Source organism: Vitreoscilla sp. C1 (genome assembly GCF_002951955.2).
Lineage (GTDB): Bacteria > Pseudomonadota > Gammaproteobacteria > Burkholderiales > Neisseriaceae > Vitreoscilla > Vitreoscilla stercoraria.
In genome coordinates, this window is sequence record NZ_CP019644.2 from 57,672 (window position 1) to 170,995 (window position 113,324).

The window sequence follows — 113,324 nt, forward strand, 5'->3', positions numbered from 1 at the left end:
ACGATGAACCACGTTATGACGCTATTGAAACGGCTTTGATTGCGCCTGCGATGAAGCAAGCCATGACAGAAGCACAAGCGGCTATCGAGGCTTTGAAGGCACAAGAGGCGGTCACTTGGGACAATACTGTGACCCGTTTGACCGATATCACTGAAACAGTGGGGCGCATTTGGGGTGTGGTGTCACATTTGAACTCGGTGGTCGATACGCCACAATTGCGCACGGTTTACAATGAATTGATGCCTGAAGTGACGCAGTTTTTCACAGCGATGTCTTTGGATATTCAATTGTATGAACGCTTTAAAACGATAGCAGCAAGCGAAGCATTTGCACAATTAACCGCAGCACAGCAAAAAAAATTGAACAATGATTTGCGTGATTTTGTGTTGTCTGGTGCAGAATTGAATGCCGAAGACCAACAAATTTTTGCTGCTTTGCAAACCGAAAGCGCGCAATTGTCTGCGCAATTCAGTCAAAATTTGATGGATGCTACCGATGCGTTTGCTTTGTATTTTGATGATGCGAGCGAATTGGCAGGTTTGCCAGAAGATACTTTGGCGATGTTTGCAGCTGGCGCACAAGCGGAAGGCAAAACAGGTTACAAAATTGGTTTGCAAATCCCACATTATTTGGCGGTGATGCAATACGCAGACAACCGTGATTTGCGTGAAAAAATGTACCAAGCATACGTGACGCGTGCGAGTGATTTGGGCGATGCCAAATTGGACAACAGCGCCAATATTCAACGCATTTTGGAAATTGCCACACAGGAAGCCAAATTATTGGGTTTTGATAATTATGCCCAATTGTCATTGGCAACCAAAATGGCAGATACGCCTGAACAAGTCATCACATTCTTGCGTGATTTGGCGGCCAAAGCCCGTCCATTTGCCGAGCAAGACAAAGCGGAAGTGTATGCGTTTGCCAAAGAGCAATTGAATCTTGACAATCCGCAGCCTTGGGATTTGACTTATATCAGTGAGAAATTGCGTGAAGCCAAATATTCATTTTCAGAACAAGAAGTGAAACAATACTTTCCGGTGAGCAAAGTTTTGGCGGGTTTGTTTGCGCAGATTGATACTTTGTATGGCATCACTTTTGCGCCAAAAACTGTCCCAACTTGGCATAAAGACGTGCGTTATTATGAATTGATGCGCGATGGCAAAGTGTTCGGTGGCGTGTATATGGATTTGTTTGCACGCGAAGGCAAGCGTGGCGGCGCGTGGATGAATGATTACCGTGGTCGCCGTGAATTGGCAGAAGGTGTGCAAACGCCGATTGCCTATTTGGTCTGCAATTTCACTCCGCCTGTGAATGGCAAAGAGTCGCGTTTGACGCATGACGAGATTTTGACCATGTTCCATGAAATGGGTCACGGTTTACACCATTTGTTGACCAAAGTAGATGAATTGGGCGTGTCAGGTATCAATGGCGTGGAGTGGGATGCGGTAGAGTTGCCGAGCCAATTCATGGAAAATTTTGTGTGGGAATTGGATGTCTTGTCAGGCATGAGCGAGCATGAACAAACGGGCGAAGCTTTGCCAAAAGCTTTGTATGACAAAATGATTGCTGCGAAAAACTTCCAAAGCGGCCTGCAAACTTTGCGTCAAATTGAATTTGGTTTGTTTGACATGATGATTTACGAGCAAGGCGCTTCTGAAACTTGGATGCAAGTGTTGGCGGATGTGCGTGCTGAAGTTGCTGTTTTGCCAACGATGCCATACAACCGTTTTGCGCACAGTTTTGGTCATATTTTTGCAGGCGGTTATTCTGCGGGCTATTACAGCTATAAATGGGCAGAGTTGTTGTCGGCAGATGCTTACAGCGCATTTGAAGAAACGGATGATGTGGCAGCGATGGGACAGAAGTTTTGGCAAGAGGTTTTGGCAGTGGGCGGCAGTCGCGATGCGATGATTTCGTTCAAGGCTTTCCGAGGTCGAGAACCACAAATTGATGCCTTATTGCGTCATAGTGGTATGTTAGTTGGTGAAGCTGCGTAAGAACGGTATTAACTTAGTCTTAAAAGTGCTATTGTGCGCGCAATAGCACTTTTTTATGGCTTAAAAATTCATGGAACATTTACAAGTTTTCAAAATTATCATTGCGCTGATGGTGTTGATCAATCCTTTGAGCGCAGCCCCTATTTTTTTAAGTCTGACGCCGTATAATTCTGCACGCGAACGTCGTAAAATTGCCCAAACAGCCTCTTTGACTGTGGTGATTGCCATTGCCTTGTTTACGATTTTGGGCGACATGATTTTGAAGGTGTTGAATATTAGCATCGGCTCATTTCAGGTCGGTGGCGGTATTTTGATTTTGCTCATTGCCATTGCGATGATGAATGCCCAACCCAACCCAACCAAACACAATCCCGAAGAAGCACAAGAAGCTGGTACGCGTAACAATATTGCCGTTGTGCCTTTGGCAATTCCAATGCTGATTGGACCTGGTTCAATTTCAACGGTGATTATTTATTCATCGACAGCAAGCAGCTGGTGGGGCAAGGCGGAAATTATCATTGCAGGCGCAGTGGTGGCTTGCGTGTGTTATGCAGGTATGTTGGCAGCCACACAATTAAGTAAATTATTGGGTGCTACTGGCATTAATATTATTAATCGCATTATGGGCATGGTATTGGCTGCGGTGTCGATTGAAATTATTGCAGGCGGCCTGAAGAATTTATTCCCTAATTTATTTGCTTAGTTTTCAATTGTTTTGATGTTAATTGAAAACTAATTGTTACATTGTGCTTGACAGCTTTGAAAATCTTGTTTAATATGCACATCTTTCTTGGGTCGTTAGCTCAGCCGGTAGAGCAGCGGACTTTTAATCCGTTGGTCGTTGGTTCGAATCCAACACGACCCACCAAGAATTTAGATTGATTAACCAGAGCAGTCAATCAGTCAGTTTTACCGGGGTCGTTAGCTCAGCCGGTAGAGCAGCGGACTTTTAATCCGTTGGTCGTTGGTTCGAATCCAACACGACCCACCAAAATCAAAAAAGCCTGTCGAAAGACGGGCTTTTTTGTATCTTGAATTTAAAGCGTCCTGTAAATATTCTGTGTTTCTGTGCATAGGAGTGATGATGTCTACCAAACAAATCCCGATGAAAAATGGTGTAGGTGCCAGTTGCGTGGTCATTTCTGCTTTGCCTGTGGCGGATATGACGGTTTTGGATTACTTTAGCCAACGTTTTGAGCATGTGTCTTTGGCTCAATGGCAGCAGCGCTTTGAGCAAGGTGAGGTGGTGGATGCTCAAGCTCAAACCATTTTGCCAAATGCGTTGTTGGCTGATTTTTTAACTCAGAAAATTTTTTATTATCGCCATGTTCCCAACGAGGTCGCTATTCCATTTGAAGCCAGTATCGTGTACGAAAATGAGCACATTGTGGTGGCAGACAAACCCCATTTTTTGCCAGTGATGCCCGGTGGCCAATATTTACATGAGACCTTGTTGGTGCGTTTGCGCATGCAATTGAATTATCCTGATTTAACGCCTGTGCACCGCATAGACAGGGAAACGGCAGGCTTGGTGTTGTTGGTGAAAAATGCATCTGTGCGTGGCGCGTATCAGGCTTTGTTTCGGGAGCGATTGGTAGAAAAACAATATGAAGCGATTGCCAAATGGCGGCCTGAATACCATTTTCCTTTTGAACATGCGTCACGTTTGGCTGAAAACGGTGATTTTTTTCGCATGGCTGAAGTGGAAGGTATGGCTAATGCCACGACAATATTGGATGTATTACAGCACAATGATGAATGGGCGCATTATGTGTTAAAGCCGATTACAGGTAAGCGCCATCAATTGCGTGTACACATGGCTGCGTTGGGCATGCCTATTTTGAATGATGGTTTTTACCCTCAAGCCAAGCCAATGTCGATGCAAGATTATGCGCAACCTTTGCAGTTATTGGCTAAGAAAATGGCGTTTATCGATCCTGTTACACAAGAAAAGTTTGATTTTTATTCTCAGCTGTCATTGTGGAACATTCATGAGATTTATTTGACTTAGTGAGTTGTTTTTATAAAAATTTAATGACAATATAGTGATAGAGGGAATGAAGGTTCATCACCAAACACACAAGGAGAATGCCAATGAAATTGGTTATGTTAAGCCAAGACACTGTTGAGGCCAGTGAACCATTTTTGCCTGCACAAGAAAAAATTGTATCAGGTCATCCGCAACAACAAGTTTGGCAGCATTACAGCAACCAAGGTCGTGTTTTTCATGCGGGCGTGTGGCAATCAGACATTGGTAAGTGGAATGTCAATTACACTGAAGAAGAGTATTGTCATATTTTAGAAGGTGTTAGCGTAGTGACGGATACATTTGGAACCTCAACCATTTTGAAAGTAGGCGATCATTTTGTGGTGCCAGCAGGATTTAATGGCACTTGGGAAGTGGTGGAGCCAACGAAAAAAATCTATGTGGTGTATGAGGAAAGTGTGGCAGAGTCTTAAAATGCCTAAGGCTTTTTAACAGGCTTTTACTGCAAAGCGCTCTGTTTTAGGGCGCTTTTATTGTGGGTGCAGAGAAGTTGGGTGTACGCAGGGTCAGAAAATCCGTTAAAATAATGCGTTAATAATTCAGGCGTCCTGTAAACTTTACAGGACGCATCTTTAACTAGGAAGCACCATGAGCGAACAAGCAAACAATCCGGTGGAAACCGAACATTTAGATGAAAACCAAATCATGGCTTTGCGCCGTGAAAAGTTGCATGCCTTGCAAGAAAGCGGCAATGCTTATCCAAACGATTTTCGTCGTGACGCTTTTGCAGGCGATTTGCAAAATGAATACGAAGCAGTGGATAAGGAAGGCTTGGTAGAGAAGGCTGTCAAGGTTAAGGTCGTTGGTCGGATGATGCTCAAGCGCAATATGGGTAAAGCCAGTTTTGCGACCATTCAAGACGTTTCTGGTCAAATTCAGTTGTACATCAACAACCAAGGTGTGGGCGAAGACGTCCATGACGATTTCAAACATTGGGACTTGGGTGACATCATCGCTTGTGAAGGCGAATTGATGAAAACCAATCACGGTGAATTGACGGTTCGTGCAGCAACTTTGCGTTTGTTGACCAAATCATTGCGTCCATTGCCTGACAAACACAAAGGGTTGGCCGACCAAGAAGCGAAATACCGCCAACGTTATGTGGATTTGATTACCAATACCGATTCGCGTGACACTTTCATCAAACGCAGTCAAATTGTGCAAACTGTACGCAATTTTATGGCGTCTGAGCGTTATTTGGAAGTGGAAACTCCGATGATGCACCCAATTCCAGGCGGCGCAACAGCCAAACCATTCGTGACCCATCACAATGCTTTGGACATGCAATTGTTTTTGCGTGTGGCGCCTGAGTTGTATTTGAAACGTTTGGTAGTCGGTGGTTTGGAACGTGTTTACGAAATCAACCGCAATTTCCGTAATGAAGGTATGTCAACGCGTCACAATCCAGAATTCACGATGATGGAATTTTATGAAGCGTATGCCGATTACACTCGTATGATGGATTTGACCGAGCAAGTGATTCGTGCGGCGTCCGAAGCGGTTAATGGTAGCAGCGTGGTGACTTATGGTGACAAAGAAGTGGATTTGTCAAAACCATTTGCACGTTTGACAATTGTTGAAGCCATCAAAGCACACAACCCACAATATTCTGACGAACAATTGCAAGACACTGAATGGTTGAAAGCCGAAATCAAAAAACACGGTGGCAAATTGCCGATGGCTGGTGGTTTGGGTTCGTTGCAATTGGCGTTGTTTGAAGAAGTGGCTGAGAGCAAATTGTGGCAGCCAACTTTCATCGTGGATTATCCTGTGGAAGTGTCGCCTTTGGCACGCAAATCAGATACCAATCCTGAAATCACCGAGCGTTTTGAATTGTTCGTGGTCGGTCGTGAGTTGGCCAATGGTTATTCAGAATTGAATGATTCAGAAGACCAAGCCGCACGCTTCCAAGCGCAAGTAGCACAATTGGCAGCAGGCGATGATGAAGCGATGCATTTTGATGCTGATTACATCCGCGCGATGGAATTCGGTTTGCCACCAACAGGTGGTTGTGGCATCGGCATTGACCGTTTGGTGATGTTGTTGACCAACGCACCTAGCATTCGTGATGTGATTTTGTTCCCACAAATGCGCCGCGAAATCTAAAAGTGTCCTGTCATGATAAAAAAGCCCTGTTTAAAAACAGGGCTTTTTGTTGTGAAAAGAAAACACTGTGTTATTCAGTTTTTTCTTTGATGGCGGTGGCTGTATTGTTCACGCCTTCTTTGGCTTGTTGACCTGCTTGACGTGCTGCTGCAGTGGCATCATCTGCCAGTTCTTTGGTTTCTTGTTTTACATTTTCAGTGGCGTTGCTGGTCGCTGTTGCTGCTTTGTCCACTTCAGTTTCCACTTCGTTACCAGCTTTTTCAGCTGCTTGATTGGCTTCTTGGACTGCATTTTCTGCGCCTTGTTTTAAATCTTTGCCCGCTTCTTTGGTATCTTGTACGGCACTATTAACCGTTTCAGATGCTTTATCTTTGGTTTCAGAAGAACAAGCGGCTACAGCGAATACGGCTGCCAAAGGCAATAACCAAAATTTCATATGAGACTCCTTTTGTGGGAATGATATTGTAAGAATATGAGAGTTTGTTTTGTACGATATGTCTCTTAGAGTAAGAGACTAAATAATAGGTTGCAGATTGTACAGTGAAGAATTGGTGAAAATTGTAGTTGTTGCAATGCATCAATTACTTAGTTATGATGATTTCGTCATAACCTAATTGCTTGAATTATTAAAATTAAATACATTGTTTGATTAACTGCTTCAGCTTGAGGAGGTTTGTATGTTGGGAATAAACGATTGGATGCGATTGTGGGGTTTGGATCCTAAGACGGGTTGGCCTGTGGTGTGGTCTGTGTGGTGGCCTTGGATGCAATCGACTGGTGCATTTAAGGCGCAGAGCGAAATGAATGTAGCAGCGGATTTGCCATATATTGAGCCAGTTGAATGTGTCGATCCATCTGTGTTTCAGATAGAGGCTGCATCTGAAAAGGATTTGGATGAGCTTGATACTCAGATTGGGTTGGCTGTTGCACCCACGGCAGAGCCTGTCAAAAAAGCAGTATCACGCAAACGTGCGCCTAAAGCCAACAGTACGCAAACACCTTTGGATTTGGGTGTTGCGGCAGTGAAGACCAAACCGATTGCCAAAAATACACGGGCGAAAAAAAAGCCAGTGGCAGCGATAACGCCTGTTATTTCAGAGCCGATAGTGCCTGTGCAAAAAACGACAGCCATCGCAGAAGAGGTGTTGATGCAAGACGAGCCTAAAAAACTGGAGGCACCTGTTTTGATGGAAGTCGATGAGGTTTCGAGTTTGGAAAACGTGGTTAAACTATCGGTTGAGCAAGCACAAAATGCAGCGCAACAAATTGTTGCAGAATCTACTTTGATTGAAAAATAACTGTGTTTTTCATGATAAAAGCGTCCTGTAAAAGTTTACAGGACGCTTTTATGCTTATAAAAACGGTGTTAAACCAAAATAGCACCAAGGTCATCGCTGGTTTTGAAAATGGCTAAAATGCCTTCGATGATGCCAACCACGCCAGGAATAAAAGTCCAGCTAAATAGCAAATACAATAATCCCATCCAAAAGCGTCCTGCACAAAATTTGTGTATGCCCAATGAGCCGAAGAACAAAGCAATAAAAATGTATAAGGCTTTGTTACAAGTATGAGGGTGATAGGCTGCGTATGAATGCATGGCGTTGAATACCGTCCTTGGAAATGTCAAAAATCTAGCGTATAGATGGGATTGGATTGTGATATTTCAATAGATTGATGCAGCTGGGTTGATTTTTTGTAAGCGTGGGCTGAAGCGTTTCAGTCCTTGTTCGCAAATAAAACCATCCAAAGCCTCATCGTGTGCTTCATTGGGAATGTGTGGACATTGTTGTATGGCAAAACCGATGCCGAGGCGCAAAGGTTGATAGGTGCGACAAAAAGACAAACTGGTATCGTAAAAGCCGCCGCCTTGACCCATGCGTATTCCTCTGGCATCGACACCCACTAAGGGCATTAATATGATGTCTAAATGTTCTATGCGACATTTTTGACCTTCGTATTGCAAAATATTCATCACACGATGGCTGTGTTTTTTTGATGCAGGGTAAGGCGTAAACCACAAGCGTCTTTGACCTTTTTGGATATAAGGCGTGTATAGCTGGCAACCTTGTTTTAAAGCGTCCTGAACCACACCGCTCAAATTCAATTCGCTGCCTACTGCCAAATAAAAGCCAATTTTTTTACCCCGTTTGAGCCATGGCTTGATGAAACGGCGTATTTGTTGTTGTGCTCGCTGGCGTTGCGCTGGCGACAGACTTAAACGCTGACGGCGCAATTGACGGCGAATCTCGGTTTTGCTTGCTGAGGTCATTGTTGCATTCCACTTTCATGATGAATAAAGGGGTAAAAATGTGATGAGATGATCTTGAGTTCCATCAGAGCCCTGAATGTTTACAGGCCGCTTGGGTTAAAGTGTGTTATTTTTGTCTGAAAAATGAATCAAAACAAGCCAGTGTCGCTCAAATCTATTGCGCCTGCATTGCAAGTCAATTTTAAAGATTGTATAATATGCGCCGCTTTTGTCTTAATTTGAAGGCAAAGCGAAAACTTATATTGACTGCCCACATCATGCGTCAAAGGGTGCTCTTTTTAAAGAGTTCTTTCGTCATGGTGTTAGTCTTAACCCTTTGAGGAAATTATTATGTCACACGTGACTATGCGTCAAATGTTGGAAGCTGGTGTTCACTTCGGTCACCAAACTCGTTACTGGAACCCTAAAATGGCTGAGTACATTTTCGGTGCACGTAACAAAATCCATATCGTGAACTTGGAAAAAACTTTGCCGATGTTCACTGAAGCTCAAGACTTTGTACGTCGTTTGTCTGCTAACAAAGGTACTGTGTTGTTCGTAGGTACTAAACGTCAAGCACGTGAAATCGTTCAAGAAGAAGCTATCCGCGCTGGTGCTCCTTTTGTTGATCACCGCTGGTTGGGTGGTATGTTGACTAACTACAAAACAGTTAAGCAATCTATCAAACGCTTGGAAGACAAATTGGTCGTGTTGGAAGGCGCTGAACAAAGCGGCTTGAACAAAAAAGAATTGTTGGATTTGCAACGCGAAGTAGATAAATTGCAACGCTCTTTGGGCGGTATCAAAGACATGAAAGGCTTGCCTGACGCTATCTTTGTTATCGACACTGGTTACCAAAAAGGTACTATCGTTGAAGCTCAAAAATTGGGTATTCCAGTAATCGCTGTTGTCGATACTAACAACAGCCCAGAAGGCGTTAAATACGTTGTTCCTGGTAACGATGACTCTGCTAAAGCGATTCGTTTGTACTGCCGTGGTATTGCTGATGCAATCTTGGAAGGTAAAGCACAATCTTTGCAAGAACTTCAAGCTGCTGCTTCTGAAGCACAAGCTGGTGAGTAATCAGTACTGATTGCAAATCATAAGAAAGGGGCGGCTCTCGCTCCTTTTTTTAAATTCAGGCCGCCTCTATGAATTTGGGCGTCCTGAAAAAATGAATACTTTTAAAGGAATGAACAATGGCTACAATTACCGCTAAAATGGTTGGTGACTTGCGTGCAGCTACTGGCTTGGGCATGATGGAATGCAAAAAAGCTTTGGTAGAAGCAGAAGGTAATTTCGAAAAAGCTGAAGAAATCTTACGCATCAAATCTGGCGCGAAAGCTGGCAAATTGGCTGGTCGTACTGCTGCTGAAGGCATCATCGTAAGTGCTATCAATGGTCAAGTAGGCGCGTTGGTAGAAATCAACTGTGAAACTGACTTCGTTGCTAAAGACGACAGCTTCAAAGCTTTTGCACAAGCTGTTGCTGAAGCGGTTGTGGCTGGTAACCCAGCTGACGTGGCTGCTTTGGCTGACGTGGCTTCAGGTGAAACCACTGTTGAAGAATTGCGTAAAGCTGTGATCGCTAAATTGGGCGAAAACATCACTGTACGTCGTTTCGTTCGTTACAACACTGAAAACCAATTGGTTGCTTACATGCACGGCGCGAAAATCGGCGTATTGGTAGACTTCGCTGGTGACGCTGAAGTGGCTCGCCAAGTGGCAATGCACATCGCTGCAGCTCGTCCACAGTGCGTATCTGCAGATCAAGTAGATCCTGAGTTGATCGCTAAAGAACGTCACATCTACGAAGAGCAAGCAGCCCAAGAAGGCAAACCTGCTGCAATCGTAGCGAAAATGGTTGAAGGCCGTGTGCGCAAATACTTGGCTGAAGTGACTTTGTTGGGTCAACAATTTGTGATGAACCCTGATGTGACTGTTGAAAAATTGTTGCAAGAGAAAAACACTTCTGTTGCTGCATTCACTGCTTACCACGTAGGTGAAGGCATTGAAAAAGCTGTTGTAGATTACGCTGCTGAAGTGGCTGCTGCTGCTAAGGTATAAGCTGATTGAAGCTTGCAACACCCTGATTCTTGGAATCAGGGTGTTTTTTTAAGTAAAAATTACCCTAATTGAGTGCAGTTGGTTTGTCAGCAATGAGTGATTGCTTTAACATTCTGCCTCAGCTTAACGTTCTTTCGTTTATTACGACTATATAAAAGGTATCATCATGGCTGAAGTCAACAATCTTCCTTACAAACGCATTTTGGTTAAATTATCTGGCGAGGCATTGATGGGTCAGGATGCATTTGGCATCAACCGTGACACCATTATGCAAATTGTTGCACAAATTAAAACTGTGGTGGACATGGGCGTTCAGGTCGCTGTTGTGATTGGCGGCGGTAATATTTTCCGTGGTATGGCACAGTCTGCCAAAGGTATGGAACGTGCAACAGCCGATTACATGGGCATGTTGGCAACAGTAATGAATGCATTGGCTTTGAAAGAAGCGTTTGAATCTATTGGTGTGAAAGCACGTGTGCAATCTGCTTTGAGCATGCAACAAATTGCTGAAACTTATACTCGTGGCAAAGCCATGCAGTATTTGGAAGAAGGCAAAGTGGTGATTTTTGGTGCGGGTACGGGCAATCCATTTTTCACAACTGATACTGCTGCTGCTTTGCGTGGTATCGAAATGAACTGTGATATTATGTTAAAAGCAACCAATGTTGATGGTGTGTATACGGACGACCCTAAGAAAAATCCAGAGGCTGTGCGTTACCAAACTGTCACATTTGACGAAGCCATCCAAAAAAACTTAAAAGTCATGGATGCGACTGCTTTTGCATTGTGCCGTGAACAAAAAATGAACATCAAAGTGTTCGGTATTTTCAAAGACGGTGCATTAAAACGTGTGGTTGAAGGTGAAGACGAAGGTACTTTGGTACATATTTAAGCATCGCTTGCCTACAATCCAAATGAATTTGAGAAGGTTTAAATAATGATTAATGAAATCCAAAAAAGCGCTGAAAGCAAAATGCAAAAGTCGCTGGAAGTGTTGAAAAACAATTTGTCTAAAGTGCGTACAGGCCGCGCTCACACTGGTTTATTGGATCAAGTGAATGTAGATTATTATGGCTCTCCAGTTTCTGTGAGCCAAGTTGCCAATATCACTTTGTTGGATGCGCGTACCATTGGTGTGAAGCCTTTTGAAAGCAAAATGGCTGCGCCTATTGAAAAAGCGATTCGCGATTCTGATTTGGGTTTGAATCCATCTTCTATGGGTGATTTGATTCGTGTACCGATGCCGATGTTGACTGAAGAGCGCCGCAAAGATTTGATTAAAATTGTGCGTGCAGAGGCGGAAGAAGGTCGTGTGGCTTTGCGCAACGTGCGCCGTGACGCTAATAATGACTTCAAAACTTTGTTAAAAGACAAAGAAGTTTCTGAAGACGATGCACGTCGTGGTGAAGATTTGATTCAAAAATTGACTGATAAATATGTTGCTGAAGTAGATAAAACATTGGCTGCTAAAGAAGCAGATTTGATGGCAATTTAATTTGAGGTTGATATGAGTGCAGACAGCACCGATACGCAACGCTTGATTCCCCGTCACATTGCCATCATTATGGATGGCAATGGTCGGTGGGCAAAAAAGCGTTTTATGCCACGAGTAATGGGGCATAAGCAAGGCGTTGATGCTTTAGAAGAGACAGTTAAAAACTGCCATGACTTGGGTGTGGAATGCTTGACAGTTTTTGCATTTTCCACTGAAAACTGGCGTCGACCTGCGGATGAAGTGGGTTTTTTAATGAGCTTGTTTTTAAAGTCTTTGAAAAAACAAATTTTGCGTTTGCACAATAAGAACATCCGCTTGCGTTTGATTGGTAGGCGCGACCGTTTGGGTGATGCAATTTGTCAAAGTATTGAAGAAGCCGAGCAATTAACAGCCCATAATACCGGCATGGTGTTTGCCATTGCAGTTGATTATGGTGGTCAGACTGATATTGTGGCTGCTGCGAATGCGGCCATTGCCAGTGGTAAGACAGTTTTGACTGAGGAAGACATTCAGAGTCACTTGGCTTTAAATGATATGCCTATGCCGGATTTGTTCATTCGTACAGGTGGTGAAACTCGTATCAGCAATTTTTTATTGTGGCAATTGGCCTATTCTGAATTGTATTTTACCGATACGTTATGGCCTGATTTTAACGCAGCCGCTTTGAATCAGGCGATTGACTCTTTTGGTCAACGTGAACGTCGTTTTGGACAAACCAGCGAACAATTACCTGTTGAAAAGCAGCGAGGTTAATTTTATGTTAAAACAGCGCATTTTAACGGCTTTGGTATTGATTCCGTTAATGGTCATTATGCTGTTTGGCGCTGGTGAAACCACATGGTTGTGGTTTTCTGGCGCCATTGCTATTTTGGCTTTGTGGGAATATACCCGCATGGTGGATATTAAAGGTTTAAGCCAAAAAATATATTTAGGTTTAACGGCATTATTCGGTTTATTCACCGTTCAAGTGGATGAATTAGCGGGATTTTGGCAAATTGTGATTTTGGCTTTTTGGTTGCTTATCGTGCCATTGTCATTGAAAAAACGCCAAAAAATAGTCTCGAGCTGGAAAAAATATGCTTTAGGTTTAATGCTAATGTTGCTATTTTGGGCGGCATTGGTTAATTTGCGTGGTTTTGGCACTTCAAGCGATGCGTGGCATTTACTGTGTGTAATGATGTTGGTATGGATTGCAGACACAGGTGCTTATTTTGTCGGTAAAAATTTCGGCAAGCGTAAACTGGCACCGACAGTGAGTCCTGGCAAAAGTGTTGAAGGCGCATTAGGCGGTATGGCATGTGTGTTGGTATATGTGACTTTTGCGCATGGAGCATTGTTGGATTTTCCATCTGGTATGGTCGCCTCTTGGATTTTGGCAGCATTCTTAACTGCCATCAGCATACAAGGGGATTTGTTTGAATCCATGTTAAAGCGTTTAGCCGGCGTGAAAGACAGCAGTGCTTTGCTGCCGGGACACGGTGGTGTGTTTGATCGCGTAGATTCATTGATTGCCGTTTTGAGTGTTTATTGGGTAGTGAGTCAGTGGGGCTTATGAAACAAATAATCAGTATTTTAGGTGCCACAGGCAGTATCGGTGACAGTACTTTGGATTTGGTACGTCGTCATCCAAATCAGTATGAAGTTTTTGCTTTATCAGGCAATACTCAGTGGCAAAAATTATTGCAATTGTGTATTGAGTTTCAGCCTCGTTATGTTGTGGTGATGGATGGGGATGTGGCTTTGCAGTTAGAGCAAGGTTTACAGGCCGCTTCTGTAACGACTGAAGTTTTGGTTGGACAAGAAGGTTTGTGTGCGGTTGCGGCTGCCACTGAAGTGACTGTGGTGATGGCTGCGATTGTGGGGGCGGCAGGATTGTTGTCGGCAATGGCAGCAGCCAAAGCTGGCAAAACCATTTTATTGGCCAATAAAGAAACTTTGGTGGTTGCAGGTGCGTTGTTCATGGATACGGTGCGTGAAAATGGCGCACGTGTCTTGCCTGTGGACAGTGAACACAATGCCGTTTATCAAGTGTTGCCAGAGGCTTTGACTCAGCAAGGTCAGGCGATAACACAGTCTTTAGAAGATTTTGGCATTCAAGGCATTATTTTGACTGCTTCAGGCGGCCCATTTTGGCAACGTGATATTGCGAGTATGTCCAACATCACGCCTCAAGAAGCGGTGAAACATCCCAATTGGTCTATGGGACAGAAAATTTCTGTTGATTCTGCTTCTATGATGAATAAGGGCTTGGAATTGATTGAGGCACGTTGGTTATTCAATGCCAAGCCACATCAATTGAGTGCTGTGATTCATCCACAAAGCGTGATTCACAGTATGGTACGTTATCAAGATGGTTCTGTTTTGGCGCAATTGGGTACACCTGATATGCGCACTCCTATTGCTCAGTGTATGGGTTTGGGGCAGCGCATTGAGTCAGGCGTGAAGCCTTTGGATTTCATGACAGTCGGTCAATTGACTTTTGCTGAACCGGACTTGAATCGCTTTCCATGTTTGCGTTTGGCTATGGCCGCATTGAGCAGTGGCGGTGATGCGCCATGCGTCCTGAATGCTGCCAATGAGATTGCTGTTGCGGCATTTTTACAACAAAAAATCAGTTTTACAGACATTGCACAAGTGGTTGAACGTGTTTTAGAACAAATGGATATTAGTATTAGCGGTGATGTTGATGCACTGTTAATGAAAGATGCTTGGGCGCGTCGCGTGGCACAAGAAATTTTATCTACGGTGTAAAGTGAGGTGGTGTCATGACTGGCTTGATTTATTTGGCTGCTTTTGTGGTGGCAATTTTGATATTGGTCAGCTTGCATGAGTTAGGTCATTATGTTGTGGCACGTTTGTGTGGCGTGAAAGTGGTGCGCTTTAGCGTGGGTTTTGGTAAACCATTTTTTATCAAAAAACGCGGAGACACTGAATGGTGTTTGGCGCCGATTCCATTGGGCGGTTATGTCAAAATGGTGGACACGCGCGAAGGTGAAGTGGCGGAAAAAGATTTACCGTATGCTTTTGACAAGCAAACACCATTAAAACGCATGGCGATTGTAGTGGCGGGGCCTTTGGTCAATTTGTTGTTAGCCGTTTTATTGTATGCTGCCAGTTTTTCGATTTTTGGTGTGACTGAGGTTAAACCGTGGGTTGGTACCGTGGCGCACAACACCTTGGCCGAGCGTGCAGGTTTCGAAGTTGGTGATCAGATTCAATCTGTGAATGGCAAAGCTGTTGCTGAGTGGATGGATGCGCAAACTGAAATGACTTTGGGTTTACAGGCCGGTAATGTGTTGGTGACTGTTAAAGATGCACAAGGTCAAGCGCAAACCCGTACTATTGTGGCGCAAGGTGAACCTGAAGCGGTAGAACAAGCGGCGCAAGGTCAAGGCATTGGTTTGATGCCGATGAAAATCAGTTCGGCTATTGGACAAGTGGTGGACGGTTCTCCTGCTCAAGCGGCAGGATTGCAAGCGGGTGACATTGTGACGCATGTCGATGGTCAAGCGATTGCCAATTGGAATGCTTGGGTGGCTGTGATACAAAATAGCCCGGGTAAAAATTTATTGTTGGATGTGAATCGACAAGGGCAGAATGTGCAATTGTCTTTGCGTCCAAATTCTGAAGATACGGGTTCACGTTTGGTGGGTAAAGCAGGTGTCGCACCCTCCATGGACCAAGCTTGGACCGAGCAAGTGCGAGTGAAGCGCGAAGTTGGTGTGCTTGAAGGCATCGATTTAGCAGCAACGCGCACTTGGGATTATTCTATTTTAACCTTGAAGTTTTTTGGCAAGATGCTCATCGGTGAGGCATCTATCAAAAGTATTTCAGGACCTGTAACCATTGGTGAAATTGCCGGCAAATCTGCCATGATGGGCTGGGAAGCTTACATTCAATTTTTGGCCATTATCAGCATCAGTTTGGGTGTGATGAATTTATTGCCAATTCCAGTGTTGGATGGCGGTCATTTGGTGTATTACTTCATCGAGTGGGTACGTGGTAAACCTTTAAGCCAGTATGTACAGCTTATGGGTTTGAAAATTGGTTTGTGCATCATGGGTTTGTTTATGCTCGTGGCCTTCTTTAACGATTTCACGCGAATTTTTGGATAAGTCTTTATGAAATTAAAATTAATTGCTGCCAGTATTGTTGGTTTAACTCTCTCTACAGCGGCTTGGGCAGTGGACCCATTTACGATTCAAGACATTCGTATTGAAGGCTTGCAACGTACGGAGCCAGCAACGGTATTTAGTTATTTGCCTGTTCAAGTGGGTGATCGCTTTAATCAAGCACAAGCACAAGCCATGATTAAAGACTTGTATGCCACAGGTTTTTTTGATGATGTGCAAATCGAAACCATGGGCAACCAAGTTTTGCTTACAGTGGTTGAGCGTCCTGTCATCACTGATTTGCGCGTTAGCGGTGGCAAAGTCATCAAAAATGACATGATTCGTACCAACTTACAAAACTTTGGTTTGGCAACGTCACAAACATTCAATGAAGTGACGATGGCGCAAGCTGTGGAAGGCTTGAAGCGTGAATATGCCAATCGTGGTAAATACGAAGCGACGGTGACACCTAAAGTGACCCGTTTAGATCGCAATCGTGTTGAAGTTGAATTGGTCATCAATGAAGGTGAAACCACCACAATCGAAAATATTGATTTTGAAGGCAATAACGAGTTTTCAGATCGTACTTTGCGCAATCAATTAAGCCATACTGAAGCGAGTATGTTCTCATGGTTTCGTAAATCCAATCGTTTTTCACAAGACAAAATGCCTGCGGATTTGGAAAGCTTGAGCGATTTTTACCAAAATCGTGGCTATTTTGATTTTAAAGTAGTCGATGCCAAAGTCGAGCCTAATCCAGCCAATAAAACCGAACTGAATATGTTAATCAGCGTGGATGAAGGTCAACGCTATCGTTTCGGGCAAATAGACATTGCTGGCGACTTTAAAGATGTGTCGGAAGAAGAATTGAAGGCTTTGAATAAAATCAAAGCAGGTAAAATTTATGAACGTACCAAAGTGATGGATTTGGTGCGCAGTGTCCAATCGACTATGGGCACACATGGTTATGCTTATACTGCGGTTGAAGTGCAGCCTCGTCCAAATGCAGCTGAAGGTACGGTTGACTTTACTTTGATGGTACAGCCCGGTCGCAAAATTTACGTGAATCAAATCAATTTATCGGGCAACAATAAAACCCGTGATGAAGTGGTGCGTCGTGAATTGCGTCAAATGGAAAGTGCGGTTTATAACCAACAAAAAATCAACCGTTCTAAAGAGCGTATAGAGTTATTGGGCTATTTTGACAATGTGCAAGTGGATGCGACGCCCGTACCAGAGTCACCAGATGAGGTGAATTTGGATGTGAGTATGTCTGAACGCTCAACAGGTTCGGTAGATTTGTCTTTGGGTTATGTACAGGACGATGGCGTGGTATTGTCTGCGGGTATTGCTCAAGAGAATTTGTTTGGTACGGGTAAAGCGGCAAGCTTGCGTTTGTCTAACAGCAGTTCATCTAAAGCCGCTGCCTTGTCGTTTACCGATCCTTATTTTACAGCCGATGGCGTGAGCTTAGGTTATGACGTGTTCTATCGTGAATACGATGCGCGTGAAGCGGAAGTCAGCAATTATAAAACCACCACTATGGGTGCTGGTATTCGTATGGGTGTCCCTGTGACCGAGTACGACCGTGTGAACTTTGGTTTCACACCTGAGTGGATGAATCTTGATTTGTATGAAGGTGCACCAGCTCGTTATCAAAACTTTGTTAACGAACATGGTGACAGCGTGTTGACCTTAAAAGGCAATATCGGTTGGGGCCGTAACAAAACCGACAGCGCTTTGTGGCCAACTCGCGGTTATATCATGCGTGCCAACTTAGAAGCTGGCTTACCGGGCGGTGATTTACAATACTACAAATTGACTCATGGTCAAACATGGTTCTTCCCATTAAGCCGTAATTTTACTTTGATGTTAAATGGTGAAGTCGGTTATGCAAATGGTTATGGCAGTACCAGCGAGTTGCCATTCTTCCAAAACTTCTATGGCGGTGGTTTGGGTTCGGTACGTGGTTTTCAAAGCAGCAGCTTAGGCCCGAAAGAGTTGAATTCATATGACAATGATTACGACTTTTTAGGTGGTAATAAAAAAGCTGTTGCCAATGCCGAGTTGTTGTTCCCATTGCCAGGTATCAAAGACCAACGTTCTGTGCGCTTGAGTTTGTTTGCAGATGCCGGCTCTATTTGGGATGGTAAAACATATCAGCGTCAAAATGGTGGTTCATACACCAGCTCATTTAGTGAGGAAATGCGTTACTCAGCAGGTGCTGCCTTTACTTGGTTGTCACCAATGGGACCATTGAAGTTCAGTTATGCATACCCATTGAACAATAAAGACAGTGATGAGTTGCAGCGCTTTCAATTCCAGTTGGGTACAACCTTCTAGAAAATTCAGAGGTACACATGCGTTTCATGTTACAAAAAGCAAGTGTAGCGTTATTGTTGATGGCGACAGCATCGGCCAGTTGGGCTGATGCTGTGCAAAAAATTGGATTCATGGATGCCGAAAGAGTCTACCGTGAATCCAAAGATGCACAACAAATCAACAATAAGTTGCAAAAAGAATTCAGTTCACAGTTTGAGCAATTACAACGTTTAGAAGTACAAGGCTTTGAGTTGCAAAAAAAAATGCTGACTGTACGCATGAGTGAACAAGAGCGTCAACGCCAGCAAGCCAAAATGGCCAGCCTGAACAAGCAATATTTGGAATTAAAGCGTACGACCGATGAGGAATATCAGTTACGCCGCAATGAAGAATTTGCTTCGATGCAGATTAAGGCCAATAAAGCTTTGGTGGAGTTGGCTAAGCAAGGAAATTATGATGTGATTGTCAAAGACGTTGTGTATGTACGTTCCGAGTTTGACATCACCGATCAATTGATTCAAATTTTAAATCGCCGTTAATTATGAAATTATCAGACATCGTGGCGCAACTAGGTGGTGAGTTGTTTGGTTCAGACCGTGAGGTCGAGCAACTTTCACCATTAGAAAGCGCCCATTCTCAAGCCATTGCCTTTTTAAGCAATCCCAAATACCAATCTCAATTACACAGTACGCAAGCTGCGGCTGTCATTGTGCATCATAAAATCACCGATATGCCTGAGCATTTGAGCATCATTCGAACGGATGACCCTTATTTGTATTTTGCCCAATTGGCATGGTTGTTCCATCCTCGTGCGCAGGCTACAGGCCGCATTCATCCTACTGCTGTGGTGGATGACAGTGCTCAAATTCCTGCCAGTTGTGAAATTGGTGCGCATGCTTATATTGGTGCTCAGACGGTTTTGGGTGAAAACTGCCGCATTTTGGCAGGTGCTGTTGTGGAACACGATTGTGTTTTAGGTGAGTCTTGTGTGATTCATCCGAATGCAACGATTTACCATGGTTGCACTTTGGGCAATCGCGTGGAAATTCATTCAGGTACTGTGATTGGTGGTGATGGTTTTGGTTATGCCCCAGTAAAAACCGATGGTTCATGGTTTAAAATTCCCCAAACAGGTGGTGTGACTTTGGACGATGATGTCGAAATTGGTTCTAATTCCACTGTCGACCGTGGTGCCATGGAAGACACTCGTATTGGCAAAGGCAGCAAAATCGACAATTTCGTACAAATTGCTCACAATTGCCAAGTTGGTGAACACACTGTGATAGCGTCCTGTACGGGTATTTCTGGCAGTACCAAAATTGGCAACCATGTTGTGATTGCTGGTGGCGTGGGTATGGCAGGGCATTTGACCATTGCGGACAAAACCTTTATTGGTGGCGGCACCAACATTACCAAATCCATTACAGAAGCAGGGCATTATGCCTCTGTGTATCCGATGCAAACGTTCAAAGATTGGAGTAAAAACGCCGTCTATATTCGCCGTTTGTCCGACATGAACAACCGCATCAAACAACTTGATCAACAGCTTACTACATTGCTCAGTGACAAGCATTCTTAAGAAGGATTTTTTACGCATGACCGAATTTGCATTGCCGATTGAAGCGCGCACTTTACAAACTTTATTGCCACACCGTTACCCATTTTTGTTGCTTGATCGAGTGATTGCATTTGAAGCCAATCAAACTTTGACAGCCATTAAAAACGTCACCATGAATGAGCCTTTTTTCCAAGGTCATTTCCCGGAATTTCCAGTGATGCCAGGTGTCTTAATTACTGAAGCCTTGGCACAAGCTTGTGGTACTTTGGCCATTTTGTCCGAAGGCGGTCGCAACGAAGACGAAATTTATTTCTTTGCTGGTATTGATAATGCACGCTTTAAACGCCAAGTGATTCCAGGTGATCAATTGGTATTTGAAGTGGAATTGGTACAAAGCAAACGTGGTATTGGCAAATTCAAAGCTGTGGCCAAAGTAGATGGGCAAGTGGCAGCTGAAGCTGAAATCATGTGCGCCAAACGCAAAGTGGGTTAGATAGGTTTAACATGACAGCAATAAATATTCATCCGCAGGCGATTGTTCACCCTCATGCGCAATTGGCAGAAGGCGTGAGCGTGGGTCCTTTCTCGGTCATTGGTCCTAATGTGAGTATCGGTGCAGGTACACAAATTGCCTCACATGTGGTGATTGAAGGCCATACAAGCATTGGACAAAATAACCGCATTTTTCAATATACCTCTCTGGGTGCGCAGCCGCAAGATAAAAAATACCGTGATGAACCAACCAAATTGATCATTGGTGACAACAATACCATTCGTGAATTTGTGACATTCAATACAGGTACGGTGACTGGTATTGGTGAAACCCGTTTGGGTAACGATAACTGGATTATGGCGTATGTGCATTTGGCGCACGATTGCGTGGTGGGCAACCACACCATTTTTGCCAACAATGCATCCTTAGCAGGTCATGTGACCATTGGCGATTGGGTGATTTTGGGTGGTTATTCTTTGGTACATCAATTTTGTATCTTGGGAGACTATTCAATGACGGCATTTGCAGCAGGCGTGCACAAAGACGTGCCACCGTATGTGATGGCGGCAGGTTATCGCGCTGAACCTAAAGGTTTGAATACTGAGGGCATGCGTCGTCGTGGTATGAATCCTGAGCAAATTGCACGTGTGCAACATGTCTACAAAATTTTGTACCGCCAAGGCTTATCATATGCTGATGCCAAAGCGCAAATTTTGGAATTGGCGCAAAGCCAAGACGAAGTGCAAGTGTTTGCCGATTTCTTTGCCGAATCCACACGCGGCGTGATTCGTTAAGTTGGGCATTATTGGATTTGAGCGTCCTGTAAACATTTACAGGACGCTTTTTTATGGCATGTGCTGATAGGGTTTAAATCTTGAGTGATTGGCAGGCAGCATGAACAATCGGTTACAATTTTCATCTGACTAGGGAATTTGCTGATGAGATGAGTGCGTAATAGTATGGTGTGAATCTTACAGGACGCTATTGACCTTTTTTACACGACAGACATTTGAAAAAAGAACAGCATCATGACACAAACAATTTATCAACATCGAGGCTTTAGTGCTTTTTTGAGTGCGAGGGTGATGGCGGTATTGGCGACACAAATTCAAGCCGTCGTGGTGGCGTGGCAAGTCTATGATTTGACGCGTGACCCTATGGCTTTGGCTTGGGTGGGTTTGGCACAATTTTTACCAATGTTGATTTTGGTGTTGCCTGCGGGGGATTGGGTGGATCGTTTTCATCGCAAAACCATTTTGGCAGTCAGTTGGAGTGTGGCATTGTTGTGTTCTGTGGCGTTGTGGTGGTTGTCGGGACATGGGCAAGCTGGGGTGAATGGGATTTATGCAGTTTTATTGGTGTATGGATGCAGCCGTGCTTTTTCAGGACCTGCTATGCAAAGCTTATTGCCGCAAATTGTGCCGCGAGACAAATTGCCACAGGCTTTGGCAACCAATTCAATGTTAATGCGCAGTGCTGCCATTGGTGGACCTTTAGTCGGTGGTTTTTTGTATGCCTATGGTGGCGCTTCAGTGACGTATGCAGTGTGTGCAGTTTGTTTTTTCTTGGGAATATTGTTGTTGCAACGGGTGGTTTTGTTTGACCCTGAAGCGGTTGAAAAAGCCATTTTAGCAGCTCACCAATCCACTGATTCGATGGTATTGCGTGTTAAAGAAGGCATGCATTTTATTCGCCATCATCCTGTGGTATTGGGTTCGATTTCTTTGGATTTGTTTGCGGTTTTGCTCGGTGGCGTGGTGGCATTGTTGCCCATTTATGCGCAAGAAGTATTGCATACGGATGCCACTGGCTTAGGAATTTTACGCAGCTCAATGGCCATTGGCGAAGTTGCTTGTGGTTTGTATTTGAGCCGTAAACCGTTTGATCGCAATATTGGGCGCAATTTGTTTGTTGCCGTGACGGTGTTTGGCGTTGCGAATTTGGTGTTTGCTTTTTCAACTTGGTTTTGGTTGTCGTGTGCGGCTTTGCTTGTGGCGGGCATGGCGGATATGGTCAGTGTGTATGTACGCAGTGCGATGATACAGCTGTCTACACCTGATTCCATGCGTGGGCGGGTCAATTCGGTGAACATGTTGTTTGTCAGTTCTTCCAACGAATTGGGTGAGTTTCGGGCAGGCAGCAGCGCGGCTTTGGTGGGGGCGGTACCTGCGGCGGTGTTGGGTGGCGTGTGTACTTTGGTGGTGGTGGGCTTGTGGCAAAAGTGGTTCCCACCGTTGCGCCATGCTGACCGTTTTAGCGATGTGGAAAAAACCAATTAAGGCGTTTGGCATAGACAGATGTGTGAGACGATGTGAAGCACTTTGGTGTACAAACAAGCGTCCTGTAAATTTGTGCAAGGCATATGGGTGTGGAACAACGATGTGAGCAGACAATTTTGGCTTCGTTTCGGTATGTTTGGTTAAATTCAGTTAAAATGGCGGATTATTGATTTGATGGTATTTGCATGAGCTCAAAACGACTACTGACAGTGGCTTTGATTGCGGGAGAGGCTTCTGGAGATTTACTTGGCGCACATTTGATTGAGGCTGTGAAGCAGCACTATCCCAATTGTCGTTTTGTGGGCATTGCAGGACCGTTGATGCAAAAAGCAGGCTGTGAGAGTTTGTATCCGCAAGAGGCATTGGCGGTGCGTGGTTTTGTCGAAGTGGTCAAGCGTTTGCCGAGCATCTTGAAAATCCGCAATGCGGTGGTGAGTCAGTTAAAACAAATGCGTCCTGATGTGTTCATTGGCATTGATGCGCCTGACTTTAATTTGGGCGTGGCTGAAAAACTCAAAGCCGCAGGCATTCCGACCATTCATTATGTGAGTCCATCGGTATGGGCATGGCGACGTGAGCGGGTGAACAAGATTGTGCATCAAGTCAATCGGGTGTTGTGTTTGTTTCCGATGGAACCACAATTGTATCGTGATGCAGGCGGCAAAGCCGATTTTGTAGGACACCCTTTGGCGCAAACATTGCCTTTGCAGCCAGATCAAGAAGCGGCGCGCCGCCAATTGAAATTGGAAGAAGCCGAGCAGGTGATTACCATCATGCCCGGTAGCCGTGTCAGTGAAATCGATTATATGGCGCCGATTTTTTTGGAAACAGTGCCGCTGATTTTGCGTGAATATCCGAATGCACAGTTTTTGATTCCTGCCGCTACCACGGCCACGCGTGAGCGTTTGGTCAAAATGCTGGAGAGTGAATATTATAAACGTTTGCCGATTCGGGTGATGTCAGCGCATGCTACTTTGGCTTGTGTGGCATCGGATGTGGTGTTGGTTGCCAGTGGTACAGCCACATTGGAAGTGGCTTTGTGCAAGCGTCCGATGGTGATTTCTTACAAAATATCCGCGCTCACTTATCGGATGGTCAAACACAAAATCAAAGTACCGCATGTGGGTTTGCCGAATATTTTATTGGGCAAAGGCGTGGTACCTGAATTGTTGCAACATGATGCGACACCGCACAAATTGGCAGGTGCTGTGATTCATTGGTTGAATCATCCTGAGCAAGTGCAAGCTTTACAGGACGACTTTACTCAATTGCACCAAACATTGCAGCTCAATACCGATGAATTGGCAGCCAAAGCGGTGCTGGAAGAAGCCAAGGTGGTGTGGTGAGTATTTGGATTACTGGGGTGGATGAAGCAGGGCGTGGTCCTTTGGTGGGCAGTGTGTTTGCTGCGGCAGTGATTTTGCCTGAAAACTATGATTTGCCGTATTTGACCGATAGCAAAAAATTGACTGAAGCGCGCCGTGATGTATTGGCGCCATTGATTCAAGAACAAGCTGTGGCTTGGTGTGTGGCGTCGGCAAATGTGGCAGAAATTGAAAGCCTGAATATTTTACATGCCACTATGTTGGCGATGACACGTGCGGTGCAAGGCTTGCAAGTGGTGCCGCAAGAGGTGTTGATTGATGGCAATCGTGTGCCCAAAGACATGCCGTATGCGGCGCGTGCGATTGTCAAAGGCGATTTGAGCGAGCCTGTGATTTCAGCAGCATCGGTGTTGGCGAAAACCGCGCGCGATGCCCAAATGTATGCGTTGGATGTTTTGCATCCGCAATATGGTTTTGCCCGACACAAAGGTTATGGAACGCCTGAACATTTGGCGGCATTGAATCAATATGGCGTTTTAAAAGAGCATCGCGTTGGTTTCAAACCCATCAAAGACATGGTGCAGCGTGATTTGTTTGGATCAAGATGAAGGCGGCCTGTAAGGATAGAAATGGAAGAGTTGTCGGTTTGGGAGGCATTGTTGTTGGCGGCGGGTTTGGGAATACAACCTGTGGGCGCAGAGCCGCCATCGAGCGCGCTGAGGCAGCATTTGCTGCGACCTGCTCGTGAGGCATTTGTCTTGCAGTCCCAAGCACAATTGCGGCAGTTTCGATGGGATGCACAAGCAGCCGATTTACAGGACGCTTTAAAACAACGTCAAGCTCAAGTGGCTTTGCCCAAATACCAATTCACTTCTGTGCAAGTTCAGGCTGTCGATGTGGTGGGGCCGGGCATGACCAATCATTTGTCTTTGTCGTTTCAAACTGAAAAAATGCCGCAACAATCGGCATGGCTGATCAAAGGTCAAACTCAATTGAGTTTGTTTGGTAAGGAAATTCAAGGTCATGGTGAAACTGTGTGGTATCCGAGTTTGGGTGGCGTACAAGGTTGGAATGACAGCACTATCGATTCTGAGCGGTGGCGTTTCAAACAGGTTTCTCAGTGGATTTTTCCCTTGCCAGATGGCTCATTGCCACGACATTTTACGGTGCAAACCCAAACCGAAAATCGCTCTTTAACGGCTTTGGCCCGTGCTAAAATTGATACCAATGATTTGCAATGTCAAAGCAGCGAGCCTTATTTAGGTCGCCAAGTACATGCCAATATCAAAGGCAAGGTGCAACAAGTCACTTGTCAGCGTTTACTGAATGGTGAACCTATTTTTGAAACCGATGTGTTGTATTTGATGGATTATCAATACCATTTACCGACGGGCGATTATTTTGCAGGCCGCCGCTGGCAGTGGCAAGTGACCGAATTCACCGGCATATAAACCACTAAAAAGCCTTGTCTATGACAAGGCTTTTTTTATTGCTGGTTTAACACCACAGATAAAATCCCTGCGGCAATCAATGGTCCAACGGGCACGCCTTTAAACACTGCCACGCCTAAGATGGTGCCGAGCAACAAGCCTGTGACCAAAATAGGCTGTCCACTCATTAAACCCACGCCACGACCACCCAACCATGCCACAAACACACCGACGACAATGGCGGCAATCATTTGCCAATTGGTCAAAATTGCCATCAAGCTTGGGATTTTCAAGCTTCCTGAAGCAATCGGTGCCAACACGCCTATGGTCAAAATGATGATGCCGACGTTCAAGCCATTTTTTTGTAAAAACGGCAAATATTGCGCCAAGGCCGTTTGTTGAAACAATAACAAAACACAAGCGGCGATGGTAATAGAACTGTTTTGGCTTAATACACCCAAGCCAATCAAAGCCACCAAAACCATAGAGCTGCTGTTAAATTGCAATACAGACATACACGCATTCTGAATTCAAAAACAAGATGATACCAAGGCGTCCTGTAATAAAACAGTGTCGCAGCATCATAGCTGCTGTTCAGCTTGATACTGCTCTAAGGCATTGGGCTTAAGCAGGTGGATTGAATGCGTCTGTACTTTCCAATAATTCAATAGCAAATGCATTGTTAGGCACAATTTTGACCCGATACAATTTTTGAAAACCTTCAGCGAGGGTGGGCAGTTGTAATTGGCGTAATTTGGCTTTGATGCCAACCACAGGAATTTTGGCTTTGCCTGCGCGTTGTTCGTTGCGTTTGAGCGTGGATTTCAAATCGGTGTCAAAATAATAACTGACAATTTCATAACCTGCCGCTTGGGCAAGTGGAATGTAGCGTGAACGTTCTTCGATGGATGGATTGGTATTGTCGATGACGATTTTGGTTTTGGATGCGATGGCGGCTTCAAAAATGACCGATTCACGGTGGCGGGTTTTGAGCATGTCCAAATTAATGCGCAAATGGCTGTGGTAAAAATAGCGTTGGTAAAACGTCGATTTGCCCGCTGCGGGAATGCCTGTGAAAATAATCAATTGCATGAATGCCCTTTATGAAATGCTTGGATGGGCAAATATTAAACCTTAATGTGAATGACACACAAAATAAAAAAGCGTCCTGTCAGTTTTACAGGACGCTTGAATCATTCAAATCGCGCTTAGCGAGAATATGCCCAATCGCGTACACAATCGGCAATCAATTGTGGGCCTTGGAAAATCATGCCGCTGTAAATTTGCACCGCTTGCGCACCCAAACGTTTTTTGGTGACCGCATCTTGTCCTGAAACAATGCCGCCCACACCAATCACAGGTACTTTGCCATCGAGTGCATGTACCAAATGTTGCAACACATATTCGCTTTGTGCGCGCACAGGCAAGCCCGACAAGCCGCCTGCTTCTTGTGCCAATGGATGATTGCCCAAAATGGATTTGTCGATGGTGGTGTTGGTGGCAATCACGCCGTCCATTTCCACTTGAGTCACCACTTCGGCAATCGCTGCGATTTCTTCTAAATTCAAATCAGGCGCAATTTTCACCGCCAAAGGCACATAACGACCGCGTTGTTGGTGGAGTTTGGCTTGTTCTTCTTTTAAGGTCGACAATAGTTTGGTCAATTCGTCTTCGCTTTGCAAGGCGCGCAAATTTTTGGTGTTAGGCGAAGAAATATTGACGGTAATATAGCTGGCGTGATCATAGACTTTGGTCAAACAAGTCAAATAATCGTCCACCGCATTTTCAATCGGTGTGGTGGCGTTTTTACCAATATTGATGCCCAAGATGCCGCGGTATTGTGCACGTTTGACATTTTCAATCAATATATCCACGCCTTGGTTGTTAAAACCCATGCGATTGATGATGGCTTGGTATTCAGGTAAACGGAACAAACGTGGTTTGGGATTGCCGTCTTGTGGGCGTGGTGTGATGGTGCCAATTTCGATAAAGCCAAAACCCAAAGCCGCCAATGCATCAATGTATTCACCGTTTTTGTCCAAGCCTGCCGCCAAACCCACAGGATTGGACAAAGACAAACCCATTAAAGTAGAGGGACATGGAATGACTTTGGGTGTGAAGCGCTTGAGCAAACCGTGGCGGTGGGCTTTTTGCAATTGTTCTAAAGTCAAATGGTGGGCTTTTTCAGCATCAAATTGGAATAATAACGGTTTGAGTAAGGAATACATACAAGGCGGCCTGAAAAACAATCTATCGGAGCCGCCATTATAAGCGATGTGGGTTTATTTGGACTTGTGTTTTTTGGCTCTAGGGTGGGTGGCATCATACACTTCGGACAAATGGCTGAAATCCAAAGAGGTGTAAATTTGCGTGGTCGAGAGTTGTTTGTGTCCTAATAATTCTTGTACTGCGCGAATATTGTGTGAGTTTTGCAAAACGTGTGAAGCATAGCTATGGCGCAACATGTGCGGGCTCAAATGGCGATCGGCTTGCTGTTTTTGTGCCCAAATGTCCAAACGAATTTGAATTTGACGGGTGCCAATGCGTTTGCCTAAGCGTGAAGTGAACAAAGCGGTTTCATCGGCGGCTGCTTGGCGTATCGGCAAATAGGCTTCTATCGCCAAACGGGCTTTTAAGCCAAGCGGCACTTGGCGCTGATGATGGCCTTTGCCGATGACGGTGACCCAACCTGCTTCCAATTGTACATCTTGTACATTCAAATCCCGCAATTCGCTCAAGCGCAAACCACAACCATACAATACTTCAAACATGGCTTGATCACGGATACCCATGGCGTCATCGTGTTGTTCACCGTGTGCAAACCATTGATTTAAAGGTTCGGCAGCAATGGCTTTGGGCAAGCGTTTGGGCGCTTTGGGCGCATTCAAGCCATCACCAATATCGGTTTGCCAATGTTCAAATTGGCGCAAATGAATGATGTATTGTTTCCAAACGCTGATTTTACGAGCCAAACTGCGCGCACTCAGACCTCGTTGGCTCAAACGCATCAAGACTTGGCGTAGATGTTGGGCGGTTAACCGTTCTTGTGCCGAATGGTTTTCAGCCAAAATGTCGAGCAATTGTTGTAAATCACGTTGGTAAGCGGTGATGGACATCGCCGATAAATTGCGTTGGCGCATGCGTTCTAAAAAGGCATCGATGTGGTTACCAAATTCGGCTAACGTGTAAGTGGCGGTCATGGTACGGCCTTAGGCTGTGCAATGTCTTATTGTGGCACGGTGTCACCGAATCAACAAATTTATACAGGACGCTGCTTGGATATAAGCAAGCGTCCTGTAAGCTTTATGCAAACAAATTTTTGAAAGCTTCAGGTGTCGGTGTGACCGTTTGTGCATCATAATCAAAAAACACCATGCCATTTTGGATGCGTGCAATGGCTTTTTGGTCGTCCGCGTGTTCAAAAATATAAACCAAAGTAAAACCTGCACGACCAATATGGGTCACACTGACATGGACGTTCAATACATCGGCGTAAAACGCTTGGCTTAAAAATTGAATCGCTGCATCTGCCATGATTAAGCCAGCGCCTTCGATGTTCATTTCACTGTAAGAAAAATGCATTAAAAAGCGCAAACGTGCTTCATGTGCCATGCGTAAAAAAGCATCGTTGCTGACGTGGTTGCCATAATTGATGTCGCCAATTTGAGCGGTCAATTGGGTGGTGAAATGGATGGTTTCAGGGATGTCAATTTTGATGCGACTCATGCAACATACTCCAATGTGTGTGTATGAAAAAGTTTGTGGTAATCTTAAGTCATGATAGTCGCAGAACGAGGGAGGTGGGAAATGTTGTACCAAAACATTTTGGTTCCTTTTGATGACAGCGAGGCGGCATTGGCTGGCTTAAAAGAAGCATGTCGGATAGGCTTACACACAGGTGCGGTGTTGCACATTGTTCATGTGATTGATTTGGCGCAATTTGTCTGGTCGGGCGCTACTTATTTGCATACGGATGAATTGGCGATTGCCAGCTCGGATGTGAGCAAAAGCATTTTCAAACGCTCGGAAAGCATTGTGGCAGAATTCCCCAATTTAAATACACATTGCACGGTTTTAGAAGCGGTTGGTGAGAAAGTGGCTTCTTTGTTGGTGCACAAATTGGAGGAGTGGGAATGTGATTTGGTGGTGATGGGAACACATGGCTTTAGCGGTGTGAAGCATTTGCTCATGGGTTCGGTGGCGCAAGATGTGATTCGTCAAGCTGGCGTGCCTGTGACCGTGATTCGTGTTGCCAGTTAAATTCAACAATCATCTTATCAAGCGTCCTGTAAAGTTTACAGGACGCTTGTGGTTTTAAGCTTGTTGGGTCGATGGTTTGATATGGGCTGTGGGTTTTTGCAAAGCGTTTAACACAGACGAAACCAAAATCAAGCCAATACCAACAAATTGGATCGCCACCAATGGCTCTTTTAATAAAAAAGCCGCCAACAATACTGCCGTCACAGGCTCAAAAATGGTCAAAGTTTGGGCTCGGGTAGCAGGCATCCATGTCAAAGCTTTGGTGTACAAAGCATATGGCAATAAAGTGCTGAATAAAGCAATGCCCAAAATCACCGCGACCAAATTCCATGAAAAATGGTGGTTTAAATGGGCAATGGCTTGATGAAAAATGGGCGTGGCGCTCATGATGATGCCGCTGATGAGGACGCTGCTGTACAAAACCAAAACGGGAGGATTGTTGTTAATGGCTTTTTTGCCCAAAACGCCATAACAAGAATAACAAAATCCTGATGCTAAGCCATAAACAATGCCCATAGGATTAATTGGTTCTTGGCTGTTCAAACACAATGCCACACCGATGACGGTTAAGCAGGTCAAACCAATGCCCAATGCGGTTAATTGCTCATCTAGCAATAAACGCGCGAGGAGCAAACTCCAAATGGGGGCGGTATAGAGCAAAGCCACGGCCAAAGCCACGCCAATTTGTTGGACGGCTAAAAAGAAAAATACCGTCATCATCATCACACCAAACACCGATTGTAAGGTGAGCATGGGCAATTGTTTCAATTGGAATTGGCGCAAACTTTTGAGAAACAAAGGGCTGATTGCCAATAAAAAAACTGCTGCTGTGGTCACACGCAAGCTGGCTACTTCCAAGCCTGAAAAGCCTGCTTGATTGAGTTTGGTGCCAAATAAACCAATAAAACCCCAGCAAGTGGCTGCCAATATAACCAAAATACAGCCTAAAGCATAATGTTGTCGCATGCGAATCAATAATGGTTGTCACAAAGAGATTTGCACTATGCCATAAGCCAGACCGATATGAAATGCCAATATGTGAAAAACAGAAATTTCAAAAAGAATGTGTTGGCAGAAGAAAGCTGTGTAAGTAGTTTAGACGTAAAAAAAAGAGCATTCTGCTGAATGCTCTTTTTTATATAATAGTGGTCGGGGCGGTGGGATTCGAACTCACGACCCTCTGCTCCCAAAGCAGATGCGCTAACCAGGCTGCGCTACGCCCCGACGGTAAACTGGGGTGGCTAATGGGGCTCGAACCCACGACAACCGGAATCACAATCCGGGGCTCTACCAACTGAGCTATAGCCACCGTAAAACGGTGTTTCAACGAAAATCGTTGAATCAAAATAAGTGGTCGGGGCGGTGGGATTCGAACTCACGACCCTCTGCTCCCAAAGCAGATGCGCTAACCAGGCTGCGCTACGCCCCGACTGTAAGGCAATCAAAAACGCCCATCAGGACGTTTTTGTAAAACTGGGGTGGCTAATGGGGCTCGAACCCACGACAACCGGAATCACAATCCGGGGCTCTACCAACTGAGCTATAGCCACCATAAAACTTTTTATTCTTGGTGCGCCCGACAGGACTCGAACCTGTAACCCCCGGCTTAGAAGGCCGGTGCTCTATCCGGTTGAGCTACGGGCGCTCTAGTGAGAACTGTCGATGCTACTGTATTCTGTGGTCGGGGCGGTGGGATTCGAACTCACGACCCTCTGCTCCCAAAGCAGATGCGCTAACCAGGCTGCGCTACGCCCCGACTGAGAAGGCAAACTATACGCACCTGTTTAAAAAGTGTCAATACATATTGTGGTTTTTATGGGGGTGATTTTGCATATCATTTTGAAACTTAATTAAATTTAAATTTAATTAGGCATATGGTTTGATTAGATATAAATGTATTTTATGAATTTGCTGAAAAAACAGTGAAATATCGAATTGAAAACCATATTCAAGGTGCGAGGATGTCGAAAAAATGGCAAAATGTCGTTTTTGCGTTAAGGCGCCACTTGCGCCATTAAGAAAGAAAACTCATGAGTGCGACTTTGATTGACGGTAAAGCAATATCACAAGATTTATTGGTACAAGTAGGCGCCAAAGTAGACGAGCGTTTGGCGCAAGGCAAGCGTGCACCCTGTTTGGCTGTGGTATTGGTTGGGGACGATGCCGCCAGTGCTGTGTATGTGAACAATAAGAAAAAAGCTTGCGAAAAAGTGGGTATCAAATCTTTGTCATACGAATATGGCAGCGATTTTACGCAAGAACAATTGCTGGCTTTGGTTGATGAGCTGAATGCAGACGATAATGTTGATGGCATTTTGGTGCAATTGCCGTTACCAAAACACTTGGATGTGCAAGAAATCATTGAACGCATTCGTCCTGACAAAGATGTAGACGGTTTCCATCCTTATAACGTGGGTCGTTTGGCGGTGAAAATGCCATTGATGCGTCCTTGCACCCCGCGTGGTGTGATGATTATGTTAGAAGCGGTGGGCGTGGATGTGATGGGCAAAGATGTGGTGATTGTTGGTGCGTCTAACATTGTGGGTCGTCCGCAAGCTTTGGAGATGTTGCTGTCGCGCGCTACTGTCACTGTTTGTCATTCTAAAACCCGTGATTTGGCGGCAACCGTTGGTCGTGCTGATATTGTGGTGGCAGGCGTGGGCATTCCTAATTTCATCAAAGGTGAGTGGATCAAAGAAGGTGCAGTGGTGATTGATGTGGGTATTAACCGTTTGGATACAGGCAAATTGTGTGGTGACGTTGAGTTTGCCGTGGCCAAAGAACGCGCGGGCATGATTACACCTGTTCCGGGTGGTGTCGGTCCGATGACGATTGCCACTTTGATGCAAAATACTTTGGATGCTTGCCAATTGCACGATTAATCGGCATGATGCACAAAAAAAGCTTTCAGGTATTCTGAAAGCTTTTTATTTTTGAATTCGTCCTTATTTGAATGACTCTTTTTAATAGACAGAATACATTGATGAATCAGTTTTTTAGTGACATGTTGAACGCTTTGCGTTTGCGTTTTCGCCCTTTGGAAGATTACCGTTATTCACCGATGGTTTATGTGGTGATTTTATTGTTGTGCGGCATCAGTTCGGCAGCGATGATGCAATGGGGTTTTGATGCGGAACCTGATTATCCATTAAAATTCACTAACACCACATCATTGGTGGCTTTTTCAGTGTGTTTGGTGGTGTTGCAATGGTTGAGTTTGAGTACGGTTTTGTCCAAACTTTTGAGTGGCATGGCAAAAAAACCTGTACCGCTTAAAGGCTATATGCTGATGACGCAAGCATTTGCAATGTTTGGCGTGTGTTTTTTATATTTGCCTAAAGAATGGATGATTGTGGCATCTGCCTTCCAAATGTGGACATTTTGGATACAATTGTATGGCTTGTTCTTTGTGGCGGTGCCTGAAGTGAGCGGTTGGAAAATCTTGTTGTCTTACATTGCCTCTTATGGCGTGTTTTGCTTGATGATGGTGGCTGTGGGTGCGATTTTCTTGATGACAGGACAACTGGACGACACTTTGTTGCAACAAGAAATGCAACGAGTGTTGCAAGAGCAGCAACAAAGCAAATAAAACCAAATTTAGAGAGGTTGAAGCGTCCTGTAATGAGTTACAGGACGCTTTTTTAGCATTTAATTGATGGTGACCGTGTTGGTATCAATACTGTGTAAATGTTGTAACCATGCGGACAAAGCTGCAAAATCTGCCTCAAAATCAGGTTGAATCACGCTGATTTGTGACCATTGTTGGGCTTTGAGATAAGCGCTTTGATTGTGCAAAAACAAGCCGTTTAATGGCGCATTGAGCGTATAAAGAGCGGGCAATTGAAAATTGATGGCAGTCGGATAAGCTTGTGTTTTTAAAGCATAGGCTTGCAATGGTTTATGTTTCAATACCATTTGCAAACGCTGGTGCAATTGTTCGAAACGCTGTGGATAGGCTTCTAAAGCATAAGCCAAATTGGCGAGCAAATAAACGGGTAAAGTAAACGGCGTTTGGTGGTGGTATTGGTTCAAATCGGTGTAACTGGTATGTGCATGCGGATGAGGAGTAGGGTTTTGTTGGTAAAACACCCAGCTTAAACCTGCCAAGGCACCAATGGCTTTGCCTGATGTGGCGCTGGCAAAATCCACTTGTGTCAATGAAAACGGCAGCGCGCCAAATGATGAAATGCAATCGACTGCTAAGGTATGTGGCTGTTTGTGTTTGTTTTGGACAAACATGTCCAAATCATTCAAATGACCACACGATGTTTCGCCATGAACACAGGCAACCCAAGCGCAGTTTTGGCTTAAAACATCCAATGTTTCAGCGGTAAAAGATTCGCCCCAAGCGACATTGTAAGTCTCAAACACCAATCCCAAAGCCTGTGCTTGTTGTTGCAGGCGTTGTCCAAATTCGCCATTGCTGCAGATTAAGCCTTTTTGTGTGCCATGCCGTTGTTGCAATTGCTGCAACATGACAGCGTTTGCCAAGGTGCCGCTGCCTAACAACAAGGCCACATGTTGCGCTTGGCTTAAGCTTAATAATGTTTGGGTGACTTGTTTGTGCAAATGTACAAATGTACTGCTGCGGTGCGAGACATCAGTATGAGTTAACGCGTGGGTTTGTTGGACGGGACCGGGATAAAAAATATGCGCTTGTTTGGGCAGGCGTTCAAACAATAGGTGTGCTTTGTCTGCAGTCAAAACCATAGGCACAAAACGGGCTTGTTCGCTGCCGACTTCGGGCGCAAACGCTTCAAAACCAATTTTGCGATACAGTTTTTGCTGGCGTGTGGTGCCTGAAATCACGCAAGCGCTGTAATCTTGGTCGAGCAAATAATGGTACATCGCTTGAATCAAATGGAAGAAAGCCAAGCTGTGGCGGTATTCAGGTTCCATCGCCAATAAGCGCAATTCACACAGTTTGCGGCTTTGTTCTGGGTTTAATAAGGCTTCAACCGCCCCGATTTTTTTGTCCAATGAAAACGGTCTTTGATCGCGAAACGCCAACATGGCAATGATGTTTTCATCTTGATAACACAGTAAATAAGTATTTTGTTCATGAAACGCATCGGTGAGGCTGTGATGGGCATTGTGTGAATGTTGCGGGATTTCTTCGACAAAAGTTTGGTAATTCAAGCGCGCAATCGCTGCAAATTCGGCTTTGGTATGGGCAATTTTGCAATGGTACATGGTGGCTGCCATTCACATTCAATCGGAATGTTTGCAGATTATCATCTTTGCAATGCAACACAAGCAATCTAGCAGGTTTGGCAGGGTTTACAGTGGTGATTACAACAGTATTGGCATAAAAATATATGCATAAAAAAGCGTCCTGTAAGGGTTTACAGGACGCTTGTGAGAGTGGTTAATCCGAATTTTTAGATTTTTTCCAAACAATACAAAGAGGTAATTTCTTCAGAGCGTGCCGCGTACAAAGGGTCGTTTGGATTTTGTGCTTTGGCATGTTCGGGTTTGGCCCGGTGTTGGGCGATGGTACGCAATTGTGCTGCGGCAATCCAATGGTTTAAATCATCTGGCTTGCGTAAACCAATGCGTTCGGCCAAATCCGACATAATCAGCCAAGCTTGACCACCGTCATTCAAATGCGCTGCGACCCCGTTCAAAAAACTTTTAAGCATATGGCTATCGGCATCGTACAAAGCCGTTTCAATGATGGAGCTGGGTTTGGCAGGCAACCATGGTGGATTGCACACAATCAAGTCTGCTTTGCCTTCAGGAAACAAATCTTGTTCGTGCAATTGAATGTATTGGGCAATATCCAAGCGTTCAAAGTTGGCTTGTGCGGTGGCGATGGCGGTTGGATTGGTGTCGGTGGCAATGATGTTGGTCACGCCACGTTTGGCCAATAAAGCTGCTAATACGCCAGAGCCAGTGCCAATATCCCATGCGCTTTGACAAGGGTGCGGTAAGGTGGCCTGTAACATCAAATTCAAATACTCGCCACGCAGCGGTGAAAATACGCCAAATGGCACATGAATGTGTTGTTCATCCAAAGCCTTAATTGCCACACCTTTTTGATGCCATTGCTCTGCCCCGATATAGCCTAACAAAGCTTGCAAAGAAATCAAGATAGGTTCGGTATTGTCAAAGCCAAAAGCTTGTTTACAGGCCGCTTGAATATTGGGCGCTCGTGGTAAAGTCAATTGCCAATTCGGTTGGACAATCACACACAAATGGCTGAGCAAATGGCTTTTTTGCTGTTGCTGCATGCGGTGTTTGTGAAAGCTTTCTAACAAAGTGTCGCCAGTTTTGGCGGCTTTGTTCAAACGTCGCTTTGCTGCATCCAATAAGGCTTTGGCTTGGTGGTAATCGCCATGCCAAATGGTGGCGGTTTTTGCACGCCATAAAGGTAGGGCTTTGTCAGCTGACAAAGCTTGGCTTTTGTCTAAGTCGGTCAAATGCAGTGGTGGTTTGTTGGTGTTATGACTGAGCCAAGTCAAAGTTTGACCATTGTGGTCAAAAACATGGCGACATAAAGACAAATTAATGTGATTTTTGGACATTGTGTATAAAAAATTCCAAACAGAGGTGTTTTTGACAATAATTTTTTCAAATAAGACTTGATTTTGTCCAAAATTGCTCTACAATAGCAACTAATCTTGCTGTTTGAGCTGTTTTAATCAATAATTTTAGACAAAAGGTCTAGTATGCAACTGGATATTGCTCGTTTAATCGACTACTTTGGTGGTGTGAATGCCTTGGCAGCCGCTTGGAAACAACATTATCCCACAGAGGTGGTGTCGACTGCAGCCATTTACAAATGGCGTGCTCGTTCTTCTTTGCCGCTTGGACAATTGCAGAAATTGACGGTGCTTGCCCAAGCACAAGGTCGGCCTTTGGACTTGAATGCATTCATACAACACCAACCTCATTTGGAGCGTACCAACATGTCCAGCAATAACCGCGTCATCATTTTCGATACTACTTTGCGCGATGGTGAGCAATCACCAGGCGCTGCCATGACCAAAGAAGAAAAAATTCGTATTGCGCGCCAGTTGGAAAAGTTAGGTGTGGATGTGATTGAGGCAGGTTTTGCAGCGGCAAGTCCCGGCGATTTTGATGCGATCAATACCATCGCCAAAACGATTACCAAATCAACTGTGTGTTCTTTGTCTCGTGCTAATGAGCGTGATGTGCGTGCGGCAGGTGAAGCGATTGCGCCTGCATCTAAAAAACGCATTCACACGTTTATTGCGACCAGCCCATTGCACATGGAACACAAATTGAAAATGACTCCTGACCAAGTGCGTGAAGCGGCGGTTAAGGCAGTTAAAATTGCATGTGAATACACCGATGATGTGGAATTTTCATGTGAAGATGCTTTGCGTTCGGATTTGGATTTCTTGGTGCAAATTTGTGGCGATGTGATTACTGCGGGCGCAACCACGATTAACATTCCTGATACGGTTGGTTATGCAATTCCCTTTCAAACGGAAAAATTCTTCCGTGAACTGATTACCCGCACCGTTGGTGGTGACAAAGTGATTTGGTCAGCACATTGCCACGATGATTTGGGCTTGTCTGTGTCCAACTCTTTGGCTGCGGTGATGGGTGGTGCGCGCCAAGTGGAATGTACCATTAATGGTTTGGGCGAACGTGCGGGCAACGCGAGCATGGAAGAAATCGTGATGGCATTGAAAACGCGCCACGATGTGTTTGGCTTGGAAACTGGCATCGACACGACGCAAATTGTGCCGACCTCTAAATTGGTGTCCACCATCACAGGCTATCCTGTACAACCGAACAAAGCGATTGTGGGCGCCAATGCGTTTGCACACGAATCTGGTATTCACCAAGATGGTATTTTGAAATGTCGCGAAACTTACGAAATCATGTCGGCAGAGTCCGTCGGTTGGACTGCCAATCGCCTGACTTTGGGCAAGCTTTCAGGCCGCAATGCGTTCAAAACCAAATTGGCTGAATTGGGCATTCAATTGGAAAGCGAAGAAGCATTGAATTCTGCGTTTGCGCGCTTTAAAGAATTGGCCGATAAAAAACGTGAAATCTTTGATGAAGATTTGCATGCTTTGGTATCGGACGAGTTGATCAGCATTACCCCAGACCGCTACAAATATTTGTCGCTGAAAATCCAAACTGAGACCGGTGAGCTGCCACAAGCAGAAATCGTGATGAGTGAACAAGGACAAGAACACCGTGCCACAAGCCAAGGTTCGGGTCCTGTGGATGCGGTCTTCAAAGCCATTGAATCGATTGCACCGAGCGAAGCGCAATTGCAATTGTATTCGGTCAATGCCATTACTGAAGGTACCGAGAGCCAAGGCGAAGTCACTGTGCGTTTGTCGCGTGAAGGTGTTATCGTCAATGGTCAAGGTGCAGATACGGATGTGATTGTTGCCAGTGCCAAAGCGTATATTTCGGCATTGAACAAATTGAACAAGCCTAATGAGCGTATCAAAGCGCAGGGCAATATTTAAATAAAAATATTTAAATCAAATAATAAGTAGAAGAGAGGCAAAGCGTCCTGTAAATCATTTACAGGACGCTTTTTTATGTTGAATTTTTTCAAATGGTTTTTAAGCAACGAAAGAGCAACTCATGGCTTCTAAGTCGTTATTTATCGCATGCAAAGTGTCCAATTTGTGATGAGCATCAATGTGCATCGCTTGCTCAAACAGCCAATCTAGCATGTGTACGGCTTGAGCATGCAGATGAGATTGGTCGCAAATAGGACATTTTGTCAGTGCAGCTGCATCTTGAGATATGGCATTTTCATGATAAATAGGGCTGCGCCATTGGCAATCAGGACAGGTCAATTGGTAGCTGGAAGAGGGCAGATGCATCATTATGGTTCTCCTTCTTATTATTCATTTTTTTGATTTGGGCAATCAGAATTTTGGTACTGATGAAACTTATTTATACAGAAAAAATGCTTTTTAAGTAAAGCAAAATGTTTTAATTAACCTTTTGTTATATAAGTATTTAATTTGAATATAATAATTTAATGTATGAATGAAAGTATTTGATAGAAGTTGATTTTTGGGTGTATGGATTCGTAGGTGGTTGATTCAACTAACAACAAAAGGGATGAGCGTTGTTTTGGTCGATATTTTGTGGTTGAGCAAATATGAAATAAATTTTTGGATTATCCCAAAAAAGAACAAGCGTCCTGTCAATATTGACAGGACGCTTGTCGATTTATTACAACAATGACATAAAAGTCAGTTTAAATCAGGACTCACAATGATTTTGACAGCAGATTCATTATTGTGTATCAAAGTTTCAAAACCTTTGCTGATTAAATCATTTAAACCAATGCGTTGGGTGATGAAAGGTTCTAAATCGATTTTGCCAGCCTCTACCAATTTGATGGTTTCTTGATGGTCGTTGCAATACGCGATGGTGCCGCGCACATCCAATTCTTTCATTACCACGCTGTGGATGTTGACGCTGGCAGGATGGCTCCAAATTGATACAATCACAATCACGCCTGTGGGTTTGATGGCATCGACCAATTGGTCCAAGACTTTATTCACGCTGCTGCATTCAAATGCGACATCTGCGCCTTTATCTTGGGTCAATTTTTTCACGGCATCGACCACATCGACTTCAGATGGGTCTAAAACATAATCGGCAACGCCTGAGCTTAACGCCTTTTCTTTGCGCTTAGCGCTCAGCTCCGTCATGATGACTGTCAAGCCTTTGGCTTTCAAAATCGCACCCAATAACAAACCGATGGGACCTGCGCCACCAATCAATGCCACGTCACCAGCTTGAGCACCACTGCGCACAAATGCATGGTGACCAACAGACAAAGGCTCAATCAAAGCGGCCTGATCTAATGGAATGTGATTGGCGATGGGATGTACCCAACGGCGTTTGACAGCGATTTTTTCAGACAAACCGCCACCATGACCACCCAAACCAATAAAATTCATATCTTTAGACAAATGGTAATGGTCGCCCACACTTGTTGGCACGTCATCGGCAATAATATAGGGTTCTACCACCACGTGTTGACCGATTTCAATGTCGTCCACGCCTTCGCCCACTGCATATACCACACCTGAGAATTCATGACCCATGGTAATGGGTGCAGATTCGCCTGAAATGGGATGTGGATGACCACAAGGTGGAATGAAAATAGGACCTTCCATAAATTCATGTAAATCGGTACCACAAATGCCGCACCAAGCCACTTTTACTCCCACGGTGCCTGGGGCGACAACAGGTTCAGGAATGTCCTCGATGCGGATGTCACCACGGTCATAAAAACGGGCTGCTTTCATTTTCAAATCCTTTGATGTGAGTATTACAGTGGTTGATTTTAAAATCAATAAGATAGAAAAGATTAGCTTGATATAGGTTGATTGGTTTTAATGTAAATCAAATATGCCATTAGTTTTTTATTTGATTTTATATAAATAAAAAAACAAGCTTGATTTTCAAGCTTGTTTTGAAAAATATCAGGTCGCCATTTTTCGACTTTGTTTGTAAAAACGCCACCAAAAAAATACTCGCCACAAACAGATTATGGCACAAGCAATCATGCTCAAAGCGGTTATCAAATAACGCAAATTGTCTAAAGAAATGACCCAATGCCCTTGTAGCAACTGCCAGACAGTCATGCTAAAGCCATACAACGCCGGCAAGCTGAATGCTAAGGTCAAAAACAAACCTAAGAGGCGAAATGGTCCTAAGGCATAAGCCTGATTTTGGCTCATGGCTTTATTCAGTTGTAACAATATGACCAATGAAAAAGTGATGATGACAACCATACCAGCGTTCACCATGACTTGTAGCCAGTTGAAAGCCACGTCAGGGACTGCGGTGAGAACATTGGGGGCCGTAGTATGGGTACTGTTCAAGCTTTGGAAAATGTTCAATCCCAAGCCAAACCAAATATCCAATAAAACCACGATTATGGGCAATGCTGTCAATCTTCCGAGCACTGTTTTATTCCTAATTTAATAATTTCAATAGTGTAATCATCTGTGACGGTTTTGGATAGTTTGCATCATTTTTTTATGGCTAAGGTGTTGACAGTAAGGTGTTTAAAACGTATGTTTCAAACACTTGTTTTAATTGTTTTGAATGCCATGAGCCAAATAGACAGCCTTACCATAGAGAAAATCCTGATCACGGCAGAAGAACATTTTGCGGTGCATGGTTATTTTGCTACTTCAATGCGCCAATTGACACGAGAAGCCGAAGTCAATGTGGCCGCGGTGCACTACCATTTTGGCAGTAAAGACAGTTTGTTTTTAGCAGTCTTAAAGCGCCGTATTGCGCCATTTGTGGCTATGGTGCTGGACAATATGCAGCAAAAAATTGAACAAAAGCAATTGGTAAAAGCGGAAGATTTGGTACAGGCTTTTGTGGATGTGTGTTTGTTTTATGCGCGTGAATACGAGCGTGGGGCGGTTTTAGTGACGCGTTTGGTCTCACGTTTAATGCTAGATGAATACAAAACATTCCGTGAGCAATTGGCACAAGAATATGTAGATGTAATTGAAAAAATATTGCATTGGTTTGAACAAGCATTGCCTCATTTAGATAAAGAAACTGTCCGTTGGCGCATGCACATTGCATTGAGTACTTTGTTTAACAGTTTTGCAGGTAATGATGTATTGAAGGCTTTGGCTCGTCGTGAGTGGGTCAATGCTAAAAATCCAGAGCAGGTAGCACGCTTCGTGGTGCCGTTTGTGGTGGCAGGTTTAACGGCACCTTGAGGTGCGGTTTCATTTTTAGGAGAGAATCGTCATGTTAAGTTTAGGCTTGATGCTGCTGTTGGGTGGGATTGTAGCTTACATGCGTGCTAAAGGTTGGATGATTGCTTTGGCTGCGTTTGTAGGTGCCCTCATTGGCGGCTGTTATTGGTTGGCATTGTTGCCATTGGTGGTTGGTTTGGTGTTCTGTTTGCCGGTGGTACAGAATATATACATGCCAAAAGTATTTAGCATGTTCAAAAAAGTGACACCACCAATGTCAGAAACCGAGCAAGAAGCTATCAATGCAGGTACGGTTTGGTGGGATGGTGAATTGTTTTCAGGCAAACCTGATTATCAAAAATTGCTGAATTATCCAAATCCACAATTGACTGCTGAAGAGCAAGCATTTATTGATGGCCCAGTAGAAGTGTTGTGCAATATGCTCAATGATTGGCAAATTAATCATGAGTTGAAGGATTTGCCGCAAGAAGCTTGGGATTTCATCAAAGAGCAAGGTTTCTTGGGCATGATTGTTAAAAAACAATACGGTGGTTTGGAGTTTTCCAATTACGCCCATGCCAAAGTTGTGACTAAAATTGCGACCCGTTGTGGCAGTGCTGCGGTAACTGTGATGGTGCCGAACTCTTTGGGTCCTGGTGAATTGTTGCAACATTATGGTACTGACGCGCAAAAAGATTATTATTTGCCACGTTTGGCCAAAGGCGTAGACATTCCATGTTTTGCTTTGACCAGTCCGTCTGCAGGTTCGGACGCTGGTGGTATTCCTGACTTTGGTGTGGTGACTCGAGGTTCTTACATAGACCCTCGCACAGGTGAGCGCCATGAAGATGTTTTGGGTGTGCGCGTGTCTTGGGAAAAACGTTGGATTACTTTGGCACCTGTGGCAACAGTTTTGGGTTTGGCATTCAAAATGTACGATCCTGATGGTTTGTTGGGTGAGAAAAAAGACATTGGTATCACTTGTGCATTGGTTCCCGCTGAGTATGAGGGCGTGAATATTGGTCGCCGTCATTGGCCATCAGGCAGTGCATTCATGAATGGTCCTACTTGGGGTGCTGATGTGTTCATTCCGTTGGATTGGATTATCGGTGGCGTGGCGTATGCTGGTCGTGGTTGGCAGATGCTGGTTGAATGTTTGTCTGTGGGTCGTTGCATTTCTTTGCCAGCGAATTCAGTTGCAGGCGGTTTGGCCACATCTTATACCACCAGCTTGTATTCTCGTATTCGTGACCAATTCGGTTTGCCAATTGGTAAATTTGAAGGTGTAGACGAAGCTTTGGCGCGCATTATCAGCAATACTTATCAAATGGAAGCCTCACAAGACTTGGCTTTGACAGGTTTGGATATTGGTGAAAAACCAAGCGTGATTTCAGCGATGTTGAAATACCATAATACCGAGCGTTTACGCAAAGTGTTGAACGATGCCATGGACATTCATGGTGGTCGCACAGTGGTACAAGGTCCTCGCAACTATTTGGTGGCCGCTTATCAAGCGATTCCCATTGCTATTACGGTGGAAGGCGCGAATATTTTAACTCGTAGCTTGATGATTTTCGGTCAAGGTGCGATTCGCAGCCATCCTTATGTATTGCGTGAAATGATGGCGGCGAACAATAACGATGCGGCGGCGTTCAATCAAGCATTCACCAAACACGTACATTTTGTCATTACCAATATTGTGCGCAGTTTTTGGTTGGGTTTGACGAATGGTTGTTGGAGTAGCTCACCACGCAAAGGCGTTGTGGCACCGTATTACAAGCAAATGAATCGTTTGGCGGCTAACTTTGCTTTGCTGACTGATATGTGTATGTTCAGCTTGGGTGGTTCGTTGAAATTCAAAGAAAAGCTGTCTGCTCGTTTGGGTGATATTGCTTCTAATTTGTACATTTGTTCAGCCGTCCTGAAACGTTTTGAGCGTGATGGTTCGCCTAAGTCAGATGAAGTCATCATGCAATATGCAGCGCAACAAGCTTTGTATGATGCGCAAGTGGCGATGGATGGCGTGTTGAAAAACTTGCCTAACCGTCCGATTGCTTGGATTTTGCGTGTCTTGACCATGCCTGTGGGTCACAATATTAATGCCCCTAGTGACAAATTGGGTAGCAAAGTGGCCAATGAAATGATGAAAGGCGAAGAGTCTTTGAATCGCTTGACTCGTTTTATGTTCAAACCCCAAGACGAACAAGATCCGATTGGTGTTTTGGCTCCAGCACATGCTGCGGTTTTAGCGGCAGAATCGGCTGAAAAGAAAGTGCGCAAATTGGAACGTGACAATCAATTGTCTGCGGCATCTCCAGCGTTGCGTTTGCAAGAAGCATTGGATAGCGCTTTCATTACCCAGCAAGAATACGATTTGATTGTGCGCTCGCGCCAGTTAAAACGCCAAGTGGTGATGGTGGATGATTTTGATATGCAACTTGAGCAACATGATGATAAATTGTTAGAGCGTCACGTTTTCTAAGTCGTTAAACCCATACTGGCTTACTAATTATGCTAAGTGAGTCAGTATGATTTATCTAAACAAATGGGTTAAAAAATATACAATGACGACCCTTTATGTTGTTACAGGCATTTGCCTCGGAGAAAATAGAGTATGAAACAACACTTCCTCACTACCGTAAAAATTTCCAGTGTTTTGATTTTGGCGGGATTGACTGCACAAGCACATGCTTCTGGTTATCATTTTGGTACGCAGTCTGTCAGTGCACAATCCACTGCTAACTCATCAGCTGCAGAAGCGGCAGATCCATCGACTATCTTTTATAACCCTGCGGGTTTGACTAAATTGCCAGGCACACAAGCGACCATCAATTTGAATGTCGTTTTTCCTAGTATTAAAGTTGATGATGCCAAAGGTTATTACCCTACCAATCCAGATGGTTCACCAACTGATGGTACTGTGGGAAAAGGTGAGCGTATCAGTGGTTTTAATTCAGATAAAATTGACCCAGGCCCGACGTTTGCCCCTCATTTTTATGCTTCTCATCAAGTCAATGATCGTGTGAGTGTGGGTATTGGTGGTTTCGTGCCGTTCGGCTCAGGTACTGAATACGAACATAATTCGGTTTTGCGTTATAACTTGAATGAGTTGGGCTTACAAACCATAGCGATTCAACCAACTGTGGCATTCAAATTGAATGACAATCACTCGTTTGGTATTGGCTTGGTGGCGCAGCATACCACTGCTGAATTGCGTCAATATGCCAACTTTGGACCTGCATTGCGAGCAGGATTGGCTGAGAGTTCGACGCAGGCGGCAGCTGGTTTAATGCAATTGAATGCGGGTATCGCACAATTGAATGGCGGTATTGCTCAATATGATACTGGTATTGCTCAAGCGGAAGCTGGCATTACTCAATTACAAGCGGCTTTGCAAGCCAATCCAAACAGTGCTCAATTACAAGCGCAATTAGAAGGCACTCAACAAGCACGCGATAAAGCTGTGGCAGAGCGCACCGCTTTGCAAACGCAGCTTGCAGGCGTTACGAAACAGCAACAAACGGTAACGGCACAAAAACAAGCTGTAGATGGTCAATTGGCCAATATGAGTGCCAGTGGTAATGGTGATGCTGATGGTTATGCCAAAGTCAAAGGTGATGATTGGGGTTTTGGTTATAACTTGGCATGGATGTGGGACATCAACGAGTCAGTTCGTGTGGGTGTGAACTACCGTTCTAAAGTTGAACACGATTTGAAAGGCGATGCTGAATGGATTTTGGTTGGTCAGTCTTTTCAAAATCCCAACTTAGGTAGTACTTTGTCACAGCAAATTCGCGACCGTGGTTACAAAGCCAAAGAAGATGCCAGTGTGAAAATTGTCACTCCTGAGTCATTGTCTTTACATGGTATGTGGAAAGCCAATCCAAAATGGAATGTGTTTGCCGATGCAACATGGACGCGTCACTCTCGTTTCAATCAAGCCATCTTACAGTTCGGCAATTTGAAAACAGTGACCACTGCACAAACGGGCGATGAAGACGCTGCAACTGCAGGTTCACAATCTAGTAAAACCCGCTTGTATCCAAACTGGAAAGACACGTGGAAAGTTGGTGTGGGTGCGTCTTATCAATACAGTGAGCCATTGCAATTGCGTTTTGGTATGGCTTACGACCAATCACCTGTACGCGATTCAAGTTTCCGCATGAGTACTTTGCCAGACAATGATCGTATTTGGTTCTCTTTGGGTGCGAAATACGACATCAACAAGCAAAACACTGTGAACTTTGCATACAGCTATATTCATATCAAAAATTCCGATGCAATCGTGAATGGTTATGGTACAGGCGATCGTAATGCGTATGCACAAGCCAACGTGAGCAGTAAAACCGATGGTACGGCCAAATTCAAAAGCAATGGTCAAATCTTAGGTGTTCAATACACTTACCGTTTTTAATTAATCAAGCAAAGTGCGGATGGGCTTGCCCATCTGCACCTGATTCATAACCCTGTTCGTAAAAAAGAGGTTTTCTTATGTCATCAAACAAGCTCGTGGTACGCAAAGTAGCCGTGTTGGGCGCAGGTGTCATGGGTGCGCAAATTGCCGCTCATTTGGCTAATGCCAAAGTACCAACCGTGTTATTTGATTTACCAGCCAAAGAAGGTCCAAAAAATGCCATCGTTGAAAAAGCTTTGGCTGCGTTGAAAAAACAAAAACCAGCGCCTTTGGCCAGCAAAACTGCGATTGAATACATTCAAGCCGCCAATTATGACGATGATTTGGCGTTGTTGTCTGAGTGTGATTTGGTGATTGAAGCAGTGGCTGAGCGCTTAGACATCAAAGAAAATTTGTACAGCAAAGTGGCACCGCATTTGGGTGAAAAAACCATTTTTGCGACCAATACTTCAGGCTTGTCGATTGAAACATTGGCAGGCGTGTTTTCTAAAGAATTGAAAGACCGTTTTTGCGGTGTGCATTTCTTCAATCCGCCACGCTATATGCATTTGGTAGAATTGATTGCATGCCAAGAAACCGATGCTGCGGTATTGGACAATTTAGAGCGTTTCTTGGTGTCGACCTTAGGCAAAGGCGTGGTTCGCGCTAAAGATACGCCTAACTTCGTTGCCAACCGTATTGGCGTGTTCTCGATGCTCGCGACGATGGCCAATGCTGCGCAATATGGTTTGCGTTTTGATGTGGTCGACGATTTGACGGGCGCGCGTTTGGGTCGCCCAAAATCTGCTACATTCCGTACCGCTGACGTGGTGGGTTTGGACACGTTTGCACACGTTGCTAAAACCATGCAAGACCATTTACAGGCCGATCCTTGGCATGCGCATTTTGGTTTGCCAACGTGGTTAACCGGTTTGATTGAAAAAGGCGCTTTGGGTGCGAAAACCAAAGCAGGTATTTTCAAAAAAGAAGGCAAACGCATTTTTGTGTTGGATGCCAATTCTGGTGAATACGTTGCATCGAACGAAAAAGCCGACAAAGAAGTCACTGAACTTTTGAAAGCGGCAACTTGGGGTGAAAAATTGGCGGCATTGCGTGCTTCTGAACACCCACAAGCACAATTTTTATGGGCGTGTATGCGTGATGTGTTCCATTACATCGCCGTTCATGCCAAAGACATTGCTCACAATGCCCGTGACATCGATTTTGCGATTCGTTGGGGCTTCGGTTGGGACATGGGTCCATTTGAAATCTGGCAAGCAGCTGGTTGGACGCAAGTGGCTAAATGGGTAGCAGAAGACATTGCCGCTGGTAAAACGTTGAGCAGCGAGCCGTTGCCTGAATGGGTATTAGACGGTCGTGAAGGCGTACATTCAGATGCTGGCAGCTTGAATTTCTCTAGCTTGGAAGCCGAAGGCCGCAGCCAATTGGACGTTTACAAACGCCAATATTTGCCAGCGAAATTGTTTGGAGAATCTCCAAAAGCATTGGGCGAAACCGTGTTCAAAACCGATGCGATTCACGCGTTCACTTTGGACGGTGAAGTATTGGTGATTGAAAATACCAACAAAAACCGTGCGATTAGCCGCGAAGTGTTGGAAGGCATCAATCAAGCCATTGATGTTGCCGAAGAGCGTTTCTCGTCTTTGGTGATTTGGGCACCTGAAGCACCGTTCTCAGTCGGTGCAGATTTGAAATCGATGATGCCAGCGTTTGCCACAGGTGATTTGCAAGCCATCGAAGATATGGTCAAATTGTTCCAAGACACCTCGATGCGCTTGCGTTACAGCCACATTCCAACCGTTTCTGCGGTGCAAGGTTTTGCTTTTGGTGGCGGTTGTGAGTTTGTATTGCATTCAAACAAAGTCGTGGCGGCATTGGAGTCTTACATCGGTTTGGTGGAAGTGGGCGTGGGCTTGATTCCAGCAGGCGGCGGCAGCAAAGATTTTGCATTGAAAGCCGCGCGTGCTAGCCAAGGCGATTTGTTAGCGGCCTTAAAAGACCGTTACATGAATTTGGCGATGGCGAAAGTGGCAACAAGTGCTTTGGAAGCCAAAGAATTGGGCTATTTGAATGAAGATGCGGTCGTGGTATTCAATGCGTATGAATTGTTGTTTGTCGCTTTGAACGAAGCGCGCGCATTGGCCGCTTCTGGCTGGCGTCCTGAAATTCAGCAAAAATTTGCTGTGGCAGGTCGCACCGGTGCCGCTTCGATTAAAGGCCAATTGGTGAACATGAAAGAGGGCGGCTTCATCAGCGAATACGACATGTATTTGGGCAGCCAAATTGCCGACGTGATGACCGGTGGCGATGTGGACGCAGGTACGATTGTCGATGAACAATGGATTTTGGATTTAGAACGCAAAGTGTTCGTGTCTTTGTTGCAACAAGAGAAAACCTTGGAGCGCATCGAGAACATGATGTCTACTGGTAAACCATTGCGCAACTGATGCCTTTAAGCGTCCTGTAAAGGTTTACAGGACGCTTAAAAAACGAATTTGGAGATAGTTAAATGACTCAATTGAGAGATGCTTATATTGTTGCGGCAACCCGTACACCAGTTGGCAAAGCCCCACGCGGTATGTTGCGCACGACCCGTCCTGACGACATGTTGGCGCACGTGATCAAAAGTGTGATTGCACAAGTGCCTGAATTTGATTTGCGCGACATCAACGATGTGGTGGCGGGCTGTGCTTTCCCTGAAGCGGAACAAGGCTTGAACATGGCACGTATTGGCGTGTTGCTCGCTGGTTTGCCTAACACCGTTGGCGGTATCACCATTAACCGCTATTGTTCATCAGGCGTGAATGCCTTGCAAATGGCGGCTGACCGCATTCGCACAGGTGAAGCTGACATCACCATCGCCGCAGGCGTGGAATCCATGTCGATGATTCCGATGATGGGCAACAAAGTCGCTTTGAACCCTGCTATTTTTGAAAAAGATGAAAACATTGCGATTGCTTATGGCATGGGTTTGACCGCTGAAAATGTTGCAAATCAATGGAATATTTCGCGCGAAGACCAAGATGCTTTTGCTGTGGAAAGCCATCGCCGTGCTTTAGAAGCGATTGCACAAGGTAAATTCAAAGCTGAAATCAGTCCGATTGAAGCGATTTACCGCTCTGCCAATTTGCAAACGCGTGAAGCGCAAATTGTGCGCAAATTGTTAGACACCGATGAAGGTCCACGTGCAGGCACTTCTTTGGAAGGTTTGGCGAAATTGCGTCCTGTATTTGCGGCCAAAGGCTCTGTGACTGCGGGCAACTCTTCACAAATGTCCGACGGCGCAGGTGCGTTGTTAGTGTGTTCGGAAGAAGCTATGAAGCGTTACGGTTTCACGCCATTGGCGCGTTATGATGGTTTTGCGGTGCGTGGTGTGCCGGCTGAAATCATGGGCATTGGTCCTAAAGAAGCGATTCCTGCGGTATTGAAGTCTTCAGGCCGCTCTTTGGCTGACATCAAATGGATGGAGTTGAACGAAGCGTTTGCTGCGCAAGCGTTGGCAGTGATTCGCGATTTGGAATTGGACACGCAAATTGTCAATCCAAATGGCGGCGCGATTGCTTTGGGTCATCCGTTGGGCGCCACTGGTGCCATTCGTGCAGCGACTGTGATTCACGGTATGCGAGGTCGTGGTGAAACAGGTTATGGCATGGTGACGATGTGTATCGGCACAGGCATGGGTGCGGCAGGTTTGATTGAAGTTTTGTAATTGTAAAGTTTGATTCCCGTTTGCCCTCTTGAGAATTCGAGAGGGTTTTTTTATGCGTGTGTGATAAAAAATTGGCAGGAAAAAGACACTCAAATCAGTTGGAATCCAGTGCATTTTAAAATTTCTGTTGCCATTGCAATGAATAGGGCTGTCTTGAAACGTTTGTTATGAATTTTGAATAATATATTGAGTGAGGATGTGGCTAAAGTGCAGTATTCAAACTGAGTATAAATGTTTATAGATTTGAATTATTGAAGAAAAATAAGTGATTTGGTAAGCCAGTTGGCATTCTGATTATGATGAAATTAATTATTTACATATTCATTATTGTTTCACTTGTCGAAACAGTAATTTGACTGGTGAAATTTATTTTGCATTGTATCTTGATTTCTTGATGTGGTTATGAGAGGCTTTTATAGAAAATAGGATGCAAGATCAAACCTCAAACCGCGCTTTACAGGTCGCCTTTAGGTGTTTTGAAAGCGTTGTTGTCAGACACACAACTTATCATAGTTAGGATATGCAATGAACAAGACTGAAATTACCCAACGTCGTCAAGCAGCCACCGCTCGTGGCGTGGGCATCATGTGCGATTTCTACATCGAAAAAGCCAAAAATGCAGAGTTGTGGGATACCGATGGCAATCGTTATATTGACTTTGCAGGTGGTATTGGTGTGTTGAATACTGGTCATTTGCATCCTAAAGTGCAAGCAGCCGTGGCAGAGCAATTGAACAAATTCAGTCACACTTGTTATCAAGTTGTGCCTTACGAAAGTTATACTTTGGCAGCAGAGCGCATCAATGCCAAAGCGCCTGTTAACGGCACAGCCAAAACATTCTTCTTAACGACTGGTGCAGAAGCAGTAGAAAACGCAGTGAAAGTAGCGCGTTCTTATACAGGCCGCCCAGGCGTGATTTCTTTCCAAAGTGGTTACCACGGTCGTACCAATTTGACTTTGGGCATGACGGGCAAAGTGGCTCCGTACAAATTGGGCTTTGGTCCATTCCCAGCAGACATCGTGCACGCACAATACCCAAATCCATTGTACGGCGTGAGTTCAGAAGACGCTTTGGCCAGCTTGAAATTGCAATTCAAAACCACGATTGACCCAAAACAAGTGGCTGCCATCATCATCGAGCCGATTCAAGGTGAAGGCGGTTTCAACGTCACGCCATTTGATTTCTTGCAAGGCTTGCGCGATTTGTGTGATGAACACGGCATTGTGTTGATTTTTGACGAAGTACAAACAGGCTTTGCACGTACGGGTACTTTGTTTGCAACCGAGCAAACGGGTGTGAAGCCTGATTTGATTACCATGGCCAAATCTTTGGCAGGTGGTTTCCCGATTTCTGGCGTGGTAGGCAAGGCTGAAATCATCGATGCACCTGCTGCAGGCGGCTTGGGTGGCACTTACGCAGGCAGCCCATTGGGTTTGGCGGCTGTTTTGGCGGTGTTGGATGTCATTGAAGAAGAAAAATTGTGCGAACGCTCACAACAATTGGGCGACCAATTGCGTGCACGATTGGAAAGCTTGCAAGAAGCAGTACCACAAATTCGCGTGGTACGTGGTTTGGGCGGTATGATTGCGGTTGAATTCATGAAGCCAGATACCAACGAACACGATCCAGAATTCACCAAACGTGCGCAAACACACGCTTTGGAAAACGGTTTGATTTTGCTCACTTGCGGTATGTATTACAACGTAATGCGCTTCTTATTCCCAGTAACGATTGAAGACGAAGTGTTTGCAGAAGCATTAGACACATTGGAAGCTGCTTTGAAATATGCAGCGACTCAAGCAGCGACTGCTTAATTCCCATTGCGCCAAAAGGCGTCCTGTAACTTACAGGGCGCCTTATTGATATCAAAATATACGAAGGATGATTCAGTATGACTCAAGCAGCAGACATTGCATTGCAATTGAAAGACAGCGCTTTATTCAAAAACCAATCTTATATTAATGGTGAATGGTTGGATGCCGACAGTGGCGAAACCGTTGAAGTGACCAATCCTGCTAATGGTGAAGTCATTGGTACTGTGCCGCAAATGGGTCAAGCAGAAGCGGATCGTGCCGTTACTGCGGCATCTGCGGCATTGAATGCGTGGAAAAACAAATCAGCCAAAGAACGCAGCCAAATCTTGCGCAAATGGTTTGATTTGATGATGGAACACCAAGAAGATTTGGGTAAAATCTTGACCATCGAACAAGGCAAGCCTTTGTCAGAAGCCAAAGGCGAAATCGCTTATGGCGCCTCTTACATTGAATGGTATGCCGAAGAAGGCAAGCGTATTTATGGTGACATTATCCCATCATTGGGCTTGGACAAACGCATTTTGGTTACCAAACAGCCCATTGGCGTGTGTGCCGCCATTACGCCTTGGAATTTCCCGAATGCGATGATTACACGCAAAGCTGCGCCAGCTTTGGCAGCAGGTTGTACATTTGTGGTGCGTCCTGCATCGCAAACACCGTTTTCGGCTTTGGCCATTGCTGAATTGGCAGACCGTGCAGGCATTCCTAAAGGTGTGTTCAACGTGTTAACAGGCAGTTCTAGCCAAATTGGCCAAGTGTTGACCAAAGACGACCGTGTGAAAAAATTCAGCTTCACAGGTTCCACTGAAGTCGGTCGCAAACTGATTGAACAATGTGCATCTACGGTGAAAAAAGTATCGATGGAATTGGGCGGCAATGCACCATTTATCGTGTTCAATGATGCTGATTTGGATGCGGCAGTGGAAGGCGCGATGATTTGCAAATTCCGCAATGCAGGTCAAACTTGCGTGTGCGCGAACCGTATTTACGTTCAAAGCGGCGTATATGACCAATTTGTCGCGAAATTCAAAGCAGCCGTAGAAAAATTGTCTATTGGTAGCGGTTTGGAAGCGGGTGTGAATTTTGGTCCTGTGATTGATGCCAATGCAGTGAAAAAAGTGGAAGAGCATATTGCTGATGCCACGAGCAAAGGCGCGAAAGTCGAAATCGGTGGTCAGCCACACGCATTGGGCGGTTTGTTCTTTGAACCGACCATTGTGACGGGTGCGACTCAAGAAATGCAATTTGCCAAAGACGAGACGTTTGGTCCATTGGCACCTGTGTTTAAGTTTGAAACTGAAGCAGAAGTATTAGAGTGGGCGAACGATACCGAGTTTGGTTTGGCGTCTTACTTCTATACTCGCGATATTGGCCGCATTGTGCGCGTGTCTGAAGGTTTGGAATACGGCATGGTGGCGTTGAATACGGGCATTTTGTCTAACGAAGCCGCACCATTTGGTGGCGTGAAACAATCTGGCTTGGGTCGTGAAGGTTCGAAATACGGCATTGAAGATTATGTTGAAGTGAAATATGTATTGTTGGCAGGCTTGGACAAGTAATTCATTTTCATAGCATATTCAAAAGCGTCCTGTAACTTACAGGACGCTTTTTTGTCATGAGTGTAAACATGCTTGTACCTCGTAATGGAATTTACAATCGCTCATGCGGGTGGATTTTTCGGTGAAGAATGCTGCAAATTCATTTTCTCGATAGTGTGAATCCAAGGCTGTGAAGCTTAAAATTAAGCCTTGGTCTGAGTCTTCAAATGGGGCTAAATGTAGTTTTTTTTGTGCATTGATGGGCAAATCGGACAGCAAACACACATCCAACAACATCAACACATGATTGATGGAAATAAAACAAATGACTTTGCCCAGTACATGGGTGATGCCGATGTTGATGCTTAAAGGCGAGGTCAATAAGGCCGAAACTTCTGTATGGCTATCTGTATGTAATTGGTATTGTTTTAAAACGGCTTCTGGCAAATTGGGATTTTTTATATTGTGTAAGAGTTTGGTGGCAATAGGATGTTGTAAAAAATCTTCTCCCAAGTAAGCGGTGAATAAACCCAATGACAAACGCGATAAAAAACGGGTGGCTTCTTGGATGGTGGGTTTGTTTTCAAAGCTTAATGAAACTTGGTTTTGTAATGGTAATAAGGCTTGGAATGGATGTTGGCAATTGGATTGCCATATGCATTTGGCTTGATAAGGCTTTAATTGCTTATTCAGTTGCTGTTGTAATATACGCCATGATTTGGATGCAGTGTCTGTGTTTTTGGGCGGGCTCACATGAATCAACAATGTCATTTTTTGAATGTGCTCAAATTGTTTGCGCACCGATTTTGCGGCTAAAACAATGTCTTCTATGCTCACTTGTTGAATGGTTTGAGGATTAAAAAACAAATACATGGTCGAAGATTGGGCGGACTTTGGCGATGCTGTATGGGATTCTGACTCTACATGACGATGGCGTTTTTGCCAGAATAAAAGATGGTGTGAGTAGGCGTGGTATTCGATGCATTCATCGTTTGGAATGTGATTTTCTAAACTGGGATATTGCTTGAAATCTAGTATTTCAGGTGTGGGCGTTGTTTGATTGAATATTTTGAGCATTTCCGTTTGTAATAAATAAGAATGTAAAAAGGGTTCGTCTATTTGTTTGCTTAAAAGATGATGACAATCGTCACACAATGCCACATGCCTGAGTTTATTGGCACTGTGAGTGCCGCCTAAAGCCATGGGTATGACTGCTTCTGTGAGCGTGGGCTTGTTTTGCTCTTGGCAGATATAACAAGCTTTGTGGAAATGATTCAACATGGTTAATCCTTTGGGTTTTGTAATTGATATGGATATTTTTAAATGCAATGTGAATTTTATCTTGTCTTTTTAAGAGATTGACTTTAATCAAATAAGTTGCTTATTTGTTGAAATTCTAGTCAAATCATAGGTATAAGTAGCAATAAGTGTGCTGTAGGAAAGGTGCAGAATGCTGATAAGGTGCCGTATGAAAATGTCTTGATGGATGTATAAAACTGTATTTTCGTATGGATTTTTTTAATGTGTTTTAGGGTGCTTGGCTTTCACAGGTTTTTTCTTGGGTTTTAGAATGGGATGTTTGTTTTTGGTTAAACGTTACAAATAAGTTGTTCTAAAAATAGCTGGATTAAGTCAAAACTCACCAACCGTTGTAAGGCTTACTTGCAATGAAATAGGTGTATGACGTGCCGTCACGATGAGAAAGAGGTGAAACATGTTGGAAAATATCAAAAGGCTTTCCGAGAAAAGCAAATTAGACACTCAATTGCAAGAAGCCCGTCAAGTGCGCAGCAGGGCGGTTCAATCGGTATTGGAAACTTATTTAGAACATCAAAAAAGGGTGTTAATGCAGGCTTTGAATCAACATGGTTTTGAGGTGGTGGTATTTGAAAACCAGCGGGTGATTAAGGCGGAAATTGGCAGTTTGATGTTGCGCTTTCAATTGCCTGATTTGGGAACACGTTATTTGGGTGCTTTGTCGGTATTGGAATTGTCGGTACACAATGGCACACGGCGCAAAGAGTTTAAAATTTTCATTAAATTGAACCAAACAGAGCAGAAAAACAATGTGCCGATTTTGGTGAAAGATCAAGATGCGAATATGGTGATGGATGCCATTGCAGCGTATCGTGATTTAAGCCATGTCAAAGAAGAAAATTTGGTGTCGCAATTGTTTGAAATCCCGATTTTGGCGGCAACGCCTTTGGGTGTGGACAATTGGGATAAATTAACCGATGTGGCTTTAAGCAAATGCTAAAGCCATAGCATTAATCCTTTTATAATGAATGCCATCAAGCGTCCTGTAAATATTTACAGGACGCTTTGTCATACTTTTGATGGTTTAAATGCATCTCTTATTGCGGGAAATACAATGAAGCGAGGACACGGAGTCTTTGCTATAATTGCCTTCACAATATCTATTTGAAGTGTCTGATTTTGAGTCGACAATCTACCGCCAAAATCCGCGTGGATGGGCAGCCGATGTTTGTTTTGTCTAGCAGCCCGTGGCGCGAATCCAGCTTGGCTTTGGAAGTGTTTAGCCGAGATTATGGGCGTTTGTCCTTGATTGCTCGGAGTGCTCGCAAACGACAAAGTGATTTGCGTGGTGTGTTGATGCCGTTTGTACCTTTACAGGCCGCTTGGTTTGGTCAAAATGAACATTACACTTTGCATACCGCACAATGGTTAGGTGGTTGGGCACAGCCTACAGGACAGGCTTTGATGAGTGCTTGGTATGTGAATGAATTGTTGCTCAAATTGACTGCGCGCGAAGATGCGATGCCGCATTTGTATCAAGGTCTGTGTGAGGTGATGCAGGCTTTGAGTTTCAATCAACAGACTGCCCAAGCCTTGCGTCAATTTGAATGGTGCTTATTGCAAAGCTTGGGCGTGGCACCTGATTTGCGCCAAGATGAGCATGAGCAAGCATTGGATGCACACAGCCAATATTGGATGCGTCCTGAAAATGCACCATTTAAAATCGGTTCGGATGCTCGTATCAATCACATGCGTGATGCAGTTGTGGTAACGGGCGCGACTTTATTGGCATTGCAAGGACAAACACCTTGGAGCGATGTCGCCCACAAAGAGGCTTTGCGTTTGAATCGCAGCCTCATTCAATTTCGATTGCCGCAAGGCTTGCACAGCCGTGATGTTTTGCAGCAATTACAACAATGGAAACAAGACCTCAACCTTCATTTGTAGGAGTCAGTATGTTATTAGGTGTCAATATCGACCACGTAGCGACTTTGCGCAATGCGCGTGGAACCACTTATCCTAGCCCGTTGGAAGCGGCTTTGTTGGCGGAAACGCATGGTGCGGATTTGATTACTTTGCATTTGCGTGAAGACCGTCGTCATATCAAAGATGCGGATGTGGCGTTGATTAAGCAAGTGTTGAAAACCCGCATGAATTTGGAAATGGCATTGACCGAAGAGATGTTGGCGCATGCTTTGGTTATTCAACCTGAAGATGTGTGTTTGGTGCCTGAAAAGCGGGAAGAGGTGACCACAGAAGGCGGTCTGGATGTGGTTGGGCAGCGTAAAAAAGTCGCTAAATATGTGAAAAAACTCAAAGAAGCAGGCATTCGTGTGTCTTTGTTCATTGATGCTGATGCCGATCAAATCATTGCCGCGCATGAAGTTGGCGCGCCTGTGATTGAATTGCATACGGGCGCTTATGCCGATGCTGACAATCATGAAAAACAAGCTTATGAATTGGCACGCATTGCTGCAGGGGCGGAATTGGCGGCGGAATTGGGTTTGGTGGTCAATGCAGGACATGGCTTGAACATTCACAATGTTACACCGATTGCGCAATTGTCACACATTCGTGAATTGAATATTGGTCATGCTTTGATTGCACAATCGGTATTTTTGGGCTTGCCTGAAGCCATTCGACAAATGAAAGAAGTGATGCACCGCGCACGTACTTTGGCAGCGATTCAAGAAGGGTAATGGTTGTAATGATTTATGGTATTGGTACGGATATGGTGGATGTAAAACGCATCGAGCGTTTGTATGAACAATACAAAGATGCGTTTGCTTTGAAAATTTTATCGCGCTTGGAATATTTGGAATGGCAAAGCCATCCGCAGCCTGTGGCATTTTTGGCCAAGCGTTTTGCTGCCAAAGAAGCAGTGAGCAAAGCTTTGAATACGGGTCTGCGCTCGCCTGTGAGTTTGGCTAATATTGGAGTGGTACATGATGCATTGGGCAAGCCTGAATTGTGGTTTGATGAATCTTTGCAAATTTGGTTGGACGAACGAGGTGTCAAGAATGTGCATGTGAGTTTTACCGATGAAGCACATTATTGTTTGGCATTTGTGGTGGCAGAAAAATGAGTGTGAAGTTGACCCATGTGGTTGCGGCGGTGATTTTGAATGAGCGTGGCGAATTTTTATTAAGCTCGCGTCCTGAAGGTAAGGCATATGCTGGATTTTGGGAATTTGCAGGCGGTAAAGTGGAAGCAGGTGAAACCGAATTGGCGGCTTTACAGCGTGAATTGCACGAAGAGCTCGGCATTCAAATTGCTGCTGCGACACCGTGGTTGACCAAAACGTATCGCTATGAACATGCGCATGTGTATTTGCGTTTTTTCCGTGTATTGCCGCAGCAATGGCAAGGCGAGATTCAATGTCGTGAGCAGCAACAATATTCATGGCAACAAGCAGGACGTTTTGATGTGGAGCCGATGTTGCCTGCCAATGGCCCGATTTTGCGTGCTTTGAGTTTGCCTTGGTTGTTAAAAGGGCGTCCTGAAAGCGGTTGGCGTGGTCAAAATGGTGTGGGTGAGGTGTGGATGGCGTTTGATGTGGCCGCTGATGTGGTTTTACACACAAATATGCACTTGCCTACTGTCCAAACAGAAACTTTACATTTGCTGCCTTGGTCTGTGTCTGCGCAAGAATGTGCGGGGGATGGTTGGTGGTGGCGTCCTGTTGCTTTGTCAGATATTGAGACGTTGTGTGTTCAATTGCGCAAGCGTCCTGTAGACATGCCTATGGTGGTTTTGCTTGATGAACATTTAATGAATCAGGCATCGATACTGCAAGACTTGGGTGTGCATGTGGCTGTGACAATGGCAGAGGATACGGCATGAAAAAACATGTATTGTTATTGATTGCCATTGTTATTGTGGCAGCGATTATGGCAAAAATCATTGCGGTGGTGGCGTTTACCGATACCAAGACTGTTCAAGCTTTGGATGCGCCACAAATCACATGCGAGCTGGAAAAAAATTGCGTTTTGGATGCGCAAACCCAAGTGAAAAGTTTGGAGCGTTTGCGTTTGAATCAACCATTTCATGTGGTGTTGCAATCGAATACACCTGTTGAAGAAGTGTCTGTGAGTTTCAGTATGACGGACATGGAAATTGGTTATAACCGTTATAAATTAACGACTGAAGATGGCAAAACATGGAAAACGGAAATCAAACTGCCATTTTGTACACTCAGTCGTGCCGATTACATTGCCACATGGCGTGTGGGTGGGCGCAAATATGAAAGTTTGTTGAATGTCACTGATTAATGTGGGCAAGCTGGTTTTGCATTACAATGAGGCTGAATTCACCATCTTGATACAAAAGGAATTGTCATGATTGCAAAAAAAATCTTGGAAGAAATTTCGTCTAAATTGGGCGATACCATTGCACAAAGTCCTGCCAAAGACATCGAAAAAAACGTCAAAACCTTGATGGGTTCGGCTTTTAATCGCATGGATTTGGTGACGCGTGAAGAGTTTGATATTCAGCAACAAGTGTTGATCAAAACCCGTGAAATGTTGGGTAAATTAGAACAACGTGTGGCTCAATTGGAAGCGGCGCAAGGTTTGACTCAAGTGGAAACGGCAGCTTCGGTAGATACGGCATCTGCTGAAGCTGAAGCGTCTGTGACAGAGGACAAAGCCGCTTCATAAAAGGAGTCTGACATGTCGTTGGCAATGGTGTATTCGAGGGCTTTGACTGGAATGAACGCACCTTTGGTGGAGGTAGAAGCCCACTTAGCCAACGGCTTGCCTGCTTTTAATTTGGTTGGCTTGCCAGACACGGAAGTCAAAGAAAGTCGTGAGCGCGTTCGTGCTGCGATTGTACAATCAGGATTTGAATTTCCTACCAAAAAAATCACGGTCAATTTGGCACCTGCTGATTTGCCCAAAGATTCAGGTCGCTTTGATTTGCCGATTGCGATTGCCATTTTGTTGGCATCAGGTCAAATCAAACCACAACAAACAGACATTTTACAATTTGAATTTGCTGGAGAATTGGCGCTTTCAGGACGCTTGCGACCGATTCGAGGCGCTTTGGCGATGGCTGTGGCTTGTGCTAGCCACCAACGAGCATTTGTTTTGCCTAGTGTGAGTGCAGAGCAAGCGGCATTGTTGCCTGATGCGACGGTGTATGCTGCCGAAAGCTTGAGCCAAGTGGCAGCGCAATTGAATGGTTTGCAGCCGTGGCAAATAGCGCAATATGATGGTGTGGCGCAAACGCCCGAAGCATTGTTGGATTTGGTCGATGTTAAGGGTCAGCACAGCGCACGTTTTGCATTGGAAGTGGCTGCGGCTGGTGGGCATCATTTATTGATGTTAGGGCCGCCAGGCACAGGGAAATCCATGTTGGCGCAGCGTTTGCCCAGTATTTTACCCCCTTTGAATACGCAAGAGCGTTTGAGTTTGGCCAGTATTCGTTCTTTATTGATGCAGAAAACAGCCGATGTTTTGCCTGCGCATCGTCCTTTTATTGCACCACATCACTCTGCTTCATTGGCTTCATTGGTCGGTGGTGGCTCAGACCCTAAGCCTGGCGCGGTTTCTTTGGCGCATCACGGCATTTTGTTTTTGGATGAGTTGCCAGAGTTTGACCGAAAAGTATTGGAATCTTTGCGTGAGCCATTAGAGCAAGGTGAAATTCACATTTCTAGAGCCAAAAGCCATGTGGTATTTCCTGCACAATTTCAATTGGTCGCAGCGATGAATCCTTGTCCTTGTGGTTTTTCAGGACACCCCAGTAAGCCATGCCGTTGTTCTGTGGAAAGCATACAACGCTATCGAGGGAAAATTTCAGGACCTTTGTTAGATCGCATGGATATTATTATTGAAGTACCTGCTTTGGGGCATGATGATTTGATATTGAAAAGCATACCTGAAAGCAGTGCGGCTGTTAAAATGCGTGTACATGACGCTTACATTTTACAACAGCAGCGACAAGGTAAGAGCAATGCGGCTTTAGGGGTTGCGCAATTGCAAAGCTTGGCAAAAATTGAAAATGATGCGCAAGCTTATTTGTCAAAAATAATCAATGATTTGGGCTTGTCTGTGCGTGTGTTTCATCGTTTGTTAAGATTGGCCCGTACCTGCGCAGACTTGCAAAGAAATGATACAGTTAAGGTTCAGCATATCATTCAGGCAATACAGTTGCGAAGGGCGGGGTCAAATCGCTTTAGTTAACATTTAAAACTTGGTAACATAACGCCGATTCTGTCATTCTGCGTTCAGAAAGTACATATTTAATATGAATAAAAAAATGTATCAGCGACAAAGCAAGTCTAAGTCATCGGGGAAAACTTTGACAGGGATTTTGATTGGTTTGATTTTGGGCGCTGTCATTATTGCGGTGTTGTTATGGTTTTTGAATCAAAATCGTGTGCCAACAGAGCCGCAAAAAACATCGCAAAACAAAGATGTCGAAATTATGATTCCCAATCAAGCCGTTTTGCCTGATACGCGAGAGATTTCGGGGTCTGTGGCGTCGGCAGTATCGGTGGTGGAAGAGTCTGTCAGTGGTTGGATAGAGGTGGATGAGGGGCTAGATGAGGCGGATAAATCAGTCAGCTTGTCGCCTGTGATTTTGCCTTCGTCTAAGTCTGAAACAGGACAATCCTCATTGACTGATGAAAAAGCTAAGGACAAACCCGAGCTAAAAAAACAGCCTGAAGTGAAAAAACCAGTTGAACACAAAGCGCCTGTAGCACCAGAGAAGATTAAACCAAGCGCAGAGCAGATTTTAGAGCACGGTAGCGTAGAAAAAGCGCGTGCCGCAGCAAAAACTGAGACTGTTGCGAAAGAAACACCACCTAAAAAAGAAGCTATAAATAAAAAAGCAACGTCCGCCAAAGTGCAAGCGGGTTCTTATGGTAAAACTGAGCAGGCTGAGGCACAGCGTGCGAAGTTGGCATTATTGGGTATTGCTTCACATATCGAGTCCGCTCAGGTGAATGGCAAAACAGTACACCGTGTGCGTACGGAAACTTTGAGTGGCGAGCAAGCAGCTCAAGTGCGTCAAAAGTTACAACAGCAAGGCATTGATGCTATTACGGTAAGTGGCCAATAAACGGTGCGCATCATCAAATAGAAATGCATAAGGAAATAACATGTTACAAAAATGGATTGCAACTGCGGTATTAGCGCTGGGCTTTGTGGGTGTGTCGCAAGCGGCATTGGTTGAGGGGCAAGACTTTGCAGTATTGCCTAAACCTGTACCTCAATTGCAACAGGATAAAATTGAAGTTTTAGAGTTTTTTGGCTATTTCTGTATTCATTGTAAGAACTTAGATCCTACTTTGTTAGCCCATGTGAAAAAAATGCCAAGTGATACTTATTTCCGTGGTGAACATGTGGTGTGGCGACCTGAAGACATTGGTTTGGCGCGTATTACAGCAGCGGTGAATGCTTCTGGTTTAAAATACCAAGCCAACCCTGCGATTTTCAAAGCAGTGATGGATGAGAAGATTAATTTAAGCAATCCTGATGTGTTTAAAGATTGGGTTGTGAAACAAACGGCATTTGATGGTCAAAAATTATTGGCAGCTTACAATGGTTTTCAAAATCAAGCTGAAGCCAAAGCGATGGCGCAATTAAGTGCAGACCATGCCATCCAAAGTACGCCAACGATTATTATTGGCGGCAAATACCGTTTGTTATCTCAAGACATGAATAAATTGGATGAATTGATTGATAAGGTACGTCAAGAGCGTGGTATGCCAGCGGCACAAATCAAAGCGGCAGTGAAAATGCCTGCAACTGGTGCTCGTTTGGCTAAGGCCGCTAATCAATAAACTGAGTGAAAATCAATTTTTGTAGTAGGGCAGCTTATGACAAGCTGCCTTTTTTAGTGCATGCGAGATATCTTGAGGTTGAATGATGAGTTTTTTTGAAGCGATTTTGATTGCAATTGTTGAAGGGTTAACTGAGTTTTTACCCGTTTCTTCAACGGCACATATGATTTTTACCAGTTCATTTTTTGGTATACAAGAAGATACCTTTGTCAAAATGTTTATGGTGTCGATTCAGTTAGGCAGTATTTTGGCTGTGGTTGCCATGTATTGGAAACGCTTTTTTGGCGCCAATAGTAAGCTTTTTTATGTGAAGTTAGCTTTTGCAGTGTTGCCTGCTTTGGTATTAGGTAAATTGTTTGATGATGCAATTGAAGCGGTGTTGGGCAGCCCTCGCCCTATTGCGGTGATGTTAATCATAGGTGGTGTGGTTTTGTTGTTTATAGACAAAGTTTTTCAAAACCCAAGCATTCATTCGGAGCAAGAAATCAGTATTAAAAAAGCAGTGGCGATTGGTTTTTGGCAATGTTTGGCAATGATGCCTGGTACCAGTCGTTCGGCAGCATCTATTATTGGTGGTATGCAGCAAGGTTTATCACGACAAGCTGCTGCAGAATTTTCATTTTTCTTAGCGGTACCAACCATGTTGGCAGTGACCACTTATTCTTTGTTTGTCAAAGAGTGGGGATTAGAAGGTGAGGGCTTGACTGGGGTTGAAATGATGATGGAAACGCCACAGAATTTGTGGTTGTTTTTAGTCGGAATGGTTGTGGCATTTGTGGTCGCAATGATTGCCATTAAGTTTTTTATAGGCATTATCAAGCGTTATGGTTTTAAACCGTGGGGTTGGTATCGTATTGTAGTGGGTATTGTTTTATTGGCTTATTTCAGTTTTTAAGCTTTAAAAATCTATTCAGGCAGCTTTTTACTGTGATTTTGGCGCAGCTGTGCTATTATTGAGTGTAAAAAACTGTCGGAGGTGGGTGCAAACCCCGCCTTTTATTTTGTATAAAAAAAGAGAGTTCCTCATGCAATCTTGGCAATTACCTGAATACATTGCCGATATCCTGCCGTCTACTGCACGGCAATTGGAAAGTGCTAAAGAAGCACTACTAGGTCTTTTCAGGGTACACGGTTATGAGCTTGTTAGCCCTCCTTTACTCGAATACACATCTTCCCTTTTATTAGACATTGATGATGGCTTAGCATTGAAAACCATCCGTATTGTTGACCAAATCAGTGGTCGCCAATTGGGTTTGCGTGCTGACATCACCCCACAAGTGGCGCGTATTGATGCTCATTTGTTGTCTGCCAATGATGGTATTAACCGTTTGTGTTATGCAGGTTCGGTTATCCATGCACGTCCAGACAGCTTGTTGAGCACGCGTGAGCCTTTGCAAGTGGGTGCGGAATTGTATGGTTATGAAGGTATTGAGGCTGATGTTGAAATCATTGACTTGATGTTGAAAACATTGAAATTAGCACATGCAAAAAATGTGTATTTGTCATTGGGTCATGTGGGAATTTTTCAAGCATTGGCTGACAAAGCGCAACTCACTGTCGCACAAAGTCGTGAATTATTGTCTTTAATGAAAGACAAAGACAGTGAGGCTGTATTGGCGGCAATGGCTGGTTGGGATATTGACACCATTTGGAAGCAAACTTTTGCGGTATTGCCAACTTTGTATGGTGATGTGGAAACAGTCTTGAGCCGTGCTAAAACTGAATTGCCTGCGATTAAAGGTGTTCAGGACGCTTTGGATGCATTGAAAACCATTTGCAAACAGTTTAAAGAATATAAAGTGCATATCGACTTGTCGATTTTACGCAATGATTCTTATCACACGGGTTTGTTGTTTGCAGCTTATGCGCCAGGTTGGTCTGATGCTTTGGCTCGTGGTGGTCGTTATGATGGTTTGGGTCATCAGTTTGGCCGAGCACGTCCTGCGACAGGCTTTAGCTTAGATTTGCGTGATTTGATTGAAGTGTTGCCACAAAAACCAGCCAAACAAGGTATTAAAGTGGCGGCTCAATGGGCAGTGGATGCCAAAGCCTTTATGGATGAGTTGCGTGCGCAAGGCGAAGTGGTTGTGATTGATTATGTGGGTGACGATGCCAATACATTGCATTGTGACCGTGAATTGGTATTAAAAGACGGGGCATGGATGACTGTGCCTTGTAATTGTTAATTTTGAAGTAGGAATAAACAATGGTTAAGAATGTTGTTGTAGTTGGCTCCCAGTGGGGCGATGAAGGTAAAGGCAAAATCGTTGACTGGTTAACCGACCAAGCCAGCGGTGTGGTGCGTTATCAAGGCGGTCACAATGCGGGACACACTTTGGTAGTCGGCGGTAAAAAAACCGTTTTGCGTTTGATTCCAAGCGGCATCTTACATGCAGGCAAACGTTGCTTCATCGGTTCAGGTGTGGTGGTTTCTCCTGAAGCTTTGTTGAAGGAAATGGCCGAATTGGAAGAGGCTGGTATCGATGTTGCGAAGCAGTTGACTATTGCGCCAACTTGCCCATTGATTTTGCCATACCATGTGGCTTTGGATCATGCACGTGAAGCGGCCAAAGGCGACAAAAAAATCGGTACAACTGGTCGCGGTATTGGCCCAGCTTATGAAGATAAAGTAGCGCGTCGTGCGGTTCGTGTGATGGATTTGTTCCAGCCTGAATTGTTGCGTCAAAAAATCGAAGACGTTTTGGCGATTTATAACTGCCAATTGGTTGGTTTGTACGGTCAAGAAGCCATTGAAGCAGATGCGATTTATGATTTAGCTATGAGCTTGGCTGAAAAAATCCGTCCTATGGTCGGTGACGTTTCTCGTACTTTGTACGAAATCAATGAGCGTGGCGAATCTATTTTGTTTGAAGGTGCGCAAGGTACGTTGTTGGACATCGACCACGGTACTTACCCATACGTTACTTCATCTAACTGTGTGGCTGGTGCTGCTTCTGCAGGTGCTGGCGTGGGTCCTCACAAATTGCATTATGTTTTGGGCATCGTTAAAGCTTACACCACTCGTGTGGGTTCAGGTCCATTCCCAACAGAATTGTTTGATGATATCGGCGCAGGCTTGGCAAAACGTGGTAATGAGTTTGGTGCGGTTACAGGTCGCCCACGTCGTTGTGGTTGGTTCGATGCGGCTTTGATGAAGCGTTCGATTCAAGTGAACGGCATTTCAGGTATGTGCGTGACCAAATTGGACGTGATGGATGGCATGGATGAAATCAAAATCTGTGTTGGCTACACATTGCGTGGCGAAACGGTTGATATTTTCCCATTCGGTGCGGACGATGTTGCTGCTTGTGAGCCTATTTACGAAACCATGCCAGGTTGGACTGAATCAACCTTCGGCGTGAAAACGTATGATGCATTGCCTGACAATGCCAAAGCTTACTTGGCGCGTTTGGAAGAAATTTGTGGTGCTAAAATCGCCATCATTTCAACGGGTCCAGACCGTGAAGAAACCATCGTTTTGGAACACCCATTCAAATAATTTGAATGTTGTTTTAAAATAAAGAAAGCGTCCTGTAAATGTTACAGGACGCTTTTTCATGCTGGGATATCAATATAGTATTAAGTAGAGGTCAATTGTTTGGCTTGCTGCTGCCAAACCAAATCACACAACGCATCGGCAGGTGTGAAAGCGGTTGGCGCTTCTATTAACAAATTGCGTACTTCTTCATAATTGCTATTGCGGCAAGCTTGGTCTAAGCGTTCTAATAAAGCTTCTAACTCTGACCATGGCAACATGATTTCATTGGCCGTCATGATGCGTTCATGCGTGCTGCGTGTGACGTTGTCACCAATGAGCAATTCTTCATACAGTTTTTCACCAGGGCGTAAACCTGTAATTTGAATTTCAATGTCACCGTGTAAGTTGTTCGCATCACGAATTTCCAAACCACTTAAACGAATCATTTGTTTGGCCAAATCAATGATTTTGACCGATTCACCCATATCCAATACAAAGACATCGCCACCTTTACCTAATGCACCAGCTTGAATCACCAATTGCGCTGCTTCGGGAATGGTCATGAAGTAACGGGTAATATCTTGATGGGTTAAGGTAATAGGGCCACCAGCTTCAATTTGCTTTTCAAATACAGGAACCACCGAGCCAGATGAACCCAATACATTGCCAAATCGTACCATGCAAAAACGGGTTTCGTGGTCAACTCGAGCGGCCAAAGCTTGTAATACCAATTCAGCCATGCGCTTACTCGCTCCCATGGTATTGGTAGGACGTACCGCTTTATCGGTTGAAATCAATACAAAAGTTTCTACTTTGGCTTCAATGGCTGCAAGCGCACAGTGTAAAGTGCCATAAATATTATTACGCACACCTTCAATCGTATTGAACTCCACCATTGGCACATGTTTATAAGCTGCTGCATGGTAAATGGTTTGTACATCATAAGCATGCATGACAGTGAATAAGCGCTTTTGATACTGTACCGAACCGAGTAAAGGAATCAGTTCGATATTAAGACCTTTGGCATTGATGTGCTCGCGCAATTCTTTTTCTATGCTATATAGCAAAAATTCAGAAAGCTCAAACAACAGCAAAGCCTTGGGCTGGTTGGCAATGATTTGACGGCACAGCTCAGAGCCAATGGAACCACCCGCACCAGTGACCATGACAATTTTATTCATGATATTGGCTTGAATCAGTTCTGCAATCGGTTCAACAGGCGTACGTCCTAGTAAATCGATGACCGAAACCTTTTTTAAACTTTGGATGCTGATTTTGCCTTCTACCAGCTCTAACATGCCGGGGATGGCGAGTACTTCTAAGTTTAATGGCTCTAAAAACTCTAAAATTTCTTTTTTGCTCTCGCGGCTCAAGCTAGGAATGGCCAGTAGAATTTTTTCTACATCATATTTCTGCACCAATTGTTGTATTTGCTGGGGCGAGTAGACAGTCAAATTATTGACAGTTGTATATTGCCTTTGAGCATCATCATCCACAAAAGAGTTATTGTCAAATCTGGTGTATGGCATTCAGGCCGCTTTCTCTGTTGATTGCTCGTCTTCCTGCTTGCCATCTTTGAAGATGACGTTGTTGACCACCAAGGTCAATAAGTTGAATCCTTGAATCCGGCGCCAACGCTTTTGGGCCGTTTCCAATAATTTGTACACCATCGCCAAAGTGGTTTCTCTGGAACCGCAGTTTTTAGCCCGCTTACTACGCAATCGTACGGTAGCAAACGTGGATTCAATCGGGTTGGTGGTGCGGATGTGCGTCCAATGCACATTTGGAAAGTCATAGAATGCCAATAACTCTTCTTCATCCTTCACCAGTTTGTTAATGGCTTTGGGGTATTTGTCACCAAAGCGAGCCACTGTTTGTTTGAAGGCTTGTTCTGCACTTTCTTTGGTTTCGGCCATCCAAATTTCTTTCAAAGCCTCTCGCAATTTGCCTTGTACCGATTTGGGTACGGCTGCCAACACATTGGCCGTTTTGTGCACCCAACAGCGCTGATGTTTGGTGTCTGGATAAGACTTGGCCATGGCATTCCAAAAGCCCAACGCACCATCGCCGACCGCCAATTTTGGACTGGTTTCCAAACCCCTCAAACGCAAGCCTATCAACACTTCTGACCAACTGACTTCAGATTCCCGATAACCATCTTCAACCGCCACCAACTCTTTATGTCCTTGATCAGTCACACCAATGATGACCAGCAAACACAGTCTATCGTCCAATCGCACATTGCTGTAAATGCCATCGGCCCACCAATACACATAGCGTTTGCCCTTTAAATCCCGCTGGCTCCATTGCCGATGTTCGTCCGTCCAATGTTGCTTCAAACGACTGATGGTATTGGCTGACAAGCCTTTGGCCTGCTCTCCCAATACAGCCGCCAAAGCTTGTTGGTGGTCACCTGTGGAAATGCCTTTCAAATACAGCCATGGCAGCAATTCTTCGATGCTTTTGGTACGTTTCAAATAAGGCGGCAACAATTGACTGTTGAAACACACACCGTCACCACTGCGATCTCGTACCTTCGGCACTTTCACCTGTACATCACCAATGCCAGTCTGCACTGTTCGTTCCGGCAAATAACCATTTCTGACCAATGCTTGGCGACCATCGGGAAGTTTCTTGGGTGAGTGTTGCTCCAGCAAAATCTGCAATTCGGTTTCAACTGCTTTGGCAATCAACTCCCTGGCTCCCTGACGCAGCAAATCGGTCAATGGGTCATTGAATGTTTGCTGTGGTTGTACGAATGCATTTGGGTTAGAATCAGTCATGGCGTATTCCTTTTGTTGGTTGAAATCTTTGGTCGGAAATCAATCAACAGGATACGCCTTCTTCATTTGTTCGTCATACACCAGAAATGACTATAGCTCATTGGACTTTGGGAAAACGTGTAACAAATTCGCTGATGATTTGCGGCAATACGTAACGCGCTTGCGTGTGTGTGGTGGCGATGGTCAAAGAACCTGCATCTTGCTCGGAAAATTCTGCACCGATTTTTTTGATGTTTTGTGCATCGCGCAAAATGCGTTCGGCAATTTGTAAGACTTGTTTGCCCGGTTCTGATACCGCGACGACTCTTTTACCATTGCGGATGAAAATTTGTATGCCTAACTCATCTTCTAACAAGCGAATTTGTTTGGAAATGCCCGGTTGAGAGGTAAACAACGCTTTTGCTGCTTCAGAGACATTTAAATTGTGCTTGTAAACTTCGAGGGTGTAACGCAATTGCTGTAATTTCATGTTGTTATGCTTTCAACGTAAACCATACCGCAGGGTGATAGAAAAAGTGACACCGCATTGTCATATTGATGAAGAACCAATCTTTCAATTTAGACAGACCATCTTGATTATTTTGAGCAACATTTTAGCATTATTTGGCGATGACTTCAGGTCGCTTGCATGTAATAAGTTAATGATAGAATATTGCTCAAAACTGTTGTGTATAGCCTACATCATCAACGATATGTTTGGATTAATGTTGTATTAAAGTGACAAAAGAGGTATTTTTTACCCCATGTTCTGTAAGGGTAGTTTTGGCGAGTACTTTGGTTTATGAAGATTGTATTGACAGTTTTCAGCCTTATTCTTATAGTGCTTACTTGACATACCTGGTGCTTCGCCTATTAGGGCAAGTTAGATTTTTGTAATCGCTTATGCAGTCTCAAGTGTTGCATAAATGAAATTTTAGATGAGGGAAAACCATGACCAAACAGATTAAATTGGGTGCCTTGATTGCTGCACTTGTTGCTTCTGCCGGCGCAATGGCGCACGAAAAACCGGGCTACACCATCAGCGAACAATCACGTGAAGTGGTTCGTAATAGCTTTGGTGAATGCTGGGAAAACACTTACTTGAACAAAGCAACTAATGGCTTGGTTGAGTGTGGTGATAAAGTTGCTGACAAACAACCAGAATACGAAATGGTTTCTGAAACCGTTCGTTTGACTTCTGAATTCTTGTTCGGCTTTGACAAATACAACTTGCGTCCTGAAGCAGTGACTACTTTGGATACCTTGGCTTCTCGTTTGTCTCAAACCAACGTACAAGCTGTGCGTGTTGAAGGTCACACAGACTTTATGGGTACTGACCAGTACAACCAAGCTTTGTCTGAGCGTCGTGCTAACACAGTATCTAACTACTTGGTAAGCCGTGGCGTGCCTGCTAGCAAAATTGCTGCTGTAGGTTTGGGTGAAAGCCAACAACAATTGCAAGCTCAGTGTCAAGCTGAAGTAAACAAATTGGGCAAAAAAGTATCTGCTGCGAAAAAACGTGCTGCTTTGATCGCTTGTATCGAGCCTGATCGTCGCGTAGATGTTCACATCCAAACTTTGGTTGAGAAAAAAGTAGCTCAATAATATTTTATTATTGAACTCATCAAAAAGCCCGCTTTGTGCGGGCTTTTTAGATGCATATACAAGCGTCCTGTAAATGGTTTACAGGACGCTTGTGTTATTTGTAAGACTTAGCGCATAAAAGTGCGTGCACCTGTAAAGCGTTGGGCAAAATAAGGGCTGTCTAAGCGTGCAATGCGGATGGTGCCGTTGCTGCTGGGCGCATGTAAAAATTCTTGGTTGCCCAAATAAATGCCCACGTGTGAATAAGTGCCGCCACCTGTATTGAAAAATACCAAGTCGCCGCTTTTCAATTGTGTTTTGGAAATGTTGTGGCTGCTAGCGGCAATGTCACGTGCGGTGCGTGGCAGTGCAGTTTGTGTGGCTTGTTGATAGACATATTGCACCATGCCACTGCAGTCAAAACCGTTGCGGTCGCTGCCGCCATAGCGATAAGGCGTACCTACCAAAGAAAAAGCTTGAAACCACACTTCTTGGCGAGTATTGGGATGGTCTGGTATGCTGATTTTGGCGCGAGAAGACGTGGTTTGAGAGGCTTTAGGAGCGGTTTTGGGCTTGGAGCTACAAGCACTCAAAGTCAAAGCGAGTGTTAAAAAAATGGCTGTGCTAAGAATGCGCATGTGCTGCTCCTGAAGAAACATAACAACATGGCATACCTTAACACAGCATGACAATTAAGTGTTAAGACGACATCAAACCGTTTTGCTTGTTTTCCAAATATTCCCAACGGTCGAGTTGTTCTAACAAATCTTCTTCAATTTGCGCAATGCGCTCTTGCGCCGCCACTGCTTCTTGATAACGGTCTTTGAACACATCAGGCTCTAGCAACAAAGCATTCAAATTGCTTTGTTCTTGTTCCAAATCGGCAAGCGTTTGTGGCAAAGCATCCAATTCACGTTGTTCTTTGTAGGATAATTTTACCGTACGGGCGCTTTTATCGCGTGCCACCGCTTTTTTGGTATCGGTTTCGTTAGTTTTGGCGGTGTTTTGGCTTTGAATAATTGCCAGTTCTCGTGCTTTGGCGTCTTGGTAGTCTTGATAGCCACCAATGTATTCTTTCAGGACGCCTGCGCCTTCAAAGACGATGCTTTGAGTAATGACATTGTCCAAGAACATACGGTCATGGCTGACCAAGAAAACGGTGCCATCGTAGTCTTGTAACAAACCTTCGAGCAATTCTTGCGTGTCGATGTCCAAATCGTTGGTCGGTTCGTCCAAGACCAAAATATTGGCAGGTTGGGTGAACAATTTGGCTAATAATAAACGGTTGCGCTCACCACCTGACAACGATTTCACAGGCGATTGGGCGCGCGCTGGATGGAATAAAAAGTCTTCCAAATAACTCATCACGTGCTTGGTTTTGTTGCCCAAGGTCACATAATCATTGCCCTGACCCAAAGTGTAAAACACGGTGTCTTCTTCGTTTAAAGCCGAGCGGAATTGGTCAAAATAAGCCACTTGTTGCTTGCTGCCGATTTTGATTTTGCCGCTGGTTGGTTGTAATTCGCCCAAAATCAATTTCAATAAAGTGGTTTTGCCAATGCCATTCGGGCCAATCAAGCCGATTTTGTCGCCACGCTGAATTACAGTAGAAAAACTTTTCATGATGTCGCGTTCCGGAAAAGAGAACGAAGCATGTTCGAGTTCGGCAATGATTTTGCCGCTTTTTTCGCCACTGTCGAGTTTGAAATTGACTTGTCCTTGTACATCGCGGCGGGCTGCACGGTCACGGCGCAATTGCTCTAAACGTTTGACGCGGCCTTCGTTGCGGGTGCGACGTGCTTCGATGCCTTTGCGTATCCACACTTCTTCTTGCGCATGGAATTTGTCGAACAAGCGATTTTGCTCGGCTTCGGCAGCCAATTCTTGCGCTTTGATGTTGTTGTATTGCTCGAATGTGCCCGGATAGCTGCGCATCGTGCCTCGGTCGAGCTCGACAATGCGTGTGGCAATGGCATTCAAAAAGCGGCGGTCATGGGTAATCACCACCAAGCTGCCTTGAAAGCCTTGTAATAAGGTTTCGAGCCATTCAATCGCTTCAATGTCCAAATGGTTGGTGGGCTCGTCCAATAGCAATAAATCGGGTTTTTGTACCCAAGCTTGTGCCAATGCCACCCGTTTTTTCTGACCACCTGACAAATTGCCGATGATTTCGTTTTCAGGCAAACCCAATTGCGCCAAAGTTTGTACAATCAAGCTGTCAAATTGCCAGCCATTGCGGCTTTCAATTTCCAATTGCAAGTGATTCAATTGTTTTAATAAATCGGCATTGCTTGCATCATATGCCAAAGCTTCGCTGACACGATGGTAGTCGTGTAAATAAGTTTTGAGTTCGCCCAAGCCTTCAGCCACCACATCAAATACGCTCGTTTGTGGGTCGAAGAATGATTCTTGCGGCACATACACGACTTTCAGGTCGCTTTGTAAGACCAAATGACCGTCGTCTAAATGGTAAACATCGGCTAAAATTTTTAAAAAAGAGGACTTGCCTGCACCGTTGCGTCCAATCAAACCAATGCGTTCACCTTGTTCGAGATGAAATTGTGCTTGGTCTAACAAAGCCACGTGGCCGACAGCGAAACAGGCGTTATCAACGGAGAGTATGTTCATGAAATGCGCAATCCAAAATGTGCCAACAGGCAAAGAAGCTTATTTTACCGCAAGCGCACAAACTTATGCAGTGATAAAATGCCCAGATTAAGCGTCCTGAAAGGTGTCACAATCGGGGCAACATAGTACAATGGCGGCAATTTGAATAAGGAAGACGGCAATGTATTTTGTAGACCGCAGTGCGGTGGTGTTAAAACCAACCCAAGTATTTTTAGATTGGCTCAAGCAAGTGGACGAAGACATGCCTGAATTGAGCTTGGCACAAATTCGCAGCAATTGTACGGTATTGTTGGTTCCAGAAATGGATGAGCCAGAAGATGCCATTTCATATATTGATGAACGTTTTGAAGAAGTGTTTCGCAATGAATTGTCAGGTTGGGAAGTGCCACAAAGCGCTTGGCCGAAAACCATGGATTTGGTGACGTTTTGGCAATTTTTTGAAGTGGAAATCCATGATTTGGTATTGGACACCATTGAAGATGATTTGATGGTGAGTCCAGTCCAAAATTAAGGCTTGCGATGCCACCTTTGCATTTACAGCCTAAACCTTCTTGGCAATGTGCAGTTGCTTTAGTCGTATTGCACATGGTTTTAATTTGGGTTTTGGTGTGGCAATGGTCGGCTTGGCCTTTGTATGTGGCTGTATTGGGTGTGTTGCTGTCTGCGATGATCAGCTTTTACCAATGGCGGCGCAGTGCTGCTTATCGCTTGCTCATTGCGCCAGATGGTTCAGTCCATCTGCAATGGCAGCAACAAACTCCGATCAAAGTCATGCGTATCACGGGTGGCATCATCAGTCGGTATTTATTGGTGGTGGTTTGGCAAGATGCACAAAAGCGGCGCTATCAAACCGCATTGTGGCCAGACAGTGTGAGTCAAAAAGAATTTAAAATGGCATTTGTGTGGTTGCGTTGGCAACCTGTGCCAAAAGAGGAAAGCAAGCAATGACCGCAAAAAATTTGCAACAATGGTTGACACAATTGGAACAAGGCATGGCAGGTGGCGTGATTGATATGGGTTTGACCCGCACGCAAACGGTGAAAGAGCGCATGGCGTTGACACCAAAATGTCCTGTGGTGATTGTTGGTGGTACCAATGGCAAAGGTTCGGTGTGTGCTTTTCTGACGCAAATTTACGCTCAAGCAGGTTTTAAAGTCGGCACTTTAACCAGCCCACATTTGCAACACTATAATGAGCGCATTGCCATCAATGGCGTGCCCAGTAGCGATGAAGACATTGTATGCAGTTTTGAGCGCATACAGGCCGCTTGTGGTAGCGATGTGGCATTGACGTATTTTGAATACAATATTTTGGCTGCCGTAGATGTGTTTGACCGTGCCAATGTTGATGTGATGGTGTTGGAAGTGGGCATGGGTGGACGTTTGGATGCGGTGAATGTGTTTGATGCCGATGTCAGCGTGGTGACCAGTGTGGACATCGATCACCAAGCTTTTTTGGGCGACAATGTGGAACAAATTGCATTTGAAAAAGCAGGTATTTTCCGTACAGGTCGTCCTGCGATTGTGGGTCAATTACCTTTGCCTGAATCGATGCAACAACATGCTGATAACATCGGCACGCCTTTATTGTTATTGCAACGCGATTTTGGTTTTACCAAACAAGAGCAGCAGCAATGGTCTTTTCGCTTTGCGCCACAAAATGACGCTTTGCATTTAACCGAACGCAATCGTCATGCTTTGCCGATTCCTGCTTTGCGTGGTGCTTACCAGTTGGGTAATGCTGCTTTGGCATTGGCAGTGGTGGAGTGTTTGAACCACCATTTCCCTATTGACATTGGTGCCATCAAGCGGGGTTTGTTATTGGTGCAAAACCCAGGCCGCTTCCAAGTGTTGCCAGGTCGTCCATTGGTGGTGTGGGATGTGGGTCATAATCCTCATGCTGCCAAAGCTTTGCGCAATGGTTTAATGTCATTACCATATGCACAAAACCGCATTGCTGTCTTTTCGATGTTGGCAGACAAAGACATTCAAAGTGTTTTAGACATTGTCAAAGACCAGTTTGACGAATGGTTGATTGCACCTTTGGATTTGCCGCGTGGTATGAGCGCAGTGGCTTTACAGGACGCTTTAGCGCAAGCTGACATTCATGCAGTGAGCGTATTTACAGATGTGAAAAATGCTTATCAAAAGGCTTTATCCCAAGCGACTGAAAATGATAGAATCGTTGTGTTTGGTTCATTCCATACGGTTGCTGAAGTGATGGATGTGCCGCGTTATTGAGTGTTTAAAAAATAGATTGCGACTGAATAAAAGGTTTGTAGATTTAAAATAATAAAATATCTTTGCAATGTTATTTGTTTATCGGTGTCGACTAAGGGGTAATAAATGAAACACAGCCTATTAGGTTTATTGGTTTTATTAGGCAGTTTGTCGTACAGTGCCATGGCAGAAACAATTCCATTTGCTGAAGAGCAAGATGCTTTGGTGCAACTGACAGCGAAAAACAAAAAAGCCACAACAGTCGCTCCTGATTTACCAGAGGCATCAGCATCGGTTCGTTATGTGGTGCAATTGGGTGCATTTACGCACAAAGATCAAGCCTTGAAATGGCAAGAGCAATTGGCACAAGATGGCATTCAAGTGGTTTTACAGCAAGACAATGAAGATGAATATGCCGTTGTTCGTGTGCGCAGCTTGCCGTTCGACAGCAAACTCGCTGCACAAGACATGGCATTGCAGTTAAAATTATACGGTGTACAGCAAGCATTAATCATGCGTGTGAATGAATAGCTTTTTAGGATTGATATGGCATCAAAAAAAGTGGATCAGCAATATGATGTACTCAAACGTCAAAATCGTCGTCGTTTGATGGGTGCAGTCGGCATGGTCGCAGTAACCGGTATGGCGTTAGCGGGCATGGGCAGTTTTAAATCTGTAGATTCTGAAGCGCCGTTGGCTGCTAGTGGAGCAGTGCAAAACGTTGCTGGCACACAAAAAGTTTTACCTAAGGTGTCTTTGCACAATCCTGAAACCAATACCAGTCAAGTTTTAGAAACCGAAGCAGACAAACAGCAAGCTTTGTTATTGAAGCAGCAAGAGGAAGCCAAGCTGGCTGAACAAAAGCGTTTGCAAGAGGAAGAAGTCAAACGCCAAAAAGAATTGGCGGCTGCTCAAAAAAAGCAACAGGATGAGGCGCTTGCCAAACGTCAGCAAGAGTTGAAGTTGGCTGAAGAGAAAAAAGCGGCAGCATTGTTAGCGCAGCAAGAAACAGAAAAAGCTAAGCAAGTACAATTGCTCAAAGCGCAGCAAGAAGCTGAAAAACGCCAACAGGCCGACGCCAAACGCAAAGTCGAACAAGATAAAAAATTAGCAGAACAAAAACGCCAAGAAGAATTGGCTGCTGCCAAACAGCGTAAACAGGATGAGCAAAAACAAGCTGAAGCAGCCAAACGCAAAGCCGAACAAGACAAAAAATTAGCGGAACAAAAACGCCAAGAAGATTTGGTTGCTGCCAAACAACGCAAACAAGATGAGCAAAAACAAGCTGAGGCAGCCAAACGCAAAGCCGAGCAAGATAAAAAATTAGCAGAGAAAAAACGCCAAGAAGATTTGGCTGCTGCTAATAAGCGTAAGCAAGACGAACAAAAACAAGCCGAAGCCAAACGCAAAGCCGAACAAGATAAAAAATTGGCGGCAGAGCGTGAGAAAAAAGCCCAAGCGGCTTTGAACAATCAAAAAGATGCCAAACCCGCAGACAGCCGTACTGTGGTGCAAGTGGCAGCATTCAAAAGTGAAGACAAAGCACAATCCATACAAAAAGAAATTCAAGCTTTAGGCTTGCCTGCCAATGTGGTGCGGGTAGGCTCTATGGCTCGCGTCCGAGTGGGCCCTTATCGCAATCCTGCTGACTCTGAAAAAGCAGCAGCGAAATTAAAACAAAATGGCTATTCAGCTTTGATTATGCAGTATCAGAAATAAATGATGTCAGTATTTGATTTATTGGTGTTGGCCGTATTGGCCTTAAGTGTGTTGGTATCGATGATGCGTGGCGTGGTAGCAGAAATCACATCCTTAATTACATGGATTGTGGCTTTGTTGGCTGCCCGCTTGTTGTCGCCGATATTGTCACAATCATTGTTCACTCGTGTGGATTCTGAAATTTTTGCAATGGTGTTGGCTTTTATAGTGGTATTCGTTACCACTTATTTTTTGCTTAAAATAAGTGAAAAACTGCTGACATCGGCGGTTAAAGCGGCTGGTTTAGGTGGCTTGAATAAGTTTTTTGGTGCGGTGTTTGGTTTGGTAAAAGGCTTGTGCATCATCACAGTGGTGGTGGTTTTGTGTGCATTTACCGATTTGCCGCGCAGTGAAGATTGGCGAAAAGCCTATACTTCTGAGATGTTTCAACAGTTGGCATCGCTGACTGTGCCGTATCTGCCTGCTTTTGTAGCAGGGCGTATTGATTATTCTATCCCAAGCGAGTAAGGATTGTTTCCATGTGTGGTATTTTCGGCCTAGTGTCTCATGAACCTGTCAATCAGTTGTTATACGATGGATTGCAAATGTTGCAACATCGCGGTCAAGATGCCGCGGGAATTGTGACTGCCAGTGGTCATTCGTTTCATATGCACAAAGGCAGCGGTATGGTGCGAGATGTTTTTCGTACCCGTAATATGCGTGATTTGGTGGGCAATGCAGGTATTGCGCACGTTCGTTATCCAACAGCAGGTAATTCTAAAAGCGCGGCAGAGGCGCAACCATTTTATGTAAACTCTCCGTTTGGCATCGTATTGGCACACAATGGCAATTTGACCAATACCGATGAGTTGTATGAAAACGTGTGTTACCGTGATTTGCGTCACATCAACACCAGTTCTGATTCGGAAGTCTTGTTAAACGTGTTTGCCCATGAATTGGAAAAACAGGTTGAAGGCAGCGATTTAACTGTAGAGCATATTTTTGGTGCAGTCACCGAATTGCAAAAATTGGTGCGCGGTGCTTATGGTGTGGTGGCGCTGATTGCTGGCTATGGCTTGGTGGCATTTCGTGACCCGTTTGGTATTCGACCTTTGATTTTGGGTAAAAATATTGATGCGCAAGGTCGTGAAGAATATGCAGTGAGCTCTGAGTCTGTGGCATTCAATGGCTTGGGTTTTGAGTTGTGGCGTGACGTTGCTCCGGGTGAGGCAGTATTTATTAGCTTTGACGGTGAGTTCCATTCACAACAATGTCATCCACAGGCGACCTTAAAACCATGTTTGTTTGAATATGTGTATTTTGCGCGTCCTGATACGGTGATGGACGGTGTGTCTGTGTACCAAGCTCGTGCGGATATGGGTGTGTCTTTGGCTGAAAAAGTCAAACGTGAATTGCCATGGAAAGAAATCGATGTGGTGATGCCGATTCCTGATACCAGCCGTCCTAGCGCTATGGAATTGGCACACCATTTGGGCATTACTTACCGTGAAGGTTTTATCAAAAATCGCTATATTGGCCGTACTTTTATCATGCCAGGCCAAGCGGTACGTAAAAAATCGGTACGCCAAAAATTGAGCCCTGTTGAAAGCGAGTTTCGCGGTAAAAACATTTTGTTGGTTGATGACTCGATTGTGCGTGGTACGACCAGTCTTGAGATTGTGGAAATGGCGCGCGATGCGGGTGCCAAAAACGTGTATTTTGCATCAGCAGCACCAGAAGTCCGTTATCCAAACGTATATGGCATAGACATGCCAACGCGTGCAGAATTAATTGCAACTGATCGTACCGTAGAAGAGATTGCCAAAGAAATCTCTGCCGATGGCGTGGTATTCCAAGATTTAGCGGATTTAGTGGCAGTTGTGCGCAATTTAAACCCAAAAATTGATGGTTTTGACACTTCTTGCTTCAATGGCGAGTATTTGACGGGTGACGTGGATGAGGCGTATCTTGAACGTTTGGCCAGCGGCAAGATTTCCGTTGAGTTATTGAACAAAGTCAAACCAAGCTTGGTAGACCACAGTGTCCGTATCGATGATGATTTGGATGACGACGAGTAAGTAGAAAGTTTAAAGAATATGAGTAAGTCATGGCATCCAGAAACCATCGCCATTCGCGGTGGTCGCCAAATCAGTGATTTTTCTGAACACAGTCAAGCGGTGTTCATGAGCAGCAGCTTCACTTACCCAACAGCGGAAGATGCTTCACGTTTGTTTGTTGGTGAGCAAGAAGGTTTTACCTACAGCCGTACAGCCAATCCGACCATTATGGCGTTTGAACAGCGTATGGCGCAATTGGAAGGGGCAGAGCGTGCTGTGGCCACATCAAGCGGCATGGCAGCGATTCACGCGACTTTAGTCAGCTTGTTAAAACAAGGTGACCATTTGCTCTCGAGTCACAGCTTGTTTGGCTCGACCAGCTCTGTGGTTAACAATATGTTGCCACGCTATGGCATTGAAGTCACATGTGTGAGCCCTGTCGATTTATCGGCTTGGGAAGCAGCCATTCAAACCAATACCAAAGTTTTGTTCTTGGAAACCCCATCCAATCCGTTGGGTGAAGTGGCAGACATTCGTGCTTTGGCTGATTTGGCGCACAAACATGGCGCGGTTTTGATTGTGGACAATTGTTTCTGTACGCCAGCGGTGCAACAGCCGATTGCTTTGGGTGCCGACATTTCTTTGGCATCGGCAACCAAAGGTATTGATGGTCATGGGCGTGCTATTGGCGGGATTGTGTGTGGTTCGAATGTTTTAATCGAGCAAGTTTGGAACCATGTCAAAACCGCAGGTGAAATCATTTCTCCATTCAATGCATGGTTATTGTCTAGTGGTTTGGAAACCTTGTTCGTGCGTTTGGAGCGTGAATGTTCGAATGCTTTGACTTTGGCACGTTGGTTGGAAAACCATCCTAAGGTTGAAAAAGTGTATTACGGCGGCTTGGAAAGCCACCCGCAACACGCTTTGGCCAAAGAGCAACAACGCATGTTTGGCGTGGTGGTGGCGTTTGAAATCAAAGGTGCGCGCAAAGAAGCTTGGCATGTGGTCGATTCGGTGGAATTGTTCTCACGCACAGGCAATTTGGGCGATGTGAAATCTACCATTACCCATCCTTACACAACCACGCATTGCCGTGTCAGTGAAGAGGGCAAAGCCGCAGCAGGTATTACTGAAAGTTTGATTCGATTGTCTGTGGGTTTGGAAAATGTCGCCGATTTACAAGCGGATTTGGAACAAGCTTTGGCACGCATGTAAGTAAGCGTCCTGAAAGTTTGTTCGATGAAAAAGCAAATCGATGTTGGTTTGCTTTTTTATTGTTTTCAGATTGTGAAAGCAGTATTCTGACTGTTTTGGGTTGGCTGTGCGCAGCAAAACAGTCATATTCACTCATCAGATTAGATGAATCATTTTATGAGAAAGGTTGAGGCGATGACCAAGACTTTATTGGCCAGTTTGGCATTGGCATTGTGTTTGAGTGCGTGCGGTGGTGAAAAAACAGCGCCAGCGGATAAGGCAGCAGCAGGCCGTTTGAGCGCAGAAGACCAAGTCAAAGAGCGTGTTAAAAATATGAAAGTATTGGCACAAGCCAATAAAACGTTGAAAGAAGTGGCAGCAGGTGACGCGGCGTTTGATGCGGCCAAAGTACAAGCTGCGGCTGCTACTTTAAACCAAGCGGCAAACCAAGGTTGGGAACATTATTCTATTACCACCATCGATACCAAATCGAATGCTTTGCCGGTTGTGTGGGAGAAAAATGATGCGTTCAAGCAAGAAATCCAAAAGCTTCAGGACGCTTCTAAGGCTTTGAATGAGGCGGCAGCGCAAGGCACTTTGGATGCCGTGAAAGCACCGATTGGACAAGTAGGTGAGAGTTGCAAATCTTGTCATACTGCTTTCAAAGCGCGTACTTCTTAATTGCATTGTTACAAGCATGCAATAAGCGTCCTGTAAATGTTTACAGGACGCTTATTGCATGCTTTCAGCATTGTATTCAAATTATACTGAAAAATCGTCTTGTGCCTCAGGTGAAGCAAAGCCTGTGATTTCCAAACCAAAGCCATTCAAAACATTGAACGCATAAGGCTTGCCCATCACACGCATTTTTTTGACATTCAATGCGGTCAAAATTTGTGCACCAATGCCGTAAGTTTTGCTGTCCCAAGTAGAACGTGGGTTGCTGCCTTGTGGCAAGGCACGTTCTAATAATTTAGAGCCTGTTTCAGAACGGTGCAACAAAATGGCCACGCCTGCGTCTACCGATTGCAATTTTGCCAAAGTTTGCGGCAAACTCCAGCTGTGTTGTGGATTGGGACTGATGAAGTCCATGGCGCTGAAAGGCTCGTGTACACGCACCCATACATCAGAGTCAGGCGTGATATTGCCTTTGACCAAAGCCAAATGGGTTTCGCCTTGTAAATGGTCGACGTACAAATGTTGGGTGAATTCGCCCCAAGGCGTTTGCACCGTATTGTGTCCCATGTCTTCAATCAAGCTTTCGGTTTTACTGCGGTATTCGATTAAATCTTCAATCGTACCCATTTTCAAACCGTGTTCTTGTGCAAACACTTCCAATTCAGGCATGCGTGCCATGGTGCCATCATCATTGATGATTTCGCAAATCACTGCCGCAGGCGTTAAACCTGCCAATTGTGCCAAATCCACACTCGCTTCAGTGTGACCTGCACGCACTAACACACCACCTTTGCGTGCGCGCAATGGGAAAATGTGACCAGGTTGAACGATGTCATCGGCTTGAGCATGGTGTGCAACTGCCGTTTGAATCGTGTGGGCACGATCGGCAGCAGAAATGCCTGTGGAAATGCCTTCACGCGCTTCAATCGACACGGTGAAGTTGGTGCCGTATTGCGCACCATTGTTTTGGGTCATCATTGGCAAACCCAAGCGATCAATCAATTCGTCTGCCATAGGCAAACATACCAAGCCACGCGCGTGCTTGATCATGAAATTGATGGCTTCAGGAGTGACAAATTGGGCTGCCATTACCAAGTCGCCTTCATTTTCACGGTCTTCGGCATCGGTTAAGATGACGATTTTGCCCGCTTTGATGTCGGCAATGATTTCGGCTGGAGTGGAGATCATGTTGTTCTGCTTTCTATTTCACGGATGTTTGTTGCTGCGCCAAAATGCGGCTCACTGTGTCTACAATGGCTTGGGTTTGGGCATCAACTTCAATATTAATGGCATCGCCTACTTGGCGTTGACCGAATAAAGTACGCTCTAAAGTTTCTGGAATCAAGTGCACGTTGAAACGGTCTGGTAACACATCGCCTATGGTCAAAGAACAGCCATCTAAACCGACAAAGCCTTTGCTTAAAACATACGGTTTGCAAGACTCTGGCAGCTTGAACCAAATAGTGGTGTTGAAATCGGTATTTTCAATGGCAATAATGTCAGTGGTGGTGGTGATATGACCACTCATCACATGCCCGCCAATTTCATCGCCAAAACGAGCGGCGCGTTCGATGTTGACCACATCGTCTACTTGCAAACTGCCCAAATTGGTACAGCGCAAGGTTTCAGCAATCAAATCAAACGCCACTTCATTGTTTTGAAATTCGGTAATGGTTAAGCAGCAACCGTTATGAGCGACAGAGGCACCAATTTGCAAATTGTCTGACAATTCTTGTGGTAAGCGCACTGTATGGCGGCGAAATTCGCCACGGTCTTCGATAGCGATGAGCGTTGCTTTGCCTTGCACAATTCCTGTAAACATAATGAATTAACCTTTGTAGGCGTTGCAAGAGGCGATTTGCACGCTTTGTAAGCGCAATTGTTTGCGTTGCTCTGCAGCATCGAAACGGCATTGCTTCAATGGTGAATCTAAGCTTAATTCTGGCACTGTAATTGGCTTGCCATTTTCATCGACGGCTACCATGGTGAAATAGCAGCTGTTGGTGTGGCGCACGGTGCGTTCACGGATGTTTTGCGCTTCGACACGAATGCCAATTTCCATAGAGGTTTTGCCAACATGGTTGACCGAGGCCAAAAAGTTGACCAATTCACCCACATAAATCGGCTCTTTGAATGTCACTTTGTCCACAGATAAAGTCACCACATAGCTGCCTGAAAAACGGCTAGCACAAGCATAAGCGACTTGATCTAATAATTTTAAAATGGCACCACCGTGAACATTGCCAGAAAAATTGGCCATGTCAGGAGTCATTAATACTGTCATAGTCAATTCAGATTGAGCTTCTACAATGGTTGGATGGTCTAAATGGGGCATAAAATTTCCATTACAATTAAAATGTTTTGATAAATAAGATTATAACCATTTTCGGCGTATGAAAAGACGCAATGCACTCAGACAAATCAATGCCATGACACCTAATACCACAAAATAGCTGTATTTCCATTGTAATTCAGGCATGTATTCAAAGTTCATGCCATAAATACCAGTAATCACTGTCAGCGGCATGAAAATCATACTGACTGCTGTTAAAAGGCGCATCTGCTCATTCATACGGTTGGTTTGCGCGCCTACAACCAAATCAATCATGGACAATAAAGTATCGCGGCTGAAGTCTAGATTTTCCAATAATTGTAAACAATGGTCATAAGTGTCACGCCAATACCAGCTGCTGCTTTGTGTGGATAGCACGCCATAATCATTGCGCATCAGTGAATATAAAACATCGCGCACAGGTCCTGCCGAACGTCTGAGCCTAGAGGCATCGTGTTTGAGTCGATGTAATTTGGGCAACATGTCTTCATCGCGAGGCAGTTGTAATAATATACCATCGAGTTTTTCAATTTTAGTGCTGAAGCTTTCAACATGCGTCATCAATAAATCAATCCAACAATCCAAATGCACATAGAGTAAATAACTGAAATCAGGTTGTGCCGCCCAATGTGGTGATTGTTGCGCATGCAAGTTTTGGTATAGCATGGGCTCAATGAACAGAGGTTTAGGATGGTAGCTGATGAAAAAATCTGGAGCGATGATTAAATACAGCAATTGGTTTTTCAATTGTTGTTTGTCAGTTAACATGCTGCCACGCAAGACGATGAATACATAATCGCCATAGTCTTCGATTTTGGCACGTTGGGATTTGTTGCTCATGTCTTCGAGTACCAATGGATGCAATTGGTAAGAATGCAATATATGGCTAATTTGCTCGAAATTAGCCGCACCTGATAATTGTAGCCAATGGCGCTCTAAAGGTTTGTGAAAGTCAGCAGCAAGGCTCAGTTTGGCATCGTGTATCTGTTGATGAGCGTCTATGGTCTGACAATGGATATTCAACGAAGTCGCTTTGCTGCTGTCATTCATGGTGTAATCGCCTCGATTTTAAGTTCGGACTGAATATGATGCCATTGTAAAACTTCTTGTGCCAAACTGCCTGCAATCAATGGATTGTCTTGTAACCACTGTGCGCTGATTTGTAGCACACATGTTTTACTTGCCGCATCGTAATACAAGCTGGTGTTGTCAGGAAAAATCAAATCTTTGCGGCTGCGACAAAACAGTGCCGCCAAACGCATGGCAAATACAGCAGGCCACCATTGCTCATCTGTCACGACATCGACCAATTTTTTAATGTCACCACGATGGCTCAATACCAATACTGCTAATAAATGCTGTTCTTGGCGCGAGAAGCCAAACATGTCTGCATGGTCTAAAATATAAGCAGAATGCTTGTGATAACCTGAGTGGGCAATGCTCATGCCAACTTCATGTAAGGATGCTGCCCAATCTAGATATTCATTCCAAATTTGCAATTGGCTGTTGGGTAAAGATTGTGATAAGCCTGCAAAACACTGTTTGGCAATTTGTTTGACACGGTTCGCTTGCGCTACGTCGACATGGTATAAAGACTGGAATAATTCGACTGTTTCATCACGCAAGTCACGCTCTAAATCTCGACCCATCATGTCAAAAAAGACACCATCACGCAAAGCAGCATCGGTCACAGACATGGCATCCAAATTCAATTCTTCAAATACTGCGACCATCACGGCTAAGCCACCTGCAAACACTTCGATGCGATCGCTTTTCATCCCCAATAATTTGGCTTTGCGAGTTGAACCTGCATTGATCACTTTCTTGGCTATCATGCGCATAGAGGCTACATCCAAATCGTGTTTGCTCAGTTTGTAAGCATCAATCACATCTCGAATAGAACGTGCTGATCCTGAGCTACCAATGGCAAAATCCCAACCATGTTGTTTTAAATCTTGAGAAATTCGTTGGATTTCAATGCGGGCGCTGGCAACAGCTTGCTCAAAACGCTCTGCGGTGACTTTCCCATCAGGGAAAAAACGCGTGCTGTAAGACACGCAGCCTAAAGGCAAACTTTCCATGATGTCAGGTTGCAAGTCATTGCCAATGACAAATTCGGTTGAGCCACCGCCAATATCCACCACCAACATATTTTGTGTGGTCGGCGGTTGGGTATGTTTGACGCCCAAATAAATCAAACGGGCTTCTTCACGACCTGCAATGATTTGAATCGGGAAGCCTAAAGTGGCTTCGGCTTTGGGCAAAAATTTTTGGATATTTTTGGCGACACGGAAAGTATTGGTGGCAACCACACGAACTTGGTCTTTTTTAAGACCTTGTAAGCGTTGACCAAAGCGTGACAAGCATTCTAAAGCACGTTCTTGTGCTTCTACGGTGATATTTTTATTTTCATCCAAGCCGCCTGCGAAGCGAACCATTTCTTTGAGTGAGTCAATGACACGCAATTGACCGTTTTCAACCGCACAAATTTGTACACGAAAACTGTTAGAACCCAAATCAACAGTGGCTAAAATCGAAGACAGAGGCATGAATGAATCCTTTATGAATGCCAAATAAAAAATATGATAACAGTGAAGTAGTCACGAACTTTACATGTTTATAAAAAAAGATTGGGTATGAAGATTGCAATGTAAAAGCGTCCTGTAAATGTTTACAGGACGCTTGAAGGGGTATTATTCAGCAAAACCCGCATCTTTGGCTTGCTCATCTGCGTGATAGCTTGAGCGAACCATGGCACCGACTGCGGCATGTTTGAAACCCATTTCCAAAGCTTCGGTTTCAAACGTTTTGAACATGGTAGGGGAAACATAACGCAAAACAGGCAAGTGTCCGTCAGTTGGCTGCAAATATTGACCGATGGTAATCATGTCAATATTGTATTCACGCATGTCGCGCATCACTTGACGCACTTCTTCGTCATCTTCACCCAAACCAACCATAATACCCGATTTGGTCGCCACATCAGGACGCAAAGCTTTGTAACGTTTTAACAATTCCAATGAATGGATGTAGTCAGCGCCTGGACGCGCTTGTTTGTACAAGCGTGGTGCGGTTTCCAAGTTGTGGTTCATCACATCAGGTGGTGTTTGCGCCAAAATTTCCAAAGCCACATCCAAGCGACCACGGAAGTCTGGTACCAAAACTTCAATTTGGGTGCTTGGGCTTTTCTCACGAATCGCTTGGATACATTCGGCAAAGTGACCTGCACCACCATCACGCAAATCGTCACGGTCAACCGAAGTAATCACAACGTATTTCAATTTTAAAGCGGCAACGGTTTCAGCCAAATGTCTTGGTTCATCAGGATCCAAAGGATTCGGACGACCATGGCCGACATCACAGAAAGGACAACGGCGGGTACAAATATCACCCATAATCATGAATGTTGCCGTACCTTTGCTAAAGCATTCGCCAATGTTAGGGCAAGAAGCTTCTTCACAAACAGTGTGCAATTTTTGCTCGCGCAAAATACGCTTGATTTCCATGAATTGACCACCGCTAGGCAATTTAGCGCGAATCCATTCTGGTTTTTTCAGCTTGGTTTCCAAAGGCACAATTTTAATCGGAATGCGAGCCGTTTTGGCAGCGCCTTTGTGTTTGACGCCTTGTGCGTTGTCTTGACTCATGAATGTGTATCTTCCACAGTTAGTTGTTGTTGTAGATGCTGCGCCAATGTGTTGGCAACTTCTTCAAAATCAGGTGTTTGCGGCAATAAGTCTGCCATCTGCACCATTTCCATACCTGCATAACCGCAAGGATTGATTTGATGAAATGGATTTAAGTCCATGTTCACATTCAAAGCCAAGCCGTGATAGACCGAACCACGTTTGATGCGCAAACCCAATGATGCAATTTTGCGCTCACCCACATACACACCCGGTCGTTGTGGGTCATTGTGAGAGGCAATGCCGTAGTCGGCCAGCGTGGCGATGATACTGTCTTCTAAGCGTGAAACCAAATCGCGCACAGAAGTTTTGCGGCGTTTGAAATCAATCATGGTATACACGACGATTTGACCTGGTCCATGGTAAGTAATTTGACCACCACGATCGACCTGTACCACAGGAATGTTTGTGCTGCTTAATAAATGTTCAGGTTTGCCTGCCATGCCTTGTGTGAATACAGGAGGATGCTCAACAATCCATAATTCATCAGGCGTGGTTTCATCACGTTGTTCTGTGAATTCTACCATTTGAGCATAAACAGGCTCATAAGCTGCTGTACCTAATTTTTTGATAATCATCAGTACACCACTTTGACCATAGGATGAGAAGTCAAGCTGCGGTAAATGTTGTCTAATTGCTCTTGGTCGGTGGCCGTCACTGTGATGGTGGCACTGGTGAAGTTGCCTTTGCTAGACAAACGAGTACGGACATGGTGTTCTTGCGTGTCAGGCGCATATTGTTGCACAACTTGCAACATGGTGATGGCAAAAGCCTCGTGGGTAGTGCCCATAATTTTCAAAGGAAATTCACAAGGGAATTCAATTAATGTTTCGCGTGGGGTGTTGACATCAGACATGAAAAAAACGCCTTTATCTGTAACGTAATGAATGCATAAAAGCGATATTTTACGCTAGTTTAAGCAGCGACCCAAGTCTTTTGGTACTGCTGCTTATGAGCGTGATAGTTTAACGAGCACGGCATAAAGTTCGCGTGCCTTCTTTTTGGCATATGAGTAAGCTGTGATTTTGATCGATGGTTAAATAACGCGGTTCTGAGTGGGTATTTTTGGCAACGGCCTGTAAGCGGTAAGTACCAGCAGTAGCGCCTCTAGCAGTACCTGTAAACGAGATTTTGAAAAAACGGGTTTCTGGAATGGGCAATTTGGGCCAAGTGGTCGAATTTTTGGTAAAGCGGACATTTTGAGCGTAATAACGTTCCATAAATTGGGTATTGTGCATCAATGCCGCTTGTGCTTCTTGCAGTCGTGTATTGGCAATATGGCGTTGGTAAATTGGCAAAACTGTGACGCCAATCATGCCTAAAAGACACAGCAATACCAATAATTCAATCAATGTAAAGCCTGCGGTTTTAGAGCGGCTGGCTAATTTTTTGTGGGCATGCATCATCTATCTCCTGTGATGCTCCGAATGTCTAGGCATGCACAGAAGATGAGTATGTCGATATTACATACTGCTGCAAGAACTGGCTTGCTTATCGCTCAAGACGCCCGCCGTTGAGATGCTGGCTGCATCTTGATTGCATATTTGCAGTAATCCCGTTGCATCGATAAAAAGAAACCGTTTTTCCCCGCTATTATTGCTTTTTGGTGCGGCATACAAGCAGTATTGATCACTTTGTAACGTAGCAGGGCTACAATATAAATTATCATCTGCACTGTCAGTGGTGTAAAAAGCAATATGGAAAAATTCATTATTAATATTGCTTAAAACCCCATCTGGATAATCATTACCAGATCTAAATGAATGGTTTTGAGCATAATATTTCTCTAACATGTTTTGTGCCAAAGTGATGTCAGCTTTGGCATTTTGTATGCGAGTATTGCGAGAATATTTGGTATAGCTAGGGTAGATGATGGCCGTTAAAATGCCGAGGATGACAAGGACAACCATCATCTCAGTCAGTGTAAATCCCTTTTGTTTCTGAATTGATTTGTACATTTTATGGTCCATATAGATGAATGGTTTAAGGCAGAGGCTTTTGATGTGTTACCAAATAGGCTTGATAAGACTCGAAATGTGCCGGCTTGGGCAAATCTTGTGGCCATAAGGCATAAGCCAAAACATATTGTTTGTCGGTTATCGGGGGCAGCTCACTGATTTGTAACCACAACGCTTGCTGCATTTTTGGCTCATATAAGTATAAGCGTTGTCCAATGAACAATTCTTGATGATTGTCTTGGGCAACCAATATTTTAATGCGTTGTGTGTCATCTGGCTCAATGACAAATAATTTTTGCCCGTTTTTCACTTGAGCGCCATGAGAAATTGCTAAAGGTCTGATTACACCATTAAACGGTGCTTGTAACCATGTTGACGTTGCTGCTTGGGTGATGTTTGGTGTGTGTTGAACGACAGATTGGCTTTGTGAGGCAGCATGGTAAGCTGCGGCACTTTTGGCGACAGCTGCTTGGGAAATAAAGCCTTGGGCATGTAAATCTTTGTCTTGTTGCCACTTCTGATACGCTTGCGCCTTAGCAGCTTGGTCAACTGTGGATTTGATGGTGGTTTGAGTTTGGGTTTTGGCTTCGGTTTTTAGCTGTATCAAGCGTTGACCACCCTGAACGTGTTGTCCTTCTTGAATCAATAGATTGTCAATTTTACCTGCATTGGGTGCAGCGATGGTTTGTGGCTGCAAATCTTCCCACGACAAAACCACTTGGATATGTTGCTCGTCAGTGGCGATTGTCATGGATGCTGAAGGTACTGGTTTTTCTATTGGATGGGGAGGCTCTTTTGGGATTGGTGTACTGGGAGCGCAGGCGCATAAAGCCAGTACGCATACACAAACCACCGAAGACAACTGGAATGCGTGTATGCGTGGATGAATAATCATTGTGGCTCCAAATGCTTAGGTTTTTAGCATGCAAATGTGTTTGGAAAATAGGGCATACAGTTTAATTTACCGATTCAAAGAAGGTACAATGAGAGGGCACTGTGCTTATTTCATTTCTTTATTCATTGAAAAGAGTCGCCTATGGTCGAAAAAGAACCTGATTTCCAAATTTCAGAAGAGCGCAATGAATGGGACATGGAGCGCATTCATGTGTTGGCAGAGCGTTTGTTGCCAATTTATGCCGATGTGGCTTCAGGTCAGATGGATGACCCCAAATCACAACGCTATCTGAATGAATTAATCGGTATTTTACACGAATTGCATCCTGCCGATATGGCAACGGTGTTGGAATCTTTGCCGCAGCAAGAGCGCGTGATGGTTTGGCGTTTGGCTGAGCCAGATGAAGACGGTGAAGTCTTGCTCGAAGTGTCCGATGTGGTGCGTGAAACCTTGATTGAAAGCATGGGGCAACAAGAGTTGCTGGCGGCGATTGAGGATTTGGATGCGGACGAATTGGCAGAGTTGGCACCTGATTTACCCAAAGAAGTGGTGCATGAGGTTTTAGAGTCGTTAAATGCCGAAGAGCGGGCGCAAGTGGTATCGGCTTTGTCGTATGAAGAAGACGAAGTCGGCAATTTGATGGACTTTGAGCAAGTGAGCATTCGTGCCGATGTCACTTGCGAAGTGGTATTGCGTTATCTGCGTCGTTTTGAAAGCTTACCAGACCATACCGACAAGATTTTTGTGGTGGATGACGATGATATTTTACAAGGGGTATTGCCGATTCGGACTTTATTGGTGTCTGACCCTGAAGAATGGGTACACGATGTGATGTCTACCGATGTGGTGCGCTTTCGCCCTGAAGACAATATTGAAGAAGCTGCTTCAGCGTTTGAGCGTTATGACTTGGTCACAGCGCCCGTGGTGGATGCCAATAAAAAACTGATTGGTCGTATTACGGTCGATGAAATGTTGGATGTGATTCGGGAAGAATCTGAAGCCGATTTATTGAATATGGCAGGTTTGAAAGAAGAAGAAGATTTGTTTGCACCTGTCATCGACTCATTCAAAAACCGTTGGATGTGGTTGGTCATCAATTTATTTACCGCATTTGTCGCCAGTCGGGTGATTGGCGTATTTGAAAATTCGATTGCACAAATTGTCGCTTTGGCAGCGTTGATGCCGATAGTGGCGGGCATAGGCGGCAATTCAGGCAATCAAACCACGACGATGATTGTGCGCTCGTTGGCGATGGGGCAATTGAATCTGAGCCAATGGGGGCGTTTGCTGCGCAAAGAATTGGCGGTGGCATTGATGAACGGCCTCATTTGGGGCTCGGCAATGGGCGCAGTGGCGTATTGGCTGTATGGTAGTATGGGCATCGGCTTGGTGATGGTGGCGGCAATGACTTTGAATTTGCTCTTGGCGGCAACGATGGGCGTGTTGATTCCGGTAGTCATGGAGCGCTTTGGGCGTGATCCTGCTGTTGGCAGCTCAGTCTTGATTACCGCTGTGACCGATTCAGGCGGCTTTTTGATTTTCTTAGGTTTGGCAACGGTATTTTTATTATGACAACAAGCATTGCACAATGGCTTCAAGCCAGTTCTTTACCCAAATTGGAAGCACGCATGTTGTTGCAATTTGTCGGTGGTTTTTCACGCGCACATTTGGTGGCGCATGACGACGAAGTATTGCCGGAAATGATGGTTTGGCAATTGAACGACATGCAGCAAGCGCGTTTGGATGGCGTGCCGATGGCATATTTATTGGGTGAGCGAGAGTTTTACGGGCGCGTGTTTCAAGTGTCGCCCGATGTATTGATTCCGCGTCCTGAAACAGAATTATTGGCAGAAACGGTGTGGCAACATTTGCCACATGGTGGACGGGTTTGGGACATTGGCACAGGCAGCGGCATCATCGCCATCACCACCGCTTTGGAGCGACCTGACAGCGTGGTTCATGCGTCTGATATCAGTGCGCCTGCTTTGGGTATTGCCAAAAACAATGCAGGGCGTTTGGGCGCGAATGTGTCATTTCATTTGGGTTCTTGGTATGACGTTGAGCCTTTACAGGACGCTTTGGTAGACGTTTTGGTGTCCAATCCGCCTTATATTCACAAAGACGATGCGCATTTGAGCCAAGGCGATTTGCGCTTTGAGCCACCACAAGCTTTGACCGATTTTGACGATGGTTTGAGTGCTTACAAAGCTTTGGCACAAAATCATGCACAACACATCAAACCGCAAGGCTATTTGATGGTTGAGCATGGTTTTGAACAAGCTTGTGACATTCAAAAAATCTTTACCGACGCAGGTTTAATCCATGTGCGCACCATTCAAGATTATGCTGGTTTAGACCGCATTACTTTGGGTCAAAAAGCCTGATTTTGAGTGTGTATCAATGTTTACAGGACGCTTAAAGCGTCCTGTAAGTGTTTGTGAATCAAGGTTTAGCATGTGCCCATTTGACAAATTCATCTGCCGAGACAAACCCCAATACAGGCTCACTTTTGCTGCCATTGGCATGAATTTTGAAAATTCCCGGTGGACCAAACAAGCCATATTCTTTCAATAAAGCTTGGTGCTCGGGCGTGTTTGCAGTCACATCAATGGTAAAAAAGCGTTGTTCGTCAATACTGTGTTTGACGGTGTCTGTGTTGAAGGTATTCATTTGCATTTGGATGCAAGTGACACACCAATCGGCATAAAAGTCCACGATGACAGGCTTGCTTGGGTCTTGTTGTAAAGCGGTGGCAACAGCGTCCTGTAACAAACTCACATCGGTAAATTGCTTGCCAAAATGCGCTTGGTTGGGCGCTTGTAAGCTTAAAAATTGGTGTATGGGCGTGACTTTACCGCGAATGGTTTCACCTGTGAAATAAGCGCTGATGGCTATCAAACTGGCGCCCAAAATCAAAGGCAAATAACGCCATTTGGGGATGACTTGGTGGCTTTGTATGACCCAATACAAACCCAAACCAAACAAAATTGCGCCATACAAGCTGACATTGAGCCAAAACGGTAAAAATGGACGTGCCAAATACACGGCCGCCATCAACAGCAAACAGCCGAAAATGACTTTGACACCATTCATCCATGTGCCAGCTTTGGGCAAGATATGCGCGCCGAATGTGGCTACCAAAATCAAGGGCAAACCCGTTCCCAAAGCCATGGCATACAAGGCGGCACCGCCTACAAAGGCGTTGCCACTTTGAGCGATGTAGCCCAAAGCAAATGCCAATGGCGGTGCGACACAAGGACCGACAATCAATGCTGACAACATGCCCATGAAAAAGACCGACACGATTTTACCGCCTGAAAAACGGCTCGATGTTTGTTGGAAATATGATTGTAGGCGGCTGGGTAATTGAATTTGAATCACATCAAACATTGCCAAAGCCAAAACAACCAATACCAATGCGGCACTCAAAATCACCCATGCTTGTTGCAGCCAAGCCATCAGCAGCGCGCCTGTTAAGGCTGTGATAACACCGACCAAAGCATAAGTGACTGCCAAACCTTGCACATACAAAAACGACAAACCAAAAGCGATGCGGCGGCTGCGTTTTTGTCCGACTACGATGCTAGAGACAATCGGCAGTAAGGGATACATGCAAGCGGTCAAACTCAGACCGATGCCCGCGATAAAAAACGTCAGCAGACTTTGCCATAATTGATTGTCATTGAGTTGAAAACGCTCGTTGTGGGTGTTGGATGCGTTGGTGGTATTGAAATTGAAATTCGGTTGGCTTTGGGTGAACACATTCGTTTTGTCGGTGCTCGTTGGTGTGATGACACCGACTTGATTGATGTCAAACACCGCTTTGCTTGGCGGATAACACACACCGACATCGGCACAGCCTTGATACTCAACCACCAATTGATAAGGTTGGCTCACATCATAAGCGTCCTGAAACGGGATATTGATTTGTGCCACTTGGTAATACACCGGTTGTGTGCCAAAAAACTCATCGGTTTTGGTTGTAGTGGGGCTGAATTCAGGTGGTTTGAGATGGGGACCGGTGCTGTGAACGGCAATTTTTTGTTGGTATAAATAATAACCTTTTGCAATATCAAACTGAACCGAAACACCGTTTTCTGTGGCAAACACTTGTGTTTGGTACGCTTGGTGTGCGGGCAAAATGGATTTGGGATTGATATTGGCTTGAGCAACGGGCAAACGTACGAACCCAAGCATGATAACCAAAAGGCAAAACTGCCATGCGGCCTGTAAATGGCGTTGAGCGAACAAGGCATCATCCACTGAGAATATTGAAATAGGCTGCATTCTAACATGTTGGACATGTTTACAGGACGCTTCAAAGGTTTAAGTCGGTTAAGAGGCAGCGTATTGGAATAGGGTTATTCAGCGTCCTGTAACAGTTTACAGGACGCTGGACAAAGTCTGGAGTGGTTTACAAGACCGAAACTGCATGCGCCGCCAAGCGGGAACGCTCGCCTTGTTGCAACGTGATGTGACCAAAATGTGGCCAGTTTTTGAAGCGATCCACCAAATAAGTCAAACCACTGGAACCTTCGCTCAAATACGGTGTGTCAATTTGTGCCAAATTGCCCATACAAACGATTTTAGTGCCTTCGCCTGCGCGGGTAATCAACGTTTTCATTTGTTTGGACGTTAAGTTTTGTGCTTCATCGACAATCAAAAATTTGTGTTGAAACGTGCGTCCACGCATGAAGTTGATGGATTTGACTTTGATTTTATTGCGCACCATGTCTTGCGTGGCCGCTCTTGCCCATGCTCCGCCCATGTCATCGCTGTGGGTTAAAACTTCCAAATTGTCTTCTAATGCGCCCATCCACGGGTTCATTTTTTCTTCTTCGGTGCCGGGTAAAAAACCGATGTCATCGCCCACAGGAACGGTGACACGGGTCATGATGATTTCGTTGTACAGTTGTTGGTCCAATACTTGAGTCAATGCCGCTGCCAAAGTCAGCAAGGTTTTGCCTGTGCCCGCTTGTCCAAGCAAAGTCACTAAGTCTATGTCAGGATTCATCAACAAATTCAATGCATAATTTTGTCCCCAATTGCGAGAAGTGATGCCAAAAACGCTGTTTTTGTTGTGACTGTAATCTTTAACGGTTTGTAAAATGGCGCTTGGTTGGGTGTTATCGATGGACACGACGCGCGCTTGCAAGGTTTTGTTATCGTCTTGGTCTAACAACAATTCATTGTGTAATAAAGATTGGGCATCTTTGCCTTGGATGCGGTAATGCGCCTTGCCTTGTTCTTGCCAAGACTCTAATTGGCTGCCGTTTCTGAGCCAAAAATCGGCATCCAATTGGCGATAACCGCTGTACAACATGTCGCTGTCTTCTAAGACTTTGTCATTGAAATAATCTTCGGCAGGCAAGCCCAAAGCGCGGGCTTTGAGGCGGATATTGATGTCTTTGGACACCAAAGCCACATCATTGTAGCCATTGGGGTGTTCGTGTAGGTATTTGACCAAAGCCAAGATGAGATTGTCGGCTTTTTCATCCGACAGACTTTCAGGCAAAGGGGCGATATTCAAAGTGGTTTGCAACAAGAGTTTGCCTTGTGCTTCTTTGAAACCGCTCAAATGCAATGGAATGCCTGAACTTAAGGCATCGGGAGCGTGGTTGAACAATTGGTCAATGTAGCGGCTGGCTTGTCTGGCATTGCGTGCCACATCGGACATGCCCACTTTGTGAGCATCCATTTCTTCTAAAGTGATTAAAGGCAAATAAACATCGTGTTCAGCAAAACGAAACAAACTTTGTGGGTCGTGTAACAATACATTGGTATCTAAAACAAACAGTTTTTGAGTCGTCATGGCAGCCCTCTTGATTCACATAAAATATGGTTTTCAGATGGGAAACAGATTGTTATCAGGCAACGGCATAGCGCCGCTACCTGATACAAATCAAAACACACATTCATGGTGATTGCCAATGAAAATGATGTTTTCAGCGTCCTGTAACCATGTTGGCAGTGTGTCGAAAATAAATGACAAAGAGATGACTAAGGAATTTTAAGATTGCGACCTGCACCTAAGCCATTGATTAACACAATGAATGCAGCAACGCTCAATAGCCACAAAACACCGAACCACGAGGCAGATTGTTGTTGCAATAAGCCCAATAATGGCGGTGCGGCAGCGGCGAGCAAATAACCGATGCTTTGCGCCATGGCGGACAAAGAAGCGGCTTTTTGCGGGGTTTGAGTGCGCAAACCCATGAACATTAAGCCGAGTAAAATGGTGCCGCCTGAACCAAAACCGATGGCAATTGCCCACACTGTGGCGTATTGCGGGAAATAGGCCAAACCCAATAAACCCGCCAACATCAAACCACTGACCAAGCTCGCTGGCACACGTTGGTCGGCACAGCGGCGTATTAAGGGTACGAGCAAAAAGCCGGGCAAAGCCGATGCCATTTGTAACCAACCGTGCAAGCTGCCTGCTTGTGCGGCAGTGTAAGAAGCGTCCTGTAACATGCTGGGCAGCCATGTGATGATGCTGTAATAAATCATCGAATTCAAACCCAAAAATACTGTCACTTGCCAAGCCAAACCATAATGCCACATGGGTTTGGATGGTGTATGTGCTTGTTCGGTGGCATGGGTTTGGGCGGGCGTTGGCTCACGACTGCATTGTGGCAACCACAACACCAAGCTTACGATAGGCAATAACACAAAACTGCCCAAAGCCCATGCCCATTGTCCTTGCCACCAATTGGTTAAAGGCAATACCCACATGGAAGCGAGGGCGGCAGCAACCGACATGGTGAAAGCATAAACACTGGTCATTAAAGCAATGTTGTCGGGATAACGCTGTTTGATGAGGCTGGGTAGCAACACATTGCCGATGGCGATGCCTGCACCAATCAAGGCTGTGGACAGGTAAAACAGGGATAAAGATGGTAACAAGCGTCCTGTAAAACCGACAATGATGACAATCAAACACACGCTCAAGCTGCGGTTTAAGCCTATGCGTTGCGCCAATTTGGGTGCCAAAGGCGAGATGATGGCAAAAGCGAGCAACGGCAAGGTGGTTAACAAACCCAAAGCCGCGCTGCTCAATTGAAAATCTTGCCCGATGTTTTGTATCACAGGGCCGATGCTGGTGATGGGTAAACGCAAATTGGCGGCAATCAATAAAATGCCAATGAGCAATAAAGACAAGCGTTTGGTTGACATATCAAGCAGACTTTAAAATGCAATCGCACAGTGTATTACAATTGCTTAGGTAAAAATTTCGCTATAATGCCAAAAAATCACTCAAATCAGACAATATGAGCCATTTGTACCATTATTTGCATCACACTAAAAACAGCAGCCAAACACATTGTGTCAGCGCAACTTTGGTACAAGCGCAAGATTGTGATTATGAATCGCCTGAGCATGCCCATGAGCAAGGGCAATTGGTATTGGCTTTGGCGGGCGGTGTGCGTTGTGTCATCAATGGACAGGTGTGGATGGTGCCACCGCAAGCGGCGGTTTGGATTCCGCCTCATCATGTGCATACCAATTATGTGACTCACAATGCCCAAGTGTGTATGGTCTTTGTGGCAGCACAAACGCCATTGACCACCATTCCCGCAGGTGTGTTGGCTGTCAGTGCTTTATTGCGGGAGTTGTTATTGCGACTGGTGAATTTGCAAGCGGCAGCAGAAGTGGATGTGGCGTACCAACACCATTTGGTTGCTTTATTGTTGTTAGAATTGCAAGCGGCTCCCACGCAGGCTTTTGCCATTCCTGTGTTGCAACACGAACGCTTACAAGTGTTGTACCAAGTATTGTTGCGTGAACCCAATCATGCTGGCAGCAGTGTGTATTGGGCGCAAAAATTGGCGATGAGTGAGCGCAATTTGTCGCGCTTGGTTAAGCAAGACACGGGTTTGAGTTTTGCCAGATGGCGCCAGCAAGTGCAATTGTTGCATGCTTTGTTGCAATTGGCCGCTGGCAAAAGCGTGCAGCAAGTGTCTATGGATTTGGGTTATGAATCGGTCAGTGCGTTTATCACGGTGTTTAAAAAACGCTTGGGCATGACACCCAAGCGTTATGTATTGGCGCAACACGTTGGAGATTGAAACGTGCTTAATTTGACTTAGCTAAGTTTTGTACGGTGGCCAAGACTTCTTCCACATGTCCTGCTACTTTGACTTTGCGCCATTGGTGCACCATTTCACCGTCGCTATTGAGTATAAAAGTGGAGCGCTCAATGCCCATCACTTTTTTGCCATACATGTTTTTTTCTTTGATGACATCAAATTGACGGCAAACAGTTTCTTCTTTATCTGACAGCAATGGAAAATTCAATTCTTGTTTGCAAACAAAATTTTGATGCGATTTGACTGAGTCGCGCGAGATGCCGACGACGGTATAACCTGCGCTTTTGAACGCTTCGATGTGGTCACGAAAGGCTTGTGCTTCGGTGGTGCAGCCAGGGGTGGCGTCTTTGGGGTAAAAATACACCACCAATGGCAAATGTTCAGCCGCGACAAAATCTTCGCCATTGTCGGCAGGCAAGGTAAACAAAAATTCGGTATTCATGATGGATGTCCATTATTGTGCATGGATAATTGGCGATTGTAAGGGCGGTGTGCTCAAGGTTTCAAGTGTTTTGCAAGAAGGTTGGCTGTGGCAGCAAAAAGCCGCAAACATGGCTTGCGGCTCGAAGTTTGGTTTACAGGACGCTTAGTCTTGTTGGCGGAACGTGATGTGATCAACATCCATGCTGTCAACAATTGCCAAAGATTCCACACGTACGCCTTTTTCACGCAATTCTTTACCACCGTGTTGGAAACCTTTTTCAATCACAATGCCGACACCGACTGCTGTGGCATCTGCTTGCTCAACCACGCTCAACAAGCCACGTACCGCTTCGCCATTGGCCAAAAAGTCGTCGATGATGATGACTTGGTCGCCTGCTTTTAAAAAGTCGCGTGAAACCGAAATTTCACTGGTGACGTTTTTGGTGAATGAATGCACGGTAGCTGACAGCAAATTGTCAGACAAAGTCAAAGATTTGCGTTTGCGCGCAAAAATCACTGGCAAACCCAACACCAAGCCCAACATGGTCGCAGGGGCAATGCCTGAAGATTCCAAAGTCAAAATTTTGGTGGCTTTGACATCGCTAAAGCGTGCGGCAAATTCTTCACCGACGGCTTTCATCAATGCAGCGTCGATTTGGTGGTTTAAAAACGCATCGACTTTCAAAACAATTGGTGACAAAACTTTACCGACTTCACGGATTTTATTTTCTAATGATTGCATGGTGTTCTACATTTTTACAGGACGCTTATAGCATCGGGTTGTACAGGTTACAGGTACATGACCTGTCGGAATAAAAAGTGTGGTTCATAAAACGATGATGAACCACGCAAATACAATTTCTCAAACGCACAACGCCCCACAAGGGGGCGTTGTTTGGGCGCGTTAAGCTTCGTGGAGGCGTTTTAAGACCTCGGTGCGGCCGAGTAAGGCCAAAACCGCATCAATCGATGGGGTTTTGCTGGTGCCACACACAGCCAAGCGCAAAGGCATGCCCAGCTTACCCATTTTGATGCCTTCTTTTTCACAAAATGGTTTGAACAAGTCGTGAATCGCTTCGGCAGTCCAATCGGTTAAACCTTCTAACTCAGAAGCAAAGCGGCGCATGCGAGCAGGCGCTTCTTCGTCCCAATGTTTTTTGGTTTCTTCGTCAGTTGGCGTGGATTTGCGGTAAAAATACACGCATTCATCTGCCAAAGTGTTCAAGTCTTGCGCACGTTCTTTGACCAATTCCAAAATCTCAGCCAAATCAGGCGCACTTTCTTGGTCGATATCACGCACTTGCAAGCGCGGTTGTACTAAAGCGGCCAATTGTTCGTTGGTTTTGGCTTTGATGTGTTGGGCGTTTAGCCACAACAATTTTTCATGGTCAAAACGGCTTGCCGATGGGCTGACATCTTTCAAATCAAACCATTCTACAAATTGTTCCATCGTGAAAAACTCATCATCGCCATGTGCCCAGCCCAAACGAGCCAAATAATTAAGCAATGCTTCAGGCAAAATGCCTTGGCGGTCATAATCGACCACGCTCACAGCATCGCGGCGTTTGGACATTTTTTGACCATTCGGATTCAAAATCATTGGCAAATGACCATAAACAGGCATTTGGTCGGTCAAAGCTTTTAAAATATTGATTTGTTTTGGCGTGTTGTTCACATGGTCATCACCACGAATGATGTGGCTCATACCCATGTCCAAATCATCCACCACCACACAGAAATTGTAGGTTGGGGTGCCATCGGCACGCGCAATAATCAAGTCGTCCAATTCTTTGTTGTCAAAGCTGATTTCGCCTTTGACCGCATCGACCCAAGAAGTCACGCCATCAATAGGCATTTTAAAACGTACCACAGGTGGCACACCTTCAGGGGCAGCAGGCAAGGTTTTGCCTGCTTCAGGACGCCATTTTCTGTCGTAAGCGAAATGCGTTTTGGCTTCTTCCGCTTGAGCGCGTTGTGCATCCAACTCAGCTTTGGTGGTGTAGCAATAATACGCTTTGTCTTCGGCAATCAATTGCGCAATCAATTCTTTGTAACGGTCAAAGCGTTGGGTTTGGTAGAACGGACCTTCGTCGTAGCCCATGGCCACCCAATTCATGCCGTCCAAAATCGCTTGTACGGATTCAGGCGTTGAGCGTTCCAAATCAGTGTCTTCGATGCGCAATACAAATTGACCTTGGTTCTTTTTAGCGACTGCCCAAGAGAACAAAGCCGTGCGCACGCCACCGATATGCAAATAACCGGTTGGACTTGGGGCAAAACGGGTACGAATGGACATGAGAGGTTCTTCCAAATGCAAAATAAACGTGTATTGTACCGCAGCCTAGAATCATGCCTCAATAGAAGGCTTGCGTTTGGCCAGTTTGCTCAGCGACAAATAACCAACTTGCCACACATCATCGGCCTGTAAATCGGCTTCTTGGCTGATGTGTAAATAAAGTGAATTGCCCGCAATCAAATCATTGACCACGTGTACATCGTCAATGTCCACAGCGAATTTGTCGTCAATGTGCGACTCTGCACCTTGATAACCCCGATTTCGGTAAAATTCAGATTGTTTGATGTATTGTGTGGCTTGCGCTTGGTTGTTGGCCACAACCAACGCTTTGTGATGGTGTTCTTCCATATCGCCTTGAACGTAACCGCCCAAATTGAAAAAATACAATTTCAAATCGTTGTCGCTGGGCACATCGCTTAGATGAATGCGATGACCTTGTACAGACGACACTTCGCGCCAAGCATCCACATGCACCGAAGCGTTCGGCCAAGCGTTTTTAAACGTGGGAATCAATTGGGTCAAATCGTCTGCTATGGCAAACAAAACGTCGTGTTGCTCAATCAAGCGTCCTGTAACCGTGGCGCCTAACAACACCATGAATAATTTGTTGCTCATGTTAAAACCCATTTTCCATGATGATGTGACCGGGGATGCGGTTGCGGTGCATGGCAAAACCCATGTCTAGCAAAGCTTGAAATGTGTCTTTGACCATCTCAGGATTGCCGCAGACCATAAAACGGGTCGTGTCGGTAGAAAATTCCCAACCCAAATGTTGCGCCAAATCTCCGTTTTTCAGTAAGGTTGGAATACGGGCATGGAGCGTGCCTTCGACTTGGTCGCGTGTTAACACAGGCACGAAGCTTAATTGACCTTGAAAATCTTCTACCAATGGGTGTTCTGACCAAGAGGCGATACGCTCATTGAAAATCAGTTCGTCTGCATGCGAAACCGAATGCACTAAAGCGATGCGCTCAAAGCGTTGGTAGACATCGTTTTGCTGCAATTGCGATAAAAACGGTGCAATGCCTGAGCCAGTTGCCAGCATAATCAAATCTTTGCCATCGGCAAAACGTTCAGGCAATAAAAAACCTGTGGTATTTTTGTCGAGTAAAATGGTGTCGTTTTCTTGTAAAACGGCAAATTTGGCGGAAATCGGACCGTCTTCAATCAAAACCACAAAATATTCTAAAGTGTCATCGTACTCGGCAGAGACAATCGAATAAGCACGCCAAATAAAGCCTTCGCCATCACGAAAGCCCAAACGTGAAAATTGTCCTGCACTAAAGCGATAACCTTCAGGACGGGTAATGGCAAAAGTCATTAATTTGGGCGTGTGGCGTTTGACCCACAAAACGGTTTCTTCGGTAAATTTTTCGGCTACAGGTGCGTTCATAAAACAATCTCAGTTTTTCTAAATAGGTTAATGCAGTTTCAAGCGTCCTGAAACACGGCGGTGTACCAAGCGTGCGAACGCCAATAATAAGGTTTTTGGGGCACCCAAAATGGCTTGGTGGTGCATCAAGTGCAAAGACATGTACATCCATTTCGCAATCAAGCCTTGAATGAAGAAATTTTTACCACTCAAACTGCCCATCAAATTGCCAACGCCCTTATTATCGCCCAAAGACACCAAAGAACCCGAATCTTTGTAGACAAATGGCTCTGTGAATGTTTGTTGTTGATGGTGGGCATAAAGCAATTTGTGCAAATAAATGGCTTGTTGGCGTGCTGCTTGGGCACGAGCGGGAACATAACGCTCATCATCCCACTTACAGGACGCACAATCACCCATCGCATACACGCCTTCAAACGGGGTTTGCAATTGTGAATTGACTTCAAATTGGTTGATGCGATTGATGGGCAGACCAAACAAAGCGTTGTTATTCGAGGCTTTGATGCCTGCTGCCCATACCACGACATCTGAATCCAATGTTTCGTGATTGGTGCGCACAAAATCCCGCCCGATTTCTTCGGCTCGGGTAGAGACCGAAACTTTAATGCCTTTTTGTTGCAAAGCATGGGTCGCTTGAGCGGAAACGTGCTCGGGCAAACCTGCCAAAATGCGTGGGGCAGATTCTATCAGATGGATGTTGATGTCAAAATATTGGGACGAACCAAAAGTTTGTAAAATTTCTTGATAGGCTTCGGTCAATTCTGCTGCCAATTCCACGCCTGTGGCACCGCCGCCGATGATGTTGACATTCAAAACTTTTTTGGGCGAGTAAGCCGACTTGGTAAACAAGTTGAGGAGATGAACTTGGAAATTTTGTGCATCATATACATTTTCCAATACATAAGCATGTTGTTCTGCACCGAGAGTATTGAAAAAGTTGGAGCCGCAGCCCAAAGCCAAAATGCACCGCTCAAACGAGAAAACACGCTCAGGCACAATCATCTCATCTTGTTCTTGATGGCTGTAAATAGATGCCAGTGTCAGTTGTTTGTTTTCAGGATCGAGCTTGATGACGTTGCCCAACATAAAACTGAAATGGTTGCGCCTTGCTAAGGCGCTGTAATACAAGCCTTCTTGTTGCGGATTGACCGTGCCGACTGCCACTTCATGTAAAGTGGGTTTCCAAATGTGATAAGCGGTTTTGTCTATGAGCAGCACTTTGTCGCGACCATATTGGCGACCGAATTTTCTGCCCAAACGCGCGGCCAACTCCAAACCGCCTGCACCGCCGCCAATAATGATGTATTGATAGAACATTTTGCCACTTTCAAATTGGGATGATGTGTAAGCAGACCATCCTAAGCAGCTAAAGTGCTTATAGCAAGTGGGTAAATTAGAGTTGTAAATGTGTTTTAAGCAAATTTAATCAGTAACATACCTACCAATAAAATACTGATGCCAGCCCAGCCTTTGGCGTTGACGCGTTGTCCGAACAAGAAAATGCCAACAAACATGGTAATGATAATTCCCAAACTGCCCCACAGCGCATAAGCCACTGACAATTCAATGCCTGCTACGGCAAACGATAAACAAGTAAATGCGGCAATGACGCACAAAATAGCAGCGGTGCCGATACCCCAACGGCGAAAGCCTTGTGACATCTTCAATAAAATATTGGCACCGATTTCCAAACCAATGGCGGCAAACAACCACATTAAATGCATCATGTTGAAATTTTCTAACATTTTAAGCTTCTTTCAACGAGTGCTTCAAAGACAAATCCAAAGCGGTTTCTGTTTCTAGGCTCGGATTTTTTGGGCTGGTGCCAGACTTTAACAACAAAATCGCCAACATCAATAAGCCCAAACCCACGATTTTTAGAATCGACATCGATTCACCAAACAAGAACACGCTCAATACCGTAATACAGACAATGCCCACGCCTTCCCATAATGCATAAGCGACACCCAAAGGAATGCGTTTGACCGCGACAGACAACAACATGTATGAAGCGCAAATCAAACCGTACATCAGCGCCATGCCCCAAGAACTGTTGTGATTGGCGGCGTATTGCATCAACAACACACCCGCGACTTCCATGACAATAGAAAAACCTAAAAAAATCCAATAAATCATTTTGTTACCCTTTTTATTTTGTTGGTATACCTTGTTTTTAGGCGCAAAAGCGTCCTGTAAGCTTGTTGACGCATGAAAAATTCAGGCACAACAAAGCAGCCGTTTCCAATAGGAATCGATGTACTTAGCAAAAACAAAAAGGATTTATGGCTCGTTTTGGCCGGTGAAAATGACATTACTCACAAGGGCAATGCGGGTGAAACCATGGGTGTGAAGATAGGCTGAAACAACGCTTGAATTGGCGCAAGTGGCGACCATCATAATCTGCTTCATTTACTGTATGAAATCACACAGTAGACTACTTCCCTTTCTAAAATGTATTTGGTTTGAAAGTTGTACCTTTTTAACCCATATTGAGTATTTTTTGTGGTACGAATGCATTATCTCATTCTTTTTTAGATTATAAAAATTGGAATCCATCTGATTTTTAGATAGTATGAGAATATGAGATGGACATTAGATCAGCTACAACAATTTGTGACCACTGTAGAAAGTGGTTCTTTCAGCGAGGCAGCAAGACGTTTGGGCAAGGCTCAATCTGCTGTCAGTACTGCTATTGCTTTGCTTGAGGCGGATTTGGGTGTGGATTTGTTTGACCGCTCGCGCCGTCAAGTCAGATTAACACCTGCTGGCGAAATTTTATTGCTCGAAGCGCAAGAGTTGCTCAGCCAAGTGCAATCTTTGGACAGACGCGCTCATTCTTTGAGTTTTGGCAGCGATGCCAAGCTGGCTTTGGCATTGGATGAAGCCTTGCCATATTCGGTGAGTGGGCGTTTGATACGGGAAATTGGGCATTATTTTCCTGATGTAGAATTGACTTTATTAAATGGCACGGCAACCGAAGTGGCGCAATATGTACGTCACGGGCGGGCGCAAATCGCGTTTCATTTTATTCGTGGGTCATTACCATCTTATTTCGATCAACGCCATATTGGTTCTGTCGCGCAAGGTGTGTTTGTTCCTAAAGACCATCCATTAACGCAAAGCGAAGTGTCACAGCGCAAGAAAGAGTTGGTGCGTTACCGCCAGTTGGTGATGCACACCGAAGATGTTAACGAAGCGGCTTACAGCCCCAAAATTTGGCGTTCGGACAGTTTTTACAGTTTGGCTGAAATGGTGGCAGACGATTTGGGTTGGGCGATTTTACCCGTGCACATTGCCGAAGAAGAGAATTACCGCAAGCCTTTGGTACAAATTGATTGTCCGTTTTTAACTTTGCCGCCATTGATGGTGCGCATGGTGTGGTTTCAAGGCTGGGAATTGAGCCAAATTGCGCATTGGATACAAAAACGCTTTATTGAATTGTTGTCGGATGTGTGACATGAATGAAGGACGCTTAAAATCATAATGGAAATGCAATAATGACAATTGAGCTGTTGGCGTTTTTGATAGCAGGTGCCGCCGCAGGTGGGTTTATCAGTGGTTTGGCAGGCTTTGGTACGGCTTTATTGTCATTGAGCATTTGGCTGTATGTGATGCCGACATGGCAAGCGGTGGCGTTGGTAGCGGCAACGTCGGTGTTCAGTGGCTTGCAATCGATGTGGTCTATTCGCAGCGATTTGCGTCAAGGAACGCACGCCTTGCCATGGTTTTTGTTGCCAGCATTGCTTGGCATTCCATTAGGGGCATGGTCATTGCAATGGGTGCAAGCGGACATGCTCAAACTGTTGATTGCGGTGTTGATGTTGGCGTATGGTGTGTTTCGTTTGTGTGCATCGCAGTGGCAATTTCGTCAAGAGTCGCCATCGGCAGCACATGCTTTGATTGGGTTCATTGGTGGTTTGTTAGGTGGGGCTGCGGCATTGTTGGGTGTGATTCCGACGATGTGGTGTGCGTTGCAAACATGGCCTAAAAGCCAAGTCAGTGCCGTATTGCGACCGTATAATTTGGTCATCATTGCTTTGGCTATGGCTTTGTACGCTTACCAAGGATTTTATTCTTCTGACACTTTGGTATTGTTCGCTGTGGCTTTGCCCATCACATTGGTATTTTCGCAAATTGGTTTGTGGTTGTTTCACCGTTTGAACGACGTACAATTTCGCCGCCTCATCAACGCATTGATGTTCGGATGTGGTGGTTTGCTTTTGGTCAATCAATTGTTTTAAAGCGTGTTTTATCACAAAAACACGGCCTAAATGCTTACAGGCCGCTTGCTTTGGTTCAAATACATGCTTGGTAGATGGTCAAATGGTTGATGCAAACTGACGATGTATTAAAACGTAGTTTTAAAAAAGTTTTAAGGTTTTATAAGCTAAGCAAAATGGTGGTGACCGATTGGTGTGAGGCAGTTTGGCAGAGATACATTGTTTATATGGGCAAGATTTAATTCAAATATTGCTCAGGAGGCATGTCAAATTGCTTTAACAAATTGATTAAGCCATCGCCCCATTGTTCGCGGATGTTTTTCATGTAAGGCTCGTCTCGCTCAATGCGTGCGCCTTCAGGCATGGACAAACTGTCTTTGGGATAGACCACCATATCTATCGGAAAACCCACCGATAAATTAGAACGTATGGTTGAATCAAACGATACTAAAACCGCTCGAACAGCGTCCTGTAAAGGCGTTTGGTAATGAACGGCGCGGTCTAAAATCGGTTTGCCATATTTGCTTTCACCAATTTGAAAAAATGGCGTGTCTTCGGTTGCGGTGATGAAATTGCCTTCGGGATAAACGTAATACAATTTTGGTGCTTGCCCGCGAATTTGACCACCCACTAAAAAATGACTGCCAAACATGGCATTATTTTGTGTGTGACCCAATTGTTCCATATTGTTGGCAATGCTGCTGACTGCCAAACCAATCAATTGAGCCACATCGAATAAAGTTGGTGCATTTAACACATGTTTGTCGACATGGTTGTGGATGTTTTGTTGTAAATCTTCGATGACCGCTTGCGATGTGGCCAAATTGCCCGAAGTCAAAATGAAAATCACCCGTTCGTCAGCACGTTCAAAACGAAACATTTTTTTGAATGTGGAGATATGATCCACGCCAGCATTGGTGCGGGTGTCACTGGCAAAAATCATACCGTCCTGTAAATTCAAAGCCACGCAATACGTCATGATGTATCCTTATTGTTGCTGTTGCTGTTGGGCAGGGTATTGCGGATTGGTGCGCACATGGACGGAATATTCCATACGCTCCATTCCACCGCCTTGGCGCATGCCTCTTATGGGAGCAGCATCATTGTAATCTCGCCCGACTGCCAATTGCACATGACCGTGTATGGCAGTGTGTTGGTTGCTGATGTCAAACAAATACCATTTGCCATCTACATAGGCTTCAGCCCACGCATGACTGGCCAAATGCTCTTGGTCTTCGCTGTACAAATAACCTGATACATAGCGAGATGGAATGCCCAAAGCACGGGTGCAAGACAAAAAGATATGAGTATGGTCTTGGCATACGCCGCCCAAACCTAAAAAAGCTTCTTGAGCGGTAGTGCCAACATGGGTAATGCCTTTTTGATAGGGTATTTGTTTTAAAATATCTTGGCTTAAGGCTTTTAAAGCAGTTAAATCACCGCTTTGATAGGCTTGGGCAAAACTCAATAAAGCAGCGCTCGGTTCGGTCAGTTCGGTTTGGCGCAAATACACCGAGGCAGGTAAATGTTCATCAATTTGGTATTCATTGCCCATTGCAATGATGACTTCGCCTTCGGCTAAGATTTTAAGCTCTTGATGCGGGTCTTGGTAAGTCAATAAATTATACACATTGTTAAAACCATCGAAGCCTCGTTCGCTGTAAACAGGCAAAGTTAGTTGCCAATCTAAGACTTTTTGATGGTCGAGGTTTTGTGGCGTCATGCGCAATAATTGAATGCTTTTTTTGCTGATGTCATCGTAAAAATACGTGGTTTGGTGGTGGATGTGGATGTTCATAATCCGTCCTCAAAAATATTTTCCAATTGCTCGGTCAATTGGTAAAACTTTTGCCCATTGGCTAAGTAAACCAAAGCTTGCGCAGGTTGTTTTAAGGCTTCCCAAGCAGTGTAATTGGGTAAATTGGTTACGGCATCGGCCAAAGCTCGAAAGTCATTTTCACGTGGTTGACCAAAACGCAATCGTTCGTCCAAAGTTTCCAAAGCATGTCCCAGCATCCAATAGGTGCAAATGGGAGCAGGGTGAGCGCGCATGGCCGCTTCACACGCTTGTAACTGGTAACAAGCCGATTGCAAACTGCCTGCTTGATTCAAGCGATTCATCAATTGAAACAATTCAAATGCTTCATAATCAATCACACCACGAACGGCCTGAAAATTGTCATTGACCTTGCTTAAATAATTGGGCAACACTTCATTGGTAATATAACTATTGAAATTGTGTGGATTAATGGCAGATTGAAAACCAACATGGCGCATCAATGGAAATAATGAGGCTTGTTGGTCGTTGCGCAAGCGTTCGGTCAAACAGATTGTGCGTTGCATATAACGCCCAAGCCAATACAAATTGTACGCATTGGACAGCAATAAATTCATATGCCTTCTCCTTGTAAAACCCAAGTGTCTTTGACACCACCGCCTTGTGAGGAATTGACCACCAAAGAGTTTTTGCGCATCGCCACACGGGTCAAACCACCGGGAACAATGCGAATTTGTTCGGGGCTTGCCAATACAAAAGGGCGCAAATCAATATGGCGTGGGGCAATGCCTTCTTCTACACAAGTGGGACAAGTAGACAAAGACAAAGTCGGTTGGGCAATAAAGCCAGCAGGGTCTGCCAAAATACGTTGGCGATAAGCTTCGATTTCTTCTGTAGTCGAATGCGGTCCAATCAACATGCCATAGCCGCCTGAACCTTGGGTTTCTTTGACGACCAATTCAGCCAAATGAGCCATCACATAAGCCAAATCTTCGGGTTTGCGACATTGCCAAGTAGGCACATTTTTTAAAATTGGCTCTTCATTCAAATAAAAGCGCACCATTTCATTGACATACGGATAAATCGATTTGTCATCGGCAATGCCTGTGCCGGGGGCATTGCTAATCATCACATTACCTGTACGATACGCGCTCATCAAACCGGGAATGCCCAACATCGAATCAGGTCGAAACGCCAATGGGTCTAAATAAGCATCGTCCAAGCGGCGGTAAATCACATTGACTTGTTCACGTCCAAGTATGGTTTTCATGAAAACTTTGTTGTCTTCGACAAACAAATCGTAATTGTTGACCAAAGGCACGCCCATTTCACGAGCTAAAAAAGTATGTTCGTAATAAGCGCTGTTATAGCGGCCTGGCGTTAACAAAACGATGAGCGGTTGTGGTTTGTTGCTGCATTCAATCAAACTTTGCAGTAGCATTTTGGGATAATTTTTGACAGGAGCAATGTCAAATGCTTCAAACAATTCGGGTAATAAATGCTCGCTGATTTGGCGGCTTTCGAGTAAATAAGAAATGCCTGATGGCGTGCGCAAATTGTCTTCTAAAACGTAATATTGCCCATCATCGCTGCGAATCAAATCAATCCCACTGATGTGTGCATAAATCGGATTGGGCAAATCAATATTCACCATCCATGGTTCAAAACACTCATTGGTTAAAATGTGCTCAGCTGGCATAATGCCCGCTTTGATGATGTTTTGTTCATGGTAAATATCGTGCAAAAAAGCATTTAAGGCTTGGATGCGTTGTTTGCAACCACTTTCCAATGTTCGCCAATCTTCTTGGGTAATGATGCGTGGAATGATGTCAAAAGGAATCACACGTTCGGTATTTTTGGCGTCACTGTAAACCGTAAAGGTCACACCCTTGCGGTGAAACTCAGACAAGGCCTGTTGGTTCAGCGTCATGAGTTTGAAATGGCTGTTAGTATCCAGCCAATTTTTCATCATTTCAAAATGTTGGGATGAGCGTTTAAGCGCATCCACTTCGTTGAAACTCGTTCCTTGTGTGACCATGATCGATCCTTTCTACAAGCCAATGAACATGGAGGGGTGTTTGATGATTTAGGTTGCATACAATGTGAATATATTGTGGCTGCAATGCGGTATCAAACAACTGTATAGCGCGCTGGGATAAGGCTCATTTGGCATGCTGTGATTTCAGTATAAGGAAGCCGTTTTTAAACGTTGTAAAAAAATGGCATATTGGATTGGCTTTTGAAAGCCAGCTTGTGATAAGCGTTCGATGGGATGAAATACAGCAAGAATATAAGTCAATATTTTTACTGTGATTTTATCTGAAATGAATTGCTGCAATGCAAAATAAAAAAGATGTATGCGAATGTGGTGAAATAGTTACGGCTCAGTGTGAGTATAAAGATGTTTAAAAACAATATATTGATTGAATATTGTTGCAATTGTATGGGAATGGGTAGATTGATGGGCTACCCATTTTTGATATGACTTAAATCATCAAGCGACTTGCTCAAGCAGTAAAGCGTTGGGCGGAAAAAGGTTGCATGTCAATCAATGTGTCTTGGCCGCTCATTTGTTGTGCCAATAACAAACCTGTGATGGGTCCTAAGGTAAAACCTTGGTGTGCATGACCGAAAGCCAACCATAAATTTGGATGTTTTGGGGCTGCGCCAATGATGGGTTTCATATCGGGCAAACAAGGTCTATGACCCAACCAAGGCGTGGTTTCGAGGGCGTTTTCTAATGGTAATAATCCCCGTGCGATGGTTTCGGTGGCGTGCAATTGTTCCATGCGAATAGGGGCATCCATTAAGGTGAATTCTGCGCCTGTGGTCAAACGTATGCCCGCTTGTTTGGGACCTAAAACAAAACCGCTGTCTTCATCGACAATACTGTGGTTTAAGACGCTGCCTGTTTTGAGGGTGTAATGTTGGTGGTAGCCGCGTATTGGGAACAACGGAAATTCATAACCCAAAGTATGGAGCAAATCTTGCGACCAAGGTCCTGCGGCAATAACCGCATGTTCATAAGTTAAGCGTTCGTTCTGGGTATGAACATGCCATTGATTTTGATGGTGAAGGCTGTGGACGGTGTCTTGTAATATCGTGCCGCCCAAACTGACAAAATGTGCGGCATAGGCTTTGACCAAAGCCGCAGGGTTCGTGACTTGCCAAGCATTTTGCCAATGCACACCGCCAACAAACACTTGGCTGTTCAAGTCAGGCTCTAATTGAGCAATGTCTTGTGGGTTGAGCAATCGAGCTTCCACGCCCCAAGCTTTGCCATTTTGTACATGTTGTTTGGCGTGTTCAAAACTGCTGGCGTGGCGGTGTAATTGTAACCAGCCGACTTTACGCACCCATTGTTCTGCACCAGCGGCCTGTAACATGGTTTCATGGGCATCGGTGCAATGGGCAATTAAACTTGCCCATTCTTGGCGAATGGTTGCAAAACGCTGGGGTGCAGAATGCACAAAATATTGCCACAAAGCATGGCGATAATGCCACATTGCAAGCGGCCTGTAACGAATATCAGGGCTTTGATTGGGCAAAATCCGCATGATTTCGGTCATGTTTCTGGGCATGGGATAAGGAAAAATCGCTTCGCGTTGAATCAAGCCTGCGTTGCCAAAAGAGGTTTCTTCGCCTGGCGCTTTTTTGTCGATTAAGGTGACATCAAAACCTTGTTGTTGCAAATGCCACGCCACGCACACACCGACCATACCCGCACCAATCACGATTGTTTTGTTTGCCATGTGTTTGCTTTGAAAAATGAAAGATGGCTGTATTCTAAGCATATTGTGAGCATTAGCGGATAAATAGCGGCAGATTACAGCGTGCTTGTCAGAAACCATCCACATTTTGGGTCTGAACCAAACCATTGAGTCGATTCAAAATGGCAGCATTATTGTTCGTTTTCAATACGCGCATAAAAGGCTTCCATGTGTTGCAAGAAGATTTTCACGGTAGGCAATTGACCGCGCCTAGAAGGATAAACGGCGTGAATGATGTCTTGAGGCAAACACCATTGTGGCAAAATATGCGTCAGCGTGCCTTGTTTTAAATCGGGCTCGACCAATAAATAAGGCAATTTGACCACGCCATTGCCCGCCAATGCACCTTTAAGCAAGGTGTGCATGTCTGTGGTTATCAGCAGTGGCTCAAAATCGATCACCATGTTTTTTTCGTTTGGATGCGTAAAATCCCAATAAAAATGTTGGTGGGCTTTGCTCAATGCCAAAGCAGGGATGGAATGTAAATCATGTGGTGTATGAATACGATATTGCTGTAATAAAGCAGGGCTGCCGACCAAAATTTGTTGGCGTTGGCTGAATACTTTGGCAATTAAATCATCGGACTGTATCTCTGAGCGTGCCCGAATGGTAATGTCAAAACCTTCTGCCATCACATCCACCACACGGTTGCTGGCTTCTAGTTCAATTTTGACTTTAGGATATAAGCGCATGAATTCAGTGACGATGGTGCCGACGTGTAAATCCAATAACAGTAAAGGGCAGCTGATTTTTAAAATGCCTGAGGGTTCTGCAAATGCAGTTTCTATCACGCTTTGGGCTGCTTCAGCTTCAATGAGCATGGCTTCACAATGTTCGAAATAGCGTTTGCCAATATCGGTCAAATAAAAATAACGGGTGTTTCTTTGAATCAATTTGACACCCAAATGGTCTTCTAAATCAGCCAATTGGCGGCTCAGTCTGGATTTGGGAATGCCAATGGCACGGCTGGCTGCAGAAAAACCCTTGTAACGAACAATTTGCACAAAATAATACAATTGGTTTAAATCGGTTTGTCGTTTCATATTTGCAACAATTTATCTTAAAATTGCCATATTATATATTTTTGTATCTTTCTGTAGAATAGTATTTAAAGTCAGATTTGGCTTTAGTCGTTTTACTTTATGTCTATTACCCCACTAGGAGACACACAATGACAAAACCTTACGTTCGCTTGAATAAAGACGATGCTGCTGTTTTATTGGTCGATCACCAAACAGGTTTGTTATCGTTGGTGCGTGACATTGATCCTGACAAATTCAAAAACAATGTTTTGGCGTTGGCAGACATTGCTGAATATTTTAAATTGCCAACCATTTTAACCACCAGTTTTGAAGATGGTCCTAATGGTCCCTTGGTGCCTGAGCTTAAAGCACAATTTCCTGATGCGCCTTACATTGCGCGTCCAGGTCAAATCAATGCTTGGGACAATGAAGACTTTGTCGCGGCAGTCAAAGCCACAGGCAAAAAACAATTGATTATTGCCGGTGTTGTGACCGAAGTGTGCGTGACGTTCCCTGTGTTGTCGGCTTTGGAAGAAGGTTATGAAGTGTTTGTGATTGCCGATGCTTCAGGTACGTTCAACGAAATGACACGCAATGCAGCATGGTCGCGTATGGAACAAGCGGGCGCACAATTGATGACTTGGTTTGGTGCGGCAGGCGAGTTGCACCGCGATTGGCGCAATGACGTAGAAGGTTTGGGTACGTTGTTCTCAAATCACATTCCTGATTATCGCAATTTGATGACTTCTTACAGCATGTTGACACAAGGCAAATAATGCCATTGTCGGTATCAAAAAACACCTCTAAAAGCAGTTTTTAGAGGTGTTTTTGTTTTTACAGGACGCTTGATGTGGTTTGGTTTTGGTTGGAAGTAATATTTAAAATGAATTATATTAGCTAATTGTCATTATATAAATATTGAAACACACATGTATATTCCGACTGAATTTCAAGAAGTGCGTCCTGAAACCATACAGGCATTGATACAAAATTATCCGTTGGCATGCTTGGTGGCTCAGACTGTAACAGGCTTGAGCGCGATTCATTTGCCTTTGTTAATGAAAAGCGACACGGTGTTATTGGGGCATTTGGCGGTGGCGAGTGATTGGCATTTGGCGGTACCAGAAGGACAAGAAATTTTGTGCGTGTTTCAAGGCGAAAATGCTTATATTTCGGCAAACGATTATCCAAGCAAATTGCGTGAT

The 113,324-nt window shown here is 44.7% G+C and carries 112 protein-coding genes, 8 tRNA genes and 4 pseudogenes (2 of these 124 cut by a window edge); 68 read left to right on the plus strand and 56 right to left on the minus strand.

From position 1 onward, the window contains the following. From ADP71_RS00280 to lysS, 7 genes are all read left to right on the plus strand, one after another. Nucleotides 1-2,000 carry the 3' portion of a M3 family metallopeptidase gene (locus ADP71_RS00280; protein ID WP_171460798.1) on the plus strand. It extends 28 nt beyond the left edge of the window, so 2,000 of the gene's 2,028 nt are visible here — the last part of the coding sequence; its start codon lies beyond the left edge, outside the window; it ends in the stop codon at nt 1,998-2,000. 70 nt (nt 2,001-2,070) lie between these two features. After that, nucleotides 2,071-2,703 carry a MarC family protein gene (locus tag ADP71_RS00285; RefSeq protein WP_019958238.1) on the plus strand — a complete coding sequence of 211 codons (633 nt, stop codon included), beginning with the start codon at nt 2,071-2,073 and terminating at the stop codon, nt 2,701-2,703. Between the two features lie 89 nt (nt 2,704-2,792). Continuing rightward, nucleotides 2,793-2,868: transfer RNA gene (locus ADP71_RS00290), tRNA-Lys, on the plus strand. Nucleotides 2,869-2,915: 47 nt separating this feature from the next. Then, nucleotides 2,916-2,991: transfer RNA gene (locus ADP71_RS00295), tRNA-Lys, on the plus strand. 93 nt (nt 2,992-3,084) lie between these two features. Further along, complete coding sequence (locus ADP71_RS00300; protein ID WP_104931229.1) at nt 3,085-4,011, plus strand: pseudouridine synthase; 927 nt, start codon at nt 3,085-3,087, stop codon at nt 4,009-4,011. An 83-nt stretch (nt 4,012-4,094) separates the two neighbouring features. Further along, nucleotides 4,095-4,460, plus strand: coding sequence for a cupin domain-containing protein (locus tag ADP71_RS00305; protein WP_019958240.1), 366 nt, complete (start codon nt 4,095-4,097; stop codon nt 4,458-4,460). A gap of 175 nt (nt 4,461-4,635) precedes the next feature. Further along, nucleotides 4,636-6,153 carry a lysine--tRNA ligase gene (gene lysS / locus ADP71_RS00310; protein WP_019958241.1) on the plus strand — a complete coding sequence of 506 codons (1,518 nt, stop codon included), beginning with the start codon at nt 4,636-4,638 and terminating at the stop codon, nt 6,151-6,153. 70 nt (nt 6,154-6,223) lie between these two features. Here the strand turns inward: lysS and ADP71_RS00315 are convergent, their stop codons facing one another. Next, entirely contained in the window at nt 6,224-6,589 is a 366-nt protein-coding gene (locus ADP71_RS00315) for a hypothetical protein (protein ID WP_104931231.1), read from the minus strand. A gap of 241 nt (nt 6,590-6,830) precedes the next feature. Here ADP71_RS00315 and ADP71_RS00320 point away from each other — a divergent pair, with 241 nt between their 5' ends. Next, the gene (locus ADP71_RS00320) at nt 6,831-7,451 is read left to right on the plus strand and encodes a hypothetical protein (protein ID WP_019958243.1); all 621 of its coding nucleotides are present in this window, start codon (nt 6,831-6,833) and stop codon (nt 7,449-7,451) included. A gap of 68 nt (nt 7,452-7,519) precedes the next feature. Here ADP71_RS00320 and ADP71_RS00325 read toward each other — a convergent pair whose 3' ends face one another. Beyond that, entirely contained in the window at nt 7,520-7,750 is a 231-nt protein-coding gene (locus ADP71_RS00325; RefSeq protein WP_019958244.1) for a TM2 domain-containing protein, read from the minus strand. A gap of 66 nt (nt 7,751-7,816) precedes the next feature. Next, on the minus strand, nt 7,817-8,422 hold the full coding sequence (locus ADP71_RS00330) for a 5-formyltetrahydrofolate cyclo-ligase (RefSeq protein ID WP_019958245.1): 606 nt from the start codon (nt 8,420-8,422) through the stop codon (nt 7,817-7,819). A gap of 330 nt (nt 8,423-8,752) precedes the next feature. Here ADP71_RS00330 and rpsB point away from each other — a divergent pair, with 330 nt between their 5' ends. From rpsB to ADP71_RS00415, 17 genes are all read left to right on the plus strand, one after another. Continuing rightward, nucleotides 8,753-9,484, plus strand: a complete 732-nt coding sequence (gene rpsB, locus ADP71_RS00335) for a 30S ribosomal protein S2 (RefSeq protein WP_019958246.1) — start codon at nt 8,753-8,755, stop codon at nt 9,482-9,484. A gap of 116 nt (nt 9,485-9,600) precedes the next feature. Then, complete coding sequence (tsf, locus tag ADP71_RS00340) at nt 9,601-10,467, plus strand: translation elongation factor Ts (protein ID WP_019958247.1); 867 nt, start codon at nt 9,601-9,603, stop codon at nt 10,465-10,467. A 166-nt stretch (nt 10,468-10,633) separates the two neighbouring features. Then, entirely contained in the window at nt 10,634-11,359 is a 726-nt protein-coding gene (gene pyrH, locus ADP71_RS00345) for a UMP kinase (RefSeq protein ID WP_019958248.1), read from the plus strand. A gap of 45 nt (nt 11,360-11,404) precedes the next feature. Beyond that, nucleotides 11,405-11,962 (plus strand): ribosome recycling factor, encoded by a 558-nt coding sequence (gene frr, locus ADP71_RS00350; RefSeq protein ID WP_019958249.1) that lies wholly within the window; start codon nt 11,405-11,407, stop codon nt 11,960-11,962. A gap of 12 nt (nt 11,963-11,974) precedes the next feature. Further along, the gene (locus ADP71_RS00355) at nt 11,975-12,715 is read left to right on the plus strand and encodes an isoprenyl transferase (RefSeq protein WP_019958250.1); all 741 of its coding nucleotides are present in this window, start codon (nt 11,975-11,977) and stop codon (nt 12,713-12,715) included. A 4-nt stretch (nt 12,716-12,719) separates the two neighbouring features. Beyond that, nucleotides 12,720-13,517, plus strand: coding sequence for a phosphatidate cytidylyltransferase (locus tag ADP71_RS00360; RefSeq protein WP_171460799.1), 798 nt, complete (start codon nt 12,720-12,722; stop codon nt 13,515-13,517). Then, nucleotides 13,514-14,713: a 1-deoxy-D-xylulose-5-phosphate reductoisomerase gene (ispC, locus tag ADP71_RS00365; RefSeq protein WP_019958252.1), complete on the plus strand. Its 1,200-nt coding sequence runs from the start codon at nt 13,514-13,516 to the stop codon at nt 14,711-14,713. Before ADP71_RS00360 ends, ispC begins: the two co-directional genes overlap by 4 nt. Before the next feature lie 14 nt (nt 14,714-14,727). Continuing rightward, nucleotides 14,728-16,077: an RIP metalloprotease RseP gene (rseP, locus tag ADP71_RS00370; RefSeq protein WP_443089119.1), complete on the plus strand. Its 1,350-nt coding sequence runs from the start codon at nt 14,728-14,730 to the stop codon at nt 16,075-16,077. Nucleotides 16,078-16,083: 6 nt separating this feature from the next. After that, nucleotides 16,084-18,417 (plus strand): outer membrane protein assembly factor BamA, encoded by a 2,334-nt coding sequence (bamA, locus tag ADP71_RS00375; protein ID WP_019958254.1) that lies wholly within the window; start codon nt 16,084-16,086, stop codon nt 18,415-18,417. Between the two features lie 17 nt (nt 18,418-18,434). After that, complete coding sequence (locus ADP71_RS00380) at nt 18,435-18,935, plus strand: OmpH family outer membrane protein (protein WP_019958255.1); 501 nt, start codon at nt 18,435-18,437, stop codon at nt 18,933-18,935. Between the two features lie 2 nt (nt 18,936-18,937). Next, complete coding sequence (gene lpxD / locus ADP71_RS00385; protein ID WP_171460800.1) at nt 18,938-19,975, plus strand: UDP-3-O-(3-hydroxymyristoyl)glucosamine N-acyltransferase; 1,038 nt, start codon at nt 18,938-18,940, stop codon at nt 19,973-19,975. A 16-nt stretch (nt 19,976-19,991) separates the two neighbouring features. After that, entirely contained in the window at nt 19,992-20,447 is a 456-nt protein-coding gene (gene fabZ, locus ADP71_RS00390) for a 3-hydroxyacyl-ACP dehydratase FabZ (RefSeq protein ID WP_019958257.1), read from the plus strand. Between the two features lie 11 nt (nt 20,448-20,458). Continuing rightward, the gene (gene lpxA / locus ADP71_RS00395; protein ID WP_171460801.1) at nt 20,459-21,241 is read left to right on the plus strand and encodes an acyl-ACP--UDP-N-acetylglucosamine O-acyltransferase; all 783 of its coding nucleotides are present in this window, start codon (nt 20,459-20,461) and stop codon (nt 21,239-21,241) included. 234 nt (nt 21,242-21,475) lie between these two features. After that, a complete protein-coding gene (locus ADP71_RS00400) occupies nt 21,476-22,726 on the plus strand; it encodes an MFS transporter (RefSeq protein ID WP_019958259.1) in 1,251 nt (416 codons plus the stop codon). Between the two features lie 185 nt (nt 22,727-22,911). Beyond that, nucleotides 22,912-24,072, plus strand: coding sequence for a lipid-A-disaccharide synthase (gene lpxB, locus ADP71_RS00405; protein ID WP_104931237.1), 1,161 nt, complete (start codon nt 22,912-22,914; stop codon nt 24,070-24,072). After that, nucleotides 24,066-24,659, plus strand: a complete 594-nt coding sequence (gene rnhB / locus ADP71_RS00410; RefSeq protein WP_019958261.1) for a ribonuclease HII — start codon at nt 24,066-24,068, stop codon at nt 24,657-24,659. The genes lpxB and rnhB overlap by 7 nt, the downstream gene beginning before the upstream one ends. A gap of 21 nt (nt 24,660-24,680) precedes the next feature. After that, entirely contained in the window at nt 24,681-25,502 is an 822-nt protein-coding gene (locus ADP71_RS00415; protein ID WP_104931238.1) for a hypothetical protein, read from the plus strand. Nucleotides 25,503-25,537: 35 nt separating this feature from the next. Here ADP71_RS00415 and ADP71_RS00420 read toward each other — a convergent pair whose 3' ends face one another. The 5 genes from ADP71_RS00420 to ADP71_RS00440 all read right to left on the minus strand — a co-directional run bounded on the left by ADP71_RS00420 (nt 25,538) and on the right by ADP71_RS00440 (nt 29,207). Beyond that, entirely contained in the window at nt 25,538-25,987 is a 450-nt protein-coding gene (locus tag ADP71_RS00420; protein WP_425316055.1) for a DUF441 domain-containing protein, read from the minus strand. 118 nt (nt 25,988-26,105) lie between these two features. Further along, nucleotides 26,106-26,573, minus strand: a complete 468-nt coding sequence (locus ADP71_RS00425) for an AAA family ATPase (RefSeq protein WP_019958264.1) — start codon at nt 26,571-26,573, stop codon at nt 26,106-26,108. 116 nt (nt 26,574-26,689) lie between these two features. Continuing rightward, nucleotides 26,690-27,709, minus strand: coding sequence for a quinone-dependent dihydroorotate dehydrogenase (locus ADP71_RS00430; RefSeq protein WP_171460802.1), 1,020 nt, complete (start codon nt 27,707-27,709; stop codon nt 26,690-26,692). Nucleotides 27,710-27,763: 54 nt separating this feature from the next. Continuing rightward, nucleotides 27,764-28,681, minus strand: coding sequence for a tyrosine-type recombinase/integrase (locus tag ADP71_RS00435; RefSeq protein WP_104931240.1), 918 nt, complete (start codon nt 28,679-28,681; stop codon nt 27,764-27,766). Between the two features lie 103 nt (nt 28,682-28,784). Continuing rightward, entirely contained in the window at nt 28,785-29,207 is a 423-nt protein-coding gene (locus tag ADP71_RS00440; protein ID WP_019958267.1) for an acyl-CoA thioesterase, read from the minus strand. A gap of 81 nt (nt 29,208-29,288) precedes the next feature. On the opposite strand from ADP71_RS00440, the gene ADP71_RS00445 reads away from it, so the two are divergent. Next, nucleotides 29,289-29,741 carry a universal stress protein gene (locus ADP71_RS00445; RefSeq protein WP_158667033.1) on the plus strand — a complete coding sequence of 151 codons (453 nt, stop codon included), beginning with the start codon at nt 29,289-29,291 and terminating at the stop codon, nt 29,739-29,741. A gap of 54 nt (nt 29,742-29,795) precedes the next feature. Here ADP71_RS00445 and ADP71_RS00450 read toward each other — a convergent pair whose 3' ends face one another. The 7 genes from ADP71_RS00450 to ADP71_RS00480 all read right to left on the minus strand — a co-directional run bounded on the left by ADP71_RS00450 (nt 29,796) and on the right by ADP71_RS00480 (nt 31,497). Next, on the minus strand, nt 29,796-30,707 hold the full coding sequence (locus tag ADP71_RS00450) for an EamA family transporter (RefSeq protein ID WP_019958269.1): 912 nt from the start codon (nt 30,705-30,707) through the stop codon (nt 29,796-29,798). Nucleotides 30,708-30,887: 180 nt separating this feature from the next. Then, nucleotides 30,888-30,965, minus strand: a tRNA-Pro gene (locus tag ADP71_RS00455). A 9-nt stretch (nt 30,966-30,974) separates the two neighbouring features. Further along, a tRNA-His gene (locus tag ADP71_RS00460) sits at nt 30,975-31,050 on the minus strand. 42 nt (nt 31,051-31,092) lie between these two features. Further along, nucleotides 31,093-31,170 (minus strand) — tRNA-Pro (locus ADP71_RS00465). A gap of 45 nt (nt 31,171-31,215) precedes the next feature. Next, nucleotides 31,216-31,291: transfer RNA gene (locus ADP71_RS00470), tRNA-His, on the minus strand. An 18-nt stretch (nt 31,292-31,309) separates the two neighbouring features. Continuing rightward, nucleotides 31,310-31,386: transfer RNA gene (locus ADP71_RS00475), tRNA-Arg, on the minus strand. A gap of 33 nt (nt 31,387-31,419) precedes the next feature. After that, nucleotides 31,420-31,497 (minus strand) — tRNA-Pro (locus tag ADP71_RS00480). Nucleotides 31,498-31,771: 274 nt separating this feature from the next. On the opposite strand from ADP71_RS00480, the gene folD reads away from it, so the two are divergent. Continuing rightward, nucleotides 31,772-32,623, plus strand: a complete 852-nt coding sequence (gene folD, locus ADP71_RS00485; protein WP_019958270.1) for a bifunctional methylenetetrahydrofolate dehydrogenase/methenyltetrahydrofolate cyclohydrolase FolD — start codon at nt 31,772-31,774, stop codon at nt 32,621-32,623. A gap of 101 nt (nt 32,624-32,724) precedes the next feature. Further along, nucleotides 32,725-33,330, plus strand: coding sequence for a hypothetical protein (locus tag ADP71_RS00490; RefSeq protein WP_026353539.1), 606 nt, complete (start codon nt 32,725-32,727; stop codon nt 33,328-33,330). 59 nt (nt 33,331-33,389) lie between these two features. Here the strand turns inward: ADP71_RS00490 and ADP71_RS00495 are convergent, their stop codons facing one another. Continuing rightward, nucleotides 33,390-34,946: an aminotransferase class V-fold PLP-dependent enzyme gene (locus ADP71_RS00495; protein WP_019958272.1), complete on the minus strand. Its 1,557-nt coding sequence runs from the start codon at nt 34,944-34,946 to the stop codon at nt 33,390-33,392. 176 nt (nt 34,947-35,122) lie between these two features. After that, the gene (locus ADP71_RS00500; protein ID WP_171460803.1) at nt 35,123-36,268 is read right to left on the minus strand and encodes a methyltransferase; all 1,146 of its coding nucleotides are present in this window, start codon (nt 36,266-36,268) and stop codon (nt 35,123-35,125) included. 144 nt (nt 36,269-36,412) lie between these two features. Between ADP71_RS00500 and ADP71_RS00505 the strand changes: the two genes are divergently transcribed. Continuing rightward, the gene (locus ADP71_RS00505; RefSeq protein WP_104931246.1) at nt 36,413-38,200 is read left to right on the plus strand and encodes a 2-isopropylmalate synthase; all 1,788 of its coding nucleotides are present in this window, start codon (nt 36,413-36,415) and stop codon (nt 38,198-38,200) included. Nucleotides 38,201-38,299: 99 nt separating this feature from the next. On the opposite strand, the gene ADP71_RS00510 is transcribed toward ADP71_RS00505, so the two are convergent. From ADP71_RS00510 to ADP71_RS00520, 3 genes are all read right to left on the minus strand, one after another. Next, nucleotides 38,300-38,569, minus strand: coding sequence for a hypothetical protein (locus ADP71_RS00510; RefSeq protein WP_104931247.1), 270 nt, complete (start codon nt 38,567-38,569; stop codon nt 38,300-38,302). A gap of 375 nt (nt 38,570-38,944) precedes the next feature. Then, the gene (locus tag ADP71_RS00515; protein WP_104931248.1) at nt 38,945-40,012 is read right to left on the minus strand and encodes a 2,3-butanediol dehydrogenase; all 1,068 of its coding nucleotides are present in this window, start codon (nt 40,010-40,012) and stop codon (nt 38,945-38,947) included. 177 nt (nt 40,013-40,189) lie between these two features. Beyond that, nucleotides 40,190-40,675, minus strand: coding sequence for a hypothetical protein (locus tag ADP71_RS00520; RefSeq protein ID WP_040755742.1), 486 nt, complete (start codon nt 40,673-40,675; stop codon nt 40,190-40,192). A gap of 111 nt (nt 40,676-40,786) precedes the next feature. Here ADP71_RS00520 and ADP71_RS00525 point away from each other — a divergent pair, with 111 nt between their 5' ends. The 7 genes from ADP71_RS00525 (at nt 40,787) to ADP71_RS00560 (ending at nt 52,931) form a co-directional block, all read left to right on the plus strand. Continuing rightward, complete coding sequence (locus tag ADP71_RS00525; RefSeq protein ID WP_019958279.1) at nt 40,787-41,455, plus strand: TetR/AcrR family transcriptional regulator; 669 nt, start codon at nt 40,787-40,789, stop codon at nt 41,453-41,455. 31 nt (nt 41,456-41,486) lie between these two features. Next, complete coding sequence (locus ADP71_RS00530; protein ID WP_171460804.1) at nt 41,487-43,916, plus strand: acyl-CoA dehydrogenase; 2,430 nt, start codon at nt 41,487-41,489, stop codon at nt 43,914-43,916. A 132-nt stretch (nt 43,917-44,048) separates the two neighbouring features. Further along, complete coding sequence (locus ADP71_RS12925) at nt 44,049-45,848, plus strand: OmpP1/FadL family transporter (RefSeq protein WP_019958281.1); 1,800 nt, start codon at nt 44,049-44,051, stop codon at nt 45,846-45,848. A gap of 77 nt (nt 45,849-45,925) precedes the next feature. Beyond that, a complete protein-coding gene (locus tag ADP71_RS00545) occupies nt 45,926-48,295 on the plus strand; it encodes a 3-hydroxyacyl-CoA dehydrogenase/enoyl-CoA hydratase family protein (protein ID WP_104931249.1) in 2,370 nt (789 codons plus the stop codon). A gap of 62 nt (nt 48,296-48,357) precedes the next feature. Beyond that, nucleotides 48,358-49,557 carry an acetyl-CoA C-acyltransferase gene (locus ADP71_RS00550; protein ID WP_019958283.1) on the plus strand — a complete coding sequence of 400 codons (1,200 nt, stop codon included), beginning with the start codon at nt 48,358-48,360 and terminating at the stop codon, nt 49,555-49,557. Between the two features lie 525 nt (nt 49,558-50,082). Then, nucleotides 50,083-51,372 carry a 4-aminobutyrate--2-oxoglutarate transaminase gene (gabT, locus tag ADP71_RS00555; RefSeq protein WP_019958284.1) on the plus strand — a complete coding sequence of 430 codons (1,290 nt, stop codon included), beginning with the start codon at nt 50,083-50,085 and terminating at the stop codon, nt 51,370-51,372. Between the two features lie 77 nt (nt 51,373-51,449). Further along, entirely contained in the window at nt 51,450-52,931 is a 1,482-nt protein-coding gene (locus ADP71_RS00560) for an NAD-dependent succinate-semialdehyde dehydrogenase (RefSeq protein ID WP_019958285.1), read from the plus strand. A gap of 54 nt (nt 52,932-52,985) precedes the next feature. Here ADP71_RS00560 and ADP71_RS00565 read toward each other — a convergent pair whose 3' ends face one another. Beyond that, entirely contained in the window at nt 52,986-54,191 is a 1,206-nt protein-coding gene (locus ADP71_RS00565) for an HNH endonuclease (protein ID WP_019958286.1), read from the minus strand. Nucleotides 54,192-54,624: 433 nt separating this feature from the next. Between ADP71_RS00565 and ADP71_RS00570 the strand changes: the two genes are divergently transcribed. From ADP71_RS00570 to ADP71_RS00630, 13 genes are all read left to right on the plus strand, one after another. After that, entirely contained in the window at nt 54,625-55,167 is a 543-nt protein-coding gene (locus ADP71_RS00570; RefSeq protein WP_019958287.1) for a hypothetical protein, read from the plus strand. A gap of 224 nt (nt 55,168-55,391) precedes the next feature. Continuing rightward, on the plus strand, nt 55,392-56,114 hold the full coding sequence (recO, locus tag ADP71_RS00575) for a DNA repair protein RecO (RefSeq protein WP_019958288.1): 723 nt from the start codon (nt 55,392-55,394) through the stop codon (nt 56,112-56,114). 8 nt (nt 56,115-56,122) lie between these two features. Further along, complete coding sequence (pdxJ, locus tag ADP71_RS00580) at nt 56,123-56,866, plus strand: pyridoxine 5'-phosphate synthase (RefSeq protein ID WP_019958289.1); 744 nt, start codon at nt 56,123-56,125, stop codon at nt 56,864-56,866. 8 nt (nt 56,867-56,874) lie between these two features. Then, nucleotides 56,875-57,252 (plus strand): holo-ACP synthase, encoded by a 378-nt coding sequence (gene acpS / locus ADP71_RS00585; RefSeq protein ID WP_026353545.1) that lies wholly within the window; start codon nt 56,875-56,877, stop codon nt 57,250-57,252. Next, complete coding sequence (locus ADP71_RS00590) at nt 57,249-58,010, plus strand: NUDIX domain-containing protein (protein ID WP_019958291.1); 762 nt, start codon at nt 57,249-57,251, stop codon at nt 58,008-58,010. The genes acpS and ADP71_RS00590 overlap by 4 nt, the downstream gene beginning before the upstream one ends. Further along, nucleotides 58,007-58,438 (plus strand): hypothetical protein, encoded by a 432-nt coding sequence (locus tag ADP71_RS00595; RefSeq protein WP_019958292.1) that lies wholly within the window; start codon nt 58,007-58,009, stop codon nt 58,436-58,438. Before ADP71_RS00590 ends, ADP71_RS00595 begins: the two co-directional genes overlap by 4 nt. A gap of 66 nt (nt 58,439-58,504) precedes the next feature. Next, nucleotides 58,505-58,825: an accessory factor UbiK family protein gene (locus ADP71_RS00600; RefSeq protein WP_019958293.1), complete on the plus strand. Its 321-nt coding sequence runs from the start codon at nt 58,505-58,507 to the stop codon at nt 58,823-58,825. A gap of 12 nt (nt 58,826-58,837) precedes the next feature. Further along, nucleotides 58,838-60,352 (plus strand): YifB family Mg chelatase-like AAA ATPase, encoded by a 1,515-nt coding sequence (locus ADP71_RS00605; RefSeq protein WP_019958294.1) that lies wholly within the window; start codon nt 58,838-58,840, stop codon nt 60,350-60,352. 64 nt (nt 60,353-60,416) lie between these two features. After that, on the plus strand, nt 60,417-61,235 hold the full coding sequence (locus tag ADP71_RS00610; RefSeq protein WP_081619558.1) for an SPOR domain-containing protein: 819 nt from the start codon (nt 60,417-60,419) through the stop codon (nt 61,233-61,235). Nucleotides 61,236-61,275: 40 nt separating this feature from the next. Further along, nucleotides 61,276-61,959 carry a thiol:disulfide interchange protein DsbA/DsbL gene (locus ADP71_RS00615; protein ID WP_019958296.1) on the plus strand — a complete coding sequence of 228 codons (684 nt, stop codon included), beginning with the start codon at nt 61,276-61,278 and terminating at the stop codon, nt 61,957-61,959. 82 nt (nt 61,960-62,041) lie between these two features. Beyond that, on the plus strand, nt 62,042-62,854 hold the full coding sequence (locus tag ADP71_RS00620; RefSeq protein ID WP_019958297.1) for an undecaprenyl-diphosphate phosphatase: 813 nt from the start codon (nt 62,042-62,044) through the stop codon (nt 62,852-62,854). Nucleotides 62,855-62,984: 130 nt separating this feature from the next. Continuing rightward, nucleotides 62,985-64,145, plus strand: coding sequence for an ATP phosphoribosyltransferase regulatory subunit (locus ADP71_RS00625; RefSeq protein WP_019958298.1), 1,161 nt, complete (start codon nt 62,985-62,987; stop codon nt 64,143-64,145). Nucleotides 64,146-64,165: 20 nt separating this feature from the next. Further along, on the plus strand, nt 64,166-65,458 hold the full coding sequence (locus ADP71_RS00630; protein WP_019958299.1) for an adenylosuccinate synthase: 1,293 nt from the start codon (nt 64,166-64,168) through the stop codon (nt 65,456-65,458). Nucleotides 65,459-65,538: 80 nt separating this feature from the next. Here ADP71_RS00630 and ADP71_RS00635 read toward each other — a convergent pair. The 3 genes and pseudogenes from ADP71_RS00635 to ADP71_RS00645 all read right to left on the minus strand — a co-directional run. Further along, nucleotides 65,539-66,939 (minus strand): annotated as a pseudogene (locus tag ADP71_RS00635) (polysaccharide biosynthesis protein); the annotation flags it as partial. 27 nt (nt 66,940-66,966) lie between these two features. Beyond that, nucleotides 66,967-68,220, minus strand: coding sequence for an IS256 family transposase (locus ADP71_RS00640; protein WP_104931213.1), 1,254 nt, complete (start codon nt 68,218-68,220; stop codon nt 66,967-66,969). Nucleotides 68,221-68,323: 103 nt separating this feature from the next. Continuing rightward, a pseudogene (locus ADP71_RS00645) lies at nt 68,324-68,689 on the minus strand (LysR family transcriptional regulator); the annotation flags it as partial. A 461-nt stretch (nt 68,690-69,150) separates the two neighbouring features. Here ADP71_RS00645 and ADP71_RS00650 point away from each other — a divergent pair. Beyond that, nucleotides 69,151-69,804, plus strand: a complete 654-nt coding sequence (locus ADP71_RS00650; protein ID WP_019958802.1) for an OmpA family protein — start codon at nt 69,151-69,153, stop codon at nt 69,802-69,804. A 107-nt stretch (nt 69,805-69,911) separates the two neighbouring features. Here the strand turns inward: ADP71_RS00650 and ADP71_RS00655 are convergent, their stop codons facing one another. The 4 genes and pseudogenes from ADP71_RS00655 to ADP71_RS13170 all read right to left on the minus strand — a co-directional run. Then, complete coding sequence (locus ADP71_RS00655; protein WP_019958801.1) at nt 69,912-70,421, minus strand: C40 family peptidase; 510 nt, start codon at nt 70,419-70,421, stop codon at nt 69,912-69,914. A 61-nt stretch (nt 70,422-70,482) separates the two neighbouring features. Then, the gene (locus ADP71_RS13160) at nt 70,483-70,917 is read right to left on the minus strand and encodes a hypothetical protein (protein WP_443089122.1); all 435 of its coding nucleotides are present in this window, start codon (nt 70,915-70,917) and stop codon (nt 70,483-70,485) included. Between the two features lie 96 nt (nt 70,918-71,013). Further along, nucleotides 71,014-71,406: pseudogene (locus tag ADP71_RS13165) on the minus strand (ATP-binding cassette domain-containing protein); the annotation flags it as partial. A gap of 114 nt (nt 71,407-71,520) precedes the next feature. Continuing rightward, a pseudogene (locus ADP71_RS13170) lies at nt 71,521-72,411 on the minus strand (ATP-binding cassette domain-containing protein); the annotation flags it as partial. A 160-nt stretch (nt 72,412-72,571) separates the two neighbouring features. Between ADP71_RS13170 and ADP71_RS00665 the strand changes: the two are divergent. The 9 genes from ADP71_RS00665 to ADP71_RS00705 all read left to right on the plus strand — a co-directional run bounded on the left by ADP71_RS00665 (nt 72,572) and on the right by ADP71_RS00705 (nt 80,260). Continuing rightward, the gene (locus ADP71_RS00665; protein WP_019958799.1) at nt 72,572-72,922 is read left to right on the plus strand and encodes a hypothetical protein; all 351 of its coding nucleotides are present in this window, start codon (nt 72,572-72,574) and stop codon (nt 72,920-72,922) included. Nucleotides 72,923-72,930: 8 nt separating this feature from the next. Beyond that, entirely contained in the window at nt 72,931-73,359 is a 429-nt protein-coding gene (locus ADP71_RS00670; RefSeq protein WP_019958798.1) for a protein YgfX, read from the plus strand. After that, nucleotides 73,356-74,651 (plus strand): bifunctional tetrahydrofolate synthase/dihydrofolate synthase, encoded by a 1,296-nt coding sequence (gene folC, locus ADP71_RS00675; RefSeq protein ID WP_171460806.1) that lies wholly within the window; start codon nt 73,356-73,358, stop codon nt 74,649-74,651. Before ADP71_RS00670 ends, folC begins: the two co-directional genes overlap by 4 nt. 105 nt (nt 74,652-74,756) lie before the next feature. After that, nucleotides 74,757-75,161, plus strand: a complete 405-nt coding sequence (locus ADP71_RS00680) for an SPOR domain-containing protein (RefSeq protein WP_019958796.1) — start codon at nt 74,757-74,759, stop codon at nt 75,159-75,161. A 15-nt stretch (nt 75,162-75,176) separates the two neighbouring features. Further along, nucleotides 75,177-76,349, plus strand: coding sequence for an SPOR domain-containing protein (locus ADP71_RS00685; RefSeq protein WP_171460807.1), 1,173 nt, complete (start codon nt 75,177-75,179; stop codon nt 76,347-76,349). Then, entirely contained in the window at nt 76,350-76,856 is a 507-nt protein-coding gene (locus ADP71_RS00690; protein WP_171460808.1) for a CvpA family protein, read from the plus strand. An 11-nt stretch (nt 76,857-76,867) separates the two neighbouring features. Then, nucleotides 76,868-78,406 (plus strand): amidophosphoribosyltransferase, encoded by a 1,539-nt coding sequence (purF, locus tag ADP71_RS00695; RefSeq protein ID WP_019958793.1) that lies wholly within the window; start codon nt 76,868-76,870, stop codon nt 78,404-78,406. Between the two features lie 18 nt (nt 78,407-78,424). After that, complete coding sequence (locus tag ADP71_RS00700; RefSeq protein WP_019958792.1) at nt 78,425-79,600, plus strand: O-succinylhomoserine sulfhydrylase; 1,176 nt, start codon at nt 78,425-78,427, stop codon at nt 79,598-79,600. A 174-nt stretch (nt 79,601-79,774) separates the two neighbouring features. Then, nucleotides 79,775-80,260: a c-type cytochrome gene (locus tag ADP71_RS00705; RefSeq protein WP_019958791.1), complete on the plus strand. Its 486-nt coding sequence runs from the start codon at nt 79,775-79,777 to the stop codon at nt 80,258-80,260. 81 nt (nt 80,261-80,341) lie between these two features. Here the strand turns inward: ADP71_RS00705 and ribBA are convergent, their stop codons facing one another. The 11 genes from ribBA to ADP71_RS00760 form a co-directional block, all read right to left on the minus strand. Next, on the minus strand, nt 80,342-81,445 hold the full coding sequence (ribBA, locus tag ADP71_RS00710) for a bifunctional 3,4-dihydroxy-2-butanone-4-phosphate synthase/GTP cyclohydrolase II (RefSeq protein ID WP_019958790.1): 1,104 nt from the start codon (nt 81,443-81,445) through the stop codon (nt 80,342-80,344). A gap of 13 nt (nt 81,446-81,458) precedes the next feature. Continuing rightward, on the minus strand, nt 81,459-82,079 hold the full coding sequence (locus ADP71_RS00715; protein WP_019958789.1) for a riboflavin synthase: 621 nt from the start codon (nt 82,077-82,079) through the stop codon (nt 81,459-81,461). Between the two features lie 6 nt (nt 82,080-82,085). Further along, on the minus strand, nt 82,086-82,592 hold the full coding sequence (locus tag ADP71_RS00720; RefSeq protein WP_019958788.1) for an acyl-CoA thioesterase: 507 nt from the start codon (nt 82,590-82,592) through the stop codon (nt 82,086-82,088). Nucleotides 82,593-82,631: 39 nt separating this feature from the next. Then, nucleotides 82,632-83,639, minus strand: coding sequence for a magnesium/cobalt transporter CorA (corA, locus tag ADP71_RS00725; RefSeq protein ID WP_019958787.1), 1,008 nt, complete (start codon nt 83,637-83,639; stop codon nt 82,632-82,634). Next, the gene (gene ppx / locus ADP71_RS00730; protein ID WP_171460809.1) at nt 83,636-85,138 is read right to left on the minus strand and encodes an exopolyphosphatase; all 1,503 of its coding nucleotides are present in this window, start codon (nt 85,136-85,138) and stop codon (nt 83,636-83,638) included. Before ppx ends, corA begins: the two co-directional genes overlap by 4 nt. A gap of 144 nt (nt 85,139-85,282) precedes the next feature. Then, complete coding sequence (gene lipA / locus ADP71_RS00735) at nt 85,283-86,236, minus strand: lipoyl synthase (RefSeq protein ID WP_104931256.1); 954 nt, start codon at nt 86,234-86,236, stop codon at nt 85,283-85,285. Further along, the gene (lipB, locus tag ADP71_RS00740) at nt 86,233-86,853 is read right to left on the minus strand and encodes a lipoyl(octanoyl) transferase LipB (protein ID WP_019958784.1); all 621 of its coding nucleotides are present in this window, start codon (nt 86,851-86,853) and stop codon (nt 86,233-86,235) included. Before lipB ends, lipA begins: the two co-directional genes overlap by 4 nt. After that, nucleotides 86,853-87,131, minus strand: coding sequence for an HP0495 family protein (locus ADP71_RS00745; RefSeq protein WP_019958783.1), 279 nt, complete (start codon nt 87,129-87,131; stop codon nt 86,853-86,855). The genes lipB and ADP71_RS00745 overlap by 1 nt, the downstream gene beginning before the upstream one ends. Before the next feature lie 109 nt (nt 87,132-87,240). After that, on the minus strand, nt 87,241-87,681 hold the full coding sequence (locus tag ADP71_RS00750; protein WP_081619571.1) for a type IV pilin protein: 441 nt from the start codon (nt 87,679-87,681) through the stop codon (nt 87,241-87,243). Between the two features lie 57 nt (nt 87,682-87,738). Then, the gene (locus ADP71_RS00755) at nt 87,739-88,233 is read right to left on the minus strand and encodes a type IV pilin protein (protein WP_040755841.1); all 495 of its coding nucleotides are present in this window, start codon (nt 88,231-88,233) and stop codon (nt 87,739-87,741) included. 25 nt (nt 88,234-88,258) lie between these two features. After that, nucleotides 88,259-88,984 (minus strand): HlyD family efflux transporter periplasmic adaptor subunit, encoded by a 726-nt coding sequence (locus ADP71_RS00760; protein WP_020651379.1) that lies wholly within the window; start codon nt 88,982-88,984, stop codon nt 88,259-88,261. A 285-nt stretch (nt 88,985-89,269) separates the two neighbouring features. Between ADP71_RS00760 and mgtE the strand changes: the two genes are divergently transcribed. After that, on the plus strand, nt 89,270-90,700 hold the full coding sequence (gene mgtE, locus ADP71_RS00765; protein WP_019958779.1) for a magnesium transporter: 1,431 nt from the start codon (nt 89,270-89,272) through the stop codon (nt 90,698-90,700). Next, nucleotides 90,697-91,512: a peptide chain release factor N(5)-glutamine methyltransferase gene (gene prmC, locus ADP71_RS00770; RefSeq protein WP_019958778.1), complete on the plus strand. Its 816-nt coding sequence runs from the start codon at nt 90,697-90,699 to the stop codon at nt 91,510-91,512. The genes mgtE and prmC overlap by 4 nt, the downstream gene beginning before the upstream one ends. 58 nt (nt 91,513-91,570) lie before the next feature. Here prmC and dsbD read toward each other — a convergent pair whose 3' ends face one another. The 3 genes from dsbD to ADP71_RS00785 all read right to left on the minus strand — a co-directional run bounded on the left by dsbD (nt 91,571) and on the right by ADP71_RS00785 (nt 96,304). After that, the gene (gene dsbD, locus ADP71_RS00775; RefSeq protein ID WP_443089123.1) at nt 91,571-93,325 is read right to left on the minus strand and encodes a protein-disulfide reductase DsbD; all 1,755 of its coding nucleotides are present in this window, start codon (nt 93,323-93,325) and stop codon (nt 91,571-91,573) included. Nucleotides 93,326-93,542: 217 nt separating this feature from the next. Then, the gene (locus tag ADP71_RS00780) at nt 93,543-94,940 is read right to left on the minus strand and encodes a PhoH family protein (protein ID WP_019958776.1); all 1,398 of its coding nucleotides are present in this window, start codon (nt 94,938-94,940) and stop codon (nt 93,543-93,545) included. Between the two features lie 188 nt (nt 94,941-95,128). Further along, the gene (locus ADP71_RS00785) at nt 95,129-96,304 is read right to left on the minus strand and encodes an MFS transporter (protein ID WP_104931261.1); all 1,176 of its coding nucleotides are present in this window, start codon (nt 96,302-96,304) and stop codon (nt 95,129-95,131) included. A 95-nt stretch (nt 96,305-96,399) separates the two neighbouring features. Between ADP71_RS00785 and ADP71_RS00790 the strand changes: the two genes are divergently transcribed. Continuing rightward, nucleotides 96,400-97,197: an AraC family transcriptional regulator gene (locus ADP71_RS00790; RefSeq protein ID WP_104931262.1), complete on the plus strand. Its 798-nt coding sequence runs from the start codon at nt 96,400-96,402 to the stop codon at nt 97,195-97,197. Nucleotides 97,198-97,204: 7 nt separating this feature from the next. Here ADP71_RS00790 and ADP71_RS00795 read toward each other — a convergent pair whose 3' ends face one another. Then, nucleotides 97,205-97,660 (minus strand): peroxiredoxin, encoded by a 456-nt coding sequence (locus ADP71_RS00795; RefSeq protein ID WP_019958773.1) that lies wholly within the window; start codon nt 97,658-97,660, stop codon nt 97,205-97,207. Between ADP71_RS00795 and ADP71_RS00800 the strand changes: the two genes are divergently transcribed. After that, nucleotides 97,659-97,808 (plus strand): hypothetical protein, encoded by a 150-nt coding sequence (locus tag ADP71_RS00800; protein WP_019958772.1) that lies wholly within the window; start codon nt 97,659-97,661, stop codon nt 97,806-97,808. The genes ADP71_RS00795 and ADP71_RS00800 overlap by 2 nt on opposite strands. On the opposite strand, the gene ADP71_RS00805 is transcribed toward ADP71_RS00800, so the two are convergent. The 7 genes from ADP71_RS00805 to ADP71_RS00835 all read right to left on the minus strand — a co-directional run bounded on the left by ADP71_RS00805 (nt 97,805) and on the right by ADP71_RS00835 (nt 103,466). Beyond that, nucleotides 97,805-98,383: a xanthine phosphoribosyltransferase gene (locus tag ADP71_RS00805; RefSeq protein WP_019958771.1), complete on the minus strand. Its 579-nt coding sequence runs from the start codon at nt 98,381-98,383 to the stop codon at nt 97,805-97,807. The two genes, ADP71_RS00800 and ADP71_RS00805, sit on opposite strands and share 4 nt — an antisense overlap. A 162-nt stretch (nt 98,384-98,545) precedes the next feature. Then, on the minus strand, nt 98,546-99,937 hold the full coding sequence (gltX, locus tag ADP71_RS00810) for a glutamate--tRNA ligase (protein WP_019958770.1): 1,392 nt from the start codon (nt 99,935-99,937) through the stop codon (nt 98,546-98,548). A 51-nt stretch (nt 99,938-99,988) separates the two neighbouring features. Continuing rightward, nucleotides 99,989-100,552 (minus strand): DUF1543 domain-containing protein, encoded by a 564-nt coding sequence (locus ADP71_RS00815; protein ID WP_040755848.1) that lies wholly within the window; start codon nt 100,550-100,552, stop codon nt 99,989-99,991. Nucleotide 100,553: 1 nt separating this feature from the next. Beyond that, on the minus strand, nt 100,554-101,330 hold the full coding sequence (locus ADP71_RS00820; RefSeq protein WP_019958768.1) for a ferredoxin--NADP reductase: 777 nt from the start codon (nt 101,328-101,330) through the stop codon (nt 100,554-100,556). Nucleotides 101,331-101,357: 27 nt separating this feature from the next. After that, complete coding sequence (locus ADP71_RS00825; RefSeq protein WP_019958767.1) at nt 101,358-102,647, minus strand: NAD(P)/FAD-dependent oxidoreductase; 1,290 nt, start codon at nt 102,645-102,647, stop codon at nt 101,358-101,360. A 95-nt stretch (nt 102,648-102,742) separates the two neighbouring features. Continuing rightward, nucleotides 102,743-103,075 carry a multidrug/spermidine efflux SMR transporter subunit MdtI gene (gene mdtI / locus ADP71_RS00830; protein WP_019958766.1) on the minus strand — a complete coding sequence of 111 codons (333 nt, stop codon included), beginning with the start codon at nt 103,073-103,075 and terminating at the stop codon, nt 102,743-102,745. 1 nt (nt 103,076) lies between these two features. Next, nucleotides 103,077-103,466 carry a multidrug/spermidine efflux SMR transporter subunit MdtJ gene (locus ADP71_RS00835; protein WP_019958765.1) on the minus strand — a complete coding sequence of 130 codons (390 nt, stop codon included), beginning with the start codon at nt 103,464-103,466 and terminating at the stop codon, nt 103,077-103,079. Between the two features lie 72 nt (nt 103,467-103,538). Between ADP71_RS00835 and ADP71_RS00840 the strand changes: the two genes are divergently transcribed. The 3 genes from ADP71_RS00840 (at nt 103,539) to ADP71_RS00850 (ending at nt 105,571) form a co-directional block, all read left to right on the plus strand. Beyond that, the gene (locus ADP71_RS00840; RefSeq protein WP_158667036.1) at nt 103,539-103,691 is read left to right on the plus strand and encodes a hypothetical protein; all 153 of its coding nucleotides are present in this window, start codon (nt 103,539-103,541) and stop codon (nt 103,689-103,691) included. 219 nt (nt 103,692-103,910) lie between these two features. Further along, the gene (locus ADP71_RS00845) at nt 103,911-104,786 is read left to right on the plus strand and encodes a LysR family transcriptional regulator (protein WP_019958763.1); all 876 of its coding nucleotides are present in this window, start codon (nt 103,911-103,913) and stop codon (nt 104,784-104,786) included. A 41-nt stretch (nt 104,787-104,827) separates the two neighbouring features. Further along, nucleotides 104,828-105,571: a sulfite exporter TauE/SafE family protein gene (locus tag ADP71_RS00850; RefSeq protein WP_104931263.1), complete on the plus strand. Its 744-nt coding sequence runs from the start codon at nt 104,828-104,830 to the stop codon at nt 105,569-105,571. A gap of 217 nt (nt 105,572-105,788) precedes the next feature. On the opposite strand, the gene ADP71_RS00855 is transcribed toward ADP71_RS00850, so the two are convergent. From ADP71_RS00855 to ADP71_RS00880, 6 genes are all read right to left on the minus strand, one after another. Then, complete coding sequence (locus ADP71_RS00855; protein ID WP_019958760.1) at nt 105,789-106,529, minus strand: hypothetical protein; 741 nt, start codon at nt 106,527-106,529, stop codon at nt 105,789-105,791. Between the two features lie 9 nt (nt 106,530-106,538). Then, a complete protein-coding gene (locus ADP71_RS00860; RefSeq protein WP_171460810.1) occupies nt 106,539-107,348 on the minus strand; it encodes a transglutaminase family protein in 810 nt (269 codons plus the stop codon). Beyond that, complete coding sequence (locus ADP71_RS00865; RefSeq protein WP_019958758.1) at nt 107,345-107,944, minus strand: hypothetical protein; 600 nt, start codon at nt 107,942-107,944, stop codon at nt 107,345-107,347. Before ADP71_RS00865 ends, ADP71_RS00860 begins: the two co-directional genes overlap by 4 nt. Continuing rightward, nucleotides 107,941-109,365, minus strand: a complete 1,425-nt coding sequence (locus ADP71_RS00870; protein WP_104931266.1) for a circularly permuted type 2 ATP-grasp protein — start codon at nt 109,363-109,365, stop codon at nt 107,941-107,943. Before ADP71_RS00870 ends, ADP71_RS00865 begins: the two co-directional genes overlap by 4 nt. A 469-nt stretch (nt 109,366-109,834) precedes the next feature. Then, a complete protein-coding gene (locus ADP71_RS00875) occupies nt 109,835-111,079 on the minus strand; it encodes an NAD(P)/FAD-dependent oxidoreductase (protein ID WP_104931267.1) in 1,245 nt (414 codons plus the stop codon). A 149-nt stretch (nt 111,080-111,228) separates the two neighbouring features. Next, complete coding sequence (locus ADP71_RS00880; RefSeq protein WP_019958755.1) at nt 111,229-112,140, minus strand: LysR substrate-binding domain-containing protein; 912 nt, start codon at nt 112,138-112,140, stop codon at nt 111,229-111,231. A 128-nt stretch (nt 112,141-112,268) separates the two neighbouring features. Between ADP71_RS00880 and ycaC the strand changes: the two genes are divergently transcribed. Both ycaC and ADP71_RS00890 read left to right on the plus strand, forming a co-directional pair. After that, on the plus strand, nt 112,269-112,895 hold the full coding sequence (gene ycaC / locus ADP71_RS00885) for an isochorismate family cysteine hydrolase YcaC (protein WP_019958754.1): 627 nt from the start codon (nt 112,269-112,271) through the stop codon (nt 112,893-112,895). Between the two features lie 153 nt (nt 112,896-113,048). Beyond that, nucleotides 113,049-113,324, plus strand: partial view of an FMN-binding negative transcriptional regulator gene (locus tag ADP71_RS00890; RefSeq protein ID WP_104931268.1) — the start only. The gene runs 348 nt beyond the window's last position; the window shows 276 of its 624 coding nt (coding positions 1-276); it begins with the start codon at nt 113,049-113,051; its stop codon lies beyond the right edge, outside the window.

Excerpts from the sequence above, each read along its gene's own strand:
- ADP71_RS00625 (WP_019958298.1), top strand. The coding sequence starts at position 62,985 with ATGCAATCTTGGCAATTACCTGAATACATTGCCGATATCCTGCCGTCT.
- ADP71_RS00700 (WP_019958792.1), top strand. The coding sequence starts at position 78,425 with ATGAGTAAGTCATGGCATCCAGAAACCATCGCCATTCGCGGTGGTCGC.
- ADP71_RS00285 (WP_019958238.1), top strand. The coding sequence starts at position 2,071 with ATGGAACATTTACAAGTTTTCAAAATTATCATTGCGCTGATGGTGTTG.
- ADP71_RS00785 (WP_104931261.1), bottom strand. The coding sequence starts at position 96,304 with ATGTCAACCAAACGCTTGTCTTTATTGCTCATTGGCATTTTATTGATT.
- mdtI (WP_019958766.1), bottom strand. The coding sequence starts at position 103,075 with ATGTTAGAAAATTTCAACATGATGCATTTAATGTGGTTGTTTGCCGCC.
- ADP71_RS00855 (WP_019958760.1), bottom strand. The coding sequence starts at position 106,529 with ATGACGTATTGCGTGGCTTTGAATTTACAGGACGGTATGATTTTTGCC.
- gabT (WP_019958284.1), top strand. The coding sequence starts at position 50,083 with ATGAACAAGACTGAAATTACCCAACGTCGTCAAGCAGCCACCGCTCGT.
- ADP71_RS00745 (WP_019958783.1), bottom strand. The coding sequence starts at position 87,131 with ATGTCTGATGTCAACACCCCACGCGAAACATTAATTGAATTCCCTTGT.
- pyrH (WP_019958248.1), top strand. The coding sequence starts at position 10,634 with ATGGCTGAAGTCAACAATCTTCCTTACAAACGCATTTTGGTTAAATTA.
- ADP71_RS00865 (WP_019958758.1), bottom strand. The coding sequence starts at position 107,944 with ATGAATTTATTGCTGTCCAATGCGTACAATTTGTATTGGCTTGGGCGT.
- ADP71_RS00690 (WP_171460808.1), top strand. The coding sequence starts at position 76,350 with ATGATGTCAGTATTTGATTTATTGGTGTTGGCCGTATTGGCCTTAAGT.
- ADP71_RS00430 (WP_171460802.1), bottom strand. The coding sequence starts at position 27,709 with ATGTATTCCTTACTCAAACCGTTATTATTCCAATTTGATGCTGAAAAA.
- ADP71_RS00490 (WP_026353539.1), top strand. The coding sequence starts at position 32,725 with ATGAATCAGTTTTTTAGTGACATGTTGAACGCTTTGCGTTTGCGTTTT.
- dsbD (WP_443089123.1), bottom strand. The coding sequence starts at position 93,325 with ATGCTTGGGTTCGTACGTTTGCCCGTTGCTCAAGCCAATATCAATCCC.
- lpxA (WP_171460801.1), top strand. The coding sequence starts at position 20,459 with ATGACAGCAATAAATATTCATCCGCAGGCGATTGTTCACCCTCATGCG.
- mgtE (WP_019958779.1), top strand. The coding sequence starts at position 89,270 with ATGGTCGAAAAAGAACCTGATTTCCAAATTTCAGAAGAGCGCAATGAA.
- ADP71_RS00820 (WP_019958768.1), bottom strand. The coding sequence starts at position 101,330 with ATGAACGCACCTGTAGCCGAAAAATTTACCGAAGAAACCGTTTTGTGG.
- ADP71_RS12925 (WP_019958281.1), top strand. The coding sequence starts at position 44,049 with ATGAAACAACACTTCCTCACTACCGTAAAAATTTCCAGTGTTTTGATT.
- frr (WP_019958249.1), top strand. The coding sequence starts at position 11,405 with ATGATTAATGAAATCCAAAAAAGCGCTGAAAGCAAAATGCAAAAGTCG.
- folD (WP_019958270.1), top strand. The coding sequence starts at position 31,772 with ATGAGTGCGACTTTGATTGACGGTAAAGCAATATCACAAGATTTATTG.
- ycaC (WP_019958754.1), top strand. The coding sequence starts at position 112,269 with ATGACAAAACCTTACGTTCGCTTGAATAAAGACGATGCTGCTGTTTTA.
- lysS (WP_019958241.1), top strand. The coding sequence starts at position 4,636 with ATGAGCGAACAAGCAAACAATCCGGTGGAAACCGAACATTTAGATGAA.
- ADP71_RS00655 (WP_019958801.1), bottom strand. The coding sequence starts at position 70,421 with ATGCGCATTCTTAGCACAGCCATTTTTTTAACACTCGCTTTGACTTTG.
- ADP71_RS00840 (WP_158667036.1), top strand. The coding sequence starts at position 103,539 with ATGAAAAATTCAGGCACAACAAAGCAGCCGTTTCCAATAGGAATCGAT.
- rseP (WP_443089119.1), top strand. The coding sequence starts at position 14,728 with ATGACTGGCTTGATTTATTTGGCTGCTTTTGTGGTGGCAATTTTGATA.
- ADP71_RS00565 (WP_019958286.1), bottom strand. The coding sequence starts at position 54,191 with ATGTTGAATCATTTCCACAAAGCTTGTTATATCTGCCAAGAGCAAAAC.
- folC (WP_171460806.1), top strand. The coding sequence starts at position 73,356 with ATGACCGCAAAAAATTTGCAACAATGGTTGACACAATTGGAACAAGGC.
- ADP71_RS00760 (WP_020651379.1), bottom strand. The coding sequence starts at position 88,984 with ATGACAATCGCCACTGACGAGCAACATATCCAAGTGGTTTTGTCGTGG.
- pdxJ (WP_019958289.1), top strand. The coding sequence starts at position 56,123 with ATGTTATTAGGTGTCAATATCGACCACGTAGCGACTTTGCGCAATGCG.
- ADP71_RS00360 (WP_171460799.1), top strand. The coding sequence starts at position 12,720 with ATGTTAAAACAGCGCATTTTAACGGCTTTGGTATTGATTCCGTTAATG.
- ADP71_RS00570 (WP_019958287.1), top strand. The coding sequence starts at position 54,625 with ATGTTGGAAAATATCAAAAGGCTTTCCGAGAAAAGCAAATTAGACACT.
- bamA (WP_019958254.1), top strand. The coding sequence starts at position 16,084 with ATGAAATTAAAATTAATTGCTGCCAGTATTGTTGGTTTAACTCTCTCT.
- ADP71_RS00435 (WP_104931240.1), bottom strand. The coding sequence starts at position 28,681 with ATGACCGCCACTTACACGTTAGCCGAATTTGGTAACCACATCGATGCC.
- ADP71_RS00355 (WP_019958250.1), top strand. The coding sequence starts at position 11,975 with ATGAGTGCAGACAGCACCGATACGCAACGCTTGATTCCCCGTCACATT.
- ADP71_RS00640 (WP_104931213.1), bottom strand. The coding sequence starts at position 68,220 with ATGACTGATTCTAACCCAAATGCATTCGTACAACCACAGCAAACATTC.
- ADP71_RS00870 (WP_104931266.1), bottom strand. The coding sequence starts at position 109,365 with ATGGTCACACAAGGAACGAGTTTCAACGAAGTGGATGCGCTTAAACGC.
- lipA (WP_104931256.1), bottom strand. The coding sequence starts at position 86,236 with ATGAGTCAAGACAACGCACAAGGCGTCAAACACAAAGGCGCTGCCAAA.
- ispC (WP_019958252.1), top strand. The coding sequence starts at position 13,514 with ATGAAACAAATAATCAGTATTTTAGGTGCCACAGGCAGTATCGGTGAC.
- ADP71_RS00500 (WP_171460803.1), bottom strand. The coding sequence starts at position 36,268 with ATGTCCAAAAATCACATTAATTTGTCTTTATGTCGCCATGTTTTTGAC.
- ADP71_RS00615 (WP_019958296.1), top strand. The coding sequence starts at position 61,276 with ATGTTACAAAAATGGATTGCAACTGCGGTATTAGCGCTGGGCTTTGTG.
- ADP71_RS00680 (WP_019958796.1), top strand. The coding sequence starts at position 74,757 with ATGAAACACAGCCTATTAGGTTTATTGGTTTTATTAGGCAGTTTGTCG.
- ADP71_RS00330 (WP_019958245.1), bottom strand. The coding sequence starts at position 8,422 with ATGACCTCAGCAAGCAAAACCGAGATTCGCCGTCAATTGCGCCGTCAG.
- tsf (WP_019958247.1), top strand. The coding sequence starts at position 9,601 with ATGGCTACAATTACCGCTAAAATGGTTGGTGACTTGCGTGCAGCTACT.
- prmC (WP_019958778.1), top strand. The coding sequence starts at position 90,697 with ATGACAACAAGCATTGCACAATGGCTTCAAGCCAGTTCTTTACCCAAA.
- ADP71_RS00595 (WP_019958292.1), top strand. The coding sequence starts at position 58,007 with ATGAAAAAACATGTATTGTTATTGATTGCCATTGTTATTGTGGCAGCG.
- ADP71_RS00875 (WP_104931267.1), bottom strand. The coding sequence starts at position 111,079 with ATGGCAAACAAAACAATCGTGATTGGTGCGGGTATGGTCGGTGTGTGC.
- recO (WP_019958288.1), top strand. The coding sequence starts at position 55,392 with ATGTTTGTTTTGTCTAGCAGCCCGTGGCGCGAATCCAGCTTGGCTTTG.
- ADP71_RS00665 (WP_019958799.1), top strand. The coding sequence starts at position 72,572 with ATGTATTTTGTAGACCGCAGTGCGGTGGTGTTAAAACCAACCCAAGTA.
- ADP71_RS00425 (WP_019958264.1), bottom strand. The coding sequence starts at position 26,573 with ATGCAATTGATTATTTTCACAGGCATTCCCGCAGCGGGCAAATCGACG.
- ADP71_RS00305 (WP_019958240.1), top strand. The coding sequence starts at position 4,095 with ATGAAATTGGTTATGTTAAGCCAAGACACTGTTGAGGCCAGTGAACCA.
- ADP71_RS00380 (WP_019958255.1), top strand. The coding sequence starts at position 18,435 with ATGCGTTTCATGTTACAAAAAGCAAGTGTAGCGTTATTGTTGATGGCG.
- ADP71_RS00320 (WP_019958243.1), top strand. The coding sequence starts at position 6,831 with ATGTTGGGAATAAACGATTGGATGCGATTGTGGGGTTTGGATCCTAAG.
- ADP71_RS00315 (WP_104931231.1), bottom strand. The coding sequence starts at position 6,589 with ATGAAATTTTGGTTATTGCCTTTGGCAGCCGTATTCGCTGTAGCCGCT.
- ADP71_RS00800 (WP_019958772.1), top strand. The coding sequence starts at position 97,659 with ATGATGGATGTCCATTATTGTGCATGGATAATTGGCGATTGTAAGGGC.
- ADP71_RS00560 (WP_019958285.1), top strand. The coding sequence starts at position 51,450 with ATGACTCAAGCAGCAGACATTGCATTGCAATTGAAAGACAGCGCTTTA.
- ADP71_RS00795 (WP_019958773.1), bottom strand. The coding sequence starts at position 97,660 with ATGAATACCGAATTTTTGTTTACCTTGCCTGCCGACAATGGCGAAGAT.
- rpsB (WP_019958246.1), top strand. The coding sequence starts at position 8,753 with ATGTCACACGTGACTATGCGTCAAATGTTGGAAGCTGGTGTTCACTTC.
- ADP71_RS00650 (WP_019958802.1), top strand. The coding sequence starts at position 69,151 with ATGACCAAACAGATTAAATTGGGTGCCTTGATTGCTGCACTTGTTGCT.
- ribBA (WP_019958790.1), bottom strand. The coding sequence starts at position 81,445 with ATGATCTCCACTCCAGCCGAAATCATTGCCGACATCAAAGCGGGCAAA.
- ADP71_RS00630 (WP_019958299.1), top strand. The coding sequence starts at position 64,166 with ATGGTTAAGAATGTTGTTGTAGTTGGCTCCCAGTGGGGCGATGAAGGT.
- ADP71_RS00450 (WP_019958269.1), bottom strand. The coding sequence starts at position 30,707 with ATGCGACAACATTATGCTTTAGGCTGTATTTTGGTTATATTGGCAGCC.
- acpS (WP_026353545.1), top strand. The coding sequence starts at position 56,875 with ATGATTTATGGTATTGGTACGGATATGGTGGATGTAAAACGCATCGAG.
- ADP71_RS00825 (WP_019958767.1), bottom strand. The coding sequence starts at position 102,647 with ATGTTCTATCAATACATCATTATTGGCGGCGGTGCAGGCGGTTTGGAG.
- ADP71_RS00550 (WP_019958283.1), top strand. The coding sequence starts at position 48,358 with ATGACTCAATTGAGAGATGCTTATATTGTTGCGGCAACCCGTACACCA.
- ppx (WP_171460809.1), bottom strand. The coding sequence starts at position 85,138 with ATGCCTCTGTCTTCGATTTTAGCCACTGTTGATTTGGGTTCTAACAGT.
- ADP71_RS00440 (WP_019958267.1), bottom strand. The coding sequence starts at position 29,207 with ATGAGTCGCATCAAAATTGACATCCCTGAAACCATCCATTTCACCACC.
- ADP71_RS00545 (WP_104931249.1), top strand. The coding sequence starts at position 45,926 with ATGTCATCAAACAAGCTCGTGGTACGCAAAGTAGCCGTGTTGGGCGCA.
- ADP71_RS00510 (WP_104931247.1), bottom strand. The coding sequence starts at position 38,569 with ATGATGCATCTGCCCTCTTCCAGCTACCAATTGACCTGTCCTGATTGC.
- ADP71_RS00610 (WP_081619558.1), top strand. The coding sequence starts at position 60,417 with ATGAATAAAAAAATGTATCAGCGACAAAGCAAGTCTAAGTCATCGGGG.
- ADP71_RS00705 (WP_019958791.1), top strand. The coding sequence starts at position 79,775 with ATGACCAAGACTTTATTGGCCAGTTTGGCATTGGCATTGTGTTTGAGT.
- ADP71_RS00685 (WP_171460807.1), top strand. The coding sequence starts at position 75,177 with ATGGCATCAAAAAAAGTGGATCAGCAATATGATGTACTCAAACGTCAA.
- ADP71_RS00880 (WP_019958755.1), bottom strand. The coding sequence starts at position 112,140 with ATGAAACGACAAACCGATTTAAACCAATTGTATTATTTTGTGCAAATT.
- ADP71_RS00505 (WP_104931246.1), top strand. The coding sequence starts at position 36,413 with ATGCAACTGGATATTGCTCGTTTAATCGACTACTTTGGTGGTGTGAAT.
- ADP71_RS00815 (WP_040755848.1), bottom strand. The coding sequence starts at position 100,552 with ATGAGCAACAAATTATTCATGGTGTTGTTAGGCGCCACGGTTACAGGA.
- ADP71_RS00525 (WP_019958279.1), top strand. The coding sequence starts at position 40,787 with ATGTTTCAAACACTTGTTTTAATTGTTTTGAATGCCATGAGCCAAATA.
- ADP71_RS00620 (WP_019958297.1), top strand. The coding sequence starts at position 62,042 with ATGATGAGTTTTTTTGAAGCGATTTTGATTGCAATTGTTGAAGGGTTA.
- ADP71_RS00790 (WP_104931262.1), top strand. The coding sequence starts at position 96,400 with ATGAGCCATTTGTACCATTATTTGCATCACACTAAAAACAGCAGCCAA.
- ADP71_RS00670 (WP_019958798.1), top strand. The coding sequence starts at position 72,931 with ATGCCACCTTTGCATTTACAGCCTAAACCTTCTTGGCAATGTGCAGTT.
- ADP71_RS00530 (WP_171460804.1), top strand. The coding sequence starts at position 41,487 with ATGTTAAGTTTAGGCTTGATGCTGCTGTTGGGTGGGATTGTAGCTTAC.
- ADP71_RS00590 (WP_019958291.1), top strand. The coding sequence starts at position 57,249 with ATGAGTGTGAAGTTGACCCATGTGGTTGCGGCGGTGATTTTGAATGAG.
- ADP71_RS00515 (WP_104931248.1), bottom strand. The coding sequence starts at position 40,012 with ATGAAAGCAGCCCGTTTTTATGACCGTGGTGACATCCGCATCGAGGAC.
- ADP71_RS00325 (WP_019958244.1), bottom strand. The coding sequence starts at position 7,750 with ATGCATTCATACGCAGCCTATCACCCTCATACTTGTAACAAAGCCTTA.
- ADP71_RS00755 (WP_040755841.1), bottom strand. The coding sequence starts at position 88,233 with ATGTACAAATCAATTCAGAAACAAAAGGGATTTACACTGACTGAGATG.
- corA (WP_019958787.1), bottom strand. The coding sequence starts at position 83,639 with ATGAATGACAGCAGCAAAGCGACTTCGTTGAATATCCATTGTCAGACC.
- ADP71_RS00750 (WP_081619571.1), bottom strand. The coding sequence starts at position 87,681 with ATGATGCATGCCCACAAAAAATTAGCCAGCCGCTCTAAAACCGCAGGC.
- lpxD (WP_171460800.1), top strand. The coding sequence starts at position 18,938 with ATGAAATTATCAGACATCGTGGCGCAACTAGGTGGTGAGTTGTTTGGT.
- ADP71_RS00445 (WP_158667033.1), top strand. The coding sequence starts at position 29,289 with ATGTTGTACCAAAACATTTTGGTTCCTTTTGATGACAGCGAGGCGGCA.
- ADP71_RS00805 (WP_019958771.1), bottom strand. The coding sequence starts at position 98,383 with ATGCAATCATTAGAAAATAAAATCCGTGAAGTCGGTAAAGTTTTGTCA.
- fabZ (WP_019958257.1), top strand. The coding sequence starts at position 19,992 with ATGACCGAATTTGCATTGCCGATTGAAGCGCGCACTTTACAAACTTTA.
- ADP71_RS00715 (WP_019958789.1), bottom strand. The coding sequence starts at position 82,079 with ATGTTTACAGGAATTGTGCAAGGCAAAGCAACGCTCATCGCTATCGAA.
- ADP71_RS00850 (WP_104931263.1), top strand. The coding sequence starts at position 104,828 with ATGACAATTGAGCTGTTGGCGTTTTTGATAGCAGGTGCCGCCGCAGGT.
- ADP71_RS00300 (WP_104931229.1), top strand. The coding sequence starts at position 3,085 with ATGTCTACCAAACAAATCCCGATGAAAAATGGTGTAGGTGCCAGTTGC.
- ADP71_RS00415 (WP_104931238.1), top strand. The coding sequence starts at position 24,681 with ATGGAAGAGTTGTCGGTTTGGGAGGCATTGTTGTTGGCGGCGGGTTTG.
- ADP71_RS00835 (WP_019958765.1), bottom strand. The coding sequence starts at position 103,466 with ATGATTTATTGGATTTTTTTAGGTTTTTCTATTGTCATGGAAGTCGCG.
- ADP71_RS00845 (WP_019958763.1), top strand. The coding sequence starts at position 103,911 with ATGAGATGGACATTAGATCAGCTACAACAATTTGTGACCACTGTAGAA.
- ADP71_RS00605 (WP_019958294.1), top strand. The coding sequence starts at position 58,838 with ATGTCGTTGGCAATGGTGTATTCGAGGGCTTTGACTGGAATGAACGCA.
- ADP71_RS00860 (WP_171460810.1), bottom strand. The coding sequence starts at position 107,348 with ATGAACATCCACATCCACCACCAAACCACGTATTTTTACGATGACATC.
- ADP71_RS00495 (WP_019958272.1), bottom strand. The coding sequence starts at position 34,946 with ATGGCAGCCACCATGTACCATTGCAAAATTGCCCATACCAAAGCCGAA.
- purF (WP_019958793.1), top strand. The coding sequence starts at position 76,868 with ATGTGTGGTATTTTCGGCCTAGTGTCTCATGAACCTGTCAATCAGTTG.
- ADP71_RS13160 (WP_443089122.1), bottom strand. The coding sequence starts at position 70,917 with ATGTTCTTGGACAATGTCATTACTCAAAGCATCGTCTTTGAAGGCGCA.
- ADP71_RS00720 (WP_019958788.1), bottom strand. The coding sequence starts at position 82,592 with ATGCCCCATTTAGACCATCCAACCATTGTAGAAGCTCAATCTGAATTG.
- lpxB (WP_104931237.1), top strand. The coding sequence starts at position 22,912 with ATGAGCTCAAAACGACTACTGACAGTGGCTTTGATTGCGGGAGAGGCT.
- ADP71_RS00400 (WP_019958259.1), top strand. The coding sequence starts at position 21,476 with ATGACACAAACAATTTATCAACATCGAGGCTTTAGTGCTTTTTTGAGT.
- ADP71_RS00600 (WP_019958293.1), top strand. The coding sequence starts at position 58,505 with ATGATTGCAAAAAAAATCTTGGAAGAAATTTCGTCTAAATTGGGCGAT.
- gltX (WP_019958770.1), bottom strand. The coding sequence starts at position 99,937 with ATGTCCATTCGTACCCGTTTTGCCCCAAGTCCAACCGGTTATTTGCAT.
- ADP71_RS00780 (WP_019958776.1), bottom strand. The coding sequence starts at position 94,940 with ATGACGACTCAAAAACTGTTTGTTTTAGATACCAATGTATTGTTACAC.
- lipB (WP_019958784.1), bottom strand. The coding sequence starts at position 86,853 with ATGATTATCAAAAAATTAGGTACAGCAGCTTATGAGCCTGTTTATGCT.